Below are 115,343 nucleotides of genomic sequence, written 5' to 3' on the forward strand. Positions count from 1 at the left end.
GACCATAGAGCGTTGGAACCACCTGATCCCATCCCGAACTCAGAAGTGAAACGATGCATCGCCGATGGTAGTGTGGGGTTTCCCCATGTGAGAGTAGGTCATCGTCAAGATTGAATTCCGAAACCCCTGTCTGCTAACGCAGACAGGGGTTTTGTCGTTTCAGTGCCCACGAAAGTCCGATCTTCAGACCGCTCTGCGTGCCTTGCTGCTCCGACGAGCCTGCCACTTGCGCCACCAGATGTAGACGCCGGTCCCCGACAATCCTGCAATCAGAACGCCCAATACCGCGATCATCACTTGCCCGGTGAAGCCTATGATCCGTCCCCCATGTATCGGCAACTGCAACCGATAAAACCGCTCTCCCAACGTCCCTTCTCCTGCAATCTCCTGCCCCAATAATCGCCCGTCGGTACCGTGGAAGAACAACCAGGATTTGCCGTGGGCCTCAGTGTCATGCTGTCCGAACCCCGCGCCGTAGAAGTTGTACTCAAAGCTGTAATACAACTCGCCGATTGCCGCTGTCAGTCCCAACCTTTTCCCTTCCTGCAGTGCCCTTTCATATGCCTGTTGATAACTCAATCGAGTGATCCCCAGCTCTTCGGCAGGCATCCGTCCTCGCGCCTCATACACGCTCGGTTCAATCGGAGAAAACAACGACACCGCAGGTTTGAAGACCTGACTCGGCAGGTTCATCGCCACGCTGCTGACGGCTATCGGTAGCAACAACAACCACAGCCACAAGCCCCCTGCCCGATGCAGATCGAAGTTGAGTCGATAGGTATGCCCGCCCTTGATCTTCCAAGCGCTCCACCACTTCTTCCAGAACGGTTTACCCCGCGGCAACGTCAGCCAAAGGGCGATGAAGCAATCGATCACCCAGGCGATGGCCACCAACCCCATCAGCAGCAAACCCCAGTTACCGGGCAGTGTCAGGTTGTAGTGGAACTCGAGAATGAAAGGAACGAAGTTCTCACGCTGGAAACAGCACTCACCCCAGTAACGCTGGCCTTTCTGCTCGCCACTGACCGGGTCGAGGTAGAACACCTGATTGCGTTCTTCGAACGGTTCGCCCGTCGCCGGATCGTTGCGCGGAACCGCCGCCAGCAATGCCGTGTGGCCTGCCTCGTTCGGATACTCCATGTACCAGACCTGTAACTTCGGATGTAACGATTGCACCGCATCCACCAGTTCGCCTGGCGATAGACGCTCCCCCTCGGCCGATGCCGCGTAGAACTCCGGGTTCAACCACTCATCCAGCTCATGATTGAACGCCAGAATGCTCCCGGTAATCCCCGCCAGCAGCAGAAAAACCGCCGTGGCCAACCCGATATACCGGTGCAATAAAACCAGAAACGAACGCATGAAAATTTCCCCCACAGATACGACAAAGCCAGCCCCTGAAATCAGGGGCTGGCTTTTTTATGCACAAGACAAAGGCTTAGAACTGGTAACTGACCGTAGCGGCGACATTGCGCTCTTCGCCCATGTAGCAGAAGTCGAGACTGGCGCAGGAGGCTACATAGGATTCATTGGTCAGATTGTTCGCATTCAGGCGTACGTCGATACCCTTCAAACCGACCTTGCCGAGGTCATAGCCAATCGATGCGTCGAACAATGTGTAGGACGGCACCTTCATGGTGTTCTCTGCATCCGCCCAGCTGTAGCCGACATAACGCACACCACCGCCCAATCGCAGCCCATCAAGCGCCGCACTGTCGAACTTGTAGTCCGCCCACAGCGAGGCCATGTGCCGCGGCGCCTGGGTTGGCGAGTTGCCTTTGTTCTCGATCACGTTTGTCGGGGTGCTCAAGGTGCTGGTCATCGACTTCGAGTACTCGATGTCAGTGAAGGTGTAGCTGCCGAGGACTTTCAGGTTATCGGTCAACTGCATGTGCGCTTCCAGTTCCAGACCCTGAGAGCGGACAGCGCCTACAGCGCGATAGAAGTTTTCCTGCGGCAGTTTGGTTGCCAGGTTCTTCTGGTCGATGCGGAACAAGGAAGCGGTGAACAGATTGTCCGTCCCCGGTGGCTGATACTTCAGGCCCATTTCCCACTGCGTTCCATCGGTCGGTGCAAGAGGATTGCCGGCACTGTCCGCGTAGGAGTTCGGGTTGAACGACTCGGAATAGCTGACGTACGGCGCGAGGCCGTTATCGAACAGATACAGCGCGCCGGCACGGCCTGTGAGCTTGGTGCGTCGATCATTGATCTCGGTGCCGACCGGACGCCCCGCTTCGGCAATACGGTTTTCGTCGGAGGTTTCTACCCAATCCTGGCGCAGTCCCAGCGAGAAGCGCCACTTGTCCATCTCGATCAAGTCTTGCAGGTAAACGCCGGTCTGCTCCAGGCGCCGCAGGTAGCTCGTCTCGCCGTAAGGCGTGATAGCGGAATTGCCATACACCGGGTTGAACGCATTGATCGGCGCCAGGCCGCCACTGGTCCAGTCGACCACGGTTTTGCGCCGCTGATAATCCGCCCCCATCAGCACCGTGTGCCTGGTCGCGCCGGTGAAGAATTCGGCCTGAAGCATGTTGTCGACGATGAACGCGTGCAGACGCTCGTCACCTGCGGTGTAGTAGCGATTCAGTTCGTTGCCGGTCGGCGACGTCCAGCCATAGGCGTACACCTGATCCATGTTCACTTTGGAGTCGAGGTAGCGGAAGTTCTGCCGCGCGGTGAAGACATCGTTGAATCGATGTTCGAACTGGTAACCGAACGACTGCTGATCACGGGAGTAACCATCGATGCCCGGCTCGCCTTCGAAGAAGTGCGGTGAGATGCGGTTGCCGTTGCGCTGATGAATCGTGCCGTCGGCCGGCACGCCGCCGTGGTAGCCGCCATCCGGGTCATGTTGCAGATACGCTTGCAGCGTCAGCGATGTGTCCTCGCTGAAATCGATGCTGACCGTTGGCGCGAGGGCGAAGCGCTTTTCCTTGTTGTGGTCGAATTGCGTGTCGGACTGATCCGTCAAACCGATCAGACGATAGGCGATACGCTTGTCGTCATCGACCGGGCCACTGAAGTCAAAACCGACGCCGCGCTGGCCTTGAGTGCCAACGGTGGCTTGAACCTGGTGATAGGCCTCGTACAGCGGCTTCTTGCTGGTCAGAGCCACCAGCCCGCCCGGCGAGCTACGGCCGTACAACACAGAAGACGGGCCTTTGAGAATATCCACGCGCTCGAGGAAATACGGATCGACCTGCATGGTGCTGTAGGTGCCGCTGTCACCCATGGACTTGAGGCCGTCGAGGTAGATGTTGTCCACCGAACCGTCGTTGAAACCGCGCATCGCCACGTAGTCGTAGCGGTGCGTGGCACCGTAAGAGTTGGTCAGCACGCCGGGGGTGTAACGCATGGCTTGGGATACGGTTTGCGAGCCCTGGTCATCCATTTGCTCGCGGGTGACCACGGACACGCTTTGCGAGGTTTCCAGCAGCGCGGTACTGGTTTTGGTGGCGATCTGGCTGTGCGTCGCGTTATAGCCATCCATGCTGCCCAGCGCGTTGCCGAGGGCGAAGCCTTTGATGTCGGTGGTCGGCAGGGCCAGCGCTTCGGTTTCTGCAACGGAGCGCAACACATAGCTACTGCCGTCCTGGCTGACCGCCTCCAGGCCCGAGCCGCCGAGCAAGTGGCTCAGGGCCTGATCGGTCGAATACTCGCCCTGCACACCCGGTGACTGCCGGCCCTGGGTCTGCTGTGGCGTCATCGACAACGTGATGCCCGCCTGACGCGCGAACTGGTTGAGCGCATCGCCCAGTGGTCCGGCGGCGATGTTGTAGCGGTGGCTGCCGACCTCACTGGCGCTCGCCGCGACGCTCAGGTTCGGCAGCAGTCCAACGCCCAGTGCCGTGGATAACAACGCGGCCCGAACAGCGTGGTGCAGCAGGCCCGATTCGACAGTGAAATTCAGAGGGTTCTTACAGGTAACGCGCGCAGTCATTGTAGGTTTCCGTAGGCAGTCGCGAAGGCTGAGTTGAAGTGCTTACTGACTAAGCCGGACTTGCCACGAAAACCCGCCAAAATAATTTCAGGCCACAGACTCCAGCGTCACCCACCAACGGGTGCGATAGCGCAATTGCACCGGCAGGGTCTGCGGCAGGATCGCCAGCAGCTTGTCGGTGTCCTCAAGACGGAACACGCCGGACAGGCGCAAATCCGCAATGTCCGACGCACAGCTCAGAAAACCCTGACGATACCGGCCGACTTCGCCGATGAAGTCGCCCAGCCGCATGTTGCGCGTCACGATCAGTCCGTCGACCCAGGCGCCAGCTTCCATGTCCAACGGTGGCGCCGGTCGAACTCGATGGTGATCGATCAGATAGCTCTGACCGGCGATTGCCTCCGTCGAGTTGCCTGCGGAATGAATCGCGACCCGGCCACTGGTGACGCTCAGGCGCGTGCAACCCTCTTCCTGGCGCAGAAGGAATCGCGCCTTGAACGGCTCGTAACTGCCATGACGGCTCTGCACCTGCAGCGGTCGGTCAAACGTTGCACCTTCATCGGCGCCGCCGCAGGTGACGATGATTTCGCCACGGGTCAATTTGATCAGCCGTTGCTGCGCGGTGTAATCGAGATCCACGCTGCTGGCGGTGTTGAGTTCGATCCGTGTGCCGTCCGGCAACTGGAAACCACGGCGTTCGCCGGTGGCGGTGGCGTAGTCGGCGCTCCACTGTTGCCAGACCGAAGTGTCGCTGGCCAGCCATCCCGCCGAACCCATCAGCAGCGCGCCGGACAACAGCTTCAATGCCTGACGTCGGCCCAGACCCTGTGCACTGTTTTCCAGCGTATTGAACGCCACCTGCGCACCGGGCACGGCGCTCAGATTGTGGGTCAGTTCGGCTTGCAGAGACTGCACCCGTTGCCAGGCCAGTTCGTGATCATGGTGTTCGGCGCGCCATTGTTCGCACTGGCGATTCAGGCGCGGATTGCCATGGTTGTTGCGCAGACGCAGGAGCCAGTGAATGGCCTGTCGTACGACCTGCTGCGGCGGCTCGGCGCGTCGGCCAAGCGAGAGGTTATCCACCGGCATCAGTTTTCGTACCGCAACACGTAGCAGTGAAACAGGGCGTCGGCGACGTAGCGTTCTACCGAGCGCAGGGACAGCCCCATCTGCTCGGCGATCTGCTTGTGGGTCAAACCTTCGCACTGCGCCAGCAGAAACGCCTGACGCACTTTCGGTTTAAGTCCTTCAAGCATGCGGGCAATGCTTTCCAGCAGTTCGATCACCAGTGCGCGGGCTTCGGCACTGGGTGTCTCGGCTTCGGGCAAGTGGGCGATGGTTTCCAGGTAGGCGCGTTCGATTTCTTCGCGTCGCCAATGGTCGATGACCAAACCGCGAGCGATGGTGCGCAAAAACGCACGGGGCGCCTTGAGTTCGAGACGTTCGGTGCGCTGCAGCAGGCGCACGAAGGTGTCCTGGGCCAGATCCGCTGCATCGGCGGCATTGCCCAGCCTCGCACGCAACCAGCCGTCGAGCCAGCCGTGATGACGACTGTAAAGCGCCTGTACTGCAAACTCAGGTGATGACATGAACGCGACAGCCTGAACGTCACAAATGATAATTAGTCGCATTGTCATCAAGGGGTGGAGAATTTGCAACCGGCGCTGCAAAACAGCCATTAAAAAATGACAGGCGAACGCACTGGCACACCGCCCGGCGGGAATCTGGCAGAAATGCCGTCCATTTCCTACAAAGCGTTAAGTTTTCTCCGAATCGTGCCGACAGACTGGGGAGACATGCGTGCACCAAAGTAGAGCAGCCGTCAGAACGCTGCCTGCGCTGTACATGGAATGTTGCATCCGGAACGCATCCCCACTTTTGGCATAAGAAGTCCCATGAAATGAATCTCAAGTTCAGCCATAAAATCCTGTTGGCCGCCTCGGGCGTCGTGGTCCTGGCGTTCGCGCTGTTCACTTTGTACAACGACTATCTGCAGCGAAACACCATTCGTCAGAACCTGCAGTCCTCCGTCCAGCAGGCCGGCGACCTGACCGCCAGCAGTGTGCAGAACTGGATGAGCGGGCGGATTCTGGTCCTGGAAAACCTCGCGCAGAACGTTGCTCACCAGGGCAAGAACGCCGATTTCCCGGGGCTGGTCGATCAACCGGCCTTCACCTCGAATTTCCAGTTCACCTACGTCGGCCAGGCCAACGGTGTATTCACCCAGCGCCCTGACGCGAAGATGCCGGATGGCTACGACCCGCGTCAGCGTCCCTGGTACAAACAGGCCGTGGCTGCTGACCAGACCATGCTGACCCCGCCGTACATGGCCGCCGTTGGCGGTCTGGTGGTGACCATCGCCATGCCGGTGAAAAAGAATGGCGAGCTGCTCGGTGTGGTGGGCGGTGACCTGAGTCTGGAAACCCTGGTGAAGATCATCAACTCGGTGGACTTCGGTGGCCTGGGCCACGCGTTCCTGGTCAGCGGTGACGGTCAGGTGATCGTCAGCCCGGACAAAGATCAGGTGATGAAGAACCTCAAGGACATTTACCCGAACGCCGGTGTGCGCATCGAGAAGGGCAACCAGAACGTGGTGCTCAACGGCCAGGAACGCATCCTGTCGTTCACCCCGGTCGCCGGTCTGCCGAATGCCCAGTGGTACATCGGTCTGTCGATCGATCGCGACAAGGCCTACGCCGCACTCAGCCAGTTCCGTACTTCGGCTCTGATCGCGATGTTCGTCGCAGTGGGCGCGATTGCGGTGTTCCTGAGCCTGTTGATCACCGTGCTGATGCGTCCGCTGATCACCATGGGCCGTGCGATGCAGGACATCGCTCAGGGTGAAGGTGACCTGACTCGCCGTCTGGTAGTGGAAAGCAAAGACGAGTTCGGTGAGCTGGGCAGTTCGTTCAACCAGTTCGTGGAGCGGATTCACGCGTCGATTTCCGAAGTGTCTTCTGCGACTCGCCACGTACACGACCTGTCGCAACGGGTGATGGCATCGTCCAACGCCTCGATCATCGGTTCCGACGAGCAAAGCGCACGCACCAACAGCGTGGCCGCCGCGATCAATCAGTTGGGTGCCGCCACCCAGGAAATCGCCCGCAACGCCGCCGATGCTTCGCAACACGCCAGCGGCGCCAGCGAGCAGGCCGATGACGGTCGTCAGGTGGTCGAGCAGACGATTCAGGCCATGACCGAGCTGTCGCAGAAGATCAGCCTGTCGTGCACCCAGATCGAAACCCTGAATGCGAGCACCGACAACATCGGCCACATTCTCGACGTGATCAAAGGCATCTCTCAGCAGACCAACCTGCTGGCGCTCAACGCGGCCATCGAAGCGGCTCGTGCCGGTGAGGCCGGACGCGGTTTCGCGGTGGTGGCGGACGAGGTGCGCAACCTCGCTCACCGCACCCAGGAATCGGCGGAAGAAATCCACAAGATGATCACCTCGCTGCAGGTCGGCTCCCGCGAAGCGGTGGCCACCATGAACGCCAGTCAGGCGTCCAGCGAAGAGAGCGTTGAAGTGGCGAACCAGGCCGGTCTGCGTCTGGTCAGCGTGACCCAGCGCATCGGCGAAATCGACGGTATGAACCAGTCGGTGGCCGCCGCTACCGAGGAGCAGACTGCGGTGGTGGAAACCCTCAATGTCGACGTCAACCAGATCAACCTGCTGAACCAGCAGAGCGTGGCCAACCTCAATGAAACGTTGAAGGATTGTGATGCGTTGTCGCAACAGGCCAACCGTTTGAAACAACTGGTCGACAGCTTCAAGATCTGATCGCTCGCGGTCAAAAAATCGCCCGCTGCGGAGCGATCCACAGCGGGCTTTTTCATGCCTTACACAAACAGCTTCAGCACATTGCCCATCGCATCATCGGCAAAACCCTGCACGAAATCCTTGAACCCCGGCAGCGCCTCGGGGCCGCCGGAGGCGGGTTCGGCAATGATCGTCCAGGTCGCCCGCGACTTGCCCGCGCCCAGCGATTCCACATTCATCGCCGCCCACAGGTTGGCCACGCCCAGCGTGTTGTAGATCGTGGTCCAGGTCATGCTCAGCGCCTGGTCGTCCCGGGAGTTGAGTTGCTCGACCACCACGTTGCCATCCTTGAAGAACTTCTTGCGCAGCGAAGACACGCCTTCGCCGGTCATTTCGATGTGCGACAGGGCCGGGATGAAACGGTCGAAGCCGTCGAATTTGCCCACTACCGACCACACCTCATTGGCGTCCACCGGCACTTCCACCGAAGACACGACGTGGCAGCCGTGAGGGTTTTTGATCAGGGTGTCGGGTTGAAGATTGCTCATGGTGTTGCTCCTTGGTTGATGAGTCAGATGAAGTTGATTTCTTTCAGGTAGTCGCAGCCGCGACGCAGCAGCGCCGGGGATTTTTCCGGGTAGTGCGCGCCCATCTGCTGCACGCCGGCCTGGGCGTTGGCGTGGCCGATCAGGGAGATGTCGCCGATGTCTTCCTCGAAGCCGTTGAGGTAGAAACCGAGCACGCCGAACAGCGCGTTGTCGGCATCGACCCGACCCAGTTGCTGTTGCCAGTCGGCGACGCTGACCAGCGAAAACTCGCTGCCGGTTTCGCGGAATGACGCGACGTAGGCATCCCAGCTCAGAGGCTCCGGGTTGTGCAGGTTGAACACCGCCCGTTCGGGCGAATAACGGCTGGCGTGGAAGGCGATGAAACGGGCGAGAAAGTCCACCGGCATCAGATCGAAGTTCAGCGCGAAGGCCGGGACCTGGCCGAGTTGGATCGAGCCCTTGAGCATCAGCATCAAACGGTTCTTGTGCGGCTGGCAGACGCCGCTGAGGCTGTTGAAACTGATGTTGCCGGGCCGGTACAGATTGACCCGCACCCCGCGCTCCCGGGCCCGTTCGAGGAGGCGTTCGCCGACCCATTTCGACAGGTTGTAGCCGTTGCGGATGTAGATCGGCGGCGTCGGTGCGGCGGGCAGCTCCAGCACCCGGCCCGCGTCGTCGACGGTGCTGGAGGCCGACAGCGTCGAGACGAAATTGAGCACCTTCTTGCTGCGCCCTTCGCACAGGCGCAGGAGTTCGAAAATCGGCTCGACGTTGTCCGCCGCCAACGACTCGTAATCGAGGACGTGATTGACGTTGGCGGCGTTGTGCACCAACGCGCCGAACTCGCGGTCCAGTCGCACGAAGTCCTCATTGGCCAGACCCAGTTGCGGCTGGGTGATGTCCGCCGAATAGACCCGCACCCGACTCAGGTCCAGATGCTCCAGCCGGTTCTCTCGCAACGAATGGGCAAAGCGCTGCGCCGCGGTTTGTCCGCCGCCATCGCGCACCAGGCACGCCACCTCGCTGGCGCCCCAACCCAGCAACGCCTCGACGATGTGCACGCCGACAAAACTGTTGGCGCCGGTGACGATCACCTTGTGCACATCGCCCATGCGGCTGATCGGCAACGGCTCGATATCCAGCGCTCGCTCGGCGTCGGCCATTGCCTGTGCGCTGAGTACCGCGCTGTCATCGGTGCCGCGCACCAGCGTGGCGAGCTTGGCGATGGTTGGCAGTTCGATGAAGCGGTTGATCGAAATGCTGCGACCGAATTCCTCCCGCAGACGCAGGAGCATGCGCGACAGCAGAATCGAGTGACCGCCGAGATTGAAGAAGCTTTCGTCGGTGGAAATGTCGCTGGTCGGCAACTCCAGCAACTCGCCCCAGATCTCCAGCAGCAGCGCTTCGTCGGCATTGGCCGGCAGGCATTTCGGGCCGCTGTCCTGCACGCTCACCGGCCGTTCCAGCAAGGCTTTTCGGTCGACTTTGCCGTTGGCGGCGAACGGCATGTTCGGCAGCTCCGTCCACGCCACCGGTTGCATGTAGTCGGGCAAAAACTGCTGGGCATGTGCCTTCAGCGCATCGCGGGCGGCATCCGATTGCGGCTGCGCGAAGAACGCCAGAATCCGCCTTTGACTGTCGATCACCACGGCGATCTGCCGATACAACTGGCTCTCGCGCAGGCAACGCTCGATCTCTTCCGGCTCGACCCGGAAGCCGCGGATCTTCACCTGATTGTCGCGGCGTCCGCACAGCTCGATGCCGTCCTCGCCCCACTTGGCCATGTCGCCGCTGCGGTAGGCGCGCAGACGCTGACCGTCCGGCAGCTCCAGATTCAGATAGCGCTCCGCCGTCTGCTGGGGATTGTTCAGGTAACACAGGCACACGCCCGGGCCGACGATGAACAATTCGCCCACCGTTTGCTCCGGCACCGGTTGCAGATCGTCATCGAGGATCAGCACCTGACTGTTGGCAATCGGCCCGCCGAGGGTGCGATTGCTGTCGCCCGGTTGCAGCTGTCGTGCGGTGATCAACACCGTGGCTTCGGTAGGACCGTAGAGGTTGTGCAACTTGCCCTGGCGCGTCAGTTGCTCGATCACGAACGGCTCGCAGACATCACCGCCGGTCATGATCTGCCCGACGCTTTGCAGTTGCTCCAGCGGCAGGATGCTCAGCAGCGCCGGCGGCAGGAACGCGTGGGTCAGTTGCCGACGGCGGATCAGCGCCACCAGTTGCAGCGGATCACGGCGCTGGTTGTCGTCGGGCACCACCAGTTCCGCGCCTTCGAGCAGAGTCGGGAAGATGTCGATCAGCGACGAGTCAAAGCTCAGCGACGAGAACTGCAGTACCCGACTCTCGGCCCGCAACTGCACATAGTCGGCGTACCAAGCGGTGAAGTGCGCGAGGTTCGCCTGAGTCAGCAGTACACCTTTCGGATGCCCGGTGGTGCCAGAGGTGTAGAGCGCCATGCACGGTGCATCGAGCTCGGGCCGACGACGCATCAACGGTTGCGACAGATCGACGTCTGTGCGGTCGATGCGACAGACATCCAGCCCTGGCATCGAACCGCTCAGCGGGTGTTCGCCATCGTGCAGCAACAGCACCGCCCCGGCGTTTTCCAGGATGTACTGCTGGCGTTGAAGCGGATGGCTGGGTTCCAGTGGCAGATACACCGCGCCGCTGCCAAGAATCGCCAGAATCGAAGCAAACAGCGCATCGCATTTCGGCAGGCAAATCCCTACCACCCACGGTTGCGGCTGTGTCTCCAGCATGGCCAGCAAACGTTGCTGGATCGCCCGGCTGTGATCATGCAACTGGCGGTAGCTGATCGACTGCTCGGCAAGGTGCAGCGCCGGGCGCTTCGCATGCTCGATCAGGCTCTGTTGTAACCGCTCGATCACCGGGATCTGCGCCTGTTGCAACAAGGCCGGGTTGGCCGTGGCATTGAAGCGATGCACATACGCCAGGCTGTCGAGAAACAGCAGGTTTTCCACCTGCTCGAAGTCCGGCGCACGGGCCGTCGTCGCCTGCTGGAAATACTCGGCATCGCGGGAGAAGCGACTGACCAGCAGCGCCACTTCGTCCACCACCTGCGCCAGTGTTCGCTGGCGCAGGGCCTGACCGTTACCGGACGGTTCGTCGGCAATGGGCACGCGGCTCAGCAGTGTCGTGTTGCAGAGGCATAGCAGATCGAGAACCGGCAGTCCGCCGATGCCCGTTGCACCGATGCCCAAGCGCAAGTTCAGGTGCGGTGTCGTGCCGTAATCCTGCGGCGCAAGACTGCCGTCATCGATCACCAGATCCACCGACGGAGCAAACGCCGTCAGCAATGAATGACCGTGTTGTTCGAGCTCCTGCGCCAGGTCGGTCAAGGCCTGGCTGCGGCCCTTCAGCAAAATGTCGAGACGTCTCATGTCAGCCTCCTTGTCAAACCAGGTAGTCGCGCAGGGCGTGCCGTACGCACGGTGTGTCGAGCAGTGAGCTGTTGTGGAAAAAACGCACGATGTTGCCCACCAGCGGGTGGTGGCGATTGATCGGGAAGGCCAGCCCGGCCATCTCGTCTTTCAGGGCGCGGCGGGTGGCATCGTTGACCGGCAAGGCATCGATCAGGCGCAGGTCGAAAGATTTCTGGATGTCATTGGTCAGGTAGTGGCCGATGAACACCGGCAGGATCTGCGCAATACATTCACGATCCGTATCGCTCGCGGTGTGCCAGTAGATGCGCACCATCCGCGCCCAGAAACTCGAGTGCCGACCCTCGTCCAGCAGATGGTCAGCCATCAGGCCCTTGATCGACGGCTTGACGGTGTCGTCCCGGGCGAACGCTGCGACATCGCCAGTCACAGTGTTCTCGGCGATGGCCACGCAGATCAGCTCCACGGCGCTGCGCAGGTGTTCCGGGGCCAGTTCGACGGCGGCCGGAATTGCCCGGCTCAGTTCGATTTCATCCGGCAACTCGATGGGCTCGATACCGGTCAGGGCCACGGTCTGCTGCATGAAATCCATCGCCACCAGCGCGTGGTAATCCTCATCCACGACGACGGTCATGGCGTCGTAGCGACAGGCGAACGGGAACGCCAAGGCGAAGCGGTTCTTGGCGATGCTGCGGGCGGTCTTGTCGACGATCTCGGTTTCGAAAATCACCACGTCGTTGATGAATTTGTACAGCGTCTGCACCAGGGCGAAATCACGCTGTTCCGGGCATTCGCGCAGGAAGGTTTCGCTGAGCACCAACGGCTGGCGGCTGAGCGGATAGATCAGCCGCGCGTCGTCCTCCAGCACACGACGCGGCCGGGTGCGAATGGTCGCGCGGCTTTCCCAGGCATCGGCGAAAGACTGGTAGTCGGCGGCGTTCATTGGGCCACCTCCGCCAGCGGTTCACGCATGCTCAGGCGCAGGCCGTCCCACAGGGCGATGCGGCTTTCCACGGCGGCGATGGCGCTGGCGTAAACCTCGGCTTCGCGCTGTGGATCGCCATCGACCAGACGGTCCAGCAGTTGCTCGGCGGCCGGGCCGTGGTCTTCGGAGTCGACCTCGATGTGTCGCGCCAGGTAGTAACGGAAGGTCGGCGCCTGTTCGACGCCAATGCCCCAGGCATCGAGCATGCGCTGGAACATGGTCGGGATCACGCTCTCGCGACCGTGCAGGAATGCGGCGGCCACGCTGTGCCCCGGCGCATGCAGTGCGGTTTGCAGCGTGTCACGCACGAACTGCGCAGCGGCCGGATCGACCTCGACGCTTTGCAGGGCGACGTCGTAACTCACGCCTTCCTGCTGCAGCATCACGAAGCGCTCCACCGCTGTCGTGTCCGCGCCGACTTCGCGCATCGCATCGAGGTACAGTTCGAAGTGACTGTAATGCCCGTGTGACAGCCGATCGTCCGATTCTTCCCCGAGCACGATTTCGTTGATCAGTCTGGCTGCATGCGGATCGCGCGGCGGCAACCACGGCAGACGAGTGCAAGTCAGTTCCTGCTGCAGGCGTTTGGTCAGTGACATGAAGTCCCAGACAGCAAATACATGGGACTCCATGAACCGGCGCAATGTCGCCAAAGAATCGATTTCGGAGAAGATCGGATGAACGCTGAGTTCGGCTTTCTTTAGTGTAAGTTGCTCTTTGGTTGGCATGGTTGCGAGACTCTGGCTAATAGGGAATAGGGACTGCTCAATCAATCGCTAATAACGTTGAACAAGTTTCTCCAGGCGAACGACAGCCTCATTCGGTTTCGATGAAAACAGGCAATGTCTGAAGGGCCCGAGACAGCAGCGGACGGTGAAACCGTCGCAATCGAGGCCGTACTGCAGGGTTGGGCCGGGTTTGTCATTTCGGATCCAAACTCGGCGAAGAAAAACTAATACATCGCAAAACAACTTAACAAGTTTATTTTTAATTATTTTTAGTTGGCTGTTTTTCAAGTATGAATGGGTCTGATAAAACTTATGAGTTAAGTTTTATTTGGGCGTAGTTGCTCCTTTCGGCGTTTAATGGCCAAAATTGAACGACAAGAGTGAATGCCTCACTCGAAGCAACTTTCCAATTGAGTAATTGAATGAATATGAGGGGATGAAGTCGGGCTGTAACGGCGCCGTTTCTTCCTGTTCCCGTGACAAGGCTCCTTCCGTAGGTTCCTGGTGCGGGGACTGCTGCCGGGGCGGCGCGTCCCCGTTCTATATTGGGTTGGCGATCCAAGGGTGCGCGTAAATCGGCGCCGCGGCTATCGTCGAAAATGACTTCCTTGCGGTGCAATTTCCGGGCTGTCCAAAGCAGGGGGGAGGTTAGAGCGAAGGCGCCGAAGTGCCACGGCAATTGAGCGTGAGCGGCGTGGGGATTTGTAAGCGGGTTATTCGCCGGGTGAGCAGGCGCTCACCCGGAAGGGGGCATTCAGCGGGCTGTCTTGCGATTTTGAGCGGCGGGGCTGGCAAGGTAACGGGTGATGACCTCGACACCACGGTTGAGGTGCTGCTCCAGCAATGCCACCGCGAGCGGGGTGTCCCGTTGCTTCACGGCTTGCAGCAGAGCACGGTGATCGTCCTGGGAGATCTTGCCCAGGCCCATGGCCTCAAGGTTGAAACGCAGGAAGCGTTCTTCTTCATTCAGGCCGTCTTCCACCAGCCGCAACAGCCGGCCATTGGGCGCCTTGCTGTAGAGCGCCATGTGAAACAGACGGTTGAGCCGGCCGATTTCGGTGTAGTCGTGTTCGATTTCCAGCTCTTCGATGTAGCCGGCCGCGCGCTCGTGATCGGCCGGGGTCAGCAGCGGGATCGACTGGCGCAGAGCTTCGGACTCCAGCAGGATGCGCAGCTCATAGGTTTCGGTCGCGTCGCCCTGGATCAGCGGCGCTACCACGGCGCCTTTGTGTGCAACCACGTTCAACAGGCCCTGGGCTTCGAGCTGACGCAACGCTTCGCGTACTGGCATGCGGCTGACGCCGAACAGGTCCGCCAGATCCTGCTGGCGCACGGCGGTGCCGCACGGCAGGCGCCCGTCGAGAATCGCGGCGCGCAGTGTTTCCTCGATGACCGAGCGCGCCATATGCGCGGGAATCGGCCCGTCGACTTTGATGCTGTGGAGTGGCTTGGGCTTCTGGGTCACAACTGCACACCCTTTGACTGCGGAATTTGGATCCAAAGGACACTAGTGATTGCTCTACAGGTTGTCAAACCGTGTAGAAGAACCCTGTCACATCTGAAGTTTAGCGCGCCAATGATGATCTCAGGGTGCCATTGTTTTTTGCTCGGCTAACCTTCACCATCAAACGCCTTTCCTCCTGCTCTGGATGCCTTGCATTGGCGGTACGTTTCGCGATCCCACGGATTGCGCGCTGGCTTGCCTGCGCGCTGCTGCTGGCCGGCGTCATGCTGGGCGGTCTGCATGCCGATTGGGATTTTTCCGCGATCAGCCGCAAGGCCACGGCATTGTACGGACCGCTGGGCGCCGGGCAACAACGGATCGACGCCTGGCAGAATCTGCTGGCCACCCAGAAGCAGGTCAGCGAGATGGAAAAGCTCAAAGTGGTGAACCTGTTTTTCAACAAACAGATGCGCTATGTCGAGGACATCGACCTGTGGGGCCAGGTCGATTATTGGGAGACGCCCATCGAAGCCTTGTGGAAAGGCGCCGGTGACTGCGAAGACTACGCGATCGCCAAGTATTTCAGCCTGCGCCACCTCGGCGTGGCCAGTGACAAGTTGCGCATCACCTACGTCAAGGCCCTGCGCCAGAACCGCGCGCATATGGTGTTGACCTACTATTCCAGTCCCGACGCCATGCCACTGGTGCTCGACAGTCTGATCGACCCGATCAAACCGGCTTCCGAGCGAACCGATTTGCTGCCGGTCTACTCTTTCAATGCCGAAGGTCTGTACCTGCCGGGGGCCAAGGGCAACAAAAAGGTCGGCGACACCAAACGCCTGTCACGCTGGCAGGATGTGTTGAAAAAAATGCAGGCCGAAGGATTCCCGGTCGAGACGACTAACTAGGAGCACGCGCTCAGATGTCCTTGTTCAAACAGCTGTTGATCGCTATCTGTCTGTTCCTCGTGGTTGCCTTCACCGGCAGCTTCATGGTCAGCCTGGAGAGCTCGCGCACCCAGTACGTCAACCAGTTGCGCTCCCACGCCCAGGACGCCGCCACAGCGCTGGCGCTGTCGCTGACACCGAATATCGACGACCCGGCGATGGTCGAGCTGCTGGTCAGTTCGATCTTTGACAGCGGTTATTATTCGAGCATCCGTGTGGTCGACCTGAAGACCGATCAGACCATTGTCGAGCGCAGCGGCATTCCGGCCGTCACCAACGTGCCGGACTGGTTCGTCAGACTGATCGGCCTGGAGCCGGCCGGTGGCGATGCGCTGGTCAGCCGTGGCTGGGAGCAGGCGGCGCGGGTCGAGGTGGTCAGCCATCCGATGTTCGCCCTGGCCAAACTCTGGCAGAGCGCACTCGGCAGCCTGGGCTGGTTGCTGGTCTGCGGCGCGGTGAGTGCGGTGCTGGGCGCGTTGTTGCTGCGTCGGCAATTGAAGCCGCTGGATTACATGGTCAAGCAATCCCACGCCATCGCCCGCCGCGAATTTCTCAGCCTGCCGGACCTGCCGCGCACGCCGGAATTGCGCCGTGTGGTGCTGGCGATGAACCAGATGGTCGAGAAGCTCAAGGCGCTGTTTCAGGAGCAGGCCGAGCGCAGTGAAAAACTGCGCACCGAGTCCTATCAGGACAACCTCACGGGGCTGGCCAACCGGCGTTATTTCGAGATGCAGCTGAATGCGCGGGTGAGCAACCCGGAGCAGGCCAGTTCCGGTTATCTGCTGCTGTTGCGGGTCAAGGATCTGGCCGGGCTCAACCAGCGCCTCGGCGGTCAGCGCACCGATGAGTTGTTGAAAGCGGTTGGCGAGCAACTGTCCCGCGAGTGCGCCAGATACCCGGAAACCCAGAACCTCGTTACCCGGATTCGCGGCGGTGAATTCGCCGTGCTGGCGCCGGGGCTGACCCGCGAAGAAGCGCTGCAACTGGCGCAGAGTCTCGACAGTGCGTTGAGCAGCCTGCATGCGACAGGCGCCACCGACGTGGCCGCCGTGGCTTCTATCGGTCTGGCGCCGTTCGCTCACGGCGATTCGCCGCAAGCGGTGCTCAGCCTCGGCGATCAGGCACTGGCCCAGGCCGAAGGTCAGGGCGAGCAGAACTGGGCGTGCCTCGACCAGAGCCTGGTGGCGGACGTCGGTGACGATCACCACGCCTGGCATCGCTTGCTCGATCAGGCGCTGAATCAGCGGCGTTTCGAGCTGTTCTTCCAACCGGTGGTGGCGGCGCAGGACACACAGCTGGTGCTGCATTACAAAGTGCTGTCGCGGCTGCTCGACGAACAGGGCCAGACCATTCCCGCCGGGCGTTTCCTGCCGTGGCTGGAGCGCTTTGGCTGGACCGCGCGACTGGACCGGTTGATGCTCGAGCGAGTGCTGGAGCAAATGGCCGACCATGAAGAATCCCTGGCGCTGAATCTGTCCTCGGCGACCCTGGCCGATCCACAGGCGCTGAACAAAGTCTTCGAGATTCTGCGCTCGCACTCCAATCTGGGGCCGCGCCTGACCTTGGAAATCGGCGAGGAGCAACTGCCGGAGCAGGCGGTGCTTGAGCAGTTGACCCGGCGCCTGCGCGAACTCGGTTTCTCCCTGAGCCTGCAACGTTTCGGCGGCCGTTTCAGCATGATCGGCAACCTGGCGCGGCTGGGGCTGGCGTACCTGAAGATCGATGGCAGCTACATCCGCGCGATCGATCAGGAGAGCGACAAGCGCCTGTTCATCGAGGCTATCCAGCGTGCGGCGCACAGTATCGATCTGCCGCTGATTGCCGAGCGGGTCGAAACGGAAGGGGAGTTGTCGGTGATTCGCGAGATGGGGTTGTATGGGGTTCAGGGGCAGCTCTTCGGTGAGCCCAAGCCCTGGAAATAATGCAGCGCCAGATGATCGTTCCCACGCGGAGCGTGGGAACGATCAACAGTACAAACGGATCAGATCAACCCGCCCTCATCCTCATCGATCAACTGACTCAACCCGCCCAGTGCTTCCCGGGCCTGGGTACGGTCCATCAATTTGGCCTGGGCCGCCGCTGGCAGGTCGGTGACGCGAATCACGCCTTTCTGGGTCAGGACCTGAATCAGGTCGTCGAGTACCCGAATCATCTCCAGGTCGCTCTGTTTGAGCTGTTTGAGGCTGTTTTCCACCGCCGCATTGGCGAACCAGGCCTGGATTTCATGGTGGTCGGCGGGCAGCGTTTCCGTGGCCTCGGCCCAGGCCGCAGCTTCCACGCGAACCAACTGACCCTGTGCATCGCGTTGCACGTAAAACATTGAGCATCCCTCGGAAATGGACCAGCGTCATGCTGTCAGCAGCATAGCCAACTGCAGGGGAGTATGCGGTGCGGGGACGAAATCGTCACCGGAAAGAAAGACGCGAACGTGACGGCCGCCCCATTGGGGCGGCCGTTTTGTTCACGCGTCAGCTGTTGTTGTGGTCGACCTTGATGGTCGGATCGCTGCCGGCAATCAGGTTGTGAATGTTGGCAGTGGACCAGTTGTTGCCTTCCAGCTTGATCGTCACGTCCGGTGTCGCGGCAGCCGCGTCGGCGGAGTTGAACTTGCCCGCCGAACTGACTTGCAGCGACGACACGCCGTCGACCGTGGTGATCTTCAGGAAGTTGTCGATGGTGCTGCCGGACTCGCCCTGCAGCAGGTCGCGCAGGTCGATGCGGTCACCTTCGCTGGCGTTGAAGTCCTTGATCACATCGTTGCCGGTATCGCCTGCTTTCCAGACGAAGGTGTCGGCACCGGAACCGCCGATCAGGATGTCGTTGCCCGGGCCGCCGATCAGCGTGTCGTTGCCGGTGCCGCCGAGCAGGATGTCATTGCCCTTGCCACCATCGAGCACGTCATTGCCGCCACCGCCGAACAGGATGTCATTGCCTGCGCCGCCCAGCAGCGTGTCGTTGCCGTCGTGGGTACCGGACACATCGAACGCTTGATAGTGCTCGGTGATGTACTGGTGCACGTTGCTGGTGGTGACTTTGCTGACATCGACGCCGGTCTGCTGCGCGACGAACGCCTGCATCGCCTGGTAACCCTCGCCGGCAATGCCGTTGAAGCTCACCAGATCGCCGAACAGGATGTCATTGCCGTCGCCGCCGTTGACCGTGTCGTTGCCCGGCATCGTCGCTTCGGTGTGGCCGATGATCGAGTTGGCCAGGTCCTTCGGATCAATGTTGGTCTGCGGGTTGTGATCGGTGTCGTACGGTTTCAGGTCGTTGAGGCTGACACCGCTGTTGATCCCGATGGCTTCCACATTGGACAGGTTGCCCAGCAGCGCAAAGGCGCTGTTGGCATTGTCAGTCGTGGCCGAGCTGGTGCTGCTGCCGGAACCCGCCAGGTTCGACAGCTCGTAGGTGCCGTCGCCTTGGGCGTGGATGGTGCCGACGTTGTTCCAGTTCCAGTTGCCGTTCTTGTAAGTCTGCAGGACCACGGCCCCCGCCGTGCTGATAGTCAGGTAGTGCGTGCTGTCGATGTAGGTGCTGAAGCTGTCGCCCAGTTTGTAGTTGCTGGTCTTCACCACGTCGTCGAGCTTCACGTTGCCGTACAGCGTCGGGTTGGTCTGTTCGCCGCTCTGGTAGTAGGTCGGCTGGCCGTCGGTGATGAAGTACGTGAGGTTCTTCGCCCCGGTATTGGCCACTGCATCAGCGCTCTGGAAGAAGTTGGCCGTGGCCTTGAACACGTCTTCGTAGTTGGTGCCCCCGCCGGAGCTCATCGAGTCCAGCACCGCTTTGAGCTTGGTCAGCGCGTTCGGGTCGTTGAGGTTCACCGACACCGACTTGTTGACCTGGGTATCGAAGTCCACCAGGAAGATGTTCACCGTGCCCGAGTTGTTGCCCATGCTCTGCTTGAGGGTGTTGAACACCGACGTCAGCGAGTCCTTGGCGGCGTTGATCGACGAGGTGCTCATGCTGCCCGAGCTGTCGACCATGAACGCGATGTTGTAGTTGGTGCCCGGCACAACGGTCAGGCCGCCGATGTCGGCGACGATGATGTCGTTGCCGTCGGTGCCGGTGACGGTGTCGTCGGCCGAGGTGGCGACAATCGAGTTGTAGACCGCCGGCACCACGGAGACCGGAATGGTCGCGGTGGTGCTGGCCGAGCCGCCCAGAGCCTCGGTGGAGGTCGAGGTCACGGTCAGGTTGAACTGGCCGTTGTAGTAGGCCGGCGGGGTCACGGTCAGGCTGCCGAGGTTCCAGCCGGTGACGTTGGCATCGCCGCTGGTGGCGGTCACGGTGAAGCTGTGGCCGGCGCCGTCGCTGAGGACCGAACCGACCGGTGCGCCGCTGATCTTGATGCTCAGGGTTTCCGAGCCGTCGGTGTCGGTCAGCGCAGTGCTGATCGACGACAGTTTCACGGTGGTGCCTTCGGCGCCGGTGTTGAGCTTGTAGCCGTCGTAATAGCCTTCGCCGTTGGTGCCGTGCAGATCGGAGACGGTTACACCGGAGTTCACCAGGTCCTGTACGCCGGTGTAGATCGGCACGCCGGTACTGCTCAGGTCGATCGCCGTACCGCCGTTGACCGACAGGTTGACGTCGTAGCTGCCCAGGCCGTTCTGGTTGTGGTGGTAGATCTCCAGGGTGTAGTAGCCGCTGGTGGTCGGGGTGAACGAACCGTTGAGGTTGCCGCCCGCGCCCCACGTCGTGGAGGCCACGTTCTTGCCTCCGATGTTCACCAGCAGGCTGTCATCGCCGGTGCCGGTAAAGGTGTAGGTCTTGCCGGCTTCGAGGTAGATCAGGCCGGAGGTCTTCGACGCGGTGCCCGCCGCGACGTTGCCGTCGGACTGCACGTTGGTCACGTTGCCTTTGGAGTTCGCGGTACCGGCGCCGTCGATCACGTTTTTCAGGGTGGTCGAGTTCGCGCCGCTGCCGTCGGTGCCCAGGCCCGACAGGCCGGTCCAGACTTCCTTGATCAAGCCGGTGGACTTCACGCTGTTGTCGGCCACCGACAGGGTCGGCGCATCCGCCACCGGCGTGATGTCGATTTTGATCGTGCCGGTGTTACCCAGCAGTTGACCGTCGGTTGGCTGGAACTTGATCTGTGCGTAGTCAGCCTGGTTGTTGCCCAGACCGGTGCCGCCGTAACCGTTCACACCCGATTCGTTGGCATCCGGCATGAAGCGCAGCTTGCCGGCGTCGATGTCGGCCTTGCTGAAGGTCTGGTTGGTGGCGACGTCTTTCCAGGTCGAACCGTCCAGGTACTGCAGTTTGCCTTCGCCCGGCAGTTGGGTGATTTTCACGCCCAGGCTTGAGGCCGGGCTGTCGACGTCGGTCACGCCGAAGGTCGACCAGCCGAGGATCAACGGCGTGTCTTCGGTGCCGGTGACATTGGCCGGCGCGGCAACAGGCGCGTCGTTGACGGCGACCACGTTGACCGTGGTGGTGGCCACGTTGGAGTAGTTGCCGCCATCGGTCACCGTCACGGTAATGATGCGCGGCACGGTGCTCGGGTCTTCACTGCTGTTGGTGAAGGTGATGTTCTTGATCGCCTGCATGTAGTCGGCGAGCGTTGCGTTGCCCGAGAGTGTCAGCGTGATGGTGCCATTGGTGCTGTTGGCGTTGATGGTGATGCCGTTGACGCTGTTGCCCAGGTTCAGCGCATCGCCGTCCTGACGGTTGGTCAGCACGATGGTGGCGCCGGTCAGCATGGTGCTGTCCGGGTCGGTGATGCTGATGTCGGTGTCGGCAATCGACACACCTGCGCCCGGGGTGTTCTCGGTGAAGGTCACCTTGTAGTCGGCGCCGGTGGCGCCGCTGGAGTTGTTGGCGTCGAGGTCGATGACCGGTGGTGCATCGTTGTCGATGATCGAGGTGCTGACGCTGCCGTTGGTGCTGCTGACCGCCAGGTTCTCGAAGTTGCCGCCGGTGGCCGAGTCGATCTTGACCACGAAGTTCTCGGTGCCTTCGGTGATCTTGTCGTCGATGGTCGCGACGTTGAACTGCGCACTGCTGGCGCCCGCCGGGATCTTCACGGTGTACACGCCGGTGAAGTCCGAACCGTCGGCGGCGGTGCCGCTGTAGACGATTTTCAGGGTCACGTCGGTTTGCGCCGGGTGGGTCAGGCTGACGGTGTAGCTGGCGGTCTGGCCTTCGGTCACCGAGGTGCTGCCGGTGATGCTGACGGTGGTGGTGTCGATGGTGTCAGTGACGCTGGTCACCGCTGGCGTGTTGCTGGTCACCAGGTTTTCGAAGTTGCCACCGGTGGCGTTGGTGATGGTTGCCTGCACGGTGCCGGCGTCTTTGTAGACGTCGTCTGCCGGTGCCGGAACGGTCACGGTGCCGGTGGTTTTGCCCGCATCGATGGTGATCACCGAACCGTTGCTCAGCGTCACGGTCACCGGAGTGCCGGCCGCGTTGGTCAGGGTTGCGGTGTAGGTGATCGAGCCACCCTCGGCCACGGTGCCGGTCGCGGTCAGCGACAGGTTGGTGGTGTCAATGGTGTCGGTCACGGTAGTGCTGACCGGCGTCTTGTCGGCCACGAGGTTTTCGTAGTTGCCGCCACTCACATTGGTGATCGAGTTGGTCAGCGGTGCATGACCATTCAGGACGTCGTTAGGCGCGGTCGTGGTGACAGTGCCGGTGGTCTTGCCGATGTCGATGGTGATCGACTGACCGTTGGACAGGGTTACGGTCACTGGCGAACCGGTCACTGGAGCGCCGACAGTCGCGGTGTAGACGACGTTGCCGCCCTCGGCCGCCGTCGTGGTGGCAGTCAGCTTCACGGTGGTGGTGTCGATGGTGTCGGTAACGCTTGTCACCGCTGGCGTGTTGCTGGTCACCAGGTTTTCGAAGTTGCCGCCGGTGGCGTTGGTGATCGTTGCCTGGACAGTGCCGGCGTCCTTGTAGACGTCATCTGCCGGGGCTGGAACGGTCACGGTGCCGGTGGTTTTACCCGCCTCGATGGTGATCACGGCGCCATTGCTCAACGTTACGGTCACCGGAGTGCCGGCAGCGTTGGTCAACGTTGCGGTGTAGACGATCGAACCACCCTCGGCCACGGTGCCGGTCGCAGTCAGCGACAGGTTGGTGTTGTCGATGGTGTCGGTGACAGTGGTCGACACTGGCGTCTTGTCGGCTACGAGGTTTTCGTAGTTGCCGCCGCTGACGTTGGTGATGGCGTTGGTCAACGGCGTGTGTCCGTTGAGCGCATCGTTCGGCGCGGTGGTGGTCACGGTGCCGGTGGTCTTGCCGATGTCGATGGTGATGGTCTGGCCGTTGGACAGGCTCACGGTCACTGGCGAACCCGTCACTGGAGCGCCGACAGTCGCGGTGTAGACGACGTTGCCGCCCTCGGCCGCCGTCGTGGTGGCAGTCAGCTTCACGGTGGTGGTGTCGATGGTGTCGGTAACGCTGGTCACCGCTGGCGTGTTGCTGGTCACCAGGTTTTCGAAGTTGCCGCCGGTGGCGTTGGTGATCGTTGCCTGTACGGTGCCGGCGTCCTTGTAGACGTCATCGGCCGGTGCAGGAACTGTCACGGTGCCGGTGGTTTTGCCGGCGTCGATGGTGATCACGGCGCCGTTCGACAAGGTCACGGTCACTGGCGTGCCAGCGGCGTTGGTCAGGGTCGCGGTATAGGTGATCTGGCCACCCTCGGCCACGGTGCCGGTCGCGGTGAGCGACAGGTTGGTGGTGTCGATGGTGTCGGTCACGGTGGTGCTGACCGGGGTTTTGTCGGCGACCAGATTTTCGTAGTTGCCACCGGAAACGTTGGTGATGGCGTTGGTCAGCGGTGCATGACCATTCAGCACATCGTTAGGCGCGGTGGTGGTCACGGTGCCGGTGGTTTTGCCCACTTCGATGGTGATCGACTGACCGTTGGATAGGCTCACGGTCACAGGCGAACCGGTCACAGGTGCGCCGACAGTGGCGGTGTAGGTGACGGTGCCACCTTCAGCAGCGGTTTCGGTCGCGGTCAGTTTGACCGTGGTGGTGTCGATGGTATCAGTGACGCTGGTCACCGCTGGCGTGGTGCTGGTCACCAGGTTTTCGAAGTTGCCACCGGTGGCGTTGGTGATCGTTGCCTGAACGGTGCCGGCGTCCTTGTAGACGTCATCGGCCGGTGCCGGAACTGTCACGGTGCCGGTGGTTTTACCGGCGTCGATAGTGATCACCGCGCCGTTCGACAAGGTCACGGTCACTGGCGAGCCAGCGGCGTTGGTCAGGGTCGCGGTATAGATGATTTGGCCACCTTCGGCCACGGTGCCGGTCGCAGTCAGCGACAGGTTGGTGGTATCGACGGTGTCGGTCACGGTGGTGCTGACCGGTGTCTTGTCGGCCACCAGATTTTCGTAGTTGCCACCGGAAACGTTGGTGATGGCGTTGGTCAGTGGCGCATGACCATTCAGCACATCGTTAGGCGCCGTGGTGGTCACGGTGCCGGTGGTTTTACCGACTTCAATAGTGATGTTCTGACCATTGGCCAGGGTTACCACAACCGGCGAGCCGGTCACTGGGGCACCCACGGTCGCGGTGTAGGTGACGGTGCCACCTTCAGCAGCGGTTTCGGTCGCGGTCAGTTTGACCGTGGTGGTGTCGATGGTATCAGTGACGCTGGTCACCGCTGGCGTGGTGCTGGTCACCAGGTTTTCGAAGTTGCCGCCGGTGGCGTTGGTGATCGTTGCCTGTACGGTGCCGGCGTCCTTGTAGACGTCATCGGCCGGTGCAGGAACTGTCACGGTGCCGGTGGTTTTACCCGCCTCGATGGTGATCACGGCGCCATTGCTCAACGTTACGGTCACCGGAGTGCCCGCCGCGTTGGTCAGTGTGGCGGTGTAGAGGATCGAACCGCCCTCGGCGACCGAATTGGTGGCGCTGAGTGTCAGGTTGGTGGTGTCGACGGTGTCGGTGACCGTGGTCGAAACCGGGGTTTTGTCAGCTACGAGGTTTTCGTAGTTGCCGCCCGTTACGTCGGTGATCGCATTGGTCAGCGGTGCATGACCGTTCAACGCATCGTTCGGTGCGGTGGTGGTCACGGTGCCGGTGGTCTTGCCGACTTCGATGGTGATTTGCTGACCGTTTGACAGGTTCACGGTGACCGGAGAACCCGTCACTGGTGCGCCAACAGTGGCGGTGTAAGTAACGGTGCCACCTTCAGCGGCCGACTCGGTCGCGGTCAGTTTGACCGTGGTGGTGTCGATGGTGTCGGTGACCTGGGTTACGGCCGGAACGGTGCTCGGCACCAGATTTTCGAAGTTGCCGCCCGTGGCCGTCGAAATGGTTGCTTCGACCTTGCCGGCATCCTTGTAGACGTCATCGGCTGGCGCCGGGACAGTCACGGTGCCAGTGGTCTTGCCGGCTTCGATGGTGATGACCGCGCCGTTCGACAAGGTCACGGTCACTGGCGAGCCAGCCGCATTGGTCAGGGTCGCGGTGTAAATGATCGAACCACCTTCGGCCACGGTGCCAGTGGCGCTCAAGGTCAGGTTGGTGGTGTCGACGGTGTCGGTGACGGTGGTCGAGACCGGAGTCTTGTCGGCGACGAGGTTTTCGTAGTTGCCACCGCTCACGTCGGTAATCGCGTTGGTCAGCGGCGCATGGCCGTTCAACGCATCGTTTGGTGCGGTGGTGGTCACGGTGCCGGTGGTCTTGCCGACTTCGATGGTGATTTGCTGACCGTTGGACAGGTTCACGGTGACCGGAGAACCCGTCACTGGTGCGCCAACGGTAGCGGTATAAGTGACAGTGCCACCTTCTGCTGCCGACTCGGTCGCGGTGAGCTTCACCGTGGTGGTGTCGATGGTGTCAGTGACTTCGGTAACCGCTGGAACAGTGCTTGGCACCAGGTTCTCGAAGTTGCCGCCGGACGCGTCCTTGATCGTGACTTCAACCTTGCCGGCGTCCTTGTAGACGTCATCGGCCGGGGCCGGAACGGTTACGGTGCCGGTGGTTTTACCCGCTTCGATGGTGATGACGGCGCCGTTGCTCAACGTCACGGTCAGCGGAGTGCCGGCCGGGTTGGTCAATGTCGCGGTATAAACGATCGAGCCGCCTTCGGCCACGGTGCCGGTCGCGGTCAGCGACAGGTTGGTGGTATCGACGGTGTCGGTGACGGTGGTGTTGACCGGGGTTTTGTCAGCTACGAGGTTTTCGTAGTTGCCGCCCGTTACGTCGGTGATCGCATTGGTCAGAGGTGCATGACCGTTCAACGCATCGTTCGGTGCGGTCGTGGTGACAGTGCCGGTGGTCTTGCCGACTTCGATGGTGATTTGCTGACCGTTGGCCAGGGTCACGGTGACCGGAGAACCCGTCACTGGTGCGCCAACGGTGGCGGTGTAAGTAACGGTGCCGCCTTCTGCCGCTGTTTCGGACGCGGTGAGCTTCACGGTCGTCGTGTCGATGGTGTCGGTGACTTCGGTGACAGCCGGCACGGTGCTCGGAACCAGGTTCTCGAAGTTGCCGCCGGTTGCATCCTTGATGGTGACTTCGACTTTGCCGGCATCCTTGTAGACGTCATCGGCCGGGGCCGGAACGGTTACGGTGCCGGTGGTTTTACCCGCTTCGATGGTGATGACGGCGCCGTTGCTCAACGTCACGGTCAGCGGAGTGCCGGCCGGGTTGGTCAATGTCGCGGTATAAACGATCGAGCCGCCTTCGGCCACGGTGCCGGTCGCAGTCAGCGACAGGTTGGTGGTGTCGACGGTGTCGGTGACGGTGGTGTTGACCGGGGTTTTGTCAGCTACAAGGTTTTCGTAGTTGCCGCCCGTTACGTCGGTGATCGCATTGGTCAGAGGTGCATGACCGTTCAACGCATCGTTCGGTGCGGTCGTGGTGACAGTGCCGGTGGTCTTGCCGACTTCGATGGTGATTTGCTGACCGTTGGCCAGGGTCACGGTGACCGGAGAACCCGTCACTGGTGCGCCAACAGTGGCGGTGTAAGTAACGGTGCCGCCTTCTGCCGCCGTTTCGGAAGCGGTGAGCTTCACGGTCGTCGTGTCGATGGTGTCGGTGACCTGGGTTACGGCCGGAACGGTGCTTGGCACCAGGTTCTCGAAGTTACCGCCCGTGGCCGTCGAAATGGTTGCTTCGACTTTACCTGCATCTTTGTAGACGTCATCAGCCGGAGCCGGAACGCTCACGGTGCCGGTGGTTTTACCGGCTTCGATGGTGATGACAGCGCCGTTCGACAGGGTCACGGTCACCGGAGTACCCGCCGGGTTGGTCAGGGTCGCGGTGTAGACGATCGAACCGCCCTCGGCCACGGAACCAGTGGCGCTCAGGGTCAGGTTGGTGGTATCGACGGTGTCGGTGACCGTGGTCGAAACCGGCGTCTTGTCGGCCACCAGATTTTCGTAGTTTCCACCGCTCACGTCGGTAATAGCGTTGGTCAGTGGTGCATGGCCATTCAACGCATCGTTCGGTGCGGTGGTGGTCACGGTGCCGGTGGTCTTGCCCACTTCGATGGTGATCTGCTGACCATTGGCCAGGGTCACGGTGACCGGAGAACCCGTCACTGGTGCGCCAACAGTGGCGGTGTAAGTAACGGTGCCGCCTTCTGCCGCCGTTTCGGAAGCGGTGAGCTTCACGGTCGTCGTGTCGATGGTGTCGGTGACGTTGGTCACGGCCGGAACGGTACTCGGCACCAGGTTCTCGAAACCGCCACCGGTGACGGTCGAAATGGTCGCCTCGACTTTGCCGGCATCCTTGTAGACGTCATCGGCTGGCGCGGGGACAGTCACGGTGCCAGTGGTCTTGCCAGCTTCGATGGTGATGACCGCGCCGTTCGACAAGGTCACGGTCACTGGCGAGCCAGCCGCATTGGTCAGGGTGGCGGTGTAGACGATCGAACCCCCTTCGGCCACCGAGTCGGTGGCGGTCAGGTTCAGGTTGGTGGTGTCGACAGTGTCCGAAACCGAAGTGTTGGCCGGTTTGCTGTCGACGGCCAGGTTTTCGTAGTTGCCACCAGTGGCTTTGTCGATCGTGACGCTCAGCGAGCTGCCGCCAGCCAGCGGGCTGTTCGGCGCGACGAAGTTCACGGTGCCGGTGGTCTCGCCGACGGCGATGGTGATGGTCTGGCCGTTGGACAGGGTCACCACGACCGGCGAGCCGGTCACTGGCGCGGTCACGGTGGCGGTGTAGACCACGGTTTCGCCTTCGGCGACGTTGGCGGTAGCGCTCAGGGACACGGTGGACGTGTCGATGGTGTCGTGGACGGTGGTGACTGCCGGGCTGGTGCTGGTGACCAGGTTTTCGAAGTTGCCGCCGGTGGCGCCCTTGATGGTCGTTTCAACGGTGCCGGCGTCCTTGTAGACGTCGTCCTTCGGTGCATCGACAGTCACGGTGCCAGTGGTTTTGCCAGCCTCGATGGTGATCACCGCGCCGTTGCTCAGCGTCACGGTCACCGGGGTGCCAGCGGCGTTGGTCAGGGTCGCGGTGTAGGTGATCTGGCCACCTTCGTTGACTTCCGGCGTCGCGCTCAGCGTCAGGTTGGTGGTGTCGACGGTGTCGGTGACGGTGGTGCTGACCGGTGTCTTGTCGGCCACCAGATTTTCGTAGTTGCCGCCGCTCACGTCAGTGATCGAGTTGGTCAACGGTTCGTGACCGTTGAGTGCGTCGTTCGGCGCGGTAGTGGTTACGGTGCCGGTGGTTTTGCCGACTTCGATGGTGATCGACTGACCGTTGGCCAGGGTCACAGTCACAGGCGAACCGGTCACCGGTGCGCCGACAGTGGCGGTGTAGGTGACGGTGCCACCTTCAGCGGCCGACTCGGTCGCGGTCAGTTTGACCGTGGTGGTGTCGATGGTATCGGTGACTTCGGTAACCGCTGGAACGGTGCTTGGTACCAGGTTCTCGAAGTTGCCGCCGGACGCGTCCTTGATGGTGACTTCAACCTTGCCGGCGTCTTTGTAGACGTCATCGGCTGGCGCAGGAACGCTCACGGTGCCCGTGGTCTTGCCCGCTTCGATGGTGATCACGGCACCGTTCGACAAGGTCACGGTCACCGGCGTACCGGCCGGATTGGTCAGGGTCGCGGTGTAGAGGATCGAACCACCCTCGGCCACGGTACCGGTCGCGGTCAGCGACAGGTTGGTGGTGTCAACGGTGTCGGTGACAGTGGTCGACACTGGCGTCTTGTCGGCGACCAGATTCTCGTAGTTGCCACCGCTCACGTCGGTAATCGCGTTGGTCAATGGCGCGTGACCGTTCAGCGCGTCGTTCGGCGCAGTGGTGGTGACGGTGCCGGTGGTCTTGCCGACTTCGATGGTGATTTGCTGGCCGTTGGACAGGGTCACGGTGACCGGAGAACCCGTCACTGGTGCGCCAACAGTGGCTGTGTAAGTAACGGTGCCGCCTTCTGCCGCCGATTCGGTCGCGGTCAGTTTGACCGTGGTGGTGTCGATGGTATCGGTGACTTCGGTAACAGCTGGAACAGTGCTTGGTACCAGGTTTTCGAAGTTGCCGCCGGACGCGTCCTTGATGGTGACTTCGACTTTGCCGGCGTCTTTATAAACGTCATCGGCTGGAGCAGGAACAGTCACGGTGCCGGTGGTCTTGCCGGCTTCAATGGTGATGACCGAGCCATTGCTCAAGGTCACGGTCACCGGCGAGCCCGCAGGGTTGGTCAGCGTGGCGGTGTAAACAATCGAACCGCCCTCGGCCACGGTGCCGGTTGCGGTCAGCGACAGGTTGGTGGTGTCGACGGTGTCGGTCACGGTGGTGCTGACCGGTGTCTTGTCGGCCACCAGATTTTCGTAGTTGCCACCGCTCACACCAGTGATCGAGTTGCTCAACGGCTCATGACCATTCAACGCATCGTTTGGGGCGGTGGTGGTCACGGTACCGGTGGTTTTGCCGACTTCGATGGTGATTTGCTGACCGTTGGCCAAAGTGACAGTCACTGGCGAACCGGTCACAGGCGCACTGACCGTCGCGGTGTAGGTGACAGTGCCGCCCTCGGCCACCGAGGTGTCAGCCGTCAATTTGACGGTCGAGGTGTCGATGGTATCGGTGACTTCCGTCACGGCAGGGACGGTGCTTGGAACAAGGTTCTCGAAGTTGCCACCGGACGCATCTTTGATGGTCACTTCGACCTTGCCGGCGTCCTTGTAGACGTCATCGGCTGGCGCCGGAACGGTTACGGTGCCGGTGGTTTTGCCAGCCTCGATGGTGATGACCGAACCATTGCTCAAGGTCACGGTCACCGGCGTGCCGGCCGGGTTGGTCAGGGTCGCGGTGTAAACGATCGAGCCGCCCTCGGCCACGGAGCCAGTGGCGCTCAGGGTCAGGTTGGTGGTGTCGACGGTGTCGGTGACCGTGGTCGAAACCGGGGTCTTGTCGGCGACCAGATTCTCGTAGTTGCCGCCGCTTACGTCGGTAATCGAGTTGCTCAGCGGTGCATGGCCGTTCAACGCATCGTTCGGTGCGGTGGTGGTCACGGTGCCAGTGGTCTTGCCCACTTCGATGGTGATCGACTGACCATTGGCCAGGGTCACGGTCACCGGCGAGCCGGTCACTGGCGCGCCAACGGTAGCGGTATAAGTGACAGTGCCACCTTCTGCTGCCGATTCGGTCGCGGTGAGCTTCACCGTGGTGGTGTCGATGGTATCGGTGACTTCGGTAACCGCTGGAACAGTGCTTGGCACCAGGTTCTCGAAGTTGCCGCCGGACGCGTCCTTGATCGTGACTTCAACCTTGCCGGCATCCTTGTAGACGTCATCAGCCGGAGCCGGAACAGTCACGGTACCAGTGGTTTTGCCCGCTTCGATGGTGATGACGGAGCCGTTGCTCAATGTCACGGTCACCGGCGTGCCGGCCGGATTGGTCAGAGTGGCGGTGTAGACGATCGAACCGCCTTCGGCCACGGTGCCGGTCGCAGTCAGCGACAGGTTGGTGGTGTCGATGGTGTCGGTGACCGTGGTCGAAACCGGAGTTTTGTCCGCTACGAGGTTTTCGTAGTTGCCGCCGCTCACGTCAGTGATCGAGTTGGTCAGTGGTTCGTGACCATTCAACGCATCGTTCGGCGCTGTGGTGGTGACGGTGCCGGTGGTTTTGCCGACTTCGATGGTGATTTGCTGACCATTGGCCAGGGTCACGGTGACTGGTGAACCGGTCACCGGAGTACCGACGGTAGCGGTATAGGTGACAGTGCCACCTTCAGCTGCGGATTCGGTTGCGGTCAGTTTGACCGTGGTGGTGTCGATGGTGTCGGTGACGTCGGTAACCGCTGGAACAGTGCTTGGCACCAGGTTCTCGAAGTTGCCGCCGGACGCGTCCTTGATCGTGACTTCAACCTTGCCGGCATCCTTGTAGACGTCATCAGCCGGAGCCGGAACAGTCACGGTACCGGTGGTTTTACCGGCCTCGATGGTGATGACCGAGCCATTGCTCAAGGTCACGGTCACTGGCGTACCGGCCGGGTTGGTCAGAGTGGCGGTGTAGACGATCGAACCGCCTTCGGCTACGGAACCAGTGGCGCTCAGGGTCAGATTGGTGGTGTCGACGGTGTCGGTCACGGTGGTGCTGACCGGCGTCTTGTCGGCCACGAGGTTCTCGTAATTGCCGCCGCTTACGTCAGTGATCGAGTTGGTCAGCGGCGCGTGGCCGTTGAGTACATCGTTCGGTGCGGTGGTGGTCACGCTGCCGGTGGTTTTACCCACTTCGATGGTGATGGTCTGACCGTTGGCCAGGGTCACGGTGACCGGGGAGCCAGTCACCGGTGCGCCAACAGTGGCGGTGTAAGTGACGGTGCCGCCTTCAGCGACCGAGGTGTCAGCGGTCAGTTTCACGGTTGAAGTGTCGACGGTATCGGTCACTTCGGTAACCGCCGGGACAGTACTCGGAACAAGGTTCTCGAAGTTGCCGCCGGACGCGTCCTTGATCGTGACTTCGACCTTGCCCGCGTCCTTGTAGACGTCATCGGCAGGGGCTGGAACGGTCACGGTACCGGTGGTTTTGCCGGCTTCGATGGTGATCACCGCGCCGTTGCTCAAGGTCACGGTCACAGGGGTGCCGGCCGGATTGGTGAGGGTGGCGGTGTAAACAATCGAGCCGCCTTCGGCCACAGAACCAGTCGCGCTCAGCGACAGGTTGGTGGTGTCGACGGTATCGGTGATCGTGGTCGAAACCGGGGTTTTATCGGCGACGAGGTTTTCGTAGTTGCCGCCAGTCACACCGGTGATCGAGTTGGTCAGCGGCGGATTGCCGGTCAACGCGTCGTTCGGCGCGGTGGTGGTGACGGTGCCGGTGGTCTTGCCGACTTCGATGGTGATCGACTGACCGTTGGCCAGGGTCACGGTCACCGGCGAGCCGGTCACTGGCGCGCCGGTCACTGGCGCGCCCACCGTCGCGGTATAGATAACGGTGCCGCCTTCGGCTGCGGTTTCGGTCGCGGTCAGTTTGACCGTCGTGGTGTCGATGGTGTCGGTGATCTGGGTCACGGCCGGAACGGTGCTTGGCACCAGGTTCTCGAAGTTGCCGCCGGTGGTGCCGGCAATGCTGACTTCGACTTTGCCCGCATCCTTGTAAACGTCATCGGCTGGCGCCGGAACGGTCACAGTGCCGGTGGTTTTGCCCGCTTCAATGGTGATGACGGAGCCATTGCTCAACGTCACGGTCACTGGCGTGCCGGCCGGGTTGGTCAATGTAGCGGTGTAAACGATCGAGCCACCTTCGGCCACTGAGCCGGTGGCGCTCAACGACAGATTGGTGGTGTCGATGGAGTCGGTGACCGTGGTGGTCGCCGGCGTGGTGTTCGGCACCAGGTTTTCGAAATTGCCGCCGGTAGCACCGGTAATGGTGGTGCTGACGGTGCCGCCGTTGTTGTAGACGTCATTCGGCGCGGTTGGCACGTTGACGCTGCCGGTGGTCTTGCCGGCTTCGATGGTGATGGTCGAACCGTTCGACAACGTGACGGTGACCGGTGTCTGCGCCGGATTGGTCAACGTCGCGGTGTAAGTGATCTGGCCGCCTTCGACCACGGTGCCAGTGGCCGTCAGGGTCAGGCCGGTGGTGTCTTTCGAATCGACAATGGTGGTAACGGCTGGCGTCGGGTTCGGTACCAGATTCTCGAAGTTCCCGCCCGTTGCACCGGTGATGGTCGTGGTGACAGTGCTGCCATTGTTGTACACGTCGTTGGGCGCAGTCGGCACGTTGACGGTGCCGGTGGTCTGGCCGGCGCCGATGGTGATGGTCGAGCCGTTGGACAGGGTGACGGTGACCGGCGTCTGCGCCGGATTGGTCAGGGTCGCGGTGTAGGTGATCTGGCCACCTTCGGTGACGCTGTTGCCCGCCGTCAGCGTGACGGTGGTGGTGTCGATGGTGTCGGTGACCTGGGTCACGGCCGGTGTGGTCGGCACGGTGACGGTAATGCCGTTGCCGCCGGTGGTGCCGGTAACGGTCACGTTGATCTGGGTCGGGTCGTTGTAGACCGTATCGTTCGGGGCCAGCGGCACGTTGACGGTGCCCGTGGTGGAGCCAGCCGGAATCACGATCACCGAACCGTTGGACAGGGTGATGCTCAGGTCGGTCAGCGGCGCCTGGGTCAGGGTCGCCGTGTACACCAGCACGCCGCCGGCTTCGGTGATGGTCGGTGTGGCGCTGAGGCTCAGGGTCGAGTCGCGCAAGGCGTTGGGGGTGGTATCGGTGGTCTGGCCACCGGTGATGTTCTGGGCGGCCTGACCGGCCGAGTTGATGCCTGCGGTCGGGAAGCCGATGGTCGGGTCGACACGGCCAGCGGTTGCGTCGAGCATCACGAAACTGTGGCCGCCACCGGCAGCACCACCAGTGCCTGCGGCGCTCGGGCCGGCAGCGGTGGCGTCAAGAGCGGTGGTCGGGTCGACGCCGGCGGCAATGGCCTGCTGCAGCTCTTCAACGGATGGTGCGGCTTGCGCAGTGGCTTCGGCCAGGTCGGTGGTGGAGTCCGGAGTATCGGCGCTCCATTGGGTGTCACGACCCAGATCGATGGTACGGCCGTCAGCCAGCTCCAGGGACACCGCGCCAGATACGCCGGTATCGACCTGATCGCCGGCGAACAAACGGTCGCCTTCAACGAGTACGCGACGGACGCCCTCTGGGGACACCACGAAAACCTGACCGACAATGCTTTTGACGATGGCAACAACACTGCTCATTGAAGACTCTCCGGGTGTCACGTTCAGTTGACTTCCATAGACCTGATGGCTTTTCTGCGCCGATTCAGTCTGGACGTACTTTTTAAAAAGGGTGGAACAAGTTTGACGCTGATCTGCGTCAATATTTTGGCTGGAATCTTTCGCTATTAACTTTATGCCAAACTATTGACCTTATGGATGCCATCCTAAACAATCGCCCCACTAATGTCACATTGATATTTACGCGGCGACTTGCCCTTGAGCATGTGATCCAGTTCCGGTTTTAAACTTTCCGACATACGGTCATTCCGGTTGCCATCATCCGACGCAGCACCCTTAATTGCTGTGATTCACGACAAGAAGTTCTGGGAAATCCTTACCATGCGTTCGCACCTGTTAAAGGCATTGCCTTTCGCTCTCGCCGCGTCTTTTGCACAAGCACAAACCCTGCCCGAAGCCATGCAACAGGCACTGGATGTCCATCCGGAAATCCAGGCGGGGGTCAATAGTCGTTTGGCTGCGGATTATCAGTTAAAGGCTGCCAAAGGTGGATACCTGCCCAAGGTCGACCTGCTCGGCGGTTATGGCCGTGAAGGCACCGACAGCGTCACCACCCGCGCCAACGGCGGCGGTAATCACTGGGAAACCCTGAACCGCAGCGAGTCAAGTTTACGTCTCTCGCAAATGGTTTTTGACGGTTTCGCGACGTCCAGCGAGGTAGGGCGTCAACAAGCCACCGTCAACTCCCGCGCCTATGCCTTGCTCGGGACCTCCGAGCGCACTGCGCTGACCGTGGCCCAGGTTTATCTGGATGTACTGACCCGCCGCGAATTCGTGCGTCTGGCCGAGGAAAACCTCAAGAGCCACCAGCGCATCTACGATCAGATCCAGTTGCGCACCCAGCGCGGCGTCGGCAGCGGTGCTGACCTCGACCAGGCCGAAGCGCGGATGGCCCAGGCCCGCAACAACCTGATCACCGAGCAGACCAACCTCGCCGACTCGGAAACCAACTTCCTCAGCGCCGTCGGCCAGATGCCCGATCAACTGGAGCGCCCGGCGCCGTTCATGGCGATGATGCCGGCCAACCTGAATGAAGCCCGCACGCAGATGCTGGAAAACAGCCCGATCCTGCGTTCGGCCGAGTCCGACATCGCCGCGGCCGAAAAGCAGTACGAAACCGCCAAGTCGACCTTCTACCCGCGTTTCGACGCCGAGCTGGGCCGCACCGCCGACAACGACCTCGATGGCCAGAACGGTCACAACAATGAATGGCAGGCGATGCTGCGCATGCGCTTCAACCTGTACTCCGGCGGCAGCAACAAGGCTGACCTGGAATCCAAGTCCTATCTGTCGAACCAGGCGCTGGACATCCGCAACAACGCCCTGCGTCAGTTGAACGAGGAACTGGGCCTGGCCTGGAACGCCCTGAATAACGCCAATGCCCAAGTGCCGATCGCCCAGCAGTACGTCGATCACAGCACCTCGGTGCGTACCGCGTACCAACGTCAGTTCAGTCTGGGCGAACGAACCCTGCTGGATTTGCTCGACAGTGAAAACGAACTGTTTACCGCTTCGCGTCGTCTGGCCGAGATCAAGAACATTCAGTTATTTACTCAATACCGAATCAAGGCGACCATGGGCGAGTTGCTCAAGAGCCAGGGAGTGGTCGCACCGATGGCATCCGTTGTGCAGAACGACGTGAAGCCCAAGGTTCAACTGCCCGGGATGAATTGAGTTGTCCCTTTTCAACTGTTAAAGAGTGTCGAGCGTGGAATCAGAAGTCAGTCGAGTTCATCTCAGTCATGATCCACGCGCGATGCACGACGATCCGTTACTGGATGGTCTGCTCGCTCTTTGCATGCTGCACCAGAAACCCGCCAGCGCGGCGATGCTGACCACCGGTCTGCCGCTGCCCAAGCAACGCCTGAGTGTCGAGCTGCTGCCCCGTGCGGCGGCGCGCGCCGGGCTGCAGGGGCGGGTGCTGCAACGCAAGCTGGAAGAAATTCCGGCCATCGCGATGCCGGCGTTGTTGTTGCTCAAGGATGGCCGCAGTGCCGTCCTGCTCGGCTGGCAGGGGGAGAACGATGCCCGGGTGTTGCTCAGCGAAACCGATGGCGGCGAGTCCCTCGTCAACCGTGAGCTGCTGGCCGACGACTACCTCGGCAAAGTGTTCTTCGCCCAACCCCAGCACAAATTCGACGTCAACCACGGTACGCTGATCCCGCGTGCACGCTCGTGGTTTCGCGACACCCTCAAGCGTTCGCGCTGGCTGTACGCCGACGCCATCGCCGCCAGTTTCCTGATCAACATCATCGCCATGGCCGCGCCGCTGTTCGTGATGAACGTCTACGACCGCGTGGTGCCGAATCAGGCCGAAGCGACCCTGTGGGTGCTCGCGCTGGGCATCACCGGCGCCTATCTGTTCGACCTGATCCTCAAGAGCCTGCGCAGCCTGTGCCTGGATCTGGCCGGCAAGAAAACCGACCTGATCATTTCCGCCACGCTGTTCGAACGCATCGTCGGCATGGCCATGAAATACCGGCCGGCGCGGGTCGGCAGCTTTGCCCAGAACATTCATGAGTTCCAGAGCCTGCGCGACTTCCTCGCCTCGCTGACCCTGACCAGCCTGATCGACCTGCCGTTCACCATCCTGATCTTCATCGTCATCGCCATTCTCGGCGGGCATCTGGTGTGGATTCCAGTGCTGGCCTTCCCGATTGCACTGTTGATCGGCTACGCCTTGCAGAAGCCGCTGGTGGCCACCATGGAACGCACCATGGCGCTGGGTGCCGAGCGTCAGTCGAGCCTGATCGAAACCCTCGCCGGCCTCGACGCGGTGAAGGTCAACAACGCCGAAAGCGAACGCCAATATCAGTGGGAGCAAACCATCGGCACCCTCAGCCGTCTTGAGCTGCGGGTGAAAATGCTCTCCGGTCTGGCGATGAACATCACCCTGCTGATCCAGCAGCTGGCCGGGGTGATCATGATCGTCTTCGGCGTGTACCAGATCATCGCCGGCAACCTGAGCATGGGCGGCCTGATCGCCTGCTACATGCTCAGTGGCCGTGCCCTCAGCCCGCTGGCGTCGCTGTCCGGTCTGCTGACCCGTTACCAGCAGGCGCGGGTGACCATGACCTCGGTCGACCAGATGATGGAGCTGCCGCAAGAGCGCAATTTCGAAGAGCGCCCGCTGAGCCGCAAGGTGCTGCAAGGTGCGATCGAATGCCGTCAGCTCAACTTCACCTACCCGGATCAACAGAACCCGGCGTTGAAGAACATCAACCTGGTGATCCGTCCCGGCGAGAAAATCGGCATCATCGGCCGCAGCGGCTCGGGCAAGAGTTCGCTGGCGAAATTGCTGGTCGGCCTGTATCAGCCGGACGACGGCGCGTTGCTGGTGGACGGCGTCGACATTCGCCAGATCGACGTCAGCGAGCTGCGCTACAACATCGGCTACGTGCCGCAGGACATCCAGCTGCTGGCCGGCACCCTGCGCGACAACCTGATTTCCGGCGCCCGCTACGTCGAGGATGAGCTTGTGCTGCAAGCCGCCGAACTGGCTGGCGTCCATGAATTCGCCCGCCTGCACCCACAGGGTTATGAACTGCAAGTCGGTGAGCGCGGGCAGAACCTGTCCGGCGGCCAGCGCCAGAACGTCGCCCTGGCCCGGGCGCTGTTGCTCAACCCGCCGATCCTGCTGCTCGACGAACCGACCAGCGCCATGGACAACACCGGCGAAGAGCGCCTCAAGCAGCGCCTCGCGGCGGTGGTGGAAAACAAGACCGTGGTGCTGGTGACGCACCGGGCATCACTGCTGTCGCTGGTCGACCGCCTGCTGGTGGTCGACCGTGGACAGATTCTCGCCGATGGCCCGAAAGCCGCCGTGATGGAAGCGTTGAAGAAGGGGCAGATCAGTGTTGCTTAAGTCGGGTTTCAAGGATTCGATCCGTCGCTACTTCAAGGGCTCGGCATCGCTGCAGGGCCAGCCGCTGCCAGAGGTCAACAAGGCCTTGATCGAAGACGCGCCGCGCGTGGTGCGCCTGACGATCTGGGCGATCATCGGTTTCTTCGTGTTCCTGATGCTGTGGGCCAACTTCGCCGTCATCGACGAAGTGACCAAGGGCGACGGCAAGGCGATTCCCTCGTCGAAGATCCAGAAAATCCAGAACCTTGAGGGCGGGATCGTCTCCGAGCTGTTCGTCAAGGAAGGCCAGATCGTCGAGGCCGGCGCGCCGCTGGTGCGGCTGGATGACACGCGTTTTGCCTCCAACGTCGGTGAAACCGAAGCTGATCGACTGTCGATGTTGCTGCGGGTCGAGCGCCTGAGTGCCGAGGTCGAGGACCGTCCGCTGAATTTCCCCGAGGACGTGCTCAAAGCCGTGCCGGGTCAGGCAAAAAGCGAAGAATCGTTGTACATCAGCCGTCGCCAGCAATTGCACGATGAGGTCGGTGGCTTGCAGGAGCAGTTGATCCAGCGCCAGCAAGAGCTGCGCGAGTTCACCTCGAAACAGGCGCAGTACCGCCAGCAACTCGGCCTGCAACGCCAGGAAATCAACATGTCCGAGCCGCTGGTGGCCCAGGGCGCGGTGTCGCCGGTGGAAGTGCTGCGACTCAAGCGTGCCGAAGTGGAAACCCGTGGTCAGCTCGACGCCACCACGCTGGCGATCCCGCGTGCCGAATCGGCGATCAAGGAAGTGCAGCGCAAGATCGACGAAACTCGCGGCAAATTCCGCAGCGAAGCCCTGACTCAGCTCAACGAAGCGCGCACCGACCTGAACAAGGCCCAGGCCACCGGCAAGGCGCTCGAAGACCGGGTCAGCCGTACGCTCGTCACCTCGCCGGTGCGGGGCATCGTCAACAAGATGCTGGTCAACACCATCGGCGGCGTGATCCAGCCGGGCAGCGACCTGCTGGAAATCGTGCCGCTGGACGACACTTTGCTGGTCGAAGCGAAGATCCGCCCGCAGGACATCGCGTTCCTGCATCCGGGCCAGGAAGCCACGGTGAAATTCACCGCGTATGACTACACCATCTACGGCGGTTTGAAGGCGAAGCTCGAGCAGATCGGCGCCGACACCATCACCGACGAAGACAAGAAAACCACTTACTACGTCATCAAGCTGCGCACCGAGCGCAGCCATCTGGGCACCGACGAGAAGCCGTTGCTGATCATCCCGGGGATGGTGGCGTCGGTGGACATCATCACCGGCAAGAAGACCGTGTTGAGCTACCTGCTCAAGCCGATCATCCGGGCGCGGGCCGAGGCGTTGCACGAACGTTGATTCTATTCGAGGCTGATGGCCTCATCGCGAGCAGGCTCGCTCCCACATTCGATATGAGTCGAACACAAATTTTGCGTTCACTGGAGATCAAGTGTGGGAGCGAGCCTGCTCGCGAGGCGTTTGTCAAAACAACAAATTCCGTCCAGAAGTGACGCAAATAGTCACTCACCATCCAGTCCATTCCGAAGCAATCGCCATATCGTTATTCGTTAACAGTATTTAAATTCCTCTTCTTATAGCTATAAAGTCAGCCTCCTGCGTACCTGCCGACCAATCGGCGCGCCGCACGACACGAACCCACACGCAATCCAGCGTGAGTTTCTGATCGACGCGCGCGCCCTTGAGCGCGCCGTGCGTGGGAGATTGATTGATGTCCGCAGCTACTGCTACCCCAAGCGCCGCGACTGTCGCGCCGCAAACCTTCGAGATCCGCCCGTTCAGCGGTGCCGTCGGCGCCGAAATCATCGGCCTCGACCTGACCCGTCCGGTCAACGATGAGGACTTCGCCCGCATCCACCGCGCGCACCTCGATCATCACGTCGTGGTGTTTCGCGACCAGCGCATCACCCCGCAACAACAGATCGACTTCAGCCGCCGTTTCGGCGTGTTGCAGATCCATGTGCTCAAGCAGTTCCTGCTGGCCAATCACCCGGAAATTCTCATCGTCTCCAACATCGTCGAAAACGGCCAGAACATCGGCCTCGGCGATGCCGGCAAGTTCTGGCACTCGGACCTTTCCTATAAGGAGCTGCCGAGCCTCGGCTCGATGCTGCATGCCCAGGAGCTGCCATCCGAAGGCGGCGACACCCTGTTCGCCGACATGCACAAAGCCTGGGACAGCCTGCCCGACGCGCTGCGCAAAGCCGTCGAAGGCCGCTCGGCTGCGCATTCCTACACGGCGCGTTACAGCGAAACCAAATTCGAAGGCAACTGGCGCCCGACCCTGACCCCGGAGCAATTGGCTCAAGTCGCCGAGGTCGTGCACCCGGTGGTCCGCACCCATCCGGAAAACGGCCGCAAAGCATTGTTCGTCAGCGAAGGCTTCACCACCCGCATCGTCGGCCTGCCGGAAGACGAGAGCAAGCAACTGCTCGACGAGCTCTACGCCCACAGCGTGCTGCCGCAGAACATCTACCGCCATCAATGGCAGCCCCACGATCTGGTGTTCTGGGACAACCGCTCGCTGATCCACCTTGCCGCCGGTTGCCCTGCGCACCTGCGCCGCAAGCTGTATCGCACCACCATCCAGGGCGACGCGCCTTTCTGATTTGCCGGAGATCCGATCATGTCCAAACGTCTTCCATTCGCACCGCTGGCAGCGGCCATCGGCCTCGGTCTCAGCCTGATCGCCGGCAGCCTGGTGGCGCCGACCGTGGCCCACGCCGAAGGTGAAATCCGCATCGCCGAACAGTTCGGCATTGTCTATTTATTGCTCAACGTGGTGCGTGATCAGGGACTGATCGAGAAGTACGGCAAGCAGGAAGGGCTCGACATCAAGGTCGACTGGACCCAGCTGTCCGGTGGCGCAGCCGTCAACGATGCGCTGCTCTCCGGTTCCATCGACATTGCCGGCGCCGGCGTCGGGCCGTTGCTGACGATCTGGGATCGCACCCACGGCAAGCAGAACGTCAAAGCCGTAGCCTCGCTGGGCAACTTTCCGTACTACCTCGTCAGTAACAATCCCAAGGTCAAAACCATCGCCGATTTCACCGAGAAGGACCGCATCGCGGTCCCGGCGGTGGGCGTTTCGGTGCAGTCGCGCTTCCTGCAATATGCGGCGGCCAAACAGTGGGGCGACAAGGAATTCAATCGCCTCGACAAATACACCATCGCCGTCCCGCACCCGGACGCCACTGCTGCGCTGATTGCCGGCGGCACCGAGCTGACCGGGCATTTCTCCAACCCGCCGTTCCAGGATCAGGCGCTGGAAAATCCGAACGTGCACGTGGTGCTCAACTCCTACGACGTGCTCGGCCCGAACTCGCCGACCGTGTTGTTTGCCACCGAGAAATTCCGCAACGAGAACCCGAAGACCTACAAGGCGTTCGTCGAAGCCCTGACCGAAGCCGCGCAATTTGCGCAGAACGATAAGGGCGCGGCGGCCGACACTTACATCCGCGTGACCAAGGCCAAGATCGACCGCGCCGCGTTGCTGAAAATCATCGACAACCCGCAGTTCGAATTCAGCGTCACGCCGAAAAACACCTACCCGCTCGCCGAATTCCTCTACCGCGTCGGCGCGATCAAGAACAAACCCGAATCGTGGAAGGACTACTTCTTCCAGGACGCCAAACCGCTGCAAGGGAGCTGATCGACATGAACGCCCCTTTGCAAGGCCACGCGGCCAGCAACCCGATCGCCACGGCGCAAGCGCTGCTGGCGGTCGATCAGGTCAGCCTCGAATACCGTACGCCGCAGCGCGTCGTGCGGGCCACCCACCAGGTCAGTTTCGAAGTCGATCAACAGGATCGCTTCGTGCTGCTCGGCCCGTCCGGCTGCGGTAAATCCACCTTGCTCAAAGCCGTCGCCGGGTTCATTGCACCGTGCGAGGGCGAGATCCGTCTGCAGGGCCAGCGGGTCGACGCGCCGGGACCGGACCGGATCGTGGTGTTTCAGGAGTTCGATCAACTGCCACCGTGGAAAACCGTCAAACAGAACGTGATGTTTCCGCTGTTGGCTTCGCGCACGCTGAAGAAAAAAGAAGCCGAGGAGCGTGCGCTGCACTATCTGGAAAAGGTCGGCCTGGCCGCGTTCACCGATGCCTATCCGCACACCCTGTCCGGCGGCATGAAAGCGCGGGTGGCGATTGCCCGGGCGTTGGCGATGCAGCCGAAAATCCTGCTGATGGACGAACCGTTTGCCGCGCTGGACGCCCTGACCCGACGCAAGATGCAGGAGGAATTGCTGCTGCTCTGGGAGGAAGTGCGTTTCACTTTGTTGTTCGTGACGCACTCGATTGAAGAAGCGCTGGTGGTGGGCAATCGCATCCTGCTGTTGTCGCCGCATCCGGGCCGGGTGAGGGCCGAAGTGCACAGCCATCAATACGATCTGCACAGCCTTGGCGGCGTGGCGTTTCAGGAATCGGCGCGGCGCATTCACCGTTTGCTGTTCGATGAAGGGCAGTCGCCGGAAGCCGAGCGCGAACTGGATTTCACCGATATCCGCATCGCTTATTGAGCCGCCTGGAGGATTGCCCGATGAGCCATTCATCATCCGTACGTCAAGCTTTCGAAAACGATCTGCAACCGCTGACCAGCGTTCCGGTGGAGCGCGAACTGCCGCTGGGTCAGCGCCTGTGGCAGCAGGGCTGGTTGCGCAAAAGCGTGATCCTGATTTTGCTCGCCGTGCTCTGGGAGGTGGTCGCCCGGGTGCAGAACAACGACCTGCTGCTGCCGAGCTTTTTGCAGACCAGTCATGCGCTGTATGACGGCCTGCTCAGCGGCGAACTGCTGGGCAAGGTCTGGATCTCGCTGGTGGTGCTGATCAAGGGTTACCTGATCGGCATCGTCCTCGCCTTCGCCCTGACCACGCTGGCGGTTTCGACCCAGGTTGGTCGGGACTTGCTCAGCACCCTGACCTCAATGTTCAACCCGCTGCCGGCGATTGCCCTGTTGCCGCTCGCATTGCTGTGGTTCGGGCTGGGTCAGAACAGCCTGATTTTCGTGCTGGTGCATTCGGTGCTGTGGGCGCTGGCGCTGAACACGTATGCCGGGTTTCTCGGCGTCTCGGAAACCCTGCGCATGGCAGGCCGAAACTACGGTTTGAAGGGCATGCGCTTCGTGCTGTTCATCCTGATTCCGGCAGCGCTGCCGTCGATTCTGGCCGGGCTGAAAATCGGCTGGGCCTTCGCCTGGCGTACCCTGATCGCCGCCGAACTGGTGTTCGGCGCCACCAGCGGCAAGGGTGGTCTGGGCTGGTACATCTTTCAGAACCGCAACGAGCTGTACACCGACAAGGTGTTTGCCGGTCTGGCGGTGGTGATCCTCATCGGTTTGCTGGTGGAGAACCTGGTGTTCGACACGCTGGAGCGGGTGACGGTGAAACGCTGGGGAATGCAGCGCTGAGATGTGTGCGGAAGCGGCTGGCCCTTTCGCGAGCAAGCCCGCTCCCACAGGGGAAATGCATTTCAAATGTGGGAGCGGGCTTGCTCGCGAAGACGTCGGTTCATGCGCCACCGATTTCAAGTTTGTTTGCTAGCATTGCACCCAGATCAATCCTGATCGGTCACGAGTGCTCAGCATGCAACTCCCGGACATGAACCTGTTGGTCGCCCTCGACGCCTTGCTCGACGAGGGCAGCGTGGTCGGCGCCGCGCGGCGGATGAACCTCAGTTCGGCGGCCATGAGCCGCACGCTGACGCGGATCCGCGAAGCCATTGGCGATCCGATCCTGGTGCGTGCCGGTCGCGGTTTGGTGCCGACGCCCAAGGCGCTGGAGCTGCGCGAGCAGGTTCGGGATGTGGTCGAGCAGGCGGCGCTGCTGTTTCGCTCGGCCGATGCCGTGGAATTGGGCACGTTGCGCCGGCGCTTCAGCATTCGCGCCAACGATTTTTTCGTTGGCGTGTACGGCGGCAAGCTGTTCGACACCCTCGATCAACTGGCGCCGCACTGTGAGTTGCGTTTCGTTCCCGAAGGGGATGGCGACGATGAAGCGCTGCGCGAAGGGCGCATCGACCTGAGTGTCAGCAATACGCGCCCGGTGACCCCGGAAGTCAAAGTACAGAACCTGTTTTCCACCCATTTCGTCGGTCTGGTGCGCGAGGACCATCCGCTGCTGGATGGCGAGATCACCGCCGAACGTTACGCCGGGTTTTCCCACATCAGCATGTCCCGCCGGGGCATCGCCCGTGGACCCATCGACACCGCTTTGAATGCCCTGGGGCTGGAGCGGCGAGTCGCGGTGATCGCGCCGAGTTTTCATGCGGCGATGTTCGCCCTGCCGGACTCCGACCTTATCCTGCCGGTGCCCAAGGAAGCGCTGCTCAGCGTGCGGCGGCTGGGCTTGAAACTGCGTTCGTTCGACCTGCCGATCCCGTTGCCGACCCTGATGCTGACCCAGGCCTGGCACCCGCGTTTCGACAAGGATCCGGCCCACCGCTGGCTGCGTGAAACCCTCAAGACCTGCTGCGACGAAACCTGGCTGGCGGCGCAGCCCTGACGATTGCGTCTGGTGCAACTATAAGCTGCCGACAAGTCAATTTTCGTCAGCCGTAAGCCTTACTAAGATGCTCCGGTATTTTTCCCTCCGGAGTTTGCTTGCATGACATCCCTGACGGTCACGGCGCCGATCGCCGCTGCCGCTCCGATGGCCGCCGCGCCACCGGTGTTCGGGGCGCGGATCATCATTGGTCTGGTCGGCGTGCTGCTGGCGGTGCTGGTGTCGGGTCTCAACGAGATGGTGACCAAGGTCGCCCTGGCCGACATTCGCGGCGCCCTGAGCATCGGCTACGACGAAGGCACCTGGCTGGTCGCGAGTTACACCGCGACCTCGGTGGCGGCCATGGCGTTTGCGCCGTGGTGCTCGGTGACCTTTTCCCTGCGTCGCTTCACCCTCTGCGCCATCGGCGTGTTCACCCTGCTCGGGGTGCTCTGCCCGTTCGCCCCGAACTACGAAAGCCTGTTGCTGATGCGCATCCTGCAAGGCCTGGCTGGCGGCGCGCTGCCGCCGATGCTGATGACGGTGGCCCTGCGGTTTCTGCCGCCCAACTTCAAGCTTTACGGCCTTGCCGGTTACGCCCTGACCGCCACCTTCGGCCCAGGTCTCGGCACGCCGCTGGCGGGGTTGTGGACCGAATACGTCGGCTGGCAGTGGACGTTCTGGCAAATCATCGTGCCGTGCCTGATTGCCATGGCGATGGTTGCCTGGGGCATTCCACAGGATCCGCTGCGCCTGGAGCGCCTCAAGTCGTTCAACTGGAAAGGTTTGCTGCTGGGCTTTCCGGCGATCTGCATGCTGGTGATCGGCCTGTTGCAGGGCAATCGCCTGGACTGGTTCGAGTCGAACCTGATCTGCGCTTTGCTCGGCGCCGGTTCGCTGTTGCTGGTGGCGTTTCTGATCAATGAGTGGTCGCAGCCGATTCCGTTTTTCAAGTTGCAGATGCTCGGCATCCGCAACCTGTCGTTTGCACTGATGACGTTGGCTGGGGTGTTGGTGGTTTTGCTGGCGGTGGTGCTGATTCCATCGAGTTATCTGGCTCAGGTGCAGGGTTACCGGCCGGTACAGACTGCGCCGATCATGCTGATCGCGGCGTTGCCGCAGTTGATCGCGCTGCCGCTGGTGGCAGCGCTGTGCAACCTGCGCTGGGTCGATTGCCGCTGGGTGCTCGGGATCGGTTTGAGCATGTTGACGCTGTCGTGCCTGGGCGGCTCGCAGCTGACCTCTGAGTGGATTCGCGACGATTTCTACGTCCTGCAATGGCTGCAGATTTTCGGCCAGCCGATGGCGGTGCTGCCGTTGCTGATGCTGTCGACCGGCAGCATCCAGCCGCAGGACGGGCCGTTCGCCTCGGCGTGGTTCAACACCGTGAAAGGTCTGGCGGCGGTGGTCGCCACCGGCGTGATCGAGGCGCTGACCACTTCGCGCCTGCATTTTCACTCGACGATGCTGGTCGATCGCCTCGGCAATTCACCACTGGCCGCGAGCAACGACCCCGGCCTCGCCCATCGCCTGCACGAACAGGCGGTGGTGCTGACTTCTTCGGATCTTTACCTGTGCATGGCCGGCGTCGCGGTGGCGCTGATCCTGCTGATTTTCTGGCTGCCGACGCGGATCTATCCGCCGCGTGCGCCGACCTGATTGAAATAGAAGGTTCTTATGACGACTCAAGCAAAGCAAAAACTCGCGGTGGCTGTGGCCGCTGCGCTGGCGGTCGGCGTGCTGGTGTATCTGGCGATGCCCGGCCTGTTCGGCAAGCGCACTCAGCAGAACACCAACGACGCCTTCGTCTCTGCCGACTTCACCCTGGTGGTGCCGCGTGTGGCCGGGTTCATCAAAGAGGTGCTGGTGGAGGACAACCAGCAGGTCAAGGCCGGGCAGTTGCTGGCACTGATCGATGACCGAGACCTGCGCGCCGCCGCCGAGGCCGCCGACGCGCAAACCCTGGTGGCCCGCGCTCAATTGCAGAACACCAAAGCCACGCTGGAGCGCCAGACCTCGGTGATCGCACAGGCGCAGGCGTCGGTGGTTTCGGCCAAGGCTGAAATGGCTTTCGCCCAGCAGGAATTGAACCGCTACAACCATCTCGCGGGCGTTGGCGCCGGCACCGTGCAGAACGCGCAACAGGCGCGCACCCGGATCGATCAGGCCTCTGCGCGGCTGGACACGGCCACCGCGAAACTGGCAGCGGAACGCAAGCAGGTGGAAATCCTCACGGCGCAGCGCGATGCCGCCGAAGGCCGTTTGAAGCACGCTCAGGCCGCGCTGGAAATCGCCAGTTTCGAGCTGTCCTACACACGTATCACCGCGCCCCAGGACGGCATGATCGGCGAGCGCGCCGTGCGGGTCGGCGCCTATGTGACGCCGGGCAGCAAACTGCTGGCGGTGGTGCCGCTGAAGCAGGCCTATGTGGTCGCCAACTTTCAGGAAACCCAGCTCACCGACGTGCAGCCGGGGCAGGACGTTGTGGTGCGGGTCGACAGCCTCGGCGGCGAAGCCCTCACCGGTCGCGTCGAGAGCATCGCCCCGGCCACCGGCGTGACTTTCGCGGCGGTCAAACCGGACAACGCCACCGGCAACTTCACCAAAGTCGTGCAGCGGATTCCGGTGAAAGTTTTGCTGGATCCGGGCCAGCCATCGGCCGAGCGCCTGCGCGTGGGCATGTCGGTGGAGGCGAGCATTGATACCCAAAGCTCGGCGACGTCTGTGCGTGAGGTGACGCAGCGATGAAGCGCTTTCAGTCCATGACAGTGGTCCTGAGTCTGTCGGCGTTGGCGGCGTGCACCGTCGGCCCGGACTTCCAGAAACCCCAAGCCACCCGGATTGCCGAGTGGGCCAAGCCGTCAAAAACCGCCGTCAGCCAAGCCGTCAGCGAACCCTTGAACGAGCGCTGGTGGGAAGTCTTCAACGACGCGCAGCTCTCGGCCCTGACCCAGCGCGCCTTGCGCAGCAACCTTGACCTGCAACTGGCCAGCAGCCGCCTGCAACAAAGTCGCGCCGCTCGTCAGGTAATCACCGCCGACCGTTATCCAACGACCGCCGCCACCGGCAGCTACGCCCGCAAACGCAACAGCGGCGAAGGCTTGAACGACCCGTCCGGACACAACGGTGACTCTGCGTTCAACCTGTGGGATGCCGGTTTCTCAGCCTCCTGGGAGCTGGACTTCTGGGGTCGTGTGCGCCGGGAAGCCGAAGCCGCCGATGCCAACCTCGAAGTCGCGGAAAACGACCGTCGCGGTGTTCTGCTGGCGGTGCTCGCGGACACCGCGCAGAACTACATCCAGCTGCGCGGCGTGCAGAACACCCGCGCGGTCACCGAGCAGAACCTCGATGTGGCGCGGCACAGCCTGAAACTTTCGCAACTGCGCCTCAACGACGGCGTGGCCACCGATCTCGACGTCGCCGAAGCGGCCGCGCAAGTGGCGGCCATCGAATCGCGACTGCCGGCACTGGAGCAACGTCAGGCGCAACTGATCAATGCCATCAGCCTGTTGATGGGCGAGCCTCCGCAGGCTCTGACCAAAGCGTTATCCACAGATGCGCCGGTGCCGCAGTCGCCGCTGACCGTCGCCATCGGTCTGCCGTCGCAACTGGCCGAACGCCGTCCGGACATCCGCCAGGCCGAAGCCCGTCTGCATGCCGCCACCGCCAACATCGGCGTGGCCAAGGGCGATTTCTATCCGCGCATCACCCTGTCCGGCAATCTCGGTTCGCAAGCCATGCAGCTCAGTGATTTCGGTTCCTGGGGCTCACGGGCCTTCGGCATCGGCCCGCAATTCAGCCTGCCGCTGTTCGACGGTGGCCGCTTGCGCGGCATGCTGCAACTGCGCGAGGCCCAGCAGCAGGAAGCGGCGATCGGTTATCAACAGACCGTCCTGCGTGCCTGGCACGAAATCGACGACCAGCTGACCGCCTACAACGCCAGCCAGCGCCGCCGCGACAGCCTCGCCGAAGCCGTGCGCCAGAACCAGATCGCCCTGCGCACCGCGCAACAGCAATACGTCGAAGGCGTGGTCGACTTCGTCAACGTCCTCACCGTGCAAGGCGCACTGCTCGCCACCCAGGAACAATGGGTGGAAAGCTCCACCGGCGTTTCACTGGCGATGGTCGGGTTGTACCGGGCGTTGGGCGGGGGATGGGAGTCGGTGTATCCGGTGGGGGAGATGGCGCAGCGTTGATTCTCCCACCCGAATGATGGCCTTTCGCTTGACGCTAATCGCCGCTGTCGTAGACTCCGAGCATCCGTCAGGGAGTAACGGTTATGCGGCGTTTTCGTGGTTGGGTTGTCGGATTGACCTTTGTAACGTGTGCAGTTCAGGCTCAAACGCCCGCGCCAGACGATCCGCTGCTGGATAACGGCGGGGCGGCGAATGCGTCGGCCAGCAGTGAAGCGCGCGGTGTGTTGCGGGCGCGGGATCAGGCGACGCTGGCCAGCGAGTTGTCGGGACGGATTGTCGAATTGCCGTTCAGCGAGGGCGAGTCGTTCAAGAAGGGCGATACCCTGGCGCGTTTCGACTGTTCGGCCTATCAGGCCCAGTTGAATGCCGCGCAAGCCGCCAGCCGTGGTGCCGGTGAAGAACTGGCGCACAACCGGCAACTGGCGGCGCTCAATTCCGTCGGGCGTTTCGAAGTGGCCCGGGCCGAGGCCAAGGTCAGCGAGACTCAGGCGCAATCTCAGGTTTATCAAGTACAGGTCAAACGCTGCAGCGTGGTCGCGCCGTTCGACGGGCAAGTGGTCGAGCGCAAGGTGCAACGCTACGAAAGCGTGCCGGCCGGGGCGCCATTGCTCGATGTGGTGGACAACCGCACCCTGGAAATCCATTTGCTGGTGCCCTCGCGCTGGATGGCGAAGCTCAAGCCCGGTCAGACCTTCAGTTTCGTTCCCGATGAAACCGGCCAGCCGATCGGTGCGACGGTAAAACGCCTTGGCGCACGGATCGATGAAGGCAGTCAGACCCTGTTGCTGGTCGCAACACTCCCTGAAGCCAAAGGCCTGCTCGCCGGCATGAGCGGCACTGCGCGTTTCCCGGAGCTTAAGTGAATGCCCCGGTGAGCGGCGGCGCCGAACAGGTGTTCGCACGGTTTCTCGATCTCGAACGGCAGACCCGCGCCGCCCGCGATGCGTCGCAACTGGCCTACAGCCTGGTCAATGACGGGCAGCCGCTGTTCGGTTATCGCCATGCGGCCCTGCTGATCGCCGGCAAGGTGCAGGCGGTGACGGGTGTCAGCGCGGTGGAGCCGAATGCGCCGTTCGTGGCGTTCGTCGAGCAGGCGGTGGCGCAGTTGTTCAAGCAGGATGTGCTGAAACAGGCGCGGGTGATCACGCCCGAGATGGTCAGCGAGTCAATCCAGAGCGACTGGCGCAGCCTGTCGGCGCTGCAGGTGTTCTGGCTGCCGCTGATCGACCGCGAGGGTCAGGTGTTCGGCGGTTTGTGGCTGGCCCGTGATCTGCCGTGGAACCCTTCCGAACAAGTGCTGCTGTCGCAACTGGGCGACACCTACAGTCACGCCTGGCTGGCGTTGCAACCGCGCAAGCCGTGGCGGCTGCGCTGGACGCGTAAACGTCAGGTGGCACTGGTCGCGGTGTTGTTGCTTGGCTTGTTGATCCCGGTGCGCCAGTCGGTGCTGGCCCCGGCCGAAGTGGTGCCCTTGGGGGGGCGAGTGGTGGCGGCGCCGCTGGACGGGGTGATTGCCGAGTTTCTGGTCAAACCCAATCAGAACGTGAAAACCGGTGATCTGCTGCTGCGCTTCGAAAGCACTACGCTCAAGGCCCAGGCCGATGTCGCCGAGCGTGCGCTCGGTGTGGCCGAAGCCGAACTCAAAGCCAATTCCCAACGTGCATTCGCCGACGCCGAGTCCAGCTCACGGGTGGATCTGCTGGCCGCCCGGGTCGAGCAGAAACGCGCCGAACGGGACTATGCCCGGGAACTGCTCAACCGCAGCGAAGTGCGCGCCGAGCGCGACGGCATTGCGGTATTCGCCGACGCCGAGCGCTGGACCGGCAAACCGGTGCAGACCGGCGAGCGACTGATGGAAATCGCCGACCCGAGCCAGGCCGAACTGCGCATCGAACTGGCAGTAGGCGATGCGATTTCGCTGGAACCGGGCGCCGATATTGCGTTGTTCCTCGACAGCGATCCCTTGCAACGCCACGTCGCCCGACTCGAGCGTTCGGCCTATGAAGCCCAGCCCACCGCTGGTGGCCAACTGGCCTATCGGCTGGATGCGAATTTTACCGACGCACCGCCGCGTATCGGCCTGCGCGGCACGGCGAAGATCTTCGGTGATCGCGCGCCGCTGGCGCTGTATCTGCTGCGCCGCCCACTGGCCGGCTTGCGTCAGAGCGTGGGCCTGTAAATGAACCTGCCGAGCCTGCGTGCCGACCTGCAACTGTCGCCCGCGGCGCCGGCGCTGGACGGCTCGCCGCGCTGGACCCTGGCCGACCCGGTGCGCGGGCGCTATTTCAAACTCGGCACGGCGGCAATGCGCCTGTTACGCCACTGGTCGCTCGGTGATCCCGAGCAGGTGCTGCGCGCCGCCAACCGTGAACCGGGCTTGCCGCTGGACGGCGTCGAGCTGGAGCAACTGCTGACGTTTCTGCGCGGGCATGACCTGATCAGCGCCCTCGACGATCAGCAACGCGCCAGTTACCAGCTCAAGGCCCTCGCGCAACGCCAGAGCCTGTGGAAAATCCTGCTGCATCAATACCTGTTTTTCCGCATTCCACTGTGGCGCCCGGACGCGTTTCTCAATCGGGCGTGGCCGTGGCTGCAGCGATTCGGGCCAAGGATTTTGCGCTACGGCTTTCCGGCGACCCTTGGGCTCGGGGTGTTTCTGGTCTCGCGGGACTGGCAGCGATTTGTCGGCACCTTTCCACACCTGTTCAGCCTCGGCGGGGCGATTTCGTTTGGTGTTGCGCTGTTCTTCGCCAAGCTCTGCCATGAGTTCGGCCACGCGTTCATGGCCAAGCGCGCCGGGTGTCGGGTGCAGAGCATGGGCGTGGCGTTCATGGTCTTGCTGCCGATGTTCTACACCGATGTCAGCGATGCCTGGCGGGTCAATGACCGACGTGCGCGGCTGCTGATCGGTGCCGGCGGGGTGCTGGCGGAATTGCTGCTGGCCTGCATCGCGTTGCTGGTCTGGTCATTGCTGCCGGACGGCCCGGCGCGCACGGCGGCGTTCATGCTTGCCAGTGCGACCTGGATCACCACGCTGGTGGTCAATCTCAATCCGTTCATGCGTTTCGATGGCTACTTTCTGCTCAGCGATTTGTGGGAGGTCGACAACCTTCAGGGCCGGGCCTTTGCCTTCTGCCGCTGGCGCCTGCGTGAGTTCTTGTTCGGCTATGGCGCACCGGCGCCGGAGCCTTGGTCGCCGGCGATGCAGCGGCGTTTGCTGATCTGGGGGTACGGTTCGTGGTTATGGCGTGCGGCGTTGTTTTTCGGGATCGCGCTGGCGGTCTATCACCTGTTCTTCAAGGTGTTGGGGATCTTCCTGATGCTGGTGGAACTGGTGTGGTTCATCTTTTTGCCGATCATGAGTGAGTGGCGCCAGTGGTGGAGTCGCCGCGAACATGCTCACGGCCCGCGCGTGCTGCTCAGCAGCCTGGCAGTGCTGGGCTTGTTGCTGGTGCTGATCGTGCCGTGGCGCAGCGCGGTCGAACTGCCGACGATGCTCGAGGGCGGTCGAGCCAGTGCGCTGCATGCGCCGGTGGCGGCGCGGGTCAAAACGGTGAAGGTTGCGGACGGCCAGAAAGTCGCTCAGGGCGACGTGCTGATCGAACTGGAGTCGCCGGATCTCGACTCGCGACAGGCCATCGTCCGCCGGGAAATCCAGATTCAGCAGTTGCTGATGCGCCGTCAGGCCGGTCGCAGCGAAACGGCTGCCGACGCTGGCATCGTCGAGCAACGCCTCGCCGAAGCCGTCGCGCAATACCGTGGCCTGAGCGCTCGCCGCGAACGCCTGCTGCTGCGTGCGCCCCATGCCGGCACCGTGCGTGATTTGCTACCGAACCTGACACCGGGCCGCTGGCTGTCGAGCAAGGATGCACTGGCGCGAGTGGTCGAGGACGGTTCGCGCCTGCGTGGTTATGTGGCCGAGGCCGAGTTGTGGCGGGTCAGACCGGGGGCCACCGGGCGGTTCATCGCCGATGACCCGATGCACCCGGCGATTACCGTGAAGCTCGATGAAATCGATACCAATGGCGTGGCCTATGTCGATCAGGAAGCGCTGACGTCCGACCATCACGGGCCGATTGCCGTACGCCGCGATCAACAGCAACGGGCGGAACCGGTGCAGGCGCAATACGGCGCGCGATTGACTACGCTGGATCAGCCACCTGCGCCAGTACAGCCGTTGCGCGGCGTGGTGGTGTTGCAGGGCAGCGGCGAATCGGTGCTCGGCGTAGCCTGGCGTCGGCTGGCGGCGCTGGGGGTCAGGGAAAGCGGTTTCTAGGGAGCGTGAATATGGCGGACAACGCAGCAGTGTCGGCAGACGGCCTGGTGGTGCGACCCTCGCGGGCCACCGACGGGCCTTTTCTGCAAAGTCTCTATCAATCCGCTCGCCCGGATCTGCAATGGATCGACGGCGAGCAGGACGTGGTGCAGCAAGTGGTCGCGCAGCAATTTCAGGTGCAGGAACAGGGCGTGGGCGAGAACCATCCCAATGCCATGCACTACGTCGTGGAAAAACTCGGCACGGCCATCGGTGCACTGAGCACGGATTTCGGCCCCAACGAAATCCGCGTGTTGTACATCGCCTTCATCCCTCAGGCCCGGGGCAAGGGTTACGGTCGTGCGGTGCTGCAAGGTGTGCAGAAGGCCGCGCAGCAAGTGCGTTGCCCGGTGGCAACGGTGGTCTGGGCCAACAATCCCCACGCGCGCCAGCATTACCTGGCGCTGGGGTTTGCGGTGGAAGAGCGCAATCCGGCGGCGGAGCGGCTGGTGTGGTATCCGCGATGAGCCTTGAAAATCAATTGAAGGAAATACAGAAGTAGCCCAACTGTGGATCCCGCCCCATCGCCGGCACTCGTGACACGAAAATATCTTCCACCCGGCCGAACTCCGGCAGCTCCAGTGCGCACAGGCCGTCGACAAATTCCGTCGGCTCCAGGCTGTTGAATTCGAGGCAGAAGGGCATGCGTTCGCTGTGGCGCATTTTCGCCGACGGGGCTTCTTCAAGGTGGGCGAGTTGAATTGGCAGCGCCGTGCCATCCGGCAGGTGCAGTGTGCGTTGTTGCCCCAGCAACGGCTGGAGGTGTTCGATCTGAACCGATTGCAGCATGGTTTGACTCCAGAGAAAAAACGAAACGTCCGGGGGCCCGGGGCCCCCGGACGATTGCTCAGTTGCGCGACGGAAAGAGACCGTTCAGGGCAACGCTGAAGTTGAGGACCAGGAAGGGGGGCATGATACCCAGCGGCTGGCTGCCGCCGGTGGAGGAAATGTCCCCGGTGACGGTGGTGGTCACACCTTTGAGTGGCACTGGCGTGGCGCCCTGGGCGTCGGAATAGATGTTCGCCGAGCCGGGGCCGCCGCCGGAGGCACCGAGGTAGGAATTGGTGGCAGTCGGTACAGTCGCCGGATTGCTGGCGGGGACCGCTAGCGACAAGGCCGTGTTGGCGCTCAGACCCGTCATCGCGTGGGTGTGGTTGGGCATGTTGGCAATGGTGGCGGTGACGCTTTCCGTGCCAGCCACCTGGCCGATGATGCGCGGCGTCAGGCCCAGACCGTTGCCTTGGGCGATTGGCACGCGACCTTGCAGGTTGGGCAACTGAAAGTTGGTCGTGCCGTTGCCGCCGTAGTAGGTGCCCAGCAACGCGAACAACGCGTTGTATTGCGCAATGGAAAGGGTCTGTCCATTACACAGGGCCCAGCCATTGGGGGCGAAGTTGAAGGCGAACGGTTGAATCGTACCCATAAAGACTTCCATGGTTCCTCATCCTTCTGTTATGTGGTTGGCGCGCCGCGCGTTAGCCTGTGTTGTCGGGCAGGTGGAAAGGCTTTGCTGGCGCCTTCCGTTTGCGCAGGCAGGTCACGCCAAGCCGTAGCGTAGACCCGGATCGACGGACTTGCCGGACGTCGTCGCGGCCGCGCGTCGACTTCGCCGCTGGCCTACAGTGAGCGCAATGATTGAGGCTGTTCTGTACTCGAAAAATCTAAGGGAAGCTTGATGGAAGCGCGTCGCGAGACTCCGCTGGGGGATACCCAGGACCCGTTTGCCGCACCAAATGCCGGTGTCCGGCGTCTGCTGCGCTGGGTTCGCCAGCAGTGGCTGATACCGATTTTGCTGTTGGCGGCAGTCGTGCGTTTTTATGACCTGACCGCCGCCGCGATCTGGGGCGACGAAGGCTCCAGCCTGTTGCTGGCGCGCTATACGCTGGGCGGTATCTGGGAACATGCGGCGTTCGATGTGCATCCGCCGTTGTACTTCATGCTGCTGCACGGCTGGGTCAGTCTGTTTGGCGAAGGGATTCTGTCGATCCGCAGCCTCAGTGCCCTGGCCGGCATCGCCACAGTCGGTCTGGGCATGTGTCTGGTCGATCGTCTGGCGACCCGTCGTGCCGCCATCATCGCCGGGGTACTGCTGGCGCTGCTGCCGACGGCGGTGCGCTACAGCCAGGAAGTGCGCATGTACTCGCTGCTCGGCCTGTTGCTGCTCGGCACCACCCTGGCATTGATCTGCTGGGTCAGACGCCCGCAGCGCCGACGGTATCTGGTGATCTACGCGCTGCTGATGAGCGCCGCGTTGTACACCCATTATTTCGCCGTGCTGGCGGCACTGAGCCATTGGCTGTACCTGGGGCTGATCCGCCTGTTGCCGGGTTATCGCCTGCGGCACATCCAGCGCAAGGACTGGTGGCTGGCCAATCTGGCGATCGTCGCACTCTACCTGCCGTGGCTGCCGAACCTGCTCGATCTGACGCAGCACATGGAAGAACTCAAGGTCGGTGGCGATGTGGGCTGGGAAGATCCGGTGACCCTGTCCTCACTGCCGTCGATGATCTGGCTGTGGCTGATCCAGAACGAAGGCGATCATCTTCCGGTGTTGCTGTTCGGCGGCATGCCGCTGGCCATGCTGGCGCTGGCGGGCGTGGCCGTGGCCCGTGACCGCAGCGTGAACCATGGCAGCGTGCTGCTGGCGCTCTACACCGGTGTGCCGTTGTTTCTGGTGTTCGCGGTGTCGTTCATCAGCCCGGTGTTCATCGAGCGCTATCTGACGGCCTACGCACTGGGGCTGCCGATGCTGGTGGCGCTGGCCATCGACCGTTTGTACAGCCGCGCTCGAGTGCTGGCGGCGGTGGTACTGGTGTCGTTTGTCGGGATCGAAATGGTCGGGGTGAACACCAACGCCACGGTCGATCCCGATGACCAGCTCAATGTCATGGTCGATCACATCAACCATCACTTCGTCAGTGGTGACCGGATCGTTACCAGCGACATGCTCTGGTACCTGAGTTACGTCTACTACAACCGCACCGATGCTCAGGTAAGGCTGTACACACCGCCCGCCGCCGACGGGCGCTCGACGCGTCCGAACCATTACGGTTTCGGCACACTGGTGCCCGATGAGGTTTATCTGGATCGTCTCGCCGATCTGCCGAAAAACAGCTCCCGGGTCTGGTTGATCGGTGACCTGGACCCGGAAGTGGCGGACCCGTTCCTGCCTCTGCCCAAGAGCTGGCAGTTGCGTGATCAGTCCAGTGCTGGCGGGGCGAAAGCGCGACTTTTCGTTATGGAAAAGGACGATCGTACCAACGGAGAGTGACTTAAACGCTTCACCTGACTGTTCGCGATAAGAAATGACATTACAAGTCCGTTTTGCTCTATGTTGATATCAAAACACTACTAGTCGAAAGGTTATTGTTGGACTACGCTCGTCGGATAAAAGGACTTACAAAGTAATGGTGAAGGGATTGCAGCAGTTCCACTTTATCTCCGGCTTGCCGCGCTCAGGTTCGACTCTCCTGTCTGCGATTCTTTTGCAGAACCCGCGCTTTCATGCCGGCATGACCAGTCCGGTCGGCGCGTTGTTCTCCGGTGTCCTTGAACAATGCAGCGCCGGCAGCGAATTCGGTGCGGTGATCGACACCGACATGCGCCGTCGCCTGCTGCGCGGGCTGTTCGATTCCTACTACGCCGACAAGGCCGACAAACCGGTGGTGTTCGACACCAACCGGCAGTGGAGTTCGCGCCTGCCGGCGATCAACGATCTGTTCCCCAAAGCCAAAGTCATTGCCTGTGTGCGCAACGTCGCCTGGGTGATGGACAGCCTGGAGCGGCTCTACCGCGCCAACCCCTATGAAAACACCAAGCTGTTCGGCGATGCCGTCGAGCGCAACACGGTCTACAGCCGCTGCGAAACCCTGGCCCAGCGCAACCGCCTGGTGGGATTCGCCTGGGCGGCGCTCAAGGAAGCCTATTACGGCGAGCACGCCGATTCGCTGCTGATCGTTGATTACGACCTGCTGACCCAGGCCCCCGAGCGGGTGCTGCGGCTGGTCTACGACTTCATTGGCGAACCCTGGTTCGAGCACGATTTCGAGCACCTGGCCTATGACGCGCCGGAGTTCGACCAGGCCCTGGGCGTGGCTGGCCTGCACAAGGTCAAACCCAAGGTCGCCCTGCAGTCGCGGCGCACGATTCTGCCGCCGGACCTGTTCAAGCAATACGCCGATTTGTCCTTCTGGCTCGATGGCTCAGCCAGCGCTGCCAATGTGATTCGTATGAAGTCCGACGCCGCGATCAGTTGATCGCGGCGTTTTTCATTGATGCGTTTACAACTGTTCGAGTCCGGGTGAGCAACATGTGGTGGAGCAAGCAAAAGTCGCGGTTAACCGAAAGCCAACGGACGCTGGCGGCGCCGCTGATCATGTCGCTGGAACCGCGCCTGCTGTTCGACGGCGCCGTGGCGGCCACTGTCGCTGACACCGCCGCCCAGGCCGACAGCCATCCCGCTGCCGATGCGGCCAAGACACCCACGGCCGATCATCCGTCGGTCAGCAAGGACACCCACGGCCAGGCCGATGCCACACCTGCGGCCAGCCCGGTGGCCGTACCTGGGCAAAGCGTGGTGTTCGTCGATGGCCGGGTCAAGGATGCCGACAGCTTGCTCAAAGGCGTCGCCCCGGGGACGCAAGTGGTCAAGCTCGACGCGAGCAAGGACGGCTTGCAGCAGATCGCCGACTATCTCGACCAGCATTCGGGCGTCAGCTCGGTGCAAATCATTGCCCACGGCAACGCCGGTGACCTGTGGCTGGGCAACAGCTACCTGTCGGCGGACAACGTCGCGCAGCGCAGCGCGGTGCTGGCGGAAATCGGCAAGGACATGAACGTCGGTGGCGACATCCTCATTTACGGCTGCTACACCGCCGAGGGTGACCGTGGCCTGAGCTTTGTCGACTCGCTGGCGCAATTGACCGGTCGTGACGTGGCGGCGTCGAACAACCGCACCGGTGTGGGCGGTGACTGGGATCTGGAGATCGCCACCGGCAAGATCGAGAGCGCCAACGTGCTGTCGACCTTGTCGATGAGCGAGTACCAGTGGGGCCTCGCCACCTGGACTGCCACCAACAACGCGAACACCGGGGTCGGCTCGCTGCGCGCAGCGCTGGCGTCGGCGCAGAACGGCGACATCGTGACCTTCAGCACCGGCATGACGGTACAGCTCACCTCGGAATTGCTGATCAACAAGAGCGTCACGGTCGATGGCGACCTGAACAACGATGGCGTCGCCGACGTCACCCTCGATGGCCAGTACAAGACCCGGGTGGTGGAAATCACCTCCGGCAGCACCGTGACCCTCGATGGTCTGGTGATTACCCGGGGCCTGGTCTCGGGCAACGGCGGCAATGGCGGCTATGGCGCGACCGGGGCCATGGGCGGCGGGATTTTCAACGCCGGCATCCTGACCCTGAACAACGTTTCGGTGACCGGTAACGCGGCGGCCGGTGGTGGCGGTGGCGGGGGTGTGACCGGTGCGTTCTACGGCGGTGCCGGTGGCGGCGGCGGTGGCCTCGGTGGTCAGGGCGGCGGTCATGGCGGCACGGCCGGGCCGGGCACCGGTACCCTGGGCGGCCAGGCCGGCAGCGGCGGTGTCGGCGGTTATGGCGGTGGCTACGACGCGACGCACATGGGCGGGCGCGGCGGTTCCACCCTCGGCGGTGCTGGCGGTGTGGGCGTGTCCTATTACAGCAACGGCGGCAATGGCGGCACCGCCAACAACGGCACGATTTCCATTGGCGGCGGCGGTGGCGGCGCCGGTTGGGACAAGGTCGGCGGCGTCGGCGGCAATGCGGCCGGCGGCATTTATAACGCCTCCACCGGGACCCTGAAAATCGTCGGCACCTCGGTCATCAGCAACAACATCGGTGCGGGCGGCGGTGGCGGTGGCGGCAGCGGCCAGGGCAGCAACAACCTGAACGGCGGCGACGGCGGACGGGGTGTCGGCGCAATCTGGAACCAGGGCGGCACGGTACTGATCACGGCCTCCAACTTCAGCTCCATCACTGGCAACGCGGCGGGCAGCGGCTCCGGTGGCGCAGAACTGGGCGGCGGCGTGACGGGCTCTGTACCCTTGGCCTTCGCGGCGATCTACAACAACGGCGGCACACTCAACACCGCTTATGTGGAACCACCGACCGCCACCATCGTGATGTCCGACACCGCCCTGAAAATCGGCGAAACCTCGCTGGTGACCATCACCTTCAGCCGGGCGGTGACCGGTTTCACCAACGCCGACCTGACCATCGCCAACGGCACGCTGACAGCGGTCAGCAGCAGCGACGGCGGCCTGACCTGGACCGCGACGTTCACCCCGACCAACAACATCACCGACGCCACCAACCTGATCACCCTCGACAACACCGGGGTGAACGCGATCAGCGACGGTGTGGCGGGTGTCGGTACGACCAACTCCGTCAACTACGCGATCGATACCGCGCGCCCGACCGTGACCATCGTGATGTCGGATACGGCATTGAAAATCGGCGATACCTCGCTGGTGACTTTTACCTTCAGTGAAGCGGTGACCGGCTTCACCAACGCCGACCTGACCATTGCCAACGGCACCCTGAGCGCGGTGAGCAGCAGTGACGGCGGTATTACCTGGACCGGGACGTTCACCCCGAGCGCCAGCATCACCGACACGACTAACCTTATCTCTCTGGACAACACCGGTATTGCCGATCTGGCCGGTAACGCCGGCACCGGCACCACCGATTCGGTCAATTATGTGATCGATACGGTGCGGCCGACCGCGACCATTGTCGTGGCCGACACCAACCTGGCGGTGGGAGAAACCTCGCTGGTGACCATTACCTTCAGCGAAGCGGTCAGTGGCTTCACCACGGCCGACCTGACGGTGGCCAACGGCACCCTGACCGGCCTGAGCAGCAGCGACGGCGGCGTCACCTGGACCGCCACGCTCACGCCAACCACCAACATCACCGACACCACCAACCTGGTCACCCTGGACAACACCGGGGTCGTCGATCTGGCCGGCAACGCCGGCAGCGGCACCACCAACTCCAACAACTATGCGATCGACACCGCGCGGCCGACAGCGACCATCGTGGTGGCCGACAACAACCTGAAAATCGGCGAAACCTCGCTGGTGACCATCACCTTCAGCGAAGCGGTGACCGGTTTCACCAACGCCGACCTGACCATTGCCAACGGCACATTGACGGCGGTCAGCAGCAGCGACGGCGGCATCACCTGGACGGCGACGTTCACGCCGACCGCCAGCATCACCGACGCGACCAACCTGATTACCCTGAACAACACCGGCATCGCTGACCTGAACGGCAACGCCGGCAGCGGCACGACCGATTCGAACAATTACGCCATCGATACCGTGCGCCCGACCGCGACCATCGCCTTGTCCGATAACGCGTTGAAAATCGGCGAAACCTCGGTTGTGACCATCACCTTCAGCGAAGCGGTGACCGGTTTCACCAACGCCGACCTGACCATTGCCAACGGCACGTTGAGTGCGGTGAGCAGCAGCGACGGCGGTGTCACCTGGACGGCGACGTTCACGCCGACCAGCAACATCACCGATGCCACCAACGTCATCACCCTGGACCAGACCGGCGTCTCCGACCAGGCCGGCAACGCCGGCAGCGGAACTGTCGACTCCGGTAACTATGCCATCGACACCCAGCGTCCGACCGCGACCATTGTGGTTGCCGACAGCACCCTCACGGCCGGTGAAACGACGCTGGTGACCTTCACCTTCAGTGAAGCGGTGACCGGTTTCAGCAATGCCGACATCGTGGTTGCCAACGGCACCCTGACGGCGGTGAGCAGCGGCGACGGCGGCATCACCTGGACGGCGACGTTCACGCCGAACGTGGGCGTCAACGACGCCACCAACCTGATTGTCCTGAACAACACCGGCATCGCCGACCTCGCCGGCAATACCGGCAGCGGCACCACCAGTTCGCCCAACTACACCATCGACACCGTGCTGCCGACCGCGACCATCATCGTGTCCGACTCCAGCCTGAAAATCGGCGAAACCTCGCTGGTCACCATCACCTTCAGTGAAGCGGTGACCGGTTTCACCAACGCCGACCTGACCATCGCCAACGGCACGTTGTCGGCAGTCAGCAGCAGCGACGGCGGCATTACCTGGACGGCGACCTTCACCCCGACCAGCAACGTCACCGACGCCACCAACCTGATCACGCTGGACAACTCCGGCGTGCAGAATCTGTCCGGCAACGCTGGCAGCGGCACCACCGATTCGAACAACTATTCGGTCGACACTCAGCGTCCGACTGCCACCATCGTGGTCGCCGACACCGCCCTGGGCGTCGGCCAGACCAGTCTGGTGACCATCACGTTCAGCGAAGCGGTGACCGGTTTCAGCAACGCCGACCTGATCATCGCCAACGGCACGTTGAGCGCCGTGAGCAGCAGCGACGGCGGCATTACCTGGACCGCGACCTTCACCCCGGCGGCAGGGATAACCGACACCACCAACGTGATCACCCTGGACAACACCGGCATCGCCGATCTGGCGGGCAACGCCGGCAGCGGCACCACCGATTCCAACAACTATGCCGTCGACAGTCAGCGCCCGACCGCCACCATCGTGCTCTCCGACAGCAGCCTGAGTGCCGGAGAAACCTCGCTGGTCACCATTACCTTCAGCGAAGCGGTGACCGGTTTTGACAATTCCGACCTGAGTGTCGCCAACGGCACCTTGAGCAACGTCACGTCCAGCGACGGCGGCATCACCTGGACGGCGACGTTCACGCCGAACGTGGGCGTCAACGACGCCACCAACCTGATTGTCCTGAACAACACCGGCATCGCCGACCTCGCCGGCAATACCGGCAGCGGCACCACCAGTTCGCCCAACTACACCATCGACACCGTGCTGCCGACCGCGACCATCATCGTGTCCGACTCCAGCCTGAAAATCGGCGAAACCTCGCTGGTGACCATCACCTTCAGTGAAGCGGTGACCGGTTTCACCAACGCCGATCTGACCATCGCCAACGGCACGTTGTCGGCAGTCAGCAGCAGCGACGGCGGCATTACCTGGACGGCGACCTTCACCCCGACCAGCAACGTCACCGACGCCACCAACCTGATCACCCTCGACAACAGCGGCGTGCAGAACCTGTCCGGCAACGCCGGCAGCGGCACCACCGATTCGAACAACTATTCGGTCGACACTCAGCGTCCGACTGCCACCATCGTGGTCGCCGACACCGCCCTGGGCGTCGGCCAGACCAGTCTGGTGACTATCACGTTCAGCGAAGCGGTGACCGGTTTCACCAATGCCGACCTGATCATCGCCAACGGCACGTTGAGCGCCGTGAGCAGCAGCGATGGCGGCATTACCTGGACCGCGACCTTCACCCCGGCGGCAGGGATTACCGACACCACCAACGTGATCACCCTGGACAATACCGGGATCGCCGATCTGGCGGGCAACGCCGGCAGTGGCACCACCGATTCCAACAACTATGCCGTCGACAGTCAGCGTCCGACGGCGACCATTGTCATGAGTGACAGTGATCTGCGCCCTGGCGAAACCGCCCAGGTGACCATCACTTTCAGCGAGGCGGTGACCGGTTTCGACAACTCGGACCTGAGCGTCGCCAACGGCACCCTGAGCAACGTTTCGTCGAGCGACGGCGGCATCACCTGGACGGCCACCTTCACGCCGAACATCGGCGTTACCGACCTGACCAATCTGATCGTCCTGAACAACACCGGCATCACCGACCTGGCCGGCAACACCGGCAGCGGTACCACCAGCTCGGCCAATTACCAGGTGCAGACCGAAGTGCCGACCGCGACCATTGTCATTGCCGACACTGCGCTCAAGGCCGGAGAAACCTCGCTGGTGACCATCACCTTCAACGAAGCGGTCAGCGGTTTCGACAACAGCGACCTGACCATCGCCAACGGCACGCTGAGCAACGTCAGCAGCAGCGACGGTGGCATCACCTGGACCGCGACGTTCACGCCGACCAACAACATTACCGACAGCAGCAACCTGATCACCCTGAACAACGCCGGGGTGGCCAACCTGTCGGGCAACAGTGGCGTCGGCACCACCGATTCCAACAACTTCGCCATCGACACCGCGCTGCCGACCGCCACCATCGTGGTTGCCGACAACCGCCTGGGCATCGGTGAAACCACCACGGTGACCATCACCTTCAGCGAAGCGGTGAGCGGGTTCGACCTGTCGGACATCAGCGTCGCCAACGGTTCGCTCTCGAACCTGACCAGCAGCGACGGTGGCGTGACCTGGACGGCGACTTTCACGCCGACAGCCAACGTCAACGACCCGACCAACCTGATTCTGATCGACACTGCCGGCGTCCAGGATCTGGCCGGCAATGCCGGGGCGAGCATTGCCATCTCCAACAACTACCTCCTCGATGCGACCCGGCCGACGGTGAGCATTGTGGTCGCCAATCCGCATCTGGGCATCGGCCAGACCACCACGGTGACCTTCACGTTCAGCGAGGCGGTGAGCAATTTCGACCTGTCCGACCTGAGTGTGACCAACGGTGACCTGAGCAACCTGACCAGCAGCGACGGCGGCAAGACCTGGACCGCGACCTTCACGCCGACCGCGAATGTCACCGACCCGAGCAACTTCATTGCCCTGGACACCAGCAACGTCACCGACCAGGCGGGCAACGCCGGCAGCACGGTGGCGGTGTCGAACAACTACACCCTCGACAGTGAACGGCCGACCGCTACGGTAGTGGTTGCCAATCCGAACCTGGGCGTCGGCCAGACGTCGCAGGTGTTCATTACCTTCAATGAAGCGGTGACCGGTTTCGATCTGTCGGACCTCAGCGTGGCCAACGGTACCTTGTCCAACCTCAGCAGCAACGACGGCGGCAAGACCTGGACCGCGACCCTGACGCCAAACGCCAACGTCAGCAGCGCCAGCAATGCGATCAGCGTCAACCGTGCCGGGGTCAGCGATCTGTCGGGTAACAGCGGCAGCGGGATCAGTCAGTCCGGCAACTATGTGATCAACACGGTGCCGGCCGTGCCACCGACGTCTCCTCTGGTGGTGACGCCGGATCCGCAGTTTCGCAGCAGCGATCCGGTCGTGGCACCGCCACCGCCTAACGTACCGCTGCAACCGGTGGTCTTCACGACGCCTGTCGGGAATCTCGGTTCACCGCTGACCTTCCCGCCGCTGTTCGAGCAGCGGGTCATCGGCAACGGTATCCGTCCATTGGGCGACATTTTCATCAACCACGGTGCCTTGAGCCCGAGTTTCATTGCCCAGGTGTTCACCAGCAGTGACAGCGGCGGCGACGGTTCGGGCCATGGCTTCCTCGGCTTTGGCGGGGGAGATGGGGGCGTGTTCGGTATCAGCACCCTTTCCAGCCTGTTCAACCAGAACAGCGAGACAGAGCGGGATTCACTGAACGCCTTCGACATTCACTCGATCAAGGGCGGCGACATTACCCAAGGCCTGCGCGGTGTGTTCGGCGCGCCGACCCTGGGCCAGCAACTGCAACAGATCAAGGACAGCGAGCAGCACCGGGTGGATAACCTGGCCGCGGCGCTGCAACAGGTCGGCATCAGCGAAATACCGGCCTGACAAACCAGAACAATCCAACAATATGTGGGACCTAGGGGCGATCCAGGGATGAAGAAAAGTCAGAAGTTGTTCGGCGCCAGCCTGCTGGCGCTGGCGATCAGCGGATGTGCAGTCACCAGTGAACCGATCGAACGCAGTGTCAGTGAGCAACGGGCCCGAGCCGACCTGCAAACCATGTACAAGGGCCAGGAACCGTTGCGCGGTCCGTTGACCCTGCACCAGGCCATGGCCCGCGCGGTGAAATACAACCTCGAAGGTCGCTTGAAGATCATGGAGGAAGCGCTGGCCAAGCGGCAGCTCGATCTCGCCAGTTTTGACATGCTGCCGCGCATGGCGCTGGACGCCGGTTACGTCGGACGCAACAACGTCAGCGCCTCCAGCAGCCAGAGTGTGCGCACCGGCACCCAGTCTCTGGAACCGTCGACCTCCCAGGACCGCGACCGCAACGTCGCCGACCTGACCATGGTCTGGAACGTTCTCGACTTCGGCGTCAGCTACATCAACGCCAAGCAACAGGGCGACCAGCGCCTGATCGTCCAGGAACGTCGTCGCAAGGTGATCAACACCATCGTCCAGGACGTGCGTTCTGCCTATTGGCGGGCAATGGCAGCCGAGCGTCTGCTCAAGCAGATCGACAGCCTGATGGCACGGGTCGACGCTGCCCGACGCAACAGTGAAAGCATGAGCGAGCAGCGTATCGGCGATCCGGTGCAGTCCCTCGGATACCAGCGTTCACTGATCGAAGCCACCCGGCAGCTGGAAGAGCAGCGCCGCGCGTTGTCGCTGGCGAAAACCGAACTGGCGACCCTGATCAACCTGCCGATGGGCACCAACCTGACGCTGGCCACCGACGACGGTTATCAGATCCCGGAACTCAAGGTCGATATCGCCAAACTGGAACAGGAAGCCCTGACCAGTCGCCCGGAACTGCGCGAGCAGGATTACCAGACCCGGATCAGCGCTGCCGAAACCCGCAAAGCCATGCTGCGCATGCTCCCGGGCCTGGAGTTTTCTGCCGGCGGGCACTACGACAGCAACTCGTTCCTGGTGAACGACCGCTGGGCCGACTATGGCGTGAAAGTGACCTGGAACCTGTTCAACGTAATCTCCGCTCCGGCGGCCATCGATGTGGCCAAGGCCGGTGAAGAAGTCGCTACCGCACGGCGTCAGGCGATGTCGATTGCAGTGCTGGCGCAATTGTACGTGGCCAACGCCAACTATCAGGAAGCGCTGCGCCAGTTCAAGACCAACCAGCAACTGTCGGACATCGACGGGCAAATTGTCGGTCAGTTGCGCAACCGTCATCAGGCGGCAGGCATCGGCGAGCTGGATCTGATCCAGGGCGAACTGAACAACCTGCAAGCGGATTTGCGCCGTGACCTGTCCTACGCCGACCTGCGCAATGCCTATGGCCAGATCTTCGCCAGTGCCGGCCTCGATCCGTTGCCGGATCAGGTGCAGTCGACTGAAGTGCAGTCGATCGCCACGGCGCTGGCCAACCGCGAAGCGGCGTGGGCGTCGGGGGATATTTCGGTGCCGGCGGCCCGTGCCGCTGCCAAGTGAGTGATGAGTCGGCCAGCGTACTCGCGCCTGCCGGTCTCTGTGGATTTGCCGTTGCTGTTGCAGGCGTTGGCGGCGATCGAGGACACAGACTGGCACGGCCATTTCAACACCGCGTATTTCAGCGGTGACTGGAGCGGTGTGGCGCTGATTTGCGCTGCCGATGCCTTGACCGAGTTGTCACCCGGTACCGCCGAACCGGTGCCGCGCCGCCCCTGGTTGAAGGACCGCCGCTGGCAACAGGCGTTGCGCGACCTGCCGTTGGAGATCGTCAGTGCCCGGCTGCTGCGATTGGGGCCGGGTGGGCAGATCCATGAGCATCGCGATTACGATCTTGAGGGTGAGAACGCCGATATGCGACTGCACATTCCGCTGCTCAGTCCGCCTGCGGTGGACTTCTGGCTCGATGGCCTGCGCATGCCGATGATGGAAGGCGAGTGCTGGTTTCTCGATCTTGCGCGACCGCACCGGGTCGACAATCGGGACAGTACGGCACGCATTCATCTGGTCCTCGATTGCCGACCCGGCGCCTGGCTGGAGCAGATGATGACCGACGGTTTGCCAAGCACACCGCGGCCGGATGCCGAAGACTCGGCGCTGCAGCGATTTCAGCGTCTGCTGGCCGTGGATCGGTCGTTGTCGGCGACCTTGCAGGCGCTACGTGATCCCGAAGCGTTCATCAGCCGAACCCTGGCGTTGGCCGCCGAGCGCGGCTTGTCATTCTCCCGGGAAGAACTGCAGGCGGCGATGCGCAACGGGCGCCGCTCGTGGAACGAACAATGGCGAGCCTGAATTTCGACGGCTGGCTGCCGGTTCGCATCTGGAAAGAGGCCGGGCAATGGCTGGTCGACTGGTGCTGGTTCGGTGACACGCCGCTGCACCAGCCGTTTTTTCGCGAGGCGGTGGAGCAGGCGCTGCAGTTGCCGTTCAATCAGGCGTTTCGCCGGCAGACGTCCTTGTCGGCGCTTGCCGATTGGCAAGCACTCAGCCCGGGCCTGTCACCGAGCGCTTTCATCCTGCACGCTTCGCGCTGTGGTTCGACGCTGATCAGTCAAATGGTGGCGCAGCTCGCCGATCACATCGTGATTTCCGAGGCGCCCCCCCTGGATGCCTTGCTGCGCAGCGATCTGCCGGCCGCTGAACGTCGTGCGGCCATCGCCGGGTTGCTCTCGGCCTACGGTCAGCGCCGGCGCGGGATGGAGCAGAGACTGGTGATCAAGCTCGATGCCTGGAACATCGGCGAATGGCCGTTATTGCACGACTGTTTTCCCGACACGCCGTGGCTGTTTGTCTACCGCGATCCGCTGGAGATCGCCGTTTCACATCTGCGTCGCCCAGGCATGCACATGGTGCCCGACCTGCTCGGCGCGTGCGTGCTGGACGACGACCTGCCATTCAAAGGACGCGAGGATTTTATCGCCCGGCGATTGGGACGGCTGCTGGACGCGGCGTGTTTGCACTGCGCTGATTTCGACGGGCTGGCGGTGAATTACAACGAGTTGCCTGAGGCGATGACAGGACGGTTGGCGAGGTTCTTTCAACTCAATGCCGAGCAGTGTGAGCAGGCGCTGACGGCTTCTGCGCAGCATGCGAAACAGCCGTCACAGGCGTTTGTCGCCGATGGCGAAAGCAAACGCCTTGAGGCTTCCACTCTGTTGCGCACGCAAGTGGAACGTTGTGCGCGGGCGCCCTATGACGCACTGGAGCGCTTGCGCAGGCTCACGATTTTGCCGACAGATCCGCCATTCCCTTGAGCAACTCGATCGGCAACGGAAAGACGATGGTCGAGCTCTTGTCACCGGCAATCGAACTCAGGGTCTGCATGTAGCGCAATTGCATGGCGCCGGGCTGGCGGCCGAGCATTTCGGCGGCCTGCATGAGTTTTTCCGAGGCCTGCAGTTCGCCTTCGGCGTGGATCACCTTGGCGCGCCGTTCCCGTTCCGCTTCAGCCTGTCTGGCGATGGCGCGCACCATCGATTCGTTGAGGTCGACATGCTTGATCTCGACATTGGCCACCTTGATGCCCCAGGCGTCGGTCTGGGCATCGAGCACTTGCTGGATGTCGATGTTCAACTGTTCGCGCTCGGCCAGCAGTTCGTCCAGTTCATGTTTGCCGAGTACCGCGCGCAGGGTGGTCTGGGCCAGTTGACTGGTGGCGGTCAGGAAGTCTTCGACCTGGATGATCGCTTTCTGCGGGTCGAGCACGCGGAAGTACAGCACCGCGTTGACCTTGACCGAGACGTTGTCGCGGGTGATCACGTCTTGGGGCGGCACGTCGAGGACGATGGTGCGCAGATCCACCCGGACCATTTGCTGCACCACCGGAATCAACAGGATCAACCCCGGCCCCTTGACCTGCCAGAAGCGCCCGAGCTGGAACACCACGCCGCGTTCGTATTCACGCAGGATGCGGAACGTCGAGCCCGCCAGGGCAATGAGCAACAGCAGCAGCGCGACAAAACCGATTTGCAGACCCATGATCACTCTCCGAGCGGTGCCGCGTCAGCCGCGGCCACTTGCAGCAACAAGCCCTTGCGCCCGACTACCCGCACCGGTTGCCCGGCGTGCAGCGGCGTGGCACTCGACACTTGCCAGCGTTCTCCTTGCAACTGTATCCAGCCGTTGCGAGTGTCGCGCGACTCCACCATGGTCACGGCCGTCACGCTGCCGACCAGGCCGGCGTCGCCGCTGACCGGGTGTCGCGGCCGGGTCTTCAGGGCACGAACCAGCAACGCGATCAGCAGCAGTGCGCTGACCAGCCCGAGGCCGATCATCATTGGCACCGGCAGTTCGGCATTGCTCAGAATCAGCGCGCCGATCACGAACATGACAATCCCGGCAAGGCCGATCACGCCGTAATTGGGCAGCACGCCTTCGGCGATCAGCAAGGTGATGCCCAGGGTGATCAGCCACAGGCCGATCGGGCTTTCGGCCGCAAGTGAGGTGTCCGCCGCCAGGGCCGATCCGCTCAGCAGCATCAGGGCAAACGCACAGCATCGGGTGTTCACGCGACCCTCCGGGAGAGTCATGGGGTTCTCTTATCAGTCTAGTTGAGCCTGCGGCTGGATGAATTTTGATCATTGCGCGGCCTCGCCAGTGGGCGGATTTACCTTCGTTCGCGGCTTGCCGGACTAGACTTTCCAGAACAGGAACAACGTTCATCATCGCTCGCCGCGCAGCGTCGGCGGGCAACGAGGTGCATCATGCGTATGGCAAGAAAAGTGCAAAGCAGCCTGACCCGGGCGCAATGCCAATACGACGTCGTCTCCCATCCGCACTCGAGCAGCAGCCTGGAAACGGCGCGGGTTTCGGGAATTCCGGCGGAGCGGGTGGCCAAATCGGTGATCCTCGACGACCACCACGGGCATTACCTGATGGCCGTGCTGCCTGCCAGCCGCCATCTGGACCTGAGCAAGGTGCGCACCAGCGGCGAGTGGCAGATCACCCGCGAAAGCACGCTCGCTCACCTGTTCGATGACTGCGAACGCGGTGCGGTGCCGCCACTGGGCGATTCCTATGGCCTGGACATGGTCATCGACCCGCTCGTGACCCGGCAGAAAGACATCTACCTGGAGGCCGGCAACCACAACAATCTGCTGCACATGAGCATGCCCGAGTTTCTGAAAATGGTGCCGCATGCGCAGGTGCGGGAGTTGAGTCAGTAGGTTTATGAGGTTTGTGAGGGCGCCAATCGCGAGCACGCTCGCTCCTACAGGTCCTGCGCTGAACCTCTGGGAGCGAGCGTGCTCGCGAAAAATCTTTCACACCCTATAGATCTTGCAGGAGTACCGACATGGAAAACCCGACGCACAGCCTCCCGTCCCTGTTCAAACAACTGGGCCTGGACAACGACCCGGTCAGCATCGATCAGTTCATCGCCGCCCACTCCCCGCTCAAACCCGAACTGCACCTGTGCGATGCGTTCTTCTGGAGCAAGAGCCAGGCGGATTTCCTGCGCGACGAGATTCTCGATGATGCGGATTGGGCGGAGGTGGTGGATCAGCTGGATGTGATGTTGAGGAAAGGGCGGGCGGGATAAAGACCGGACCTAGTCCTTGGCAGTCATAGCTCTCAAGGAAGAGAACGTCGCTTCAACTTCAAGATTGGATAAACCGATTCCGCAGGCCATTGATTCACGAGCGATTCTTACTTTTTGCTCTAAAAATGCCGCGTACGCAGATGTGTCGGGCAGACGTTCAATCGGATGTTGTCCGGAATTCGGGTTCTCGGGCGTGAATTGCGTCGTCATGGTTCAGTGCTCTCGGATGTCGGTGTCGGCGCAGTTTCAGCGAGGAACATTTCTTGTGCTGAAAGCAATTTGTTTCAAAACTTGACTGAATTTCCCCTCAAATGCCATATTGATAGTTAGCAAACTAACAGTGTGTGCATTCCCTCGTGCCGAATAACCTCGACGCTCTCCAGATGAACATCAGCAGTGCCATGGTGGTGGCCGCCAGGCATTGGCGGAAGATCTGCCAGACCACGCTGGTCAACTATGGAATTTCCGAAGCCTGCGCCGTCCCGTTGTTGATGATCGGGCGGCTGGGCGAGGGTGTGCGGCAGGTGCAGGTGGCGCAGGCGGCGGGGATGGAGTCGCCGTCGCTGGTGCGTCTGCTCGATCAGTTGTGTCACGCCGGTTTTGTCTGCCGCACCGAAGATGCGCAGGACCGTCGCGCCAAATGCCTGAGCCTGACCGACACCGGCCGTGAGCTGGTGCAAGCGGTGGAGGCGCAACTGGTGCGCCTGCGTCATGAAGTGCTCGAAGGCATCGACCAGCGCGATCTGGAGGCTACGCTTCGGGTACTGAGAGCTTTTGAGGCGGCTACTCCGCCAACGGTGATCAATCCGTGAACGGGTTCTTTTCCGGCATGCCCCCAGCGCGGGACTGGTTCTACGGGATCCGCACGTTCGCGGCCTCGATGATCGCGCTGTACATCGCCCTGCTCATGCAGATGCCGCGTCCGTACTGGGCGATGGCCACGGTGTACATCGTTTCCAGCCCGTTCCTCGGCCCGACCAGTTCCAAGGCGCTGTATCGCGCGATCGGCACGTTTCTCGGTGCAGCGGCGGCGGTGCTGTTCGTGCCGATGTTCGTCCAGAGCCCTTATGTGCTGGTGGTAGTCATTGCGTTATGGACCGGGATTCTGCTGTTTCTGTCCCTGCATCTGCGGACCGCCAACAATTACGCGCTGATGCTGGCCGGCTACACCTTGCCGTTGATCGCCCTGCCGGTGGTGGATAACCCGCTGGCGGTGTGGGACGTGGCCGAGTCGCGAACTGAAGAGATCTTTCTCGGCATTGCCGTGGCGGCGGTGGTCGGTGCGATGTTCTGGCCACGACGCCTGGCACCGGTGTTCAACGACGCCGTGGGCAAATGGTTCGCCGACGCGACCACCTACAGCCTGAAATTCCTCAGTCGCGACGTGCAGCCTGAAGAAGTCACCGCCCTGCGCATGGCCATGGTTGGCAGCTTCAACAGCCTGGAGTTGATGATCGGCCAGTTGCCGCACGAAGGTGCGCGGCCGCAGACGGTGCGCAACACCAAGGAACTGCGCGGGCGGATGATCCACCTGCTGCCGGTGATCGATGCCCTGGAAGATTCGCTTTACGCCCTCGAACGGCGCACGCCGGAACTGGTGGAAAAATTCGCGCCGCTGCTCACCGCCACCCGCGAATGGCTAGGCCACAAAGACGCCGACCTCGACCGCTGGCAAACCCTGCGGGATCAGCTCGAAGCGTTGCAACCGAGCGCCGAAGCCCTCGAAGATCGCAAACAGTTGCTGTTTTCCAACGCGCTGTACCGTCTCGGCGAATTCATCGATCTGTGGCAGGACTGTCGCAGTCTGCAGGACGCGATCCTGTGCGAACGGCAGGGCAGCTGGCGCGCGGTCTATCGTCACTGGCGCCTTGGCCGCCTGACGCCGTTTCTCGACCGCGGGCTGATGCTGTATTCGGTGGCCTCGACCATTCTGGCGATCATCGTCGCCTCGGTACTGTGGATCCTGCTGGGCTGGACCGACGGCGGCAGCGCGGTGATTCTGGCGGCGGTGTCGTGCAGCTTCTTCGCCTCGATGGATGACCCGGCGCCGCAGATCTACCGGTTCTTTTTCTGGACCGGGATGTCAGTGCTGTTTGCCAGCCTGTACCTGTTTCTGGTGCTGCCGAACTTGCATGACTTTCCGATGCTGGTGCTGGCATTCGCGGTGCCGTTCATCTGTGTCGGCACCCTGACGGTGCAGCCACGCTTCTACCTCGGCATGCTGCTGACGCTGGTCAACACCTCGTCGTTCATCAGCATTTCCGGTGCTTACGACGCGGACTTCTTTGCCTTCGTCAATTCCAACCTGGCGGGCCCGATGGGGCTGTTGTTCGCGTTTATCTGGACCCTGATCGCCCGGCCGTTCGGCGCCGAGCTGGCGGCCAAGCGCCTGACCCGTTTCAGCTGGAAAGACATCGTCAGCATGACCGAACCGGCCACCCTCGCCGAACACCGGCATCTGGGTGTGCAACTGCTCGACCGCCTGATGCAGCACCTGCCGCGTCTGGCGCTGACCGGCCAGGACACTGGCATCGCCATGCGCGAAGTGCGCGTGGGGCTGAACCTGCTCGATCTGCTCGCCTATACGCCGCGAGTGACGGGCGCGCCGAACGCGTTGCTCAAGCAAGTGGTGTCCGAGGTCGGCGAGTATTTCCGCGCCTGCCTCAAGGCCGGTGAACGCTTGCCGGCGCCAAGCGCCTTGTTGATGACCATGGATCGCACCCGCCGTGCGCTCAATGGCCACTGCGAGGAAGAAACCCGACTCAACCTGTTGTACGCCTTGAGCGGTTTGCGCCTGGCGCTGTTGCCCGGCGTGGAATTCGTCTCCAGTGCCGAGCCCGAAGAACCGCTGCCCGAAGGAGCGCCCCTATGATCGGTGATCTGGACATCAGCGGCATTTTCCTGCCGACCCTGCTGGTGTTGATGGGCATCACTTATGTGTTGTTTGTGTTGGTACACGGCGTGCTCACACGCCTGCATTTCTACCGTCTGGTCTGGCACCGGGCATTGTTCAACGTGGCTCTCTACGCCGTGATGCTGTACGGCGTGGATTCACTCAGTCGATACCTGATGACATGAAAAAACCGTTTCTGACCCTCGGTCGCGTCGTCCTGACGCTGCTGATCGTGACTTTCGCCGTCGTCGTGGTCTGGCGCATGGTGATGTATTACATGTTCGCGCCCTGGACCCGCGACGGCCACATTCGCGCCGACATCGTGCAGATCGCCCCGGACGTGTCCGGGCTGATCCAGCAGGTCGAGGTCAAGGATAACCAGTTGGTGAAACGCGGCCAGGTGCTGTTCAGCATCGACCAGGACCGTTTCAAACTGGCATTGCGCCAGGCCAAGGCAGCCGTTGCCGACCGTGAAGAAACCCTCGCCCAGGCCCAGCGTGAAGCCAAGCGTAACCGTGGACTGGGCAATCTGGTGCCGGCCGAACAGCTGGAAGAAAGCCTGTCGAAAGTGGCCCGCGCGCAATCGGCACTGGCCGAAGCGCTGGTGACGGTGGACAGCGCCCAGCTCAACCTCGATCGCTCGGTGATCCGCAGCCCGGTGGACGGCTACGTCAACGACCGTGCGCCGCGCTCGCAGGAATTCGTCACCGCCGGGCGTCCGGTGTTGTCGGTGGTGGACAGCAATTCGTTCCATATCGACGGCTATTTCGAAGAGACCAAACTCGACGGCATCCACATCGGTCAGTCGGTGGATATCCGCGTGATCGGCGACCGCGCCCGCTTGCGCGGGCATGTCGAAAGCATCGTCGCCGGTATCGAAGACCGTGACCGTTCGAGCGGCAGCAACCTGTTGCCCAACGTCAACCCGGCCTTCAGCTGGGTGCGTCTGGCGCAGCGGATTCCGGTGCGCATCGCCTTCGACGATGTGCCGGAAGACTTCCGCATGATTGCCGGGCGTACCGCCACGGTCTCGATCATCGACGATCAGCAGGAGCCCGCGAAATGAGCAGGGCCCTGATGATCGCCGGTCTGGGCGTGATGTTGTCGGCCTGTTCCATGGTCGGGCCGGACTATCACCTGCCGAGTGATGCGGCGATTCAGCGCAAGGATTTCCAGGGCGATCTGGCGGTGGCCGGCAAACCTGTGGTCTCCACTCCCGTGCCGGCGGACTGGTGGCGGTTGTATCGCGATCCGCGTCTGGATCAACTGGTGCAGCAGGCCATGGCCTCCAACACCGATCTGCGGGTGGCGGCGGCGAACTTGTCGCGGGCCCGTGCCCAGGTCGATGAAGCCGAGGCGGCCGGCGGCTGGAGCGGTGGCGTGAAAATGGGTGTCCAGCGCTTGCAGGAATCCGGTCAGGCATTCCTGCTGCCGGAGAAAGTCCCGGTGGCCAACGTCGCCGACATCGGCATCAGCGCGTCTTACCAGTTCGACCTGTGGGGCGTCCTGCAGCGCGGGATCGAAGCGGCGAAAGCCAACGCCGACGCGACCCAGGCCGCTGCCGACACCGCACGCATCACCTTGGTGGCAGACGTGGTTCGGGCCTACAACCAGGTCTGTGCGGCCAACGAAGAACGGGAAATCGCCCAGCATTCCCTCGACCTGCAATCCCAGAGCACCACGCTGATCCAGCGCCTGCGTGATGCCGGACGCGGGGACGAAACCCAGGTCACCCGCTCGCAGACTCAATTCAAGTCCCTGCGCGCCGACCTGCCGCGCTATGAAGCGGCGCGTCAGGCCGGGTTGTTCCGTCTGTCGATGCTGCTGGCCAAACCGGTCGATCAATTGCCGGCCGGCACGGCGACCTGTGCTGAATTGCCGAAAATCGCCCAACTGGTTCCGGTCGGTGATGGCGCCGCGCTGCTCAAGCGTCGGCCGGATATCCGCCAGGCCGAACGTCGTTTGGCAGCTGCGACCGCCGGGATCGGCATTGCCACCGGCGAGCTGTACCCGGACATCAGCATCGGCGCGACCATCGGCACCGTCGGCTTCGTCTCCGACCTCGGCGACCCTTCGACCAACCGCTGGGGCTTTGGCCCGTCGCTGAGCTGGAAGGTGCCGACCAACGGCGCCCGGGCGCGTATCCGCGAGGCTGAAGCTTCGACCCAGGGCGCTTTGGCGCATTTCGACGGCGTGGTGCTCAACGCCATCCGCGAAACCCAGACCGGTCTGGCTCAATACACCGCGCTGCTGCAACGCCGCGACGCCCTGGCCGATGCCGAGCAGTCGGCGAAGCTGGCGGCTGACCAGACTCACCGCTTCTTCCAGGCGGGCCGCGAGTCGTTCCTCGCCGACCTGCAAGCCACTCGCACCTACACCGACGTCACTGCGCAACTGGCCGCCGCCAACACTCAGGTTGCCATGAGCCAGATCGATTTGTTCCTCGCCCTCGGCGGTGGCTGGGAAAGCGGACGAACGCAAGCCTCGAGCGCCAGCAAACCCTGAGGCCGTTGCTATGCTTTGAAGTATTGAAAGGGCGCCCCGAACCAGGCGCCTTTTCAGTGCACATTGCTAGCGCAGGTCTAGGGGAAACCAATAATGAAAAACCCTTACGCTCTCGGCTTCTGGTGCGCCCTGGTCGCACTGGTGCTGCTGTCGGCCACCTATTTCTACGGCATCATGCTGGCTCATCAGATCGACAAGGCGATGGTCTTCCTCGACAGCGCGACCGCGCTGATCGCGGTGATGGCGATCGTGGTGGTGGCCTGGGCATCGGTCCAGGTGCAGCGGCTCAAGAAACGCCAGCTTCAGCAAAGCAAGACGCTGCTGCTGATCTGGGACACCAAAGTCGCGCTGCGCAAAGTCGAAACCGTGTTCGACCGCTACTTCTGGGGCAGCTACTGGCAACCGGGACGCACTTTCGCCGAGGTCATGGGCGAACTCACCGGCACTCCGCTGGAAAAAAGCCTCGAAGCCCTGAAAAAACAATGCCTGGCTCTGGACAAACAAGTCGCCGATGACGGCTGGCACTGGTTGAACAATGCCCGTGAATTGTCCGACGTCGCGACCGCCATGGCCCGCGAGCGCTATCAGCTGGATTTCTGCGACCCACGCGGCGACGGGCCGGGCGGGGCGGTGATCGACCGGGATTTCGAGGTGCTGGTGTACACCTGGACCGCACGCCTGAAAAGCTTCGATCATCAGCTCGATGAGATCGAGCTGCAGTATTCCTGACCTCCCAAAAGATCGCCGAACCCGGCGATCTTTTTGTTTGTCCATGTCCCGTGGACACTCTTTAACCTTTAAACATTGGGCCGCCCCGCGCTGCCAGTGCTAATCTCCACCGCTAAATTCAGCGGAGTCGCGCCACGGCCCGGTCACGGGTTCACGGAAGACGACCACACCTTCAGCCACGGAAATCGATCAGGTCATTCATGAATAAATCAGCAGGCGTGCTTCTCGGAATTGTTGTTGCGATCGGCGCCATCAGCGTCGGCGGGGCCTGGTACACCGGCACCAAAATCGAAGGCGTACTGAACAATGCCGTCGCCAATGCCAACAGCGAGTTGCAGACCGCTATGGCCGGCTCCAACGGCAGTGCGTCGCTGGAACTGGTGTCGCTGGAGCGCAACACCTTCAGCAGCACCGCGCACTATCGCCTCAAGGGTGAAGGCGAGATGTTCGGCGAAGCGCCGGTCGAGCTGCTGTTCGTCGACCATATCGAGCACGGCCCGCTGCCGTTCTCGCGTCTGGTCTCGCTGAAATGGCTGCCGGTCATGGCCACCAGTCACTATGAGCTGGAAAAGACCCCGATCACCGAGAAATGGTTCGCCGCCACCAAGGGCGCTGCGCCACTCAAAGGTGTGGTCAACATCGGCTATGACCAGTCCACCACTGGCAATATCGAACTGCTGCCGCTGGAAACCGCGCTGGACGACAAGTCGAGCCTGAAGTTTTCCGGCCTGAACATGGACATTTCCGCCAGTGCCCAGGCACAGAAGGTCAAGGCCAACGGCTACATGGACAGCCTGCACCTGACCACCGTGGCTGAAGACCAGGCGCCGGTGCAGATCGAACTCAATGGCCTGACCCTGGCCAGCAACCTCGCCAAGAGCAGCTATGGCTACTACACCGGCGAAAACACCCTGGAACTGACCAGCAGCAAGACTACCTTCGGCGCCAAGCAGTCCGTGCTGGGCGTCAAGAACTTCGAGATGAAGAACCTCACCGAAGAAAACGGCACGAACGCTTCCGGCCGTGCCGACTACAAAATCGGTGAAGTGACCCTCAACGACAAGAAAATCGGTTCGGCCAATCTGGCCATGAGCCTTAAAAACCTCGACATCCCGTCGGCTCTGTCGCTGATGCAGATCTACCAGACCAAGCTGCAGCCATACGAAAAAGCCGCTGCCGAAGCCACCGCCGCCGGTCTGCCGGCACCGGAGCTGAACCTGACCGAAGCCGAGTCCACTCAGGTCAAGGCTGACCTGCAAAAACTGCTGGCGGCCGGGCCGCAACTGGCGCTGGAAGACCTGTCGCTGAAAACCGCCAACGGTGAAAGCCGTGCCAATCTGGTGCTCGACCTGACCAAGCCACAGTCGATGGACCTGCCGCCGGATCAACTGGGCAAGCAACTGATCGCCCTGCTTGACGTCAACGTGCTGGTGTCCAAGCCGATGCTGGTCGATCTGCTCAGCGTGCAGGCGCAACTCGATGGTCAGACCGATGCCAAAGCCATCGTCGACCAGGCCAGCGCCGGAGCCGACATGTTCGCCGGCATGGCCGTCGGTTCGCAGTTGGCGACCCTGGATGGCACCAACGTTGTCACCAAGCTGCATTACGCCGCCAATCAGGTGGAGTTCAACGGCCAGAAGATGACCGTCGAGCAGTTCGTCGGTTTCCTGATGAGCAAATTCGCTGGTGTCAACGTCAGCCAGGAACAGTAACCCCCCTCGCTACACCTCAACGCCCGGCCTTTGCTCCCCGCAAACGCCGGGCGTTTTGCTGTCTGGAATCGGCGTGAGCGGCGTGAGCCAGCGTTTTCGGTCACGAATCTGAACAAATATTGTGTTCTGAATATTGATCTACGCTTGCGTGCAAGACTGCTTGGATAGCTTGGCCAGGTAAATCGACTTGGTCTCCGTTACGAATTGGGCAAGGGGGAGCATTGCTACCCGGCTGGCCATGTAAGGATGCTGACGAATGCCGCGTATTGATGTTCCTGTAATACATCGTGGTTTACGCCCTTTGTTTCGAGTCGCGCTTTGCAGTCAGTTGCTCTGGCCGGTGCTCGCGTTGGCCGATACGGCCTACGATCAAATGGTGCTTGATGCCCGGGCAGGGCATTACACGCCCGCGCTGACCGCTTTGCGTCAGGTGCCGCCGGCCCAGGCCACGCCGGGACAGATCAGCGATCACCTGCAAATCGCCAGCTGGGCCGGGCTTGATGCCGAAGTGGTGCAAGTTTACGAGACCCAGGGGCGCGGCCGCGCATTGCCGACCCAGGCCCTGACCGCCACCGCTCGCGCCTATCGCAATCTCAAGCGCTGGGAACAGGCCATCGAGGTCTACAACAAGGCCCTGGCGCAGGAACCGAACAACGCCGACCTGCAACTCGGTCTCGCGCTGACCCAGGCAGACTCTGGCAAACCCGATGAGGCCGTGACCCGTGCCAAGGCATTGGTTGCCGCCAAACCCGATGATCCTTCCCGCCGTCTCGCACTGGGCTATGCCCTGACCCGTGCTGGCAAGCAATACGATGCGTTGTTCGAATACGATCAGGCCTTCGCTCGCGCCGGCAGCAAACCGGAAGTCGCCCGTGAATACGTGGTCGCTCTGCAAAAGGCCCGTATGCCCGAGCCGGCGCTGCGCCTGGCCAATCAGCGGCCGGGGCTGATCGATCCGGTGACTCTGCGTCGTCTCGAAGGCGATCTGGCTGCCGAGCGGGTGCGCCTCGCCGAATTCGCCACCCGCAGCGAAAAAGAACGCTACGTGATCGCCGACCGCGCACTGGCCGACTACGACAAGCTGCTCGCCACCTGGACCCCGGATGCCGGCGCCCACGACGACGTGACCCGCTGGCGCATCGACCGCATGGGCGCGCTCAAGGCCCGTGCGCGTACGGCCGACGTCATTGCCGAATACCAGAAACTGCAAGGGGAAGGCGTGAAGATTCCGACCTACGCCCTGCGCTGGGTGGCTGCTTCGTATCTGGATCAGCGTCAGCCCGAGGTCTCCACTGACCTGTATCGTCAGGTGCTCTCGGCGCCGGACGCCGATGCCGGCGATCGCCTCGAAGACACCACCGCGCTGTATTACTCGTTGCTGGAAAGCGACCGTGTTGAGGAGGCGCGCAAGGTCGCCGAAGATCTGGCCAAAAACGAGAAACCGCGCGTCGAACTCAAGGGCTTGCCGATCGGTAACCCCAGCGACGACTGGATGGATGCGCAATTGCTCTCGGCTCAGGCTGCCGGCACCTACGGCGCGGACCTGCCCCATGGCGAGGATCGCTTGCAGACGCTGGTCGATCAGGCGCCGGGCAACGTCGGCCTGCGCCTGTCCCAGGCCGATCTTTACCTGGCGCGACAATGGCCGCGCCGCGCCGAGAGCCAGCTCAAGGAAGTCGAGAGTATGGTGCCCCGGGACATGGGACTGGAGGTGGCTCAGGCCCGAACCGCCATGACGCTTCAGGAATGGCGGCAGATGGACGCGCTGACCGACGACGTCGTGGAACGCTTCCCGGACAACCGCCAGGTGCAGCGAGCGGCCCGCGAGCGTGAAGTGCATGACATGTCCGAATTGCGCGTTGAAGCCTACGGCGGCAAGGCCAATGGCGGCAGCGGTGGCAATGCCGGCGCGGTCAGCGGCAGCCGGGACTTCGGTATCCAGAGCACGCTCTACAGTCCGCCGATCGATGAGGACTGGCGCGTGTTCGCCGGGGTCGGTTATGCCACCGGTGACTTCGCCGAAGGCACCGGCAACCACCGCTTCCAGCGTGTCGGTCTGGAGCGGCGCACCCGCGACATGACCCTTGAAGCTGAAGTCTCCAACCATTCCTACGGTTACGGCGACAAGCAGGGCGCCCGCCTGGCGATTGCCCGGGACATCAATGACAACTGGCAGTACGGCGGCAGCCTTGAATACCTGTCGGCGGAGACCCCGTTGCGGGCGCTCAACAGCGACATCAAGGCCAACGGCGGCAGCGGTTTCATCCGCTGGCGCGCGAATGAAAGCCGCGAGTGGAAACTGTCGGTCAGCCCGTCGCATTTCAGCGACGGCAACAACCGTGTCGAAGCCTTGCTGACCGGCCGCGAAGGCGTCTACAGCACCACCCACGTGCAGGTCGACGCCGGTCTGGAAGTCAGCACCAGTCATAACTCCAAATCCGAAGACGTGCCGTACTTCAACCCGAAGGCGGACTTCAGCGTGATGCCGACGGTCAACGTCAACCACGTGCTCTACCACCGCTACGAAACCTCCTGGAGCCAGCAATTCCAGGCCGGTGCGGGTACGTACAGCCAGCGTGATCACGGCACCGGCGGCATGGCGATGCTCGGCTACGGCCAGCGTTATGCCTGGAACGATGTATTCGAGGTGGGCGGTTTGTTCAGTGTGATCAACCGGCCCTACGACGGTGACCGGGAAACCGATCTGCGTCTGCTCGTCGACCTCACTTTCCGCTTCTAGAAGAGTTTGAAGATGCCTTTGATTTCGCGTTTCATCCTTCTGCTGGGAGTGCTGCTGGTCAGCGCCTGCGCCCAGCAAGCCCCGGCCTTCGCGCCGCCGTCCGAGCGTCCGCTGGCGGCCAATGAAAAGCCATGGCCGAAAAACCACGTGCTGGGCATTGCCTACCACGACGTCGAAGATCGCGATCCCGATCAGGCCGTAGTGGCCGTGCGCACCGAGCGCATGATCGAGCAGCTGGCCTGGCTGCGGGAAAACAACTACAAGCCGGTGACGGTCGATCAGATCATGGCCGCGCGCAAGGGCGGGCCGGAACTGCCGCCCAAAGCGATCCTGCTCAGCTTCGACGACGGCTACGCGAGTTTCTACACCCGTGTGATGCCGGTGCTGCGCGCCTACAACTGGCATGCGCTGCTGGCGCCGGTCGGGGTCTGGATCGATACACCGCTGAATCAACCGGTGGATTTTGCCGGCGCCATGCGCCCGCGTTCCGACTTTCTGACCTGGGATCAGGTGCGGGAAATTTCGCAATCGGGCCTGGTGGAAATCGCCGCCCACACCGATGCCAGCCACAAAGGCATCCTCGCCAACCCGCAAGGCAACATGCAGCCGGCCGCCGCAACCCGTCGCTACGATCCGGTGACCAGGCGCTACGAATCCGAAGCGCAATTCCAGGCACGGATTCGCACTGACGTGGCCACCATCTCAGAGAAAATCCGCAAGGCCACCGGTAAAAAACCACGAATCTGGGTCTGGCCCTACGGGACGGCGGACGGTACTTCGCTGACCGTTGTCAGCGAGCAGGGCTACGAAATGGCCCTGACCCTCGACGACGGTCTCGATGCCCTCGACAACCTGATGAGCAGCCCACGTTTCCTCGTGGCCTCGGACCCGGATGGCGAGCATTTCGCCAACAGCATCGTGGCCGTGCAGTCGGATTTCGCCATGCGCGTGGTGCACGTGGATCTGGACAACGTCTATGACCCGGATCCGGCGCAGCAGGAGGTCAATCTCGGCAAGCTGATCCAGCGCATGTCCGACATGGGCGCCAACACGGTGTTCCTGCAAGCCTTCGCCGATCCGAAGGGTGATGGTCTGGTGCATTCGCTGTACTTCCCCAACCGTCATCTGCCGATGCGCGCCGACCTCTTCGACCGCGTCGCCTGGCAGCTGCGTACCCGGGCCCACGTGAAGGTGTTCGCCTGGATGCCGGTGCTGAGTTTTGCGCTGGATTCGACATTGCCGCGGGTCACGCGCTGGGATCCGAAGACTGGCACTACCGCTGTCGATCCGGATCAGTACAAGCGGCTGTCACCGTTCGACCCCGAGGTGCGGCGGATCATTGGTGAAATCTACGAAGACGTGGCGCGTCTGACCTCGGTGGACGGCATTCTCTACCACGATGACGCCGTGCTGTCGGACTTCGAGGACGCCAGTCCCGAGGCCTTGAAGGCCTATGCCGCCCACGGTCTGCCGGGCTCGATTGCCGCCCTGCGTGATGATCCGGCAGCCATGCAGCGCTGGACGCGATTCAAGAGCCGCTACCTGATCGACTTCACCAATGAACTGACCGCCAAAGTGCGGGCGATCCGTGGCCCGCAGGTGCTCACCGCGCGCAACATCTTCGCCGAGCCGATTCTCAATCCCGGGAGCGAAGCGTGGTTCGCGCAGAACCTCGACGACTTCCTTGTGAGCTATGACTGGACGGCGCCGATGGCCATGCCACTCATGGAAAAGCAGACCCCTGCGCAATCCGGCCCGTGGCTGGAAGAACTGGTGGCGAAAATCAAACAACGCCCCGGTGCGCTGGATCGCACGGTGTTCGAATTGCAGGCACGGGACTGGACGAAGAAGGATCAGGCCGACATCGACGGTGCGCAACTGGCCGACTGGATGGGCCGCCTCAAGCGTCAGGGCGCCACCAGTTTCGGTTACTACCCGGACAACTTCCTCGAGAACCTGCCGGACCTGAAAACCGTGCGGCCTGCGCTCTCCAACAAATGGAACCCATGACATGCTGGATAGACTGCTGGCCCTGCTGGTTCTGGCGATTGTCCTCGGCGTACCGCTGGGGCTGATCTTCCTGGTCACCGGGCAGTTCCTGATGGACTTTGTGTTCTTCTACCCGCTGTTCATGTCCGGGTTGTGGATTTCCGGTGGCCTGTACTTCTGGCTGCACTGGGAACGGCACTGGCCTTGGAAAGACGACACCCTGCCGCCACCGCTGGAAGGCGAACCGCTGATTTCGATCCTGATCCCTTGCTACAACGAGGGCGACAACGCGGCCGACACCATTCACGCGGCGCTGGCGCAGCATTACCCGAACATCGAAGTTATCGCGATCAACGACGGTTCCAAGGACAACACCGCGCAAGTGCTGGATGCGCTGGCCAAGGAAGATCCACGGCTGCGCGTGCTGCACCTGGCGGAAAACCAGGGCAAGGCCGTGGCACTGCGCATGGGCGCCATCGCGGCGCGCAGCGAATATCTGGTGTGCATCGACGGTGATGCGTTGCTGGCGCCGAACACTGCCGCTTATCTCGTGGCACCGATGCTCGACAACGCACGACTGGGCGCGGTGACCGGCAACCCGCGGATCCGCACCCGTTCGACCCTGGTCGGGCGGGTTCAGGTGGGCGAGTTTTCGTCGATCATCGGGCTGATCAAACGCACCCAGCGGGTGTTCGGGCGGATCTTCACCGTGTCGGGTGTGATCGTCGCGTTCCGCCGTACGGCGCTGAACCGGGTCGGCTATTGGAGCCCGGACATGATCACCGAAGACATCGACATCAGCTGGAAGCTGCAACTGGACCACTGGAGCATCTTCTACGAGCCCCGCGCCCTGTGCTGGATCCTGATGCCGGAAACCCTGCGCGGTCTGTGGAAGCAGCGCCTGCGCTGGGCCCAGGGCGGCGCCGAGGTGTTGTTCAAGAATATTCGCGGGATCTGGCAGTACCGTCACCGTTACCTGTGGCCACTGTTGTTCGAATACTGCCTGTCGACCGGTTGGGCATTCACCTTCCTGTTGTCGGTCATCTTCTGGGGCGTCGGCAAGTTCGTGGCCATGCCCGAAGCGATTGCGGTGGACCACCTGATGCCACCGGCATTTACCGGGCTGTTGCTGGCCTTCGTCTGCCTGGTGCAGTTCGCGGTCAGTATCGTGATCGACCGACGCTACGAGCCGGGTCTGGGCAGAACCATGTTCTGGGTGGTCTGGTATCCGTTGGTGTTCTGGTTCATCAGTCTGCTGACCACGCTGGTCAGCTTTCCGAAGGTGCTGTTCGGCCAGCATCAGAAGCGTGCGCGCTGGGTCAGCCCGGACCGGGGCATCAAACCGGCGGGCGACGACGAAGAGGAGATCATCAAATGAAAATCATCCGGACCCGCCAGCGGCCATTTCTGGTGGTGATCGATGTGATCCTCACCGTGCTGGCCTGGGTCGGCCTGCTGTATCTGCTGGTGCGCGGGCTGTGGCCGCTGATCGAAACCCATGCCGGTGGCCCGCGCATCGACCATTCGGCGTTCGAAGCCCTTGGCACCTTGCAGATCTATCTGTGGGTGGCGCTGGTCAACGCCGTCATCCTGATTTCCTGGGCCCGCTATCAACAACGCAAAAGCCGCAGTTTCGCCCAGCGCCGGCTAGCTGCCCCGGTGGTCGACGATGACGGTCTGAGCAAAAGCTTCAAGCTGTGCGATGACCGCCTGCAGAAGCTGCGCAGCCCTGGCGTCATCACCATCCACAACAATCAGGACGGTGACGTCAGCCACGTGGTGCCGCACCTGTGGCCGGTGGAGCCAGCCGAACTGCCGCCACCGCTGGCTCCACTGGAGCACCCACGGGTGATCTTTCTGCACGCCGAGGACGACGATAACCGCGAGCCATCGAACCGGCTCAACTGACCGCGCGAATCAGCCGCCATGCCTCTTCCATGGGCAGCGGCTGTTTCATGCGTTCGGCCAGCAACGCCATTGCGCGCTCCTGCTCGCACGCCACCGCAGCCACCACCAGGCCGTTGGCGCCGAAGAGTCCGATGAAGGGCGGCTGTTCGGGGTCGCCCATGAATTCGATGGCGTCCCACTGCCCGGCGTGGCCGAGATAGTCGTAGTTGCGGCCAAAGTGCCAGGTCCAGAAATACGGCACGTCGAGGTAATGCTCGTCGGCGCCGAGCATGTTGGCGGCGGCGATCCGCGCGTGTTGCTGGGCCAGGCGCCAGTGCTCGATGCGCCGCGGCTGGCCGTTCAACGGGAACGTGGCGATATCGCCGATGGCCCACAGGTTGTCGGTGACGCCCATACCGGCATCGACTCGAATCGATTGGTCATTCTCCAGTGGCAATGATGCGAACGCCTCGGTTGCCGGGCGCACACCAATTCCCGCCAGCACCAGATCCGCCGAAAGACGCAGGCCATTATCGAGTAGCACCGCCTCGACCTTGCCGTCACCGGTGATCTCCCTGGCTGGGTGATCGACGATGAATTTCACCCCGTTCTCTTCGTGGAGGGCGCGGATTGCCTTGCCCACGGCTTCACCGAACTGTGTCACGAAGGGAATGGCGTGGCGCGCCAGCACCGTGACGTCGAGACTGTGCTGGCGCAGCGCCGAAGCACATTCGAGGGCGATGAAACTGTCACCGATGATGACGGCACGCTGTCCCGGCCGTGCAATTTTCATGATCTGTTCGGCGTGGGCCCTGGAACGCAGGACAAACACCTGCGGCAGGTCGGCACCGGGCAGCTCCAGAGCATTGGGCGTCGCTCCGGTAGCGAGTACGGCGGCGCTGTAGTTCAGCGTCCGGCCATCGGCAAGATGCAGGGTGCAGGTCTGGGCATCGAGCGCGATGACTGTGCCAGACACGCGATTGACGTGTTGTTCGCGGTAGAAGTCATCATCGCGCAAGGGCGGGATTTGCTGTGGCGGTGTTTCTCCCGACAGGACAAATTTGCTCAATACCGTGCGGTCGTAGCCGGCGTCCGGTTCGCGGTCGATCATCACGATCTGTCCGCCAAAGCCTTTCTCCCGCAGAGCGACGGCGCACGCCGTTCCTGCAGCGCCGGAACCGACAATGACAAAGCTTCGCTGATCGTCCAGCCCGGGGACATGGGCATCCGGCAGTGGTTGATCATCAACCCAGACTTCATCACCACGCAGTTCCAACGGATACCGCTTGAGGCTGTCCAGGGCCGGTGGCTCGCACAGGGCGCCGTCCTCTGCGCGAAAGGCAGCCTTGTGCCAGGGACAGATCAGTCGCCCATGACACAAGGCGCCTTCCGCCAGCGGCGCCCCGGCATGCGGGCATTCGCCCTGAAAGGCGCGCAACTGGCCGGCGACGCGCAGCAGGACAATCTTGCAGTCGCCGATCTGTACTTCAAGGCCACGGTCTTGCGCAACATCGGCGAAACGGGCGACACGGTGCAGGGACATGGTCGTGCTCCATGGGGTGTTTCTCATACGAGTTTGGCCCGGATCGCGAGGTTCATCCATTTCCCACTGCCACGGCACGAACGGTACGGCTATAGTTTGCAGGCCGACGAAGGCCCAACTGCACAAGGTGCTCCCGGATGACCCGATTGACCTCTCTCAACCCTTGGCTGGCGGCCGTTGCCGTCGCCCTTTGCGTGCAGTTCCCGGCGCAGGCCCAGGAGCGCTTCACTCTCAGCATTCCCGGTGTTTCGGACAATCGACTGTTCACCGCAGCGGCGGCCAGCGATGCCGCCGGTTGCGGCGGCAAGAACCTGTCCCCGGCGCTGAGCTGGAACGCCGGCCCCGCCGCGACCCAGAGCTATGCCATCGTGATGCACGATCCGGACGGCCAGAAAGGCATGGGCGTCGATCACTGGGTTCACTACGGCATCAAGGCCACGACCCGGCAGATCCCGGCCGGCAGTGGCACCAGGCCGACCTTCGAAGGCCTGGGCGGTACCAACAGCAAAGGCACGACCACCTATGTCGGCCCCTGCCCGCCGACCGGCGACAGCGCCCACCACTACATCATCCAGATCTACGCCCTGGACCTGGCCCCCGACGCCTTGCCGGCCGGTCTGACCCGCGCCCAGTTGCTGGAAAAGATCAAAGGCCATGTGCTGCGCAACAGCAGTGCGGTACGGCGTTATCACCGCTGAAAAAATATTCGGCGGCGTTTAACCCGAACTGAAAGGGCTGCCCGTCTCAGAGGTTGAATGATCAATTCTTCCTCGAGGTCAGCCCCCATGTTCCTTCCTTCGACGCTTCTGCGACCCCTGGCTGCCGCTGTGCTGTTGGCCGTCGCCGGTTGCGGTGTTTCCTCCGGTCCGGAATCGGTCGCCGTACCGCCACCGGCACAGCCCGAATCCAGCCCTGCGGTACAGCACGAAGCGGTCGTGGCCGATCGCGCGATGGCCAAACGCAGCGTGCTTGCGGCGCCGATGGCCAGTTTTGCTCCGATGCCGGCTGGAGAAAGTTATCCACAGGGCTATCGCGCCGAGCAGCGCGAACAGTATGCCCACCTGGCCGATAACCCGATCCACAGCGTTGCCGAAACACCCGTCTCGACCTTCAGTGCCGATGTGGATACCGGCGCCTACGCCAACGTTCGCCGTCTGCTCAATCAGGGACGCCTGCCGCCGGAGGGTGCGGTGCGGCTGGAGGAGATGGTCAATTATTTTCCCTACGACTACGCGCTGCCCGCCGACGGCTCGCCTTTTGGCGTGACCACGGAGCTGGCGGCCACCCCGTGGAATCCGCACACTCGTTTGCTGCGCATCGGCATCAAGGCATCTGACCGCTCGGTGGTGGAGCTGGCGCCGGCCAACCTGGTGTTTCTGGTGGACGTGTCCGGTTCGATGGATCGCCGTGAAGGGCTGCCGCTGGTCAAAAGCACTTTGAAACTGCTGGTCGATCAATTGCGCGAGCAGGATCGCGTGTCGCTGGTGGTCTATGCCGGTGAATCGCGGGTGGTGCTGGAGCCGACTTCCGGGCGGGAAAAGGCGAAAATTCGCACCGCCATCGAGCAGTTGACCGCAGGAGGTTCGACCGCTGGTGCTTCCGGCATCGAACTGGCCTACCAGATGGCGCAACAGGCGTTCATCCCCAAAGGTATCAACCGCATCCTGCTGGCCACCGACGGTGACTTCAACGTCGGTGTCAGCGACTTCGACAGTCTCAAGCTGATGGCTGTGGATAAACGCAAGACCGGTATTTCCCTGACCACCCTGGGTTTCGGTGTGGATAACTACAATGAACACTTGATGGAGCAACTGGCGGATGCCGGTGATGGCAACTACGCCTACATCGACAACCTGCGCGAGGCGCGCAAGGTGTTGGTGGATCAGTTGGGTTCGACCCTTGCCGTGGTGGCGAAAAACGTCAAATTGCAGGTGGAATTCAACCCGGCGCAGGTCAGCGAATACCGGCTGCTTGGCTACGAAAATCGCGCGCTCAAGCGTGAGGATTTCAGCAATGACAAGGTCGATGCCGGTGAAATCGGTGCAGGGCACACGGTGACGGCGCTGTATGAAATTGTCCCCGCAGGCGAGGAGGGCTGGCTGGAGCCGCTGCGCTACGGTAAGTCGGAGCCGGCTGTTTCCGGGAAGAACGGAGAATTGGCGATGTTGCGTGTGCGATACCAAAAGCCGGAAGGTGGGAAAAGTCTGCTGATCGAGCGGCCGATTGCCAGTCAGGTTGCGCCCGCCAGCGAAGACCTGCGTTTTGCTGCCGCCGTCGCGGCGTTCTCCCAGCAACTCAAGGACGGTCGCTACACCGGCGATTTCAGCTTGAAGGACACCGAAGCCCTGGCCCGAGGTGCCCGTGGCGATGACCGTTTCGGCCTGCGCAACGAATTCGTGCAACTGGTGGAGCTGGCGCAAAGTCTGCGGACTTCGACCGCCTCCAATGCGTTGCCGACCGAGCGACGGATTGAATAGTGAGTCGCCTGAAGGGGTTCATCAGCCAGCTGTTTGCCAGCGCAGACAGCCTTGAGGCCAGCAGCGACGAATCGCTGCTGGCCCGATATCGCGAGGGCGAGGGCAAGGCGTTCGAAATCCTGTATGCCCGTCATCGCCAGGGCCTGTACCGGTTTCTGCTCGGGTTGAGCGGCAAGCCGGAGCTGGCCGAAGAGGTGTATCAGGAAACCTGGCTGAGCCTGATCCGCAGCAGCAGTCAGCCACAAGGCCGGGCGACTTTTCGTACCTGGTTGTTCCAGATTGCCCGCAATCGCCTGATCGACCACTGGCGCAAGCACGGCGCCCATCAGCCGTTGCATGACAGCTACGACGAGCAGACTCATGCGGTCAGCGATGAGGCGAGCGACCCCGAACAACTGCTCAGCCTCAGCCGCGACAATCAGCGCCTGGACAGCGCCCTGCAAACCCTGCCTGCCGACCAGCGCGAAGTGTTCCTGCTGCGCGCCCACGGCGACCTCGATCTGGCACAAATCGCCAGCCTCACCGAAACACCGCTGGAAACCGTCAAGAGCCGCTTGCGCTACGCCCAGCAAAAACTGCGTCGGCTGCTGGCCGAGGAGGTACTGACATGACGGACGCCCGCCAGACACCCGAAGAGCAACTGCTCAAGCATTACCGCGAGCAACAGAACGGCGAGCCGCCGGGAAATCTCGACGCGCTGATTCTTGGCGCCGCCCATCGCCAGGCCTCTGCAGCGAAATCCAGCCCGTGGCAGCGCTGGCTCAAGGCCTGCCAGACACCGCGTTACCAGGTGGCCTTCGCCAGTCTGGTGGGCATCGCGCTGGTGCTGTCGCTGGTACAGCGTGCCCCGGAACCTGTGGCCCATTACGATTTCGCCCCTGCTGCCAAACCAGCCGCACCGCTGGCCCGCAAGGAGGCCATCGAGTCCCGGACATTGTCAGCCCCAACGGGCGCGCTGTCGGAATCTGCACCTGCACCTGCTCCGATGACGGAAATGGCCGCACCGATGCAAAGTGAGTCGATCAGCGCTGACAGGGCAGACGAAGCCAAAGCCAGCAAACGCGCTGCCGCCCCGGCCAATGGCCTTGACGAGCAACTGCGCGAAGTCCTGCGTCTGCGCGAATCCGGTCAATCGCAAGCGGCCGATGCCCTGTTCAATAACCTGCACAAACGCTACCCGGACGTGAACCTCGACATCCGACTCGAACAAATTCGCCAGAAGTGACCGATTGATGACCCAGCCATTTGGCATTGCCCCGCAAAAACGCGCACTATCGGGGCATTGCCGATGCGCTGGAGGATGCCGTGGCCCAAAAAATCGACCGCATCGCCCAAATGCTCAACTGCCCGGTGAAGGGTGAGGAACTGCGGCGAGCCGTGACCGAGAGTCGTAAGGAGTTTCTTCTGGCGAAGCAGGCAGAAGAGGATCTGCAGGAGGACGTTCTTGATGATGAGTGGATCGAGGACGAAGAAGACGATGAAGAATACGACGAGTTTGACTGGACGACGGAGTGATTCGCCAACCAGCATCCACAAAAAAGCCTCAGACCTTTCGGCCTGAGGCTTTTTCGTTTCTGTTCATGGCGCACCAGGCGGGATTCGAACCCACGACCCCTGCCTTCGGAGGGCAGTACTCTATCCAGCTGAGCTACTGGTGCAGCGGGCGACATCATACCTAGGTCGGCTCGGGGCGTCCATGCCGGGTTTTGGCGTGGTTTGTCAGTGCAAGTGTCGGTTGGAAAACCCTGCATTCCATAAAGCTGTAACGTCCTGCAAAAGGCTCGCTTGGCGCTTTGGAGAGGCTGTTCTATGGTTTCCCTGCGATCGGGGCTGGTTGTACGTTGATCCGAAATGTTCAGCAATTACGGCGTTTTTGTTCTTTTTTTCGAACGACCTATTGTCCTTTAACCCCTTTGATCCTAGGATCCGTTTGAGATTTCAAACGCTCTTTGATCGGGTGCCGAGCCGCACGTGTTTGCAACCGTGCACTATTCAGGTGCTTGAGCCCGGTGAATGATTTCCCTGACGGCAGCCTTGCGAGGCGCCTTTCTACAATCATAATTTTGCTCCGCGCTGGCCGCGGTGCTGTTAAGGAAAGCCGACATGCAGCTTAAAGACACCCAGTTGTTCCGCCAGCAAGCCTTTATCGATGGCGCTTGGGTCGACGCGGACAGCGGTCAGACGATCAAGGTCAACAACCCGGCCACCGGCGAGATTCTGGGCACCGTGCCGAAGATGGGCGCTGCCGAAACCCGCCGCGCGATTGAAGCCGCTGACAAAGCGCTGCCGGCCTGGCGTGCACTGACCGCCAAGGAGCGTGCAGGCAAACTGCGTCGCTGGTTCGAACTGATGATCGAGCACCAGGACGACCTCGCTCGCCTGATGACCCTCGAGCAGGGCAAACCACTGGCCGAAGCCAAGGGCGAAATCGTTTACGCCGCTTCGTTCATCGAGTGGTTCGCCGAAGAAGCCAAACGCATTTACGGCGACGTGATTCCGGGCCACCAGCCTGACAAGCGCCTGATCGTGATCAAGCAACCGATCGGCGTGACCGCCGCCATCACCCCGTGGAACTTCCCGGCGGCGATGATCACCCGTAAAGCGGGTCCGGCCCTGGCCGCCGGTTGCACCATGGTGCTCAAGCCGGCTTCGCAAACCCCGTTCTCCGCTTTCGCCCTGGCCGAACTGGCCCAGCGCGCCGGCATCCCCAAAGGTGTGTTCAGCGTGGTGTCCGGCAGCGCCGGCGACATCGGCAGCGAACTGACCAGCAACCCGATCGTGCGCAAACTGTCCTTCACCGGTTCGACCGAAATCGGCCGTCAGCTGATGTCGGAATGCGCCAAGGACATCAAGAAAGTTTCCCTGGAACTGGGCGGCAACGCGCCATTCATCGTGTTCGACGATGCGGACCTGGATAAGGCCGTCGAAGGCGCGATCATTTCCAAGTACCGCAACAACGGCCAGACCTGCGTCTGCGCCAACCGTCTGTACATTCAGGATTCGGTCTACGACGCGTTCGCCGAGAAGCTGAAAGCGGCCGTCGCCAAACTGAAGATCGGCAACGGTCTGGAAGAGGGCACCACCACGGGTCCGCTGATCGACGAGAAAGCTGTGGCCAAGGTGCAAGAGCATATCGCTGACGCCGTGGCCAAAGGTGCCACCGTGCTGGCCGGCGGCAAGCCGATGGAAGGCAACTTCTTCGAGCCGACCATCCTGACCAACGTGCCGAAAGACGCGGCTGTGGCCAAGGAAGAAACCTTCGGTCCGCTGGCGCCGCTGTTCCGCTTCAAAGACGAGGCCGAAGTGATCGCGATGTCGAACGACACCGAATTCGGCCTGGCTTCCTACTTCTACGCTCGCGACCTGGGCCGTGTGTTCCGTGTGGCTGAAGCGCTGGAATACGGCATGGTCGGCGTCAACACCGGGCTGATCTCCAACGAAGTCGCACCGTTCGGCGGGATCAAGGCCTCGGGCCTGGGCCGTGAAGGCTCCAAGTACGGCATCGAAGATTACCTGGAAATCAAATACCTCTGCCTGGGCATCTAAGCCTCGGTAGAAGATCGCTGTAAACGCAAAGGGCACGAGAGCGCTGTCCCTTTGCGTCGTTTCAAACCGGAATTTTCTCTGCGGCCGGGAACGCCGTGGCAGTCGATCATCGCATGCTGCCACCGCCGATTCCTCCCGCTTTATCCTTGAACCACGCCGCCCGATGAGCGGCGAATGAGGACTGTAATGAGCAAGACTAACGCTGAACTGATGGCCCGTCGTACCGCAGCTGTTCCACGTGGTGTTGGCCAGATTCACCCGATTTTCGCCGAGTCCGCGAAGAACGCGACCGTGACCGACGTTGAAGGTCGCGAGTTCATCGACTTCGCCGGCGGTATCGCTGTACTGAACACCGGCCACGTGCACCCGAAAATCATCGCCGCCGTGACGGAGCAGCTGAACAAGCTGACTCACACCTGCTTCCAGGTTCTGGCTTATGAGCCGTACGTTGAGCTGTGCGAGAAAATCAACGCTCGCGTACCAGGCGACTTCGCCAAGAAAACCCTGCTGGTGACCACCGGTTCCGAAGCCGTTGAAAACGCCGTGAAAATTGCTCGTGCAGCCACTGGCCGCGCTGGCGTGATCGCCTTCACCGGCGCTTACCACGGTCGCACCATGATGACCCTGGGCCTGACCGGTAAAGTCGTGCCTTACTCGGCCGGCATGGGCCTGATGCCAGGCGGCATCTTCCGCGCGCTGTACCCGAACGAACTGCACGGCGTGAGCATCGACGACTCGATCGCTTCCATCGAGCGCATCTTCAAGAACGACGCCGAGCCGAAAGACATCGCCGCGATCATCATCGAGCCTGTACAGGGTGAGGGTGGTTTCTACGTTGCGCCGAAAGAATTCATGAAGCGTCTGCGTGCCCTGTGCGACCAGCACGGCATCCTGCTGATCGCTGACGAAGTGCAGACCGGCGCTGGCCGTACCGGCACCTTCTTTGCCATGGAACAGATGGGCGTTGCCGCCGACCTGACCACCTTCGCCAAATCCATCGCTGGCGGCTTCCCGCTGGCCGGTGTCTGCGGCAAGGCCGAATACATGGATGCCATCGCCCCGGGTGGTCTGGGCGGTACCTATGCCGGTAGCCCGATCGCTTGCGCCGCGGCCCTGGCCGTGATGGAAGTGTTCGAAGAAGAAAAACTGCTGGACCGCTGCAAGGCTGTCGGCGAGCGTCTGGTCACCGGCCTGAAGGCCATCCAGGCCAAATACCCGGCAGTGATCGGTGAAGTGCGTGCCCTGGGCGCGATGATCGCGGTCGAGCTGTTCGAAAACGGCGACAGCCACAAGCCGAACGCTGCGGCAGTGGCATCGGTGGTGGCCAAGGCGCGTGACAAGGGTCTGATCCTGCTGTCCTGCGGCACCTACGGCAACGTTCTGCGCGTTCTGGTTCCGCTGACGGCGCCGGACGAGCAACTGGACAAAGGTCTGGCGATCATCGAAGAGTGCTTCTCGGAGCTGTAAGCCGTAGCACCGTGTAATCGGATCGACAAAAAACCCGCTTCGGCGGGTTTTTTCATGCCCGGGAAACACTTGTGCGGTTTTCAGGTTGTACCGAAACGTCAGCATTGGCTAAGGTTCAAGCATTGCAAGGGAGGGCGCGCATGACGGCCGTCGATTTACCCGCTGTACCCCGAGTGCTGATTGCCGAGGCCGACCCCTGGTCTCGTGACCTGCTCAAACAAGTGTTGCTGAATGTGCGCTGCGATGCGCGGCTGGACCTGTGCGCCGATGGCCAGGAGGCAATGACGCTGCTCAGCGAAGTGCCCTATGACCTGGCGATCGTCGACTGGGAGTTGCCCGGCGTCGATGGCTTGAGCGTGTTGCGCAGCGTTCGCCAGCGCAAACGCAATCCGCCGCTGCCGTTCATTCTGATGAGCAGTCGCAACGACAGCGCCAGCGTGCGCGAAGCCTTGCCGCTGGCGCCGACCGCCTACCTGGCCAAACCCCTTAACATGGAAAGTCTGACCGAGCGTTTGCAGGGACTGCTGCTGAACGCCGGCGAAGAAGTGTTCTGCGAAGTGCCGGCGCTGGCGCCGGGCATGACCCTCTCGGTATTCCTCGAACGTCGCCGCGAGCAGGCCGACGGCGCGCCGTTGATGACCGACGTGCAAGTGGCGGTCAAGCGCAGCCTCAACCCCAACGGGCTGGATCTGAAGCTGCTGGAGGAGGAAATCCGCACCGATCCGCAAATCACCGCCGTGTTGATCGCCGCCGCCAACAGCGCTGCCCAGCACCATGGCGCGCCGGTGCAAACCCTGGCGCAGGCGTTGCATCGTCTGGGTACCGGGCAAAGCATGAACTTGATCCTTGGCCTTGCACTCAAGCGCAGCGCCCGACTCAGCGATCCGTGCCTCGCCGATTACGCCGAGCGTTATTGGGGCCTGTCGCTGCACACCGCCGAGTACGCTCGCACGCTGGCGCGTCTGCTCGATCTGGATCAGGAACGCTGCTACTGCGCCGGGATGCTCCATCGTCTCGGCGATCTGGCGCTGCTGCGTTGTCTGCAGGAGTGGAAGCAGGCCGGCGGCGAGCTGGATGAGCTGGAGGAGGTCGGCGATGCGCTGGCGGAGTTCGGTGCGGCGTATGGCTCGGCGCTACGCACCCGCTGGCGCCTGCCGCTGGAGCTGCGTGAGCTGATTGCCTCGGCCTACCAGCTCGGTGGCGGGGTGTATTCCCGCGAGGCGCTGGTGATGAACATGGCGGCGCAGATGGCCCGGCTGACCGAGCACGAGGGCGTCGAGGAACTGGCGAAGAGCCGTACGGCGCGGTTGCTCAAGATCGGCTTGCCGGAGCTGATGCGGATGCGCAAATAGCGGCTTGATTGCGCATCCGGTCTGGAGTCAGGCGCAAATGATCCGGTTCTTGCCCTGCCGTTTGGCCTCATACATCGCCGTGTCTGCGCGGGCGAACAGGGTGTCGAGGCTTTCGTCATCCGGGGTGAGACTGGTCAGGCCCTGGCTGACGGTAATGCCGAACGTCTGTTCACCGTGATTGAAGCTCAGCCGCTGAATTTCCCGTTGCAGCCGTTCGGCCACCTGCATCGCCATGTCCGGCGCACAGCCCGGGAAAACCGCAGCAAACTCCTCACCGCCAATCCGTCCGAACAGGTCCCCCCGACGCAAGGATGCTCGCCCGCATTCGGCGATCCGTTGCAGCACGTTGTCACCTTCCGGGTGGCCATAAGTGTCGTTGATCACTTTGAAGTCATCGATGTCCAGCAGCAGGAACGCCATTTGCGCGCCTTGCAGACGCGCTTGTTCAAATTCCCGGTGGGCGCATTCGAAGAAGTGTCGACGATTGCTGCTCTGGGTCAGCACGTCGGTAGTGGCCAGCCGTTGCAGCTCGGTTTCCATCTGTTTCTTGTCGGTGATGTCTTCGGCGATGCCGACGATGATCACCGGTTGTCCTGGTTCCTCCTGGCGGTTGATGAAGCACTTGTCGCTTATCCAGCGCACCTGACCGTTGGCGTCGATGATCCGATATTCGCGGTCTTCCACGGCGCCTTTGTGCAGCACTTCGGCGAGGCTGCGTTCAGCATATTCGAGGTCATCGGGGTAGATGCTGTCGCGCCACTGGTTGTAGTCGGCGAGCAGCAGGGCTGCGGAGCGGCCGAAAATCCGCTCATAGGCGGGGCTGACGTACAGCACCTGACGGGTTTCCCAATTGAAGGCCCAAAGCACGGCGTTGACACTGACCAGCAGCGAGCTGAACAGCTGTTCGCGTTCGCTCAGGCGCGCCACTTCGCCCTGGGCGTGCATCAATGCCATCAGGGTCTGTGCGGCCTCTGGCCACTGGGGAAGGGATGAGTCTTTTTGATTGTTGTTGACCATCGACACGGATCTCAAAGGGCGTGCCGGGAAGTCGACAACGGCCACGGGACAGCCCGCCGGGGGTGGCGAAGTGTCTTTGAGATAGGGGATCGCGGGTGAAGTTCCGAAGGGTGCGCCCGGGAGCCGGGCGCACCGATCAACGGCATCAGGCAGGGCGAAGCGAGTAGGTTTTCAACTGATCGGCGAATTCACGCAGGGACTGGATGCCACTGACCTCGGCCTCGTGGACCCATTCCTTGATGGCCGCGAGCATGTCGTGGCCATTTGCGCTGGTCTTGACCCAGATCTGCTGCAGAGCCAGGCGTTTTTCGTAAATGACCTTCAGCGCCTGGCTGTGTTCGAGCATGTTCTGGATGCGCGCGTGATGGCGATCCTCGAGCAGGCTGGTTTCACGGGAGAGCAGACGCTTGGCGCGATGGAACTGGTGGCGTACCGAATGATCGACCTTGGCCAGCTCCTGCTTGACCAGCGGCCCGATCACCAGCTTGCGGTACTGGGCCATGATCTGGAAACGGTTGTTGAGGATCGCCATGGCGGTGTCCATGTCCAGGCTGCCCTTGCCTTCGACGCGGTGGGCGATCGGTGCGACCCGCTGCACCTTGGCCAGACGCAGGAAGCAGAAGACCTTGATCCAGGCCCAGCCGAGGTCGAACTCCCACTTCTTGACCGACAGCTTGGCCGAGTTGGGGTAGGTGTGGTGGTTGTTGTGCAGCTCCTCGCCGCCGATCAGGATGCCCCACGGCACCAGATTGGTCGCGGCATCGCGGCATTCGAAGTTGCGGTAGCCGACGGCGTGACCGAGACCGTTGACCACGCCGGCGGCCCAGACCGGGATCCACATCATCTGGATCGCCCAGATGGTGATGCCGATGGTGCCGAACAGCAGCAGGTCGATGACCGCCATGATTGCGATGCCCAGCAGGCGATAGCGGCTGTAGAGGTTGCGCTCGATCCAGTCTTCCGGGCAGTTCTTGCCATAGATGCGCAGGGTCTCGGGGTTCTGCGCTTCTTCGCGGTACAGCTCGGCCCCTTTGCGCAGTACCGTGGACAGGCCTTTGACGACCGGACTGTGCGGGTCATCTTCGGTTTCGCATTTGGCGTGGTGCTTGCGGTGGATGGCCGTCCACTCGCGGGTGTTCTGCGCCGTGGTCAGCCACAGCCAGAATCGGAAGAAATGCTTCAGCCCGGCATTCAGCTCCAGAGAGCGATGAGCCGAGTAGCGGTGCAAGTAGACCGTGACGGCAACAATCGTCACGTGGGTCATCAGCAGGGTCACGGCGACCAGCGACCAGGCCGACAAGCCAAGAAAACCTTCGTACCACATAGGCTATAGGGCCCTCGATAGAGAAAAAACAGCCGTTGCATTATCACCAAGCACACAGATAAAACCAGTCGCCCTTTCAGATAAGAGATGGCTGGATGTTTCTTGACCTATAATCCCGGCATTTTTTGTAGGGACATGGACGGCCGAATGTCTGCCACATACCGCGATGCCTTGCGTGCAGCGCTGCTTTACCTGGTTCTTGCCGTTGTCTGGCTGCAAGGTACTGGCTATTTATTGAACAGTTTCTTCGATAGCTCCGCTGACCCGTTGCGTTGGCAACTGATCAACGGTTACGTCTTTGCGGCGCTCAGTGCCGGGCTGATCTTCCTCGCCCGGGCGCGTCTGTTCGAATGCCTGGGCATCGGTGCCCGGTTGCGCGAGCGTCAGGCCGATCGCGAACGTCTGCGCCAGGCCGCCGCGGTGTTCGATTGCACACGTGAAGGCGTGCTGGTCACGGACCGACAAGGGCTGATCGTGCACGTCAATCGCGCGTTCATGGAGATCACCGGTTATCAGCACGACGAAGTGCTCGGTCGGCAGCCCAGCCTGTTCAAGTCCGGCCACCATCCACCAGGCTTCTATCAGGCGATGTTCGCCACGTTGCAGGCGCAGGATGAATGGAGCGGCGAGATCTGGAACCGGCGCAAGAGCGGAGAAATTTATCCACAGTGGCAAACCATCCGGGTGATACGCGACGATGACGGTCGCCTCAGTCATTACGTCGCGGTATTTTCCGACATCAGCGCGATCAAGGACTCCGAGCACGAGCTCAAGCATCTGGCTCACCATGATCCGTTGACCGACTTGCCAAACCGCCTGCTGTTCAGCGACCGCGCCGAGCAGGCACTGGCTTCGGCGCAAACCCACAAGCGCGGCTGCGCGCTGCTGATGATCGACCTCGATCACTTCAAGCTGATCAACGACAGCCTCGGCCACAACATCGGCGACCGTTTGCTCAAGGCGGTTGCTGTGCGTTTGCAGGCGTTGTTCGGATCGGGCATCACGCTGGCGCGCCTGGGTGGCGACGAGTTCGCGGTGTTGATGGAAAGTTGTCCACAGCCGGCGCAGGCGGCGGCGCTGGCCCAACGTATTCTCGATGCACTCAAGGAGCCGTTCTGCCTCGACAGCCACGAATTGTTCATCAACGCCAGCCTCGGCATCAGTCTCTTCCCCAGCGATGCCTTGAGCGCCGAACAGCTGCTGCGCAACGCCGATGCGGCGCTGTTCAAGGCCAAGAGCAGTGGCCGCAATGGCTACGCGCTGTACACCGAAGAACTCACGGCCCACGCCCAGCAGCGGGTCGAAATCGCCTTCGAATTGCGCCGCGCGCTGGAGCAGCAGGAGCTGCGGGTCTACTACCAACCGGTGCACGACCTGAAAACCAGTCGCCTGATCGGCGTCGAGGCGCTGGTGCGCTGGGAGCATCCGCAGCGGGGCCTGGTGTCGCCGGCGGAGTTCATCCCGATTGCCGAGCGCACCGGGCTGATCTCGGAAATCGACGCCTGGGTCATGCAGCAGGCCTGCCGGCAGATGTGCCAATGGCAGCAGGCCGGGGTGGTGCTGTCGTTTGTCGCGGTGAACGTGTCGTCACGCTTGTTCGCCCGTCGCGAGTTGTATGAGCAGGTCGCGCAGGTGCTGCACGACACCGGGCTGGATCCGGCCTATCTGGAACTGGAAGTCACCGAAAGCGCGGTGATGGACGATCCGGAAGTGGCGCTGGAACAGATGCATCGTCTGCGCGAGCTGGGGATTCGTCTGGCCATCGATGATTTTGGCACCGGTTACTCGTCGCTGTTGCGGCTCAAGCGCCTGCCGGTGCAGAAGCTCAAGATCGACCAGGGATTCGTCGCCGGCCTCCCTTGGGACGAAGACGATGCAGCGATTGTCCGGGTGATCATCGCCCTGGCCCGCAGCATGGGCATGCAGGTGCATGCCGAGGGCATCGAGCAGGCCGAGCAGGCGGCGTTCCTGCTCGAGCAGGCTTGCGATCTGGGGCAGGGCTACTGGTTCGGGCGGCCTGTGCCCGAGACGTTGATTGATTGGAGCAGGGCCCCGGCAATCGGTTGAGCGGCGGGACCGGCGGACATGCGAAAGGGTAAATCCGCCGCAAACCCTTGCTGCATCACATAATGTTTTCCAGTTATATAAACATTCTTAAATAGTCTTTTTAAGAATATCCGCGCCTCTCTTATATTGCTCCCACGCCGAACGCAGTGCCGCCCACTGCCAGGCATATCCCATACAAAGGAGCAGCACCATGAGCGCATCCCTGCGTAGCGTTGACGGTCAGGACGAAACCACCATTCTGCGTGAAATCCAGAGCGCCTTGCGCGACCTGCGTTTCGGTGCGGTGGAAATTACTGTGCACAACGCGCAAGTGGTCCAGATCGAACGCAAAGAGAAATTCCGTCTGCAGCAACCGGGCAACAAACCGAGCTGAATCCAAAAGATTCCAGCCTGCGCCCGCTCTTGCCGGGGATCAATGCAAGAGTGGGCGCAGGCGGTGATCTTTACTGGCAACCCGATTTTCGCAATCCATAAGAAAAAGCCACCACCCAGAATTCCAGGAGCTTTCACCATGTCGTCGATTCGCCGTTACGCTTTGGCCGCCCTGGCCAGTGCCGTGTTTGCCGGTTCCGCGGTTGCCAAGGATTATGAACTGCTCAACGTGTCGTACGACCCGACTCGCGAGCTGTATCAGGATTACAACGCCGAATTCGTGAAGTACTGGCAAGCCGAGCATGCCGGCGACACCGTGAAAATCCAGCAATCCCACGGCGGTTCGGGCAAGCAGGGCCGTGCGGTGATCGATGGTCTGCGCGCCGACGTCGTGACCCTGGCGCTGGCCGGCGACATCGACGAAATCGCCAAGCTCGGCAAGACCCTGCCGGCTGACTGGCAGAAGCGTCTGCCGGACGCCAGCACCCCGTACACTTCGACTATCGTGTTCCTGGTGCGCAAGGGCAACCCGAAAGGCATCAAGGACTGGGGCGATCTGATCAAGAACGACGTCTCGGTGATCACCCCGAACCCGAAAACCTCCGGCGGTGCGCGCTGGAACTTCCTCGCCGCGTGGGCCTACGGCCTGAAAGCCAACGGCGGCAACGAAGCCAAAGCCAAGGAATACGTACAGACCCTGTTCAAGCACGTTCCGGTACTGGACACCGGCGCCCGTGGCTCGACCATCACCTTCGTCAACAACGGTCAGGGTGACGTGTTGCTGGCCTGGGAAAACGAAGCCTTCCTGGCGCTGAAGGAAGATGGCGGCAAGGACAAGTTCGATATCGTCGTGCCTTCGCTGTCGATCCTCGCCGAACCACCGGTGGCTGTGGTCGACAAGAACGCCGAGAAGAAGGGCAACGAGCAGATCGCCGAAGCCTACCTCAAGCACCTGTACAGCCCGGCCGGCCAGGAAATCGCGGCGAAGAACTTCTACCGCCCGCGAGACAAGGACGTGGCGGCCAAGTACGCCCAGCAGTTCCCTAAACTGGAGCTGGTGACCATCGACAAGGACTTCGGCGGCTGGAAAACCGCGCAGCCGAAATTCTTCAACGACGGAGGCGTGTTCGACCAGATCTATCAGGCGCAGTAATCTCAAATGAAACGAGCCTGATGCTCAGGCACGAAACCATGTGGGAGCGGGCTTGCTCGCGAAGACGGTGTGTCAGACGACGTAAATGTTGAATGATAGGGCCCATTCGCGAGCAAGCCTGCTCCCACATTGATGCGTTTTTAACCAAGGACTTTTATGTCGCGTCGTATCTCCCCCGTCATACCCGGCTTCGGGCTGACGCTGGGCTACACCTTGGTGTACCTCAGCCTGATTGTGCTAATCCCGCTGGCGGCGATGTTCGTCCACGCCGCCCAACTCACCTGGGATCAGTTCTGGACGATCATCTCCGCGCCCCGCGTTCTCGCTGCACTGAAGCTGAGTTTCGGCACTGCACTGTGCGCCGCGATCATCAACGGCATCATCGGCACGTTGCTGGCCTGGGTGCTGGTGCGTTACACGTTCCCGGGGCGCAAGGTGATCGACGCGATGATCGATCTGCCGTTCGCCCTGCCGACCGCGGTGGCCGGTATTGCGCTGACGGCGCTGTACACGCCGACCGGGCTGGTCGGGCAGTTCGCCGCCGACCTCGGTTTCAAGATCGCCTACACCCCGCTCGGGATCACCCTGGCACTGACCTTCGTGACGCTGCCGTTCGTGGTGCGCACGGTGCAGCCGGTGCTGGCCGACATCCCGCGTGAAGTCGAAGAAGCGGCGGCGTGCCTGGGGGCCAAACCGTTGCAGGTGTTCCGCCACATCCTGCTGCCGGCGCTGTTGCCGGCCTGGCTGACCGGTTTCGCCCTGGCGTTCGCCCGGGGCGTCGGCGAGTACGGTTCGGTGATTTTCATCGCCGGTAACATGCCGATGAAAACCGAGATCCTGCCGTTGCTGATCATGGTCAAGCTCGACCAGTACGATTACACCGGCGCTACCTCCATCGGCGTGTTGATGCTGGTGGTTTCCTTCGTCCTGTTGCTGCTGATCAACTTGCTGCAGCGGCGCATCGAAACCCCATAAGGAGGCGCGAACCATGTCCCAATCGTCTATTGCGGCCGCTTCCTCGGCCAACGCTGCCCGGCGTGGCAGTGCCACTTCGCGGCGGATTCTGATCGGCCTCGGCTGGCTGATTTTCTTCCTGTTTCTGCTGCTGCCGCTGTTCATCGTGGTGTCGCAGGGTTTGAAGAACGGCCTCGGTGCCTTCTTCACGGCGATCTTTGAGCCGGATGCCCTGTCGGCCCTGAAACTCACCGTAATCGCCGTGCTGATTTCGGTGCCGCTGAACCTGGTGTTCGGCGTCAGCGCCGCGTGGTGCGTGAGCAAATACTCGTTCCGTGGCAAGAGTATGCTGGTGACGCTGATCGACCTGCCGTTCTCGGTGTCGCCGGTGATCGCCGGTCTGGTCTACGTGTTGATGTTCGGCGCCCAGGGCCTGTTCGGGCCGTGGCTGCAGGATCACGACATCCAGATCGTCTTCGCCCTGCCGGGCATCGTGCTGGCGACGATCTTCGTCACCGTGCCGTTCGTGGCCCGTGAGCTGATCCCGCTGATGCAGGAACAAGGCACTCAGGAAGAAGAAGCCGCGCGTCTGCTCGGCGCCAATGGCTGGCAGATGTTCTGGCACGTGACCGTCCCCAACATCAAATGGGGCCTGATCTATGGCGTGGTGCTGTGTACCGCGCGGGCCATGGGTGAGTTCGGTGCGGTGTCGGTGGTTTCCGGGCACATTCGCGGGGTGACCAACACCTTGCCGCTGCACGTCGAGATCCTCTACAACGAATACAACCACGTGGCCGCGTTCGCCGTGGCGAGCCTGTTGCTGATCCTGGCGCTCTTCATCCTGCTGCTCAAGCAGTGGAGCGAAAACCGTATCAACCGCCTGCGCGCCAGCGCCGCGGAGGAATAATTCATGTCGATCGAAGTGCGTAACGTCAGCAAGAATTTCAATGCGTTCAAGGCGCTGGACAACATCAGCCTGGACATCCAAAGCGGTGAACTGGTGGCGCTGCTCGGCCCGTCCGGCTGCGGCAAGACCACCTTGCTGCGCATTATTGCCGGTCTGGAAACCCCGGATAACGGCAACATCGTGTTCCACGGCGAAGACGTGTCCGGTCACGACGTGCGTGATCGCAACGTCGGTTTCGTGTTCCAGCACTACGCCCTGTTCCGCCACATGACGGTGTTCGACAACGTCGCATTCGGCCTGCGCATGAAGCCGAAAAACCAGCGCCCGAGCGAAAGCCAGATCGCGACCAAGGTTCACGAGTTGCTGAACATGGTGCAACTGGACTGGCTGTCGGATCGTTATCCGGAGCAATTGTCCGGCGGCCAGCGCCAACGTATCGCCCTGGCCCGAGCCTTGGCGGTGGAGCCGAAAGTGCTGCTGCTCGACGAGCCGTTCGGCGCCCTCGATGCCAAGGTGCGCAAGGAGCTGCGGCGCTGGCTGGCGCGCCTGCACGAAGACATCAACCTGACGTCGGTGTTTGTGACCCACGATCAGGAGGAAGCGATGGAAGTGGCCGACCGCATCGTGGTGATGAACAAGGGTGTGATCGAACAGATCGGCTCACCGGGCGACGTCTACGAAAACCCGGCCAGCGATTTCGTCTATCACTTCCTCGGCGATTCGAACCGTCTGCATCTGGGGGATGACAACCACGTGCTGTTCCGCCCGCACGAAGTGTCGCTGTCGCGGCATGAACTGGAGGATCACCACGCCGCTGAAGTCCGCGATATCCGGCCGCTGGGTGCGACCACGCGGGTGACGTTGAAGGTTGAAGGTCAAACCGATCTGATCGAAGCGGAAGTGGTGAAAGATCACGACAGCCTGACCGGGTTGGCCAAGGGTGAGACGCTGTTCTTCAAACCGAAGGTCTGGCAGAAAGTCGCCAACCTTTAAAATCAAAAGCTTCGTCGGATCGCCGCCCGGAGCGGGCTTGCTCCGGGCGGCGATCCGACGAATGCTTTTTAGACAGCCGCGCGATTCGGATTGACCCGCACCACGCCCGCCCGCGCCTCGATCTGCTCTTTCAGCTCATGGCGCATCCCGAGCATGAACGCCAGCTCGGCCACCACGAACAACGGCCCGACGATCAACCCGCTCAAGTCATCGACAAACGCCGGTTTGCGCCCTTCATAGTGGTGCCCGACAAACTGGATCACCCAGCCGATCACAAACATCGCAAGACCTGCGCTCAGCCAGACCAGGGTGCTCTGCTGCGCCAGGACATGCCCGGCCCAGACCGACAGCCCCATCAGCACGGTCATCAAAATCCCGAGTTTCAGCTCCAGGCGCAGGTAAAACCATGCCGAAGCAAGGGCCACGATCCCCGCCGGGGAAATCCACAAGTTGCCCACCGACCATTCCGGCCGCGACAACAGCACGGCCACCGCCACCACAATCAGCGGAATCCCGATAAAGTGGCTGGCAATGTTGCGCGGGTCACGGTGGTAAGCGGCGTATTGACTCAAATGATCGACGAGGCTTTTCATTGTTGTTCCTCCTGTAGGGTGATCGAATCATGCCCCGGATTCACGGCTCGCTCTGTCAGGCAGGCGACAATCTTTAGGAGAACGCATGGATAAGGTCTGGCGCGAGCGCCTGTTGACCGGGCAATGGTTCAGTCATCTGCCGCTGTCCTTTCAGGATAGTCTGCTGGCGGCGGCCCGGGAGCGGCGGCTGGCGGCGGGGCAGCGGCTGTTCCAGCGCGGTGATGCGCCGTGCGGGCTGTACGCGGTGCTCGACGGCGCGGTACGCATCGGCGCAGTCAGCGAGCATGGCAAGGAGGCGCTGCTGAGCCTGGTGGAGGCGCCGCACTGGTTCGGCGAAATCTGCCTGTTCGACGGCCAGCCACGTACCCACGATGCTTATGCGGTCGGGCCTTGCACCCTGCTGAACATTCCCCAGGCCACGCTGCTGAAACTGCTCGACGAGCAACCCGTCTACTGGCGGCATCTTGCGCTGTTGATGAGCCACAAACTGCGCCTGACTTTCATCAATCTTGAACAGCTGAGCCTGTTGCCGGCCCCGGCGCGTCTGGCTCACCGCCTGCTGATGATTGCCGAAGGCTACGGCGAACTCGACCCGCCACGCCGTGTGCTGCAACTGCCCCAGGAACAGTTGGCGTCGATGTTGTCGCTGTCGCGGCAGACCACCAACCAGATCCTCAAGGACCTGAAAGATCAGGGAATCATTGGTCTCGGTTATGGGGAAATCGAGATTCTGGACATGGAAAAACTGCGCGCCACCTGTCAGATCTGACAGTAGCGGACGCATGTCGGGCGGCGTACAAGAGGTGGGTCGAATATGACCACAAAAGGAGTTGGACCCGATGAACAGTAAAGCAAACAGCGGCGTTGATCACAGCAAGCTCACTGAAAACAAAAGCATCGAACCGCCTGTGGTCAATAGCCCGATTGGCACCGTCAATAATCCCGTAAATTTTTCTGGCACCGCTCGGCCAGGCTGGACGGTGGGCGTGGTTTCAATCCCGATTGATGGTACAGAACTGGCGTCGGCCAGCGCTGATTCTAATGGCTTCTGGACTAATGATTCTAAGCTGGATGTACGTTTCTACTCCGCAGTTGCGTTCCAGACGAATAATCGTGAGAGATCGCCTTTTACGCGCATTTTCGATTTCAAGGTCGACGACGCGTAAGTTCCAATCATCCCCATTGGAGTGAGTCCGCTCGCTCCAATGGGGCGGTTGCATGAGGCCTACGAACCGCGATAGGTCGAGAAGCCATACGGGCTCAGCAGCAGCGGAATGTGATAGTGCTGATCCGTCTGCTTTACTTTGAAAATCACCGGAATTTCCGGAAAAAACGTCTCGTGCTTCGTCTTCTCGAAGTACTCGCCGGTCTTGAACACCACCCGATATTCACCCGCCTCGAACGGCTTGTTCGCCGGGAACAGCTCGGCAATACGCCCCTGTTCATTGGTGGTGCCCTGCGCCAGCGGCTGCCAGTCCTGGCCGACATGACGTTCCAGCGTCACGTTGATGCCCGGCGACGGCAGGCCGTTTTCCAGATTGAGTACGTGCACGCTCAGCGGGTTGCCGGCAGCCAGCGCCAGGCTCGAAAAAGCGCTCAGGCCGAGCGCGGCAAAAGTGATGCGCAGTGGGGTCATGGTGATGCTCCTGGGTTCAAGTACGGTTGATGGACAGGCCGACGATGTTGGCAGCCTTGATTGCGCAGGTTTCGTCCTGCTCACCGCCGCCGGAGCCGGCCACGCCCATGGCGCCGACCAGTTCCTTGCCGGCGAACAGCGGGATGCCGCCGCCGAGCAACAGCAACTCATCGAGGGTGTTGAGGTTGGCGGTTTCCGGATTGCTGCGGGCGCGCTCGGCGAACACCCGGGTCGGGGTTTTCGTCGATAGCGCGGTGTAGGCCTTGCGTTGGCTGGCGGCGGTGTTGTGCGGGCCGATACCGTCGCCGCGCAAGGTCACCAGCAGGTTGCCGCCACGGTCGAGCACCGACACCGTGCCAGTGCAGTTTTCCAGCGTTGCATCGGCCAGCCGCCGTGCGGTTTTCAGATCGAGGTCGGCATGACGGGGCAGCTCAGGTGCGGCGAATGCGGTGGCGCCGAGGCTGATTGCCAGGCTGGCGATCAAGTATTTAGCGGTCATGGGCAGGCTCCAAAAGCGAAGGCCGCCACCTTATCCGCCGGTCCCCGTCGTAACCTCGTCAGTCGGATTACATGTTTGTAATGGGCAACGTCGCCGAAGGGGCCTAGCCTGTGCTTCTGATCAATCGAGGTGTGCCATGCGTTTGCTGGTCGTAGAAGATGAAGCCAAAACCGCGAACTTCATCGCCAAAGGGCTGGGAGAGTCGGGTTTTGCCGTGGACGTGGCGCTGAATGGCCTCGACGGTCGCTACTTTATTGAGCAGCAAGAGTATGACCTGATCATCCTCGACGTGATGCTGCCGGGCCTCAACGGCTGGCAATTGCTGCAACTGATCCGCCAGCGTGGTGCCACGCCGGTGTTGTTCCTGACGGCGAAGGATGCCATCGAGGACCGCGTGCGCGGCCTCGAGCTGGGGGCCGATGACTATTTGCTCAAGCCATTCGCCTTCGCCGAATTGCTCGCACGGGTACGGACGTTGCTACGGCGTGGGCCGATGCGCGAAGCCGAGTCGTACAGCATCGCCGATCTGGAAATCGACGTGCTGCGCCGTCGGGTCAGCCGGGGCGGCCAGCGCATCGCCCTGACCAACAAGGAGTTCGCCTTGCTGCATTTGCTCGCCAGCCGTCAGGGTGAAGTGCTGTCGCGCACGCTGATCGCTTCGCAGGTGTGGAACCTGAATTTCGACAGCGACACCAACATGGTCGAAGTCGCGGTGCGCCGGCTGCGTTCGAAAGTCGATGATTCGTACATGCCGAAACTGATCCACACCGTGCGCGGGGTCGGTTATCAACTCGAAGCGCCCGACGATGCGCGCTAGGTCGATCGCCTGGCGCCTTGCCCTGGCGTTCGCCGCCGTTTGTGCGCTGGTACTCGGCGCGATCGGCGTGTTCCTGTATCGCTCGCTGGCCTCGGAACTCGCCTGGCGCGACGACATGGCGTTGCTCGGTCGTCTGGAGCAAGTACGCGCATTGCTCGCCGACAGCGACAGCCTCGACGCCTTGCAGGCGCGGCCACGGCTGTACCAGAACATGCTCGGCAACCTCGACAGTCTGCTGCTGGTGCAACGCGCGGACGGCTCGAATGTGATCACGATCAACCCTCGCCAACGCGCACTGCCGTCGGTGCCGGCCATCCCCCGGGATCAACCGCCGCAACGCAGCGATGTGCTGATCTGGGAAGCGTCGGACGGTGTCGAACTGGCCCTGTTGTCAGGTCAGGCCCAAGGCCCGAACGGCGAATCGCTGACCGTGATCGCCGGCAAGGTCTTGAGCGAGCGCGAGCAGATGCTCGGCAGCTATCGCCTGCGTTTGTATCTGGCCGTCGGACTGGGTGCCGTGCTCGCCTTCACCCTTGGCCTGGTGCTGTTGCGCCGCGGTTTGCGGCCTCTGCGCAAGCTGAGTGAGGCGCTGCGTGGTATCGACCTGCGCAGCCTCGACCAACGGGTTCCCACCACCGGCACGCCAACCGAATTGCTGGAGCCGGTACAAGCGTTGAACGGCATGCTCGGGCGGCTCGACGACGGTTTTCAGCGTCTCTCACAGTTTTCCGCCGACCTCGCCCATGAAATCCGCACGCCCCTGCACACCTTGCTGGCGAGCAACGGCCAGGCACTGAATCACCCGCGCACCAGCACCGAGTATCAGGATGTACTGGCGTCGAACATGGAAGAGTTCGAACGGCTCAAGCGTATGGCCGAAAACCTGATGTTTCTCGCCCGCGCAGAGCAGGCCGAACGGGCGCTCGATCTGCGCCCGCTCAAGCTGCACGATATCGGCGAAGAGTTGTGCGACTACTTCGAAGCCCTGGCCGATGACCGGGAAATCCGCCTCGAAAACACGTTCAGCGGTGAACTGCTGGCGGATCAACAACTGCTGCAACGCGCCTTGGGCAACCTGTTGGCCAACGCCGTGCGCCATGCCGATGCCGGATCTGTCATCAGCTTGCGCCGGCGCGATGAACCAGGCGTGTGCTGGCTGCAGGTCCATAACCTGGGCCCGGTCATCGCGCAGGAGCATCTGGGCAAACTGTTCGACCGCTTCTACCGCGTCGACCCGTCCCGCGCCGAACCGGGAGATTCCGGCGGATTGGGATTGGCGATCTTGCAGTCGATCATGCAGTTGCATGGGGGGCGGGTGCGGGTCAGCAGTGATGCAAATGGCACCGTGTTTGAACTGGGGTTTATGTTGGTCTGACGGGCGCTTTCGCGGGCAAGCCCGCTCCCACAATGGTCGAGGTGTGACGCGGATTTTTGTACGCCCCAATCCTTGTGGGAGCGGGCTTGCCCGCGAAGAGGCTGGTCGATTCAGAACAAATTCCAGCCCCGTCAGCGCAACTGATCCCGAAACTGCCCCGGCGTCATCCCGGTCCAGCGCTTGAACGCCCGGCTGAAGCTGCTGGTATCGGCAAATCCCAGTAAATAACTGACCTCGCTCAGCGAGCATTGCGGATCGCGCAGGTGCAGCAGCGCGAGGTTTTCGCGGCTTTCATTCAGCAGGGTGTCGAAGCGGCAACCCTCGTCCGCCAGGTGCCGTTGCAGACTGCGCAGGCTCAAGTGCAGAGCCTGGGCGATGCGTTCGGCGCTGGGCTCGCCTTCGGGCAGTTGTTCTTCGATGGCGTCGCGCACCTTGCGCTCCCAGGTCAGGGGCTGGAGCTGGGCGAGGGTGCGTTTGAGCACCGCTTCGTTGTGCTCGGCCAGTTCCGGGTTGGCGTCGTCGAGGTGACTGTCGAAGTCGGCGAGGGCGAACTCGATGCAGTCTTCTTCGGCTGAAAAATGCACCGGCGAGCGGAACACTTTGTGCCATTGATGTGCATCGGTGGGTTCCGGGCGGCGCAGGTACACCGCCAGTGGCGCGTAGTCGCGGCCGAGGCGATTGCGGCAGGTACGCACGTAGATCGCGGCGAAGGCGTCGATGGCTTCGAAGGCAGGCGCCGGGTTGTCGACCGGGATCTTCAGGCGAAACCGATAGCGGTCTTCGGTGCGGGTCAGCTCCAGTTCCAGCGCGTCGCTGACCACCTGGTGATAACGCACGATCCGCTCGAACACTTCCCGCAGGCTGCCGCTGGCCACCAACGCATAGCCCAGCGCATGAAAGGTCGTGGGGCTGACAAACCGCGACACCCGCAAACCGATCGCCGGATCACCGCTGACCTGCACTGCGATTTCCCACAGGCGTGTGGTCGCGGACAACGGATAGCGGGCGTTCGGGTCGTCCATCAGTTGCGGATCGAGCCCGGCCTGCTGGCACAGGGCAGTGCTGTCCAGCCCCAGCGCGTCGAGTTGCTTGCGCAGGGCGCGGGTCCAGCTGGCGAGAGAAGTCGGTTCCTTCATGCTGATTGGCGCTTCCGGTCAACAGGTTGGCGTTCTCGGCTACCGCGTTTGGAGTCCGCGCGGGGCAGGATACGAACATCAATAATCAGAGGATGGAAGCATGGACCGTACTTCTGCAAGTCCCCAGCGACACAATGCTGCCCAGCGATCAGCGCATATTCGCGAAGTGGTGCTGGCCAAAGGCGTCGAGCTGCGCGAGCGCTACCCGATTCTCAAGCATCAGGATGCTCTTGGTGCGGGGATTCTGGCCTTCGCCCTGGTCGGGATGATCGGATCGGCGGCGCTCTACATCACCGGGCATATGGCGTGGTGGGTGTGCTTGCTATTGAACGCCTTTTTCGCTTCGCTGACCCACGAACTCGAACACGACCTGATCCACAGCATGTATTTCCGCAAACAGCGTGTGCCGCACAACCTGATGATGGGCCTGGTGTGGCTGGCGCGGCCGAGCACGATCAACCCGTGGATCCGCCGTCATCTGCACCTCAATCATCACAAGGTGTCCGGCACCGAAACCGACATGGAAGAGCGGGCGATCACCAATGGCGAACCCTGGGGTTTTGCGCGGTTGCTGATGGTTGGCGACAACGTGATGTCGGCGCTTATCCGCATGCTCCGGGCCAAGACCTGGGCGCACAAGTACAGCATCATCAAACGCACGCTGAAGGTCTACGCGCCGCTGGCGCTGGTGCATTGGGGGGCGTGGTATGTGTTTCTCGGGTTCCACGCGGCCAATGGCATCGCTTACTTGATGGGCTCGCCGATCGAATGGTCGGCGACCACGTTGTCGGTGATGCAAGTGATCGACATCGCGGCTGTGGTGATCATCGGCCCGAACGTGTTGCGCACCTTCTGCCTGCACTTCATCAGTTCGAACATGCATTACTACGGGGATGTGGAGTCGGGCAATGTGCTGCAGCAGTGCCAAGTGTTGAACCCGTGGTGGCTGTGGCCGTTGCAGGCGTTCTGCTTCAACTTCGGCAGCAGTCACGGGATTCATCATTTTGTGGTGAAGGAGCCGTTTTACATTCGCCAGTTGACGGTGCCGGTGGCGCATAAAGTGATGCGGGAGATGGGGGTTCGGTTTAACGATTTCGGGACGTTCGGGCGGGCGAACCGGTTTGTTCGCAAGGAAAATGAAGGGTTGGCGGGGAAGGCAATTGAGGTGAATTGACTTTGTATGTTCGGCTTGAGAACCAGCCCTAACCCTCTCCCGGGGGGAGAGGGGACTGATTGGGGGATATTGGAGAAGAACGCCGACGTGATCCTGATGTGCTGAATCCATAATCGACTCGGTTTTCCAGGTCGACGTATAACGCTATACACCTCGGTCTGCTCCCTCTCCTGGGGGAGAGGGCTGGGGTGAGGGGAGCTCTTGATCTTGTCCCCCTCAATCCGGCTGAAATGGCGACTCACTCAAAATCACCCCAGTCTCCTCCACATACCGCTGCCAATGCTCGATCAGCGCTTCCAGCCTCTGCGGCTGGCTCGACGCCAGGTCATGAATCTCCCCCGGATCACTGCTCAGATCGTACAGCTGCCAGGTCGCCGGCCCCACCGGGCCGGGGATCCACACCGCTTTCCACTGCCCCTGCCGAATCGCCCGGCGCCCGAACAGTTCCCACCCGGTGACGGTGTGTTCGTCATGCACCTGCGCCGTCTCGCCGGACAAGAACCCCAGCCACGATTTACCGCGCAAAGGCGCCACCGTTTTACCGTGCCACTGCTTGCCGGGATGGCGCACGCCGGCCAGATCGAGAATGGTCGGCGTGATGTCCATCACCGTGCCGAAACCATGGCTGATCTGCCCCTTCAACGGGAGCTGCGGATAGTGCAGCAGCGCCGGAACGCGAATCCCGCCCTCGGTGGTGAAGGCCTTGAACAGGCGTGACGGTGCGGTCGCCACCTGCGCCCAGTTCGGTCCGTACCAGACGTAGGAATTGGCGCGGCCGATGTTGTCGAGGCTGTTGTCGTAATGCTGGCTCAGATACGTCATCAGCTGCGGACCGAATTTCGGGAAGGCTTCCAGCAGCGCGCCTTCGGCACCGTTGTCGGACATGAACAGGATGAAGGTGTTGTCGAGCTGACCTTGTTGACGCAGATAATCGACGACGCGGCCGATGTTCCAGTCCATGCGCTCGACCATCGCTGCGTAGACTTCCATCGCCCGGGCGGAAATGCGTTTTTGTTCATCGCTCAGCGCGTCCCATTGCGCGGTCAGCTGGATCAGCGGATGCGGTTCGACATCCGGCTCGATCAGTCCCAGCGCCTTGAGTTTTTCCAGACGCTCGAGGCGCAGCACTTCCGGTCCCGCGTCATAGCGGCCACGATATTTTTCGACGATGTCGGCGGGCGCCTGCAACGGCCAGTGCGGCGCGGAAAACGGCAGGTAGGCGAAGAATGGCCGGCTCTGGTCACGCTCCTTGAGGTACTGCAACAGCTTGTCGCCGAAGGCGTCGGAGGAATAGAAATCCTTCGGCAATTCGTCGATGAAGGTGTCGTCTTCGATGTACAGCGCCGGGGTGGATTTCAGCAGGCCGGGCGTGTGTTCGTCGTAGGTCGGTTCGAATCCGTAATGGTTCGCCGCGCCGGGCAGCAGCGAGAACGAACGCTCGAAACCGCGGGCGTGGGGCGCCAGTTCGGCGGTCAGGCCCAGGTGCCATTTGCCGCTCATCAAAGTCTGATAACCGGCCTCACGCAGCAACTCCGGCAGCGCGACGACACGGTCATTGAGGTAACCCTCGTAGCCCGGCTTGCCGATCAGTTCCGGGGTCAGGGCTTCGGCCATGGTGCCAATGCCGGCGATGTGGTGATCGGTGCCGGTGAGCAGCATCGAGCGGGTCGGCGAGCAGGTCGGTGCGGTGTGAAAATCGGTCAGGCGCAAGCCATTGTTGGCCAGCGCATCGAGGTTCGGCGTGGCGATTTCGCCGCCGAAGGCTCCGATGTCGGAGAAGCCGAGATCATCGGCCAGAATCACCAGAAAGTTGGGACGTTGCGGCATCGACAGGCTCCTGTTCAGCAGGCAATGAACGACAGCGGCAGATCGCGGATCTGCACCGGTGCGCTCGGTTGGTAATGGTCGTCACTGGTCAGTTCGTGCAGCAGTTCTTCGCGCAACTGGTGGAAGTCGAAACTGCTGCGCTGGCGCGGATGGGGCAGGGCGATGTCCACCACCTGTTTGATCCGGCCCGGGCGCGGCTCCATGACCACCACGCGGTCGGCGAGGAAAATCGCTTCCTCGACATCGTGGGTGACCAGAATCGTGGTGATCTTTGCCCGTTCGCGAATCGCCAGCAGTTCGTCCTGCATCTGCTGGCGGGTCAGCGCGTCGAGGGCGCCGAAAGGTTCGTCGAGCAACAGGATCCGTGGGCTCGCCACCAGGCCGCGAGCAATCGCCACGCGCTGAGCCATGCCGCCGGAAAGTTGATGCGGGTAGGCGCGGGTGAAGTCGCGCAGGCCTACCAGTTCGATGAAATCGTTGATGCGTTGCTGCTTTTCGGAGGCAGCCAGCGGCTCGTTCACCAAGCCCAGGCCGATGTTGTCGGCCACCGTCAGCCACGGGAATAGACGGTGCTCCTGAAACACGATGCCGCGCTCGCCACCGACGCCGTTGACGGCTTTGCCATCGACTGTGATCTGCCCGCGAAACTGCGTGTCGAGGCCCACCAACAAGCGCAGCAAAGTGGATTTGCCGCAGCCGCTGGAACCGACGATGGCGACGAATTCGCCCTCGGCAATGTCGAGGTTGAATTCGCGAATCGCCTCCAGTTCGAAACCGTCGACGTCGAAGGATTTGCCTACATGGTTGAAGCTGACAATCGGTGCGTTCATGCGTGTCTCCAGCGGGTGGCGCGGATTTCCAGGCGTTGGCCAATGAGGTTGAGCAGGGCGCCGGTGAGGCCGACCAGCAGCATCCCGGCCATGATCAGGTCCATGCGCAGCAGTTGTTGGGCGCCGATCATCTGGCTGCCGATGCCGCCGTTGGACGGCATGAAATATTCGGCGCCGATGGTGCCCAGCCAGGCGTAGATCAGGCTCAGGCGCAGGCCGGCGAAAATCCCCGGCGCAGCGCCCGGCAATACCAGTCGACGCAGGCGTTGGGCGAGGCTCAGGCGCAGGACCTGCGCGGCTTCGTTGAGCTGTGGCGAGAGGTTGGCGACGCTGCGTTGAGTCGCGACAAACAACGGAAAGAAAGCGGCGAGGGCGACGAACACCCACTTCGCCAATTCGCCCAGACCGAACCAGGCGGTGAGCAACGGCACCCAGGCGAAAATCGCGATCTGGCGCAGGGCGGCGAGGGTCGGGCCGAGCACCCGTTCGCTGGTACGCGACAGACCCAGCAGCAAGCCCAGCAAGAGGCCGAGGCCGCCGCCAATCAACAAGCCGCCGAGTGTGCGGCCCAGGCTCAGGGCCATGCCCGAAATCAATGTGCCGTCGAGCAATCCGTTTTTCGTTGCCTCAAGCACCACCCACGGGCTGACCAGAATGTTGGCATCGATCCATTGCTGATCGACCGCCAGTTGCCACAACGCAAACAGCGCCAGCGGCAGCAGCCACGGCTGCACGCGTTGCCAGCCTTCGTAGCGTGGGCCGCGACGAATTTCCGCCGTGGCCGGGTGCGGCCAGTGCACCAGTTTTCTGTCCAGCAGGCCGATGCCGCGATCCATCGCCACCCCGATCAGGCCGATCACCACGATGCACACAAAGACGATGTCGAGCATGAACAACTGACGCGCCCAGACCATCAGGTAACCGATGCCTTCGCTGGAGGCCAGCAGTTCCACCGCGAGCAATGAAGTCCAGCCAGCGGCCAGCGCCAGGCGCACGCCGGCCATGAACGCCGGGAGGGCGGCGGGCAGCACCAGTCGGCGGATCAACAGACGTGGCGGCAAACGTAAAACAGCGGCGGCTTCACGTAATTTGGGTTGCGCATCGCGCACGCCGACCAGCGTGTGCAGGGTCACCGGCACCACGATGGCCTTGACCAGCACCACCAGTTTCAGCGTTTCGCCGATGCCGAAAAACACCATGAACAGCGGAATCCACGCCAGCGTCGGCACCTGGGCCAGGCCGGTGAAGGTCGGGAAGATCAGGCGTTCGAGGCGACGGCTGAAGCCCAGCGCCGCGCCGAGTACTGCGCCGGCGGAAACGCCCGCGAGCAGGCCCCAGAACAACCGTTGCAGGCTGATCCACAAATGACTCCACAACTCGCCCTGGGACAGCTCGATCGCGCTGCTCCACACCAGTGACGGCGCCGGCAGGATCTGTTCGCTCATCCATTGATTGCGCGCCGCCAGCCACCACAGGGCGAACAGTCCGAGCGGTAATATCCAGGGTAAAACGCGGTGGCTCAGGCGTGGCCAGGTGCGCCGGCTTTTCAACGGCGGTGCGGCCAGTGGCAGGCTGAGCAGGGATTCACGGGCCATGGGTGACCTCCGTTGTCGGGTTGGATCGTGTCAGCGGAATTAGCTGAAAACTAATTGTTATAAGCGAATTTAAAAATAACAATTTTGGAGATAAGCAGCGCCATTTAAGGCCTCCAGCCCTGCACGCATCCAATGCATTCGAAGAATATTTTCGATGCTCTCCATGCATACCGCTCTGCATGTCCCGATTTTGCTGACTTAGCTCGAAAAGCTATAAAAATGTGCGTTTTAAGTATTTAAG

82 protein-coding genes, 1 tRNA gene and 1 rRNA gene are annotated in these 115,343 nt (G+C 62.0%); 57 read left to right on the forward strand and 27 right to left on the reverse strand.

The window, feature by feature from the left end:
• Nucleotides 1-110 (forward strand): 5S ribosomal RNA (gene rrf, locus J5M72_RS21600); the annotation flags it as partial.
• Nucleotides 111-183: 73 nt separating this feature from the next.
• Here the strand turns inward: rrf and J5M72_RS21605 are convergent.
• From J5M72_RS21605 to J5M72_RS21620, 4 genes are all read right to left on the reverse strand, one after another.
• Nucleotides 184-1,362 carry a PepSY domain-containing protein gene (locus J5M72_RS21605; protein ID WP_207867039.1) on the reverse strand — a complete coding sequence of 393 codons (1,179 nt, stop codon included), beginning with the start codon at nucleotides 1,360-1,362 and terminating at the stop codon, nucleotides 184-186.
• 76 nt (nucleotides 1,363-1,438) lie between these two features.
• Nucleotides 1,439-3,940: a TonB-dependent siderophore receptor gene (locus J5M72_RS21610; protein ID WP_207867040.1), complete on the reverse strand. Its 2,502-nt coding sequence runs from the start codon at nucleotides 3,938-3,940 to the stop codon at nucleotides 1,439-1,441.
• 87 nt (nucleotides 3,941-4,027) lie between these two features.
• Nucleotides 4,028-5,029 (reverse strand): FecR family protein, encoded by a 1,002-nt coding sequence (locus J5M72_RS21615; protein ID WP_207867041.1) that lies wholly within the window; start codon nucleotides 5,027-5,029, stop codon nucleotides 4,028-4,030.
• The gene (locus J5M72_RS21620) at nucleotides 5,029-5,529 is read right to left on the reverse strand and encodes a sigma-70 family RNA polymerase sigma factor (RefSeq protein WP_207867042.1); all 501 of its coding nucleotides are present in this window, start codon (nucleotides 5,527-5,529) and stop codon (nucleotides 5,029-5,031) included. Before J5M72_RS21620 ends, J5M72_RS21615 begins: the two co-directional genes overlap by 1 nt.
• A gap of 311 nt (nucleotides 5,530-5,840) precedes the next feature.
• Here J5M72_RS21620 and J5M72_RS21625 point away from each other — a divergent pair, with 311 nt between their 5' ends.
• Nucleotides 5,841-7,721: a methyl-accepting chemotaxis protein gene (locus J5M72_RS21625; RefSeq protein ID WP_169428300.1), complete on the forward strand. Its 1,881-nt coding sequence runs from the start codon at nucleotides 5,841-5,843 to the stop codon at nucleotides 7,719-7,721.
• A 59-nt stretch (nucleotides 7,722-7,780) separates the two neighbouring features.
• Here the strand turns inward: J5M72_RS21625 and J5M72_RS21630 are convergent, their stop codons facing one another.
• From J5M72_RS21630 to J5M72_RS21650, 5 genes are all read right to left on the reverse strand, one after another.
• Complete coding sequence (locus J5M72_RS21630; RefSeq protein WP_064382642.1) at nucleotides 7,781-8,248, reverse strand: SRPBCC family protein; 468 nt, start codon at nucleotides 8,246-8,248, stop codon at nucleotides 7,781-7,783.
• Between the two features lie 23 nt (nucleotides 8,249-8,271).
• Nucleotides 8,272-11,661 carry an amino acid adenylation domain-containing protein gene (locus tag J5M72_RS21635; RefSeq protein ID WP_207867043.1) on the reverse strand — a complete coding sequence of 1,130 codons (3,390 nt, stop codon included), beginning with the start codon at nucleotides 11,659-11,661 and terminating at the stop codon, nucleotides 8,272-8,274.
• 13 nt (nucleotides 11,662-11,674) lie between these two features.
• A complete protein-coding gene (locus tag J5M72_RS21640) occupies nucleotides 11,675-12,604 on the reverse strand; it encodes a diiron oxygenase (RefSeq protein ID WP_169428303.1) in 930 nt (309 codons plus the stop codon).
• The gene (locus tag J5M72_RS21645) at nucleotides 12,601-13,374 is read right to left on the reverse strand and encodes a DUF3050 domain-containing protein (protein WP_169428304.1); all 774 of its coding nucleotides are present in this window, start codon (nucleotides 13,372-13,374) and stop codon (nucleotides 12,601-12,603) included. Before J5M72_RS21645 ends, J5M72_RS21640 begins: the two co-directional genes overlap by 4 nt.
• A gap of 754 nt (nucleotides 13,375-14,128) precedes the next feature.
• Entirely contained in the window at nucleotides 14,129-14,839 is a 711-nt protein-coding gene (locus J5M72_RS21650; protein ID WP_169428305.1) for a GntR family transcriptional regulator, read from the reverse strand.
• Nucleotides 14,840-15,033: 194 nt separating this feature from the next.
• Here J5M72_RS21650 and lapG point away from each other — a divergent pair, with 194 nt between their 5' ends.
• Nucleotides 15,034-15,726, forward strand: a complete 693-nt coding sequence (gene lapG / locus J5M72_RS21655) for a cysteine protease LapG (protein ID WP_119428526.1) — start codon at nucleotides 15,034-15,036, stop codon at nucleotides 15,724-15,726.
• A gap of 14 nt (nucleotides 15,727-15,740) precedes the next feature.
• Complete coding sequence (gene lapD / locus J5M72_RS21660) at nucleotides 15,741-17,687, forward strand: cyclic di-GMP receptor LapD (protein ID WP_207867044.1); 1,947 nt, start codon at nucleotides 15,741-15,743, stop codon at nucleotides 17,685-17,687.
• A 59-nt stretch (nucleotides 17,688-17,746) separates the two neighbouring features.
• On the opposite strand, the gene J5M72_RS21665 is transcribed toward lapD, so the two are convergent.
• Both J5M72_RS21665 and J5M72_RS21670 read right to left on the reverse strand, forming a co-directional pair.
• Nucleotides 17,747-18,085 carry a tryptophan synthase subunit beta gene (locus J5M72_RS21665; protein WP_169428307.1) on the reverse strand — a complete coding sequence of 113 codons (339 nt, stop codon included), beginning with the start codon at nucleotides 18,083-18,085 and terminating at the stop codon, nucleotides 17,747-17,749.
• 148 nt (nucleotides 18,086-18,233) lie between these two features.
• Nucleotides 18,234-33,881: a LapA family giant adhesin gene (locus J5M72_RS21670; RefSeq protein ID WP_207867045.1), complete on the reverse strand. Its 15,648-nt coding sequence runs from the start codon at nucleotides 33,879-33,881 to the stop codon at nucleotides 18,234-18,236.
• A 360-nt stretch (nucleotides 33,882-34,241) separates the two neighbouring features.
• On the opposite strand from J5M72_RS21670, the gene J5M72_RS21675 reads away from it, so the two are divergent.
• The 15 genes from J5M72_RS21675 (at nucleotide 34,242) to J5M72_RS21745 (ending at nucleotide 53,256) form a co-directional block, all read left to right on the forward strand.
• Entirely contained in the window at nucleotides 34,242-35,594 is a 1,353-nt protein-coding gene (locus J5M72_RS21675; RefSeq protein ID WP_207867046.1) for a TolC family outer membrane protein, read from the forward strand.
• Between the two features lie 34 nt (nucleotides 35,595-35,628).
• On the forward strand, nucleotides 35,629-37,785 hold the full coding sequence (locus J5M72_RS21680; RefSeq protein ID WP_169428310.1) for a type I secretion system permease/ATPase: 2,157 nt from the start codon (nucleotides 35,629-35,631) through the stop codon (nucleotides 37,783-37,785).
• Nucleotides 37,775-39,142 (forward strand): HlyD family type I secretion periplasmic adaptor subunit, encoded by a 1,368-nt coding sequence (locus tag J5M72_RS21685; RefSeq protein ID WP_108558974.1) that lies wholly within the window; start codon nucleotides 37,775-37,777, stop codon nucleotides 39,140-39,142. The genes J5M72_RS21680 and J5M72_RS21685 overlap by 11 nt, the downstream gene beginning before the upstream one ends.
• A gap of 370 nt (nucleotides 39,143-39,512) precedes the next feature.
• Complete coding sequence (locus tag J5M72_RS21690) at nucleotides 39,513-40,409, forward strand: TauD/TfdA family dioxygenase (protein ID WP_085613330.1); 897 nt, start codon at nucleotides 39,513-39,515, stop codon at nucleotides 40,407-40,409.
• 18 nt (nucleotides 40,410-40,427) lie between these two features.
• On the forward strand, nucleotides 40,428-41,453 hold the full coding sequence (locus J5M72_RS21695) for an ABC transporter substrate-binding protein (protein WP_207867047.1): 1,026 nt from the start codon (nucleotides 40,428-40,430) through the stop codon (nucleotides 41,451-41,453).
• A 5-nt stretch (nucleotides 41,454-41,458) separates the two neighbouring features.
• Nucleotides 41,459-42,319 carry an ABC transporter ATP-binding protein gene (locus J5M72_RS21700; RefSeq protein WP_207867048.1) on the forward strand — a complete coding sequence of 287 codons (861 nt, stop codon included), beginning with the start codon at nucleotides 41,459-41,461 and terminating at the stop codon, nucleotides 42,317-42,319.
• A 20-nt stretch (nucleotides 42,320-42,339) separates the two neighbouring features.
• Entirely contained in the window at nucleotides 42,340-43,206 is an 867-nt protein-coding gene (locus J5M72_RS21705; RefSeq protein ID WP_207867049.1) for an ABC transporter permease, read from the forward strand.
• 175 nt (nucleotides 43,207-43,381) lie between these two features.
• Nucleotides 43,382-44,299, forward strand: coding sequence for a LysR family transcriptional regulator (locus J5M72_RS21710; RefSeq protein ID WP_127796543.1), 918 nt, complete (start codon nucleotides 43,382-43,384; stop codon nucleotides 44,297-44,299).
• 102 nt (nucleotides 44,300-44,401) lie between these two features.
• Nucleotides 44,402-45,937, forward strand: a complete 1,536-nt coding sequence (locus J5M72_RS21715; protein WP_207867050.1) for an MFS transporter — start codon at nucleotides 44,402-44,404, stop codon at nucleotides 45,935-45,937.
• Nucleotides 45,938-45,955: 18 nt separating this feature from the next.
• On the forward strand, nucleotides 45,956-47,026 hold the full coding sequence (locus J5M72_RS21720; RefSeq protein WP_207867051.1) for an HlyD family secretion protein: 1,071 nt from the start codon (nucleotides 45,956-45,958) through the stop codon (nucleotides 47,024-47,026).
• Entirely contained in the window at nucleotides 47,023-48,474 is a 1,452-nt protein-coding gene (locus J5M72_RS21725) for an efflux transporter outer membrane subunit (protein ID WP_207867052.1), read from the forward strand. The genes J5M72_RS21720 and J5M72_RS21725 overlap by 4 nt, the downstream gene beginning before the upstream one ends.
• An 83-nt stretch (nucleotides 48,475-48,557) precedes the next feature.
• Nucleotides 48,558-49,337, forward strand: coding sequence for an efflux RND transporter periplasmic adaptor subunit (locus tag J5M72_RS21730; RefSeq protein WP_207867053.1), 780 nt, complete (start codon nucleotides 48,558-48,560; stop codon nucleotides 49,335-49,337).
• Nucleotides 49,334-50,653, forward strand: coding sequence for an HlyD family efflux transporter periplasmic adaptor subunit (locus tag J5M72_RS21735; protein WP_169428317.1), 1,320 nt, complete (start codon nucleotides 49,334-49,336; stop codon nucleotides 50,651-50,653). Before J5M72_RS21730 ends, J5M72_RS21735 begins: the two co-directional genes overlap by 4 nt.
• A complete protein-coding gene (locus tag J5M72_RS21740; RefSeq protein WP_207867054.1) occupies nucleotides 50,654-52,750 on the forward strand; it encodes a biotin/lipoyl-binding protein in 2,097 nt (698 codons plus the stop codon).
• Nucleotides 52,751-52,761: 11 nt separating this feature from the next.
• The gene (locus J5M72_RS21745; protein ID WP_207867055.1) at nucleotides 52,762-53,256 is read left to right on the forward strand and encodes a GNAT family N-acetyltransferase; all 495 of its coding nucleotides are present in this window, start codon (nucleotides 52,762-52,764) and stop codon (nucleotides 53,254-53,256) included.
• Between the two features lie 10 nt (nucleotides 53,257-53,266).
• Here J5M72_RS21745 and J5M72_RS21750 read toward each other — a convergent pair whose 3' ends face one another.
• Together J5M72_RS21750 and J5M72_RS21755 are read right to left on the reverse strand one after the other, a co-directional pair.
• Nucleotides 53,267-53,578, reverse strand: a complete 312-nt coding sequence (locus J5M72_RS21750) for a hypothetical protein (protein ID WP_207867056.1) — start codon at nucleotides 53,576-53,578, stop codon at nucleotides 53,267-53,269.
• Between the two features lie 58 nt (nucleotides 53,579-53,636).
• Nucleotides 53,637-54,224, reverse strand: a complete 588-nt coding sequence (locus tag J5M72_RS21755) for a tail fiber protein (protein ID WP_207867057.1) — start codon at nucleotides 54,222-54,224, stop codon at nucleotides 53,637-53,639.
• A gap of 240 nt (nucleotides 54,225-54,464) precedes the next feature.
• On the opposite strand from J5M72_RS21755, the gene J5M72_RS21760 reads away from it, so the two are divergent.
• From J5M72_RS21760 to J5M72_RS21785, 6 genes are all read left to right on the forward strand, one after another.
• Nucleotides 54,465-56,060, forward strand: coding sequence for a glycosyltransferase family 39 protein (locus J5M72_RS21760; protein ID WP_207867058.1), 1,596 nt, complete (start codon nucleotides 54,465-54,467; stop codon nucleotides 56,058-56,060).
• 139 nt (nucleotides 56,061-56,199) lie between these two features.
• The gene (locus J5M72_RS21765; RefSeq protein ID WP_207867094.1) at nucleotides 56,200-57,045 is read left to right on the forward strand and encodes a sulfotransferase; all 846 of its coding nucleotides are present in this window, start codon (nucleotides 56,200-56,202) and stop codon (nucleotides 57,043-57,045) included.
• Between the two features lie 53 nt (nucleotides 57,046-57,098).
• Nucleotides 57,099-64,394: an Ig-like domain-containing protein gene (locus J5M72_RS21770; RefSeq protein WP_207867059.1), complete on the forward strand. Its 7,296-nt coding sequence runs from the start codon at nucleotides 57,099-57,101 to the stop codon at nucleotides 64,392-64,394.
• Between the two features lie 48 nt (nucleotides 64,395-64,442).
• Entirely contained in the window at nucleotides 64,443-65,957 is a 1,515-nt protein-coding gene (locus J5M72_RS21775) for a TolC family protein (protein ID WP_169428324.1), read from the forward strand.
• A 3-nt stretch (nucleotides 65,958-65,960) separates the two neighbouring features.
• Nucleotides 65,961-66,746: an aspartyl/asparaginyl beta-hydroxylase domain-containing protein gene (locus J5M72_RS21780; RefSeq protein WP_207867060.1), complete on the forward strand. Its 786-nt coding sequence runs from the start codon at nucleotides 65,961-65,963 to the stop codon at nucleotides 66,744-66,746.
• Entirely contained in the window at nucleotides 66,734-67,708 is a 975-nt protein-coding gene (locus tag J5M72_RS21785; protein ID WP_207867061.1) for a sulfotransferase family protein, read from the forward strand. Before J5M72_RS21780 ends, J5M72_RS21785 begins: the two co-directional genes overlap by 13 nt.
• Here J5M72_RS21785 and J5M72_RS21790 read toward each other — a convergent pair.
• Together J5M72_RS21790 and J5M72_RS21795 are read right to left on the reverse strand one after the other, a co-directional pair.
• The gene (locus J5M72_RS21790) at nucleotides 67,674-68,432 is read right to left on the reverse strand and encodes a slipin family protein (protein WP_169428327.1); all 759 of its coding nucleotides are present in this window, start codon (nucleotides 68,430-68,432) and stop codon (nucleotides 67,674-67,676) included. The genes J5M72_RS21785 and J5M72_RS21790 overlap by 35 nt on opposite strands.
• A 2-nt stretch (nucleotides 68,433-68,434) precedes the next feature.
• Nucleotides 68,435-68,983, reverse strand: a complete 549-nt coding sequence (locus J5M72_RS21795) for an NfeD family protein (RefSeq protein WP_207867062.1) — start codon at nucleotides 68,981-68,983, stop codon at nucleotides 68,435-68,437.
• 174 nt (nucleotides 68,984-69,157) lie between these two features.
• Here J5M72_RS21795 and J5M72_RS21800 point away from each other — a divergent pair, with 174 nt between their 5' ends.
• Both J5M72_RS21800 and J5M72_RS21805 read left to right on the forward strand, forming a co-directional pair.
• Entirely contained in the window at nucleotides 69,158-69,619 is a 462-nt protein-coding gene (locus J5M72_RS21800) for a YbaK/EbsC family protein (protein WP_085712631.1), read from the forward strand.
• Between the two features lie 128 nt (nucleotides 69,620-69,747).
• Nucleotides 69,748-69,993 carry a DUF2789 domain-containing protein gene (locus J5M72_RS21805; RefSeq protein ID WP_169428329.1) on the forward strand — a complete coding sequence of 82 codons (246 nt, stop codon included), beginning with the start codon at nucleotides 69,748-69,750 and terminating at the stop codon, nucleotides 69,991-69,993.
• 9 nt (nucleotides 69,994-70,002) lie between these two features.
• Here J5M72_RS21805 and J5M72_RS21810 read toward each other — a convergent pair whose 3' ends face one another.
• Nucleotides 70,003-70,203 carry a hypothetical protein gene (locus tag J5M72_RS21810; RefSeq protein WP_169428330.1) on the reverse strand — a complete coding sequence of 67 codons (201 nt, stop codon included), beginning with the start codon at nucleotides 70,201-70,203 and terminating at the stop codon, nucleotides 70,003-70,005.
• A gap of 173 nt (nucleotides 70,204-70,376) precedes the next feature.
• Here J5M72_RS21810 and J5M72_RS21815 point away from each other — a divergent pair, with 173 nt between their 5' ends.
• From J5M72_RS21815 to pgaD, 11 genes are all read left to right on the forward strand, one after another.
• The gene (locus J5M72_RS21815) at nucleotides 70,377-70,805 is read left to right on the forward strand and encodes a MarR family transcriptional regulator (RefSeq protein WP_011331882.1); all 429 of its coding nucleotides are present in this window, start codon (nucleotides 70,377-70,379) and stop codon (nucleotides 70,803-70,805) included.
• Nucleotides 70,802-72,865: an FUSC family protein gene (locus J5M72_RS21820; protein ID WP_207867063.1), complete on the forward strand. Its 2,064-nt coding sequence runs from the start codon at nucleotides 70,802-70,804 to the stop codon at nucleotides 72,863-72,865. Before J5M72_RS21815 ends, J5M72_RS21820 begins: the two co-directional genes overlap by 4 nt.
• Nucleotides 72,862-73,071 (forward strand): DUF1656 domain-containing protein, encoded by a 210-nt coding sequence (locus J5M72_RS21825; protein ID WP_007957657.1) that lies wholly within the window; start codon nucleotides 72,862-72,864, stop codon nucleotides 73,069-73,071. The genes J5M72_RS21820 and J5M72_RS21825 overlap by 4 nt, the downstream gene beginning before the upstream one ends.
• Nucleotides 73,068-73,952, forward strand: a complete 885-nt coding sequence (locus tag J5M72_RS21830; protein ID WP_169428332.1) for an HlyD family secretion protein — start codon at nucleotides 73,068-73,070, stop codon at nucleotides 73,950-73,952. The genes J5M72_RS21825 and J5M72_RS21830 overlap by 4 nt, the downstream gene beginning before the upstream one ends.
• Nucleotides 73,949-75,391, forward strand: a complete 1,443-nt coding sequence (locus J5M72_RS21835) for an efflux transporter outer membrane subunit (RefSeq protein WP_207867064.1) — start codon at nucleotides 73,949-73,951, stop codon at nucleotides 75,389-75,391. Before J5M72_RS21830 ends, J5M72_RS21835 begins: the two co-directional genes overlap by 4 nt.
• 93 nt (nucleotides 75,392-75,484) lie before the next feature.
• The gene (locus J5M72_RS21840) at nucleotides 75,485-76,120 is read left to right on the forward strand and encodes an NADH:ubiquinone oxidoreductase subunit N (protein ID WP_169428334.1); all 636 of its coding nucleotides are present in this window, start codon (nucleotides 75,485-75,487) and stop codon (nucleotides 76,118-76,120) included.
• 200 nt (nucleotides 76,121-76,320) lie between these two features.
• Nucleotides 76,321-77,832, forward strand: coding sequence for a YdgA family protein (locus tag J5M72_RS21845; RefSeq protein WP_207867065.1), 1,512 nt, complete (start codon nucleotides 76,321-76,323; stop codon nucleotides 77,830-77,832).
• 256 nt (nucleotides 77,833-78,088) lie between these two features.
• Entirely contained in the window at nucleotides 78,089-80,572 is a 2,484-nt protein-coding gene (gene pgaA / locus J5M72_RS21850; protein ID WP_207867066.1) for a poly-beta-1,6 N-acetyl-D-glucosamine export porin PgaA, read from the forward strand.
• A gap of 12 nt (nucleotides 80,573-80,584) precedes the next feature.
• On the forward strand, nucleotides 80,585-82,582 hold the full coding sequence (gene pgaB, locus J5M72_RS21855) for a poly-beta-1,6-N-acetyl-D-glucosamine N-deacetylase PgaB (RefSeq protein WP_207867067.1): 1,998 nt from the start codon (nucleotides 80,585-80,587) through the stop codon (nucleotides 82,580-82,582).
• 1 nt (nucleotide 82,583) lies between these two features.
• Nucleotides 82,584-83,939: a poly-beta-1,6-N-acetyl-D-glucosamine synthase gene (gene pgaC / locus J5M72_RS21860; protein ID WP_207867068.1), complete on the forward strand. Its 1,356-nt coding sequence runs from the start codon at nucleotides 82,584-82,586 to the stop codon at nucleotides 83,937-83,939.
• Nucleotides 83,936-84,469, forward strand: coding sequence for a poly-beta-1,6-N-acetyl-D-glucosamine biosynthesis protein PgaD (gene pgaD, locus J5M72_RS21865; RefSeq protein WP_207867069.1), 534 nt, complete (start codon nucleotides 83,936-83,938; stop codon nucleotides 84,467-84,469). The genes pgaC and pgaD overlap by 4 nt, the downstream gene beginning before the upstream one ends.
• On the opposite strand, the gene J5M72_RS21870 is transcribed toward pgaD, so the two are convergent.
• Complete coding sequence (locus tag J5M72_RS21870) at nucleotides 84,462-85,991, reverse strand: FAD-dependent oxidoreductase (RefSeq protein ID WP_207867070.1); 1,530 nt, start codon at nucleotides 85,989-85,991, stop codon at nucleotides 84,462-84,464. The two genes, pgaD and J5M72_RS21870, sit on opposite strands and share 8 nt — an antisense overlap.
• Nucleotides 85,992-86,128: 137 nt before the next feature.
• On the opposite strand from J5M72_RS21870, the gene J5M72_RS21875 reads away from it, so the two are divergent.
• The 5 genes from J5M72_RS21875 to J5M72_RS21895 all read left to right on the forward strand — a co-directional run bounded on the left by J5M72_RS21875 (nucleotide 86,129) and on the right by J5M72_RS21895 (nucleotide 89,983).
• The gene (locus J5M72_RS21875) at nucleotides 86,129-86,689 is read left to right on the forward strand and encodes a YbhB/YbcL family Raf kinase inhibitor-like protein (protein WP_207867071.1); all 561 of its coding nucleotides are present in this window, start codon (nucleotides 86,129-86,131) and stop codon (nucleotides 86,687-86,689) included.
• Nucleotides 86,690-86,776: 87 nt separating this feature from the next.
• The gene (locus J5M72_RS21880) at nucleotides 86,777-88,468 is read left to right on the forward strand and encodes a VWA domain-containing protein (RefSeq protein WP_207867072.1); all 1,692 of its coding nucleotides are present in this window, start codon (nucleotides 86,777-86,779) and stop codon (nucleotides 88,466-88,468) included.
• 29 nt (nucleotides 88,469-88,497) lie between these two features.
• Entirely contained in the window at nucleotides 88,498-89,079 is a 582-nt protein-coding gene (locus tag J5M72_RS21885; protein ID WP_243433433.1) for an RNA polymerase sigma factor, read from the forward strand.
• Nucleotides 89,076-89,693, forward strand: coding sequence for a hypothetical protein (locus J5M72_RS21890; RefSeq protein ID WP_207867073.1), 618 nt, complete (start codon nucleotides 89,076-89,078; stop codon nucleotides 89,691-89,693). The genes J5M72_RS21885 and J5M72_RS21890 overlap by 4 nt, the downstream gene beginning before the upstream one ends.
• Before the next feature lie 20 nt (nucleotides 89,694-89,713).
• On the forward strand, nucleotides 89,714-89,983 hold the full coding sequence (locus J5M72_RS21895; protein WP_243433429.1) for a hypothetical protein: 270 nt from the start codon (nucleotides 89,714-89,716) through the stop codon (nucleotides 89,981-89,983).
• Nucleotides 89,984-90,049: 66 nt separating this feature from the next.
• Here the strand turns inward: J5M72_RS21895 and J5M72_RS21900 are convergent.
• A tRNA-Arg gene (locus J5M72_RS21900) sits at nucleotides 90,050-90,126 on the reverse strand.
• Between the two features lie 445 nt (nucleotides 90,127-90,571).
• On the opposite strand from J5M72_RS21900, the gene gabD reads away from it, so the two are divergent.
• The 3 genes from gabD to J5M72_RS21915 all read left to right on the forward strand — a co-directional run bounded on the left by gabD (nucleotide 90,572) and on the right by J5M72_RS21915 (nucleotide 94,833).
• Complete coding sequence (gene gabD, locus J5M72_RS21905) at nucleotides 90,572-92,014, forward strand: NADP-dependent succinate-semialdehyde dehydrogenase (RefSeq protein ID WP_169428345.1); 1,443 nt, start codon at nucleotides 90,572-90,574, stop codon at nucleotides 92,012-92,014.
• 186 nt (nucleotides 92,015-92,200) lie between these two features.
• Nucleotides 92,201-93,481, forward strand: a complete 1,281-nt coding sequence (gene gabT / locus J5M72_RS21910; RefSeq protein ID WP_207867074.1) for a 4-aminobutyrate--2-oxoglutarate transaminase — start codon at nucleotides 92,201-92,203, stop codon at nucleotides 93,479-93,481.
• A 140-nt stretch (nucleotides 93,482-93,621) separates the two neighbouring features.
• Nucleotides 93,622-94,833, forward strand: coding sequence for a response regulator (locus J5M72_RS21915; protein ID WP_207867075.1), 1,212 nt, complete (start codon nucleotides 93,622-93,624; stop codon nucleotides 94,831-94,833).
• Between the two features lie 27 nt (nucleotides 94,834-94,860).
• Here J5M72_RS21915 and J5M72_RS21920 read toward each other — a convergent pair whose 3' ends face one another.
• Both J5M72_RS21920 and desA read right to left on the reverse strand, forming a co-directional pair.
• Nucleotides 94,861-95,850, reverse strand: coding sequence for a sensor domain-containing diguanylate cyclase (locus tag J5M72_RS21920; protein ID WP_207867076.1), 990 nt, complete (start codon nucleotides 95,848-95,850; stop codon nucleotides 94,861-94,863).
• Nucleotides 95,851-95,995: 145 nt separating this feature from the next.
• Complete coding sequence (gene desA / locus J5M72_RS21925; protein ID WP_169428349.1) at nucleotides 95,996-97,174, reverse strand: delta-9 fatty acid desaturase DesA; 1,179 nt, start codon at nucleotides 97,172-97,174, stop codon at nucleotides 95,996-95,998.
• A gap of 147 nt (nucleotides 97,175-97,321) precedes the next feature.
• Between desA and dibA the strand changes: the two genes are divergently transcribed.
• The 6 genes from dibA to J5M72_RS21955 all read left to right on the forward strand — a co-directional run bounded on the left by dibA (nucleotide 97,322) and on the right by J5M72_RS21955 (nucleotide 103,620).
• Entirely contained in the window at nucleotides 97,322-99,241 is a 1,920-nt protein-coding gene (gene dibA, locus J5M72_RS21930) for a phosphodiesterase DibA (protein WP_207867077.1), read from the forward strand.
• A gap of 190 nt (nucleotides 99,242-99,431) precedes the next feature.
• On the forward strand, nucleotides 99,432-99,614 hold the full coding sequence (gene oscA / locus J5M72_RS21935; protein ID WP_003220508.1) for a sulfur starvation response protein OscA: 183 nt from the start codon (nucleotides 99,432-99,434) through the stop codon (nucleotides 99,612-99,614).
• A gap of 138 nt (nucleotides 99,615-99,752) precedes the next feature.
• Nucleotides 99,753-100,766 (forward strand): sulfate ABC transporter substrate-binding protein, encoded by a 1,014-nt coding sequence (locus J5M72_RS21940; protein WP_065257482.1) that lies wholly within the window; start codon nucleotides 99,753-99,755, stop codon nucleotides 100,764-100,766.
• A gap of 156 nt (nucleotides 100,767-100,922) precedes the next feature.
• Complete coding sequence (gene cysT, locus J5M72_RS21945) at nucleotides 100,923-101,741, forward strand: sulfate ABC transporter permease subunit CysT (protein WP_007952818.1); 819 nt, start codon at nucleotides 100,923-100,925, stop codon at nucleotides 101,739-101,741.
• A 13-nt stretch (nucleotides 101,742-101,754) separates the two neighbouring features.
• Complete coding sequence (gene cysW, locus J5M72_RS21950) at nucleotides 101,755-102,627, forward strand: sulfate ABC transporter permease subunit CysW (protein ID WP_064361637.1); 873 nt, start codon at nucleotides 101,755-101,757, stop codon at nucleotides 102,625-102,627.
• 3 nt (nucleotides 102,628-102,630) lie between these two features.
• Nucleotides 102,631-103,620: a sulfate ABC transporter ATP-binding protein gene (locus J5M72_RS21955; RefSeq protein ID WP_169428351.1), complete on the forward strand. Its 990-nt coding sequence runs from the start codon at nucleotides 102,631-102,633 to the stop codon at nucleotides 103,618-103,620.
• A 68-nt stretch (nucleotides 103,621-103,688) separates the two neighbouring features.
• On the opposite strand, the gene J5M72_RS21960 is transcribed toward J5M72_RS21955, so the two are convergent.
• Nucleotides 103,689-104,213, reverse strand: a complete 525-nt coding sequence (locus J5M72_RS21960; RefSeq protein WP_207867078.1) for an Mpo1-like protein — start codon at nucleotides 104,211-104,213, stop codon at nucleotides 103,689-103,691.
• 85 nt (nucleotides 104,214-104,298) lie between these two features.
• Between J5M72_RS21960 and J5M72_RS21965 the strand changes: the two genes are divergently transcribed.
• Both J5M72_RS21965 and J5M72_RS21970 read left to right on the forward strand, forming a co-directional pair.
• Entirely contained in the window at nucleotides 104,299-104,982 is a 684-nt protein-coding gene (locus J5M72_RS21965; RefSeq protein WP_207867079.1) for a Crp/Fnr family transcriptional regulator, read from the forward strand.
• A 70-nt stretch (nucleotides 104,983-105,052) separates the two neighbouring features.
• Complete coding sequence (locus J5M72_RS21970; RefSeq protein ID WP_207867080.1) at nucleotides 105,053-105,379, forward strand: hypothetical protein; 327 nt, start codon at nucleotides 105,053-105,055, stop codon at nucleotides 105,377-105,379.
• A 59-nt stretch (nucleotides 105,380-105,438) separates the two neighbouring features.
• Here J5M72_RS21970 and uraH read toward each other — a convergent pair whose 3' ends face one another.
• Nucleotides 105,439-105,849 (reverse strand): hydroxyisourate hydrolase, encoded by a 411-nt coding sequence (uraH, locus tag J5M72_RS21975; RefSeq protein ID WP_169428355.1) that lies wholly within the window; start codon nucleotides 105,847-105,849, stop codon nucleotides 105,439-105,441.
• Between the two features lie 16 nt (nucleotides 105,850-105,865).
• On the reverse strand, nucleotides 105,866-106,348 hold the full coding sequence (locus J5M72_RS21980) for a heme-binding protein (RefSeq protein WP_207867081.1): 483 nt from the start codon (nucleotides 106,346-106,348) through the stop codon (nucleotides 105,866-105,868).
• A gap of 136 nt (nucleotides 106,349-106,484) precedes the next feature.
• On the opposite strand from J5M72_RS21980, the gene J5M72_RS21985 reads away from it, so the two are divergent.
• Both J5M72_RS21985 and J5M72_RS21990 read left to right on the forward strand, forming a co-directional pair.
• Nucleotides 106,485-107,165, forward strand: coding sequence for a heavy metal response regulator transcription factor (locus J5M72_RS21985; RefSeq protein ID WP_207867082.1), 681 nt, complete (start codon nucleotides 106,485-106,487; stop codon nucleotides 107,163-107,165).
• Nucleotides 107,155-108,540: a heavy metal sensor histidine kinase gene (locus tag J5M72_RS21990; RefSeq protein WP_207867083.1), complete on the forward strand. Its 1,386-nt coding sequence runs from the start codon at nucleotides 107,155-107,157 to the stop codon at nucleotides 108,538-108,540. The genes J5M72_RS21985 and J5M72_RS21990 overlap by 11 nt, the downstream gene beginning before the upstream one ends.
• Nucleotides 108,541-108,671: 131 nt before the next feature.
• On the opposite strand, the gene J5M72_RS21995 is transcribed toward J5M72_RS21990, so the two are convergent.
• Nucleotides 108,672-109,676, reverse strand: a complete 1,005-nt coding sequence (locus J5M72_RS21995; protein WP_169428358.1) for an AraC family transcriptional regulator — start codon at nucleotides 109,674-109,676, stop codon at nucleotides 108,672-108,674.
• A gap of 100 nt (nucleotides 109,677-109,776) precedes the next feature.
• Between J5M72_RS21995 and J5M72_RS22000 the strand changes: the two genes are divergently transcribed.
• Nucleotides 109,777-110,850: a fatty acid desaturase gene (locus J5M72_RS22000; RefSeq protein ID WP_207867084.1), complete on the forward strand. Its 1,074-nt coding sequence runs from the start codon at nucleotides 109,777-109,779 to the stop codon at nucleotides 110,848-110,850.
• A 216-nt stretch (nucleotides 110,851-111,066) separates the two neighbouring features.
• Here the strand turns inward: J5M72_RS22000 and J5M72_RS22005 are convergent, their stop codons facing one another.
• Genes J5M72_RS22005 through J5M72_RS22015 form a run of 3 tightly spaced genes read right to left on the reverse strand, consistent with a single transcriptional unit; the run spans nucleotide 111,067 to nucleotide 115,102 of the window.
• Complete coding sequence (locus J5M72_RS22005) at nucleotides 111,067-112,677, reverse strand: arylsulfatase (protein WP_207867085.1); 1,611 nt, start codon at nucleotides 112,675-112,677, stop codon at nucleotides 111,067-111,069.
• A gap of 14 nt (nucleotides 112,678-112,691) precedes the next feature.
• Entirely contained in the window at nucleotides 112,692-113,507 is an 816-nt protein-coding gene (locus J5M72_RS22010) for an ABC transporter ATP-binding protein (protein WP_207867086.1), read from the reverse strand.
• Nucleotides 113,504-115,102 (reverse strand): ABC transporter permease, encoded by a 1,599-nt coding sequence (locus J5M72_RS22015; protein ID WP_207867087.1) that lies wholly within the window; start codon nucleotides 115,100-115,102, stop codon nucleotides 113,504-113,506. Before J5M72_RS22015 ends, J5M72_RS22010 begins: the two co-directional genes overlap by 4 nt.
• Nucleotides 115,103-115,343 lie beyond the last annotated feature (241 nt).

This window comes from Pseudomonas sp. 58(2021) (genome assembly GCF_017491585.1).
GTDB classification, from domain to species: domain Bacteria; phylum Pseudomonadota; class Gammaproteobacteria; order Pseudomonadales; family Pseudomonadaceae; genus Aquipseudomonas; species Aquipseudomonas fluorescens_BT.

Bases quoted from the DNA above. Each gene is read 5' to 3' on its own strand.
- J5M72_RS22005 (WP_207867085.1), bottom strand. From the start codon at position 112,677: ATGCCGCAACGTCCCAACTTTCTGGTGATTCTGGCCGATGATCTCGGC.
- J5M72_RS21630 (WP_064382642.1), bottom strand. From the start codon at position 8,248: ATGAGCAATCTTCAACCCGACACCCTGATCAAAAACCCTCACGGCTGC.
- J5M72_RS21775 (WP_169428324.1), top strand. From the start codon at position 64,443: ATGAAGAAAAGTCAGAAGTTGTTCGGCGCCAGCCTGCTGGCGCTGGCG.
- J5M72_RS21670 (WP_207867045.1), bottom strand. From the start codon at position 33,881: ATGAGCAGTGTTGTTGCCATCGTCAAAAGCATTGTCGGTCAGGTTTTC.
- gabD (WP_169428345.1), top strand. From the start codon at position 90,572: ATGCAGCTTAAAGACACCCAGTTGTTCCGCCAGCAAGCCTTTATCGAT.
- J5M72_RS21610 (WP_207867040.1), bottom strand. From the start codon at position 3,940: ATGACTGCGCGCGTTACCTGTAAGAACCCTCTGAATTTCACTGTCGAA.
- J5M72_RS21750 (WP_207867056.1), bottom strand. From the start codon at position 53,578: ATGCTGCAATCGGTTCAGATCGAACACCTCCAGCCGTTGCTGGGGCAA.
- cysT (WP_007952818.1), top strand. From the start codon at position 100,923: ATGTCGCGTCGTATCTCCCCCGTCATACCCGGCTTCGGGCTGACGCTG.
- J5M72_RS21960 (WP_207867078.1), bottom strand. From the start codon at position 104,213: ATGAAAAGCCTCGTCGATCATTTGAGTCAATACGCCGCTTACCACCGT.
- oscA (WP_003220508.1), top strand. From the start codon at position 99,432: ATGAGCGCATCCCTGCGTAGCGTTGACGGTCAGGACGAAACCACCATT.
- desA (WP_169428349.1), bottom strand. From the start codon at position 97,174: ATGTGGTACGAAGGTTTTCTTGGCTTGTCGGCCTGGTCGCTGGTCGCC.
- pgaC (WP_207867068.1), top strand. From the start codon at position 82,584: ATGCTGGATAGACTGCTGGCCCTGCTGGTTCTGGCGATTGTCCTCGGC.
- J5M72_RS21880 (WP_207867072.1), top strand. From the start codon at position 86,777: ATGTTCCTTCCTTCGACGCTTCTGCGACCCCTGGCTGCCGCTGTGCTG.
- J5M72_RS21645 (WP_169428304.1), bottom strand. From the start codon at position 13,374: ATGCCAACCAAAGAGCAACTTACACTAAAGAAAGCCGAACTCAGCGTT.
- J5M72_RS21615 (WP_207867041.1), bottom strand. From the start codon at position 5,029: ATGCCGGTGGATAACCTCTCGCTTGGCCGACGCGCCGAGCCGCCGCAG.
- J5M72_RS21890 (WP_207867073.1), top strand. From the start codon at position 89,076: ATGACGGACGCCCGCCAGACACCCGAAGAGCAACTGCTCAAGCATTAC.
- J5M72_RS21695 (WP_207867047.1), top strand. From the start codon at position 40,428: ATGTCCAAACGTCTTCCATTCGCACCGCTGGCAGCGGCCATCGGCCTC.
- J5M72_RS21725 (WP_207867052.1), top strand. From the start codon at position 47,023: ATGAAGCGCTTTCAGTCCATGACAGTGGTCCTGAGTCTGTCGGCGTTG.
- J5M72_RS21825 (WP_007957657.1), top strand. From the start codon at position 72,862: ATGATCGGTGATCTGGACATCAGCGGCATTTTCCTGCCGACCCTGCTG.
- J5M72_RS22010 (WP_207867086.1), bottom strand. From the start codon at position 113,507: ATGAACGCACCGATTGTCAGCTTCAACCATGTAGGCAAATCCTTCGAC.
- J5M72_RS21970 (WP_207867080.1), top strand. From the start codon at position 105,053: ATGAACAGTAAAGCAAACAGCGGCGTTGATCACAGCAAGCTCACTGAA.
- J5M72_RS21995 (WP_169428358.1), bottom strand. From the start codon at position 109,676: ATGAAGGAACCGACTTCTCTCGCCAGCTGGACCCGCGCCCTGCGCAAG.
- J5M72_RS21700 (WP_207867048.1), top strand. From the start codon at position 41,459: ATGAACGCCCCTTTGCAAGGCCACGCGGCCAGCAACCCGATCGCCACG.
- J5M72_RS21605 (WP_207867039.1), bottom strand. From the start codon at position 1,362: ATGCGTTCGTTTCTGGTTTTATTGCACCGGTATATCGGGTTGGCCACG.
- J5M72_RS22015 (WP_207867087.1), bottom strand. From the start codon at position 115,102: ATGGCCCGTGAATCCCTGCTCAGCCTGCCACTGGCCGCACCGCCGTTG.
- gabT (WP_207867074.1), top strand. From the start codon at position 92,201: ATGAGCAAGACTAACGCTGAACTGATGGCCCGTCGTACCGCAGCTGTT.
- J5M72_RS21920 (WP_207867076.1), bottom strand. From the start codon at position 95,850: ATGGTCAACAACAATCAAAAAGACTCATCCCTTCCCCAGTGGCCAGAG.
- J5M72_RS21990 (WP_207867083.1), top strand. From the start codon at position 107,155: ATGCGCGCTAGGTCGATCGCCTGGCGCCTTGCCCTGGCGTTCGCCGCC.
- pgaA (WP_207867066.1), top strand. From the start codon at position 78,089: ATGCCGCGTATTGATGTTCCTGTAATACATCGTGGTTTACGCCCTTTG.
- J5M72_RS21965 (WP_207867079.1), top strand. From the start codon at position 104,299: ATGGATAAGGTCTGGCGCGAGCGCCTGTTGACCGGGCAATGGTTCAGT.
- J5M72_RS21720 (WP_207867051.1), top strand. From the start codon at position 45,956: ATGACGACTCAAGCAAAGCAAAAACTCGCGGTGGCTGTGGCCGCTGCG.
- J5M72_RS21985 (WP_207867082.1), top strand. From the start codon at position 106,485: ATGCGTTTGCTGGTCGTAGAAGATGAAGCCAAAACCGCGAACTTCATC.
- J5M72_RS21635 (WP_207867043.1), bottom strand. From the start codon at position 11,661: ATGAGACGTCTCGACATTTTGCTGAAGGGCCGCAGCCAGGCCTTGACC.
- J5M72_RS21640 (WP_169428303.1), bottom strand. From the start codon at position 12,604: ATGAACGCCGCCGACTACCAGTCTTTCGCCGATGCCTGGGAAAGCCGC.
- J5M72_RS21980 (WP_207867081.1), bottom strand. From the start codon at position 106,348: ATGACCGCTAAATACTTGATCGCCAGCCTGGCAATCAGCCTCGGCGCC.
- J5M72_RS21810 (WP_169428330.1), bottom strand. From the start codon at position 70,203: ATGACGACGCAATTCACGCCCGAGAACCCGAATTCCGGACAACATCCG.
- J5M72_RS21790 (WP_169428327.1), bottom strand. From the start codon at position 68,432: ATGGGTCTGCAAATCGGTTTTGTCGCGCTGCTGCTGTTGCTCATTGCC.
- J5M72_RS21805 (WP_169428329.1), top strand. From the start codon at position 69,748: ATGGAAAACCCGACGCACAGCCTCCCGTCCCTGTTCAAACAACTGGGC.
- J5M72_RS21770 (WP_207867059.1), top strand. From the start codon at position 57,099: ATGTGGTGGAGCAAGCAAAAGTCGCGGTTAACCGAAAGCCAACGGACG.
- J5M72_RS21620 (WP_207867042.1), bottom strand. From the start codon at position 5,529: ATGTCATCACCTGAGTTTGCAGTACAGGCGCTTTACAGTCGTCATCAC.
- J5M72_RS21665 (WP_169428307.1), bottom strand. From the start codon at position 18,085: ATGTTTTACGTGCAACGCGATGCACAGGGTCAGTTGGTTCGCGTGGAA.
- J5M72_RS21705 (WP_207867049.1), top strand. From the start codon at position 42,340: ATGAGCCATTCATCATCCGTACGTCAAGCTTTCGAAAACGATCTGCAA.
- pgaB (WP_207867067.1), top strand. From the start codon at position 80,585: ATGCCTTTGATTTCGCGTTTCATCCTTCTGCTGGGAGTGCTGCTGGTC.
- J5M72_RS21835 (WP_207867064.1), top strand. From the start codon at position 73,949: ATGAGCAGGGCCCTGATGATCGCCGGTCTGGGCGTGATGTTGTCGGCC.
- J5M72_RS22000 (WP_207867084.1), top strand. From the start codon at position 109,777: ATGGACCGTACTTCTGCAAGTCCCCAGCGACACAATGCTGCCCAGCGA.
- J5M72_RS21625 (WP_169428300.1), top strand. From the start codon at position 5,841: ATGAATCTCAAGTTCAGCCATAAAATCCTGTTGGCCGCCTCGGGCGTC.
- J5M72_RS21710 (WP_127796543.1), top strand. From the start codon at position 43,382: ATGCAACTCCCGGACATGAACCTGTTGGTCGCCCTCGACGCCTTGCTC.
- J5M72_RS21690 (WP_085613330.1), top strand. From the start codon at position 39,513: ATGTCCGCAGCTACTGCTACCCCAAGCGCCGCGACTGTCGCGCCGCAA.
- J5M72_RS21800 (WP_085712631.1), top strand. From the start codon at position 69,158: ATGCGTATGGCAAGAAAAGTGCAAAGCAGCCTGACCCGGGCGCAATGC.
- J5M72_RS21955 (WP_169428351.1), top strand. From the start codon at position 102,631: ATGTCGATCGAAGTGCGTAACGTCAGCAAGAATTTCAATGCGTTCAAG.
- pgaD (WP_207867069.1), top strand. From the start codon at position 83,936: ATGAAAATCATCCGGACCCGCCAGCGGCCATTTCTGGTGGTGATCGAT.
- J5M72_RS21940 (WP_065257482.1), top strand. From the start codon at position 99,753: ATGTCGTCGATTCGCCGTTACGCTTTGGCCGCCCTGGCCAGTGCCGTG.
- J5M72_RS21755 (WP_207867057.1), bottom strand. From the start codon at position 54,224: ATGGAAGTCTTTATGGGTACGATTCAACCGTTCGCCTTCAACTTCGCC.
- J5M72_RS21745 (WP_207867055.1), top strand. From the start codon at position 52,762: ATGGCGGACAACGCAGCAGTGTCGGCAGACGGCCTGGTGGTGCGACCC.
- J5M72_RS21870 (WP_207867070.1), bottom strand. From the start codon at position 85,991: ATGTCCCTGCACCGTGTCGCCCGTTTCGCCGATGTTGCGCAAGACCGT.
- uraH (WP_169428355.1), bottom strand. From the start codon at position 105,849: ATGACCCCACTGCGCATCACTTTTGCCGCGCTCGGCCTGAGCGCTTTT.
- J5M72_RS21815 (WP_011331882.1), top strand. From the start codon at position 70,377: ATGAACATCAGCAGTGCCATGGTGGTGGCCGCCAGGCATTGGCGGAAG.
- dibA (WP_207867077.1), top strand. From the start codon at position 97,322: ATGTCTGCCACATACCGCGATGCCTTGCGTGCAGCGCTGCTTTACCTG.
- J5M72_RS21740 (WP_207867054.1), top strand. From the start codon at position 50,654: ATGAACCTGCCGAGCCTGCGTGCCGACCTGCAACTGTCGCCCGCGGCG.
- cysW (WP_064361637.1), top strand. From the start codon at position 101,755: ATGTCCCAATCGTCTATTGCGGCCGCTTCCTCGGCCAACGCTGCCCGG.
- J5M72_RS21785 (WP_207867061.1), top strand. From the start codon at position 66,734: ATGGCGAGCCTGAATTTCGACGGCTGGCTGCCGGTTCGCATCTGGAAA.
- J5M72_RS21875 (WP_207867071.1), top strand. From the start codon at position 86,129: ATGACCCGATTGACCTCTCTCAACCCTTGGCTGGCGGCCGTTGCCGTC.
- J5M72_RS21830 (WP_169428332.1), top strand. From the start codon at position 73,068: ATGAAAAAACCGTTTCTGACCCTCGGTCGCGTCGTCCTGACGCTGCTG.
- J5M72_RS21780 (WP_207867060.1), top strand. From the start codon at position 65,961: ATGAGTCGGCCAGCGTACTCGCGCCTGCCGGTCTCTGTGGATTTGCCG.
- lapD (WP_207867044.1), top strand. From the start codon at position 15,741: ATGTCCTTGTTCAAACAGCTGTTGATCGCTATCTGTCTGTTCCTCGTG.
- J5M72_RS21915 (WP_207867075.1), top strand. From the start codon at position 93,622: ATGACGGCCGTCGATTTACCCGCTGTACCCCGAGTGCTGATTGCCGAG.
- J5M72_RS21675 (WP_207867046.1), top strand. From the start codon at position 34,242: ATGCGTTCGCACCTGTTAAAGGCATTGCCTTTCGCTCTCGCCGCGTCT.
- J5M72_RS21715 (WP_207867050.1), top strand. From the start codon at position 44,402: ATGACATCCCTGACGGTCACGGCGCCGATCGCCGCTGCCGCTCCGATG.
- J5M72_RS21795 (WP_207867062.1), bottom strand. From the start codon at position 68,983: ATGACTCTCCCGGAGGGTCGCGTGAACACCCGATGCTGTGCGTTTGCC.
- J5M72_RS21760 (WP_207867058.1), top strand. From the start codon at position 54,465: ATGGAAGCGCGTCGCGAGACTCCGCTGGGGGATACCCAGGACCCGTTT.
- J5M72_RS21840 (WP_169428334.1), top strand. From the start codon at position 75,485: ATGAAAAACCCTTACGCTCTCGGCTTCTGGTGCGCCCTGGTCGCACTG.
- J5M72_RS21730 (WP_207867053.1), top strand. From the start codon at position 48,558: ATGCGGCGTTTTCGTGGTTGGGTTGTCGGATTGACCTTTGTAACGTGT.
- J5M72_RS21845 (WP_207867065.1), top strand. From the start codon at position 76,321: ATGAATAAATCAGCAGGCGTGCTTCTCGGAATTGTTGTTGCGATCGGC.